A 115,343-nucleotide genomic window follows, 5' to 3' on the forward strand; every position below is an offset into this window, starting at 1 on the left:
CTATAGATAACGTAAGAAAAACCAATGTGACTGTATGTAGCGGTGGAATTATTGGTATGGGTGAGAAATTGGAAGACCGCGCCGGTATGTTGGTAGCGTTGGCCAGTTTAAATCCGCAGCCGGAAAGTACGCCAATCAATGCACTGGTAGCAGTAGATGGAACACCTTTGGAAGAACAAGAACCCGTATCTATTTGGGAAATGATCCGTATGGTAGCTACCACACGTATTGTCATGCCTCAAACACAGGTAAGGTTAAGTGCAGGGCGTACCTCTATGAGTCGTGAGGGACAGGCCATGTGCTTCTTTGCAGGTGCCAACTCCATATTTGCAGGTGATAAATTATTGACTACACCCAACCCTGATGTGAATGAGGACATGAAAATGTTTGAATTATTGGGACTGGAGCCAATGAGACCTTTTGTCAAAAAAGCCCAACCTGAATCGGTAGAAGCACAATATTCTGCATACAAAGACCAAGGTGAAAAACCTAAATGGAGTCGTCCTGAGCACAAAATTGAGCGCAACGAACAAGCAAAACAGGCGGCCAAAGCCCTAAAAACCTCTTAAACCCACTAGGCAAAAGAACTGGATTCCTTAAGTTCGGAAGCTCATTATGGCACTTCAACTTGATCAAATACCGCGTGTTTCAACAATTTCAAAAGCTGACTTTGTCAAAAATTACCTCAAGCCTCAACGCCCTGTAGTGATTGAGAAACTGACTGAGGATTGGCCAGCATATAACAAATGGAATCTTGAATACATCAAAGAGCTGGCGGGAGATCAAACCGTTCCACTTTATGATGACCGTCCTGTTAAACATGACGAGGGATTTAATCAGGCCCACGCCGAGATGAAAATGTCCGAATACATCGAACTATTACAGCGAGAACCTACTAACTATAGGATCTTTTTGTACAACATAATGAAAGAGGTACCAGCTCTTCAAACCGACTTCAAATTCCCAAAATTAGGATTGAGATTGATCAAAGGCTTGCCGATGATGTTTTTTGGAGGAACAGATTCCAAGGTTTTTATGCACTTTGATATTGACTTTACCAATATCCTACATTTTCATTTTCACGGTAAAAAACGCTGCGTGATTTACCCACCCGATCAATCTAAATATCTTTATCGGGTGCCGCACTCCTTGATATCCAGGGAAGATATTGACTTTACCAATCCCGATTTTGAGCAATGGCCAGCGCTAAAACAGGCCAAAGGCTATGTATGTGAGCTTAATCATGGCGAAATGCTGTATATGCCCGAAGGATACTGGCATTTTATGCACTACCTCAGCCCAGGTTTTTCCATAAGTTTACGCTCTTACCCCAGAAAAATAAAAAACCTGGGAAAAGCCTTATATAATCTGCTCTTTATGCGTCACTATGACAATTTTATGCGCAAAAGAAAAGGTCAAGACTGGATTGATTATAAAAACGAACAAGCGATCATACGCACCCACGATCGATTGAGTATTAAAAAGTAGATGGGGGACAATAATTTATCAGTCGCAAATACAAGGGGTTAATCATGGTTAAGGGATAAGTTCCTTGACCCGCTCGTATACCAAATAGCTTTCCCAACCACGATACAATAGGTAGTCCGCAAGCTTTTTACGTTTCTTAAACTTATCGGTCTCAGAAGTCAATTGTTCCATCCGCTTTCGCGAAAGCGATATAAATGTAGCCAAATAATCTTCTTCGGAAATTTGAAGTAAACCCTGTTTGATGTTACGCTCTGTCAATCCTTTGGTTTTGAGTTCGCGACTAATACGCTGCTTACCCCATTTTTTTATTCTGAACTTTCCCCTGGCAAAAGCCTCGGCGTATCGGGCTTCATTGAGAAAACCGTGGTGAATCAAATGAGGGACTATCTCTTCGATGGCCAGATCGATCATGCCCATTTTTTTGAGCTTATCGACCACTTCTTGATGGCATCGCTCTTGATACGCGCAGTAGCGTTCGATGGAACGAGTGGCTTCTTCGACAGTATAGGTGGTTTGTGGCATTAGATTTCAATAGTTGTCAAACAGCCTGCCACGGGTAGCAGAATTATTAGGTGTTTAATTGAAATGAAAATAACTGGAGGCAGAACTTCCTTAGTTCAGATCACAGAAGTTTTACTACATCTTTGGCAAAATAACTGGCGATTAAATCGGCACCGGCTCGTTTAATGGCGGTGACCTGTTCCATCATCACCGCATCGTGATCTAGCCAACCTTTTTCAGCCGCAGCCTTCACCATGGCATATTCACCGCTGACTTGGTAAACACTAACTGGTACATTCACTTCGTTTTTGATATCGCGTACGATATCAAGGTAACATAAACCAGGTTTGACCATAACAATATCAGCCCCTTCTTCCACGTCCATCATGGTTTCCTTTATGGCTTCGCTTCGATTGGCTGGATCCATCTGGTAGGTCTTTTTGTCCCCAAATCCAGGTGCACTATCCAGCGCATCCCTAAAAGGACCATAAAATGCACTGGCGTATTTAGCCGAGTAGCTCATGATACCAGTATTGATGAATCCTTCCTCCTCAAGTCCTTCCCGTATATATAAGATACGACCATCCATCATATCACTAGGCGCCACCATATCTGCTCCCGCCCTAGCGTGAGAAATAGCCATCTGTGTCAACACTTCGCAAGTGGCATCATTCAATATACGTCCCACCTCAACAATACCATCATGTCCATAGCTTGAAAAAGGATCAAGAGCCACATCCGTCATCACATACATTTCAGGCACCAAATCCTTGACCGTTTTAATAGCTCGCTGCATAAGTCCGTCTGGATTGATCGCCTCGGTACCTTTATTGTCTTTCAGGTCGTCAGCCACTTTGACAAACAAGAGGACACTTTTTATACCCAGATCCCACAAGTCTCTAACCTCATGTTTCAACAAATCGAGACTATAGCGGTAGTATCCTGGCATTGATGCGATCTCTTCCCTGACTCCATTACCTTCCACGATAAATAGTGGAGCAATAAAGTCTGAAGGTGAGATAAGGGTTTCTCTGACCAATGACCTTACGGCTTCACTGGTTCTAAGTCTTCTATTTCTGATAAGTGGAAACATAGGTAGATAATCTTGGAAATTTGTTGACCTTTATGGGTCATCAGTTTTATTATTATTTATCAAGTGGATATGCCATGAATTCAGCCGTTTTAAGCTTTTTCAATCAACAAACTTACCGCATTCCCTCCAAAACCAGTGGCATTGACCATGATACGTTTTGGTATTCTTTGATCTCCACGTGGATTCACCAAGGCATTTTCGAGGTACGGCAGCTTAAAGATACTGCCTTTTTTAAGCATCTCAAGCGCCATGGCAAGATTGAGGGAACTGCTTGCTCCCAAGCTATGCCCTAAAATCCATTTGTTATTACAAAGCTGCGGATGCTGCTCACCAAATACGCTCTGGACGGCCGCCAATTCTGCGCGATCTCCTTTGATCGTACCTGGCGCATGGGTGACAATCGCATCCACTGTTGTAGGGTCGTAAGGCCCTAAAGCTCTTGTCATGCTATCTCGTAAACAATTTCCCTTTGCACTTACTGAGGTAGGACTTTTTAAAGCCTCTATGGCTGTACCGTATCCTATTATTTTGGCCAAAGGATTATCCTCGGCTTTGGTCAATAAAAACATAGCCGCTGCCTCTCCCAAAATCATGCTGTTGTCCCGTTTATTGGGGTCCATTGCTTTACATGGAAAATCCTCCTGATTTCTAGCGTAGATCCGCATCGCCCTCATTTGTGCAATGGTGAACTCTGTAAGTGGTGCCTCACTTCCTCCTACCAAAAAACATGGGGACATACTAGACGCTAACCAAGCGATGGCATTGAGTATGGCGTGAGAACCAGTAGCACAGGTAATGCTGTGGGACAGGCAAGCACCTTCCAATTGAAGATCCTGGGCCACCCAACTGCTGATATTTCCTAAAGTCGTCAATGGTGAGGTATCGGTCGGTACGGTTCCGCTTTCGCGAAAGCGGGAAAAAGCTGCTTCCCATAATCCAGTTGCCCCTCTACTTGAACCAATGTTCACCCCAGTTGCTGCATCGGAAACCTCAATACCTCTCGCAGCCAAAAGAGCAAGCTGAACGCTGCGATCCAAAGAGGCATATTGGGGCGAACTCTCGCGCAAATCCATCAGCTTTGACTCGAATTCTTGATCCAATGGTGCCGTCCAGACATCTTGTTTTAAAGAAAAAGCATGTCTCTCCTGAAAATCAATAAAGTTGCGGACTGGTCCAACAAAATTGTAGTCTTTGATGTAGATCGGGTTTTTCACGTTTGCAAAAATGAGGATTGTACGTTACAAAACCTACGCAAAGACTGGATAAAAGAAAGTAGGTAATCCTACATCTCAAAAAGGAAATAACAGTTGAAATGCTATTTAGAATTATGGAAAACCTTAAACAATTGTTTATTAGTCACCGAAAAATGAAAATCTGTATGCTTGAATCTGTTAAATTTAACCTAACCTCAATCGCTTTAATATTGGTTTAAAGATATTTAAAGAAGAAACCAAAAACATTTAAACCATGAAAAAAACTACTTTTATTGGGATCTCGTTGATTCTGCTTTTAATGCTATTTCCTGGCATAGAGTCCGTGGCCCAAAATCAATTCAATACCGTAATAGCTGGAGGCAGCACCTCTTCATTCGGTAGGGCTCCACAAGGAGAAAGAGCGGTTACCAGAACTGTATTCATAGTTACTGGAGCTGAAATGGCAGCAGCAGGCTTTCTTCTGGGTCAGGAAATATCTGGATTAGGATTCACCTATCAAGCTGCACAGGACATTCCGACCACAGGAAATATGAAGATCTATCTGGAAAATACAACTGCCACCACCAATAATAAGAGTACAGATTGGAACACCATCATCACCCCTATGACGTTAGTGAGTGACGCAAGCACGACCGTGCCTGCTGCTATTGGAGATTATAATATTGAATTCTCAAATGGTGCTACTTTTACTTACACTGGTGATGCCGTTTTTGTAGCTTACGATTTTCAAAATTTGAATAATCCAACTGCCAACACTACAAATACCGCCTTTTGTGATAACTCTGCGGTCGGAGGCGGTGCGGGTGTATTGAGTGCAAGATCAGACGTGGGCTCCCTTGTGCCCCCTACGACGCTGTCTCCATCCTTGTTTAGACCTCAAGCGAGACTTGCTTTTCCTGTGGCATGTGCAAGACCAACCAACTTGAGCGCTGGAAATGAAATGCCTACTTCAACGGTGTTAACCTGGGACCCCAGTACCAGTGGAGGAACAGGAATAGAATTAGAGTTTGGACCCCAAGATTTTACCTTAGGGATGGGAACTACGCGCAGCGGAGCCAGTGTTACTTCACCTTATACCTTAACGGGCTTGTCTCCCAATACAGTCTATGATTATTATGTACGTACCGTTTGTTCAGGCTCAGTGAGTAACTGGAACGGTCCATTTACCTTTACCAGTTTATTTGAGCCCAGTAATTTACCCTACACCACCAGTTTTGAGAATGATGAGTTTTCCTATTTCGGATGGAAGTTTGAAAGAGATCCATCTGGAACCGTAGGTACCTTCTGGTCGCCAGTGAATTTTGGTACTGGAGACCCTGCCGTCAATGATGGAGCTTACTCAGCCCGTGTTGGTGTCGGGGTGAGCACGAGTCAGGCCAATGACTGGATCATATCGAGGGGAGTAAATCTTACCGCCAATCAGGTCGTAGACATTTCCTTCTTTATAGCCGTTCAACAAACGAATACTACCACAGATGCTGGTTATAACCTTACTGTAGGTACAGGACAAGATGTTGCTAGCCAGACCACTGTGCTGGAGAGCGCTAGCGGCTTATCAGGAACTTCTTACACACAACGAACTAATACCTACACCGCACCAGCGGACGGTGTTTATTACTTTGGAATCCAGAATTCCATCCCGCCCAACCCGGCAGGATCCGTTTTTATAGTTGTAGATAGTTTTATGGTGACTACCTCCACCGCCTCCATAGACGAGGTTGAAGAGTTTGAGTTCACGCTTTACCCAAACCCTGCTTCCGATCAATTGCAAATCAGCGTGGGCAATCAACCCATTACGCAATTAAGGATAATGGATATGAATGGTCGGTTGGTCAAGCGTAGTGTGGATCAGCAAACCACAGAGATCAATATGGATATTCAAGACCTTTCCTCTGGGATGTACGTCGTTGAAGTTGATCTGAATGGTAGGACTTTAAACAAAAAGCTAGTAGTGAATTAAGATCTTTCTACGACCCGCAGAAATAAATCCAAATACTGCATAAATAAGAACCTCCCGCAGGATGATTATCCATTCGGGAGGTTTTATATTTTAAAAATAGCTCCAGATGATATGCCATCCAAAAATTGAATGATTAACTCCTGCGCCGTTTTAAGTTGGTCTTGTTGGGTTGTAAAAGGAGGTACCAGATAAATGGTATTCCCCAAGGGTCTGATAAATAAACCTCGATTCCAAAACCACTGAAATATTTGATTGCGTTGATATCCGTATCGCTGCATCTGTATATTCAAATCCAATGCCATTATCACTCCCTTACTCCTGATAGAAGCCACCGACTGATGACTTTGTAGAGATTGAACAAAGTCTTTTTGGGAAGCAGTAATTTGTGTGATTCCTTCCTGTATCGGCACCGATTCCAGCAATCCAATAGCCGCATTGGCCACCGCACAACCCAGCGGGTTACCCGAATAGGTGTGTCCATGGAATAAACCTTTGGCCAACTCGTCATCATAAAAAGCTTCAAACACCTTTGAAGTACAAGTCGTAATAGCCATGGGCATTATTCCTCCGGTCAGCGCTTTTGATAGGCAAATGATATCTGGTTGTGAATGCATTTGATCACTGGCAAAAAAACTACCGGTCTTTCCAAACCCTGTCATGACCTCATCTGCTATCGTAAGTACGCCGTGATGCTGCCACCTTTTGAGGACTATATCTAATTCTTCTGGTCGGTGCATCTTCATGGCCGCTGCTCCTTGAATCAAAGGCTCATATATAAAACTGGCTACCTGTCTGTCCTGAGCCAATTGATCAACCTGAGCGAGGACTTGTTCCAGGTTGTCTGGCGTAGGGACTGGAATGCGCCTGACATCGATAAAAAAATCTTCAAAAGGGCCATTGTACACGGAGAGTCCGCTGGCACTCATAGCTCCGAAGGTGTCTCCATGAAAACCACCCTCCAGGGCGACTACCAAAGGACGTTTCTCATCCCTATTGAAGTGGTATTGAAAAGCCATTTTTAAGGCTATTTCCACACTGGTTGATCCATTCTCAGAGAAAAATAGCTTTGCCTGATTCTCAGGAAGAATGTCTAGTAGGGATTGGGAAAGACGAGCCGCTGGTTCATGCGTCATTCCCGCAAATACCACATGGTGCAAATGATCGAGTTGTTCCTTCATCGCCTTGATCAAAACAGGATGGCGGTGTCCATAGCTGCAAGTATACCAACTGGAGATACCATCAAAATAAGATTTACGTTCCATGTCGTAGAGGTAGTTCCCTTCTGCGCTGGCTATTGCTATAGGCACAGCAGCTGTTTTGTGCTGGGTCAGCGGATGCCAGATATTAGCCTGATCCAACGCTAGCAGTTCTTCTTTGGTCATAAGGCTCTTAGTTTTTCTCTCAAGCTACCGGCCAAGTCTTTGATTATCTCTGGATCAAGTTTTTCCAGCCTAGGCAGATGTCCTAAAGTCGGTATGCCTGTCATCTCCTCAATGATTTCAATAGTTCCTTCTAGTCGTACATCGTTGTATAAGACGCCCACTTGAGTCACACCCAGTTGCTTCAAAACTTGCAGACTAAGTAAGGTGTGATTAATACTCCCCAGATAACCCGAACTCACCAGGATGACTTTATCTTCTTTATGGATCAAATCGGCAATAGTTTGTTCTTGATTAATAGGAACCAGTAAGCCTCCCGCCCCTTCAATAACCAGATCTGCCTGGGTAATCGGACGGACGATGTCTGACATCTCGATTTGAACACCGTCAATTTCAGCTGCCTTGTGCGGACTCATTGGCGTTTGTAATCTATAGGCTTCTGGATGGATGGTGGTACTTTTATTTGAAATCAATGATCGCAGCTTGCTAGCATCCGTCTCTTCGAGCCCGCTTTGAATAGGTTTCCAATAATCAGCTTTCAGTGCCTCGGTGATGATGGCCGCTGCAAGTGTCTTTCCTACATCTGTTCCTATCCCTGTAATAAAATAATTATTCATCGACATTAAATTTGTAGTTGCAATCCTTGCACTGGAAAGTATGACGTTGCCTCAATGGTGATAAACTATAATAAATAGCGCTTAAGGTTTCAGTAAAAGTTCGGGCGGTACTAATGTCAATAATTTCTCTGGCGTTGCGTTTTCGGCAATTAGGACATTGAACATATTCCACGCGATGCCGCAATAGATCTGGATTCCATTGCTCCAATAGCCCCATAGCTTTGAGAAAATCCTCACGATATACCTGCATCTTAACACCTCCAAGCGCATTGGTAGCAAATGGATCCGTAGCGACAGTGAATTCGTCCTTCAGAAATACATCAATATCCTCACTTTCCAATTTACCTTTGATGATGACCGCCTCGGCTGGATACGAGAATACTGCAATGGTTTTGAACTTACTCATAAACGCTTGATGTTTAAAGAGAGTATTTGGAGCAATTGCTCAATTTCTTGGGAAGTGTTAAAAGCATGTAGGCAAATGCGCAGGCGTTCTTCTCCTTTAGGAACGGTGGGAGAGAAAATCGGCCTGACATCAAAGCCATTCTCCTGCAGTATTTGGGAAGCCCTTTTGACCTTAGAATTATCTTTGATGATACAAGCTTGTATAGCGGTATCGCTTTCGCGAAAGCGTAATCTTAATCCATTTTGAACCACCAATTTATTAAATACACTGATCAGTTCTTGCAACTGATGTACAGTTTCTGGTTGGGTTTGAAGCAACTGGTAGCCTTGAGCAATATTTTTCAGCGAATGCTGAGGCAACGCTGTAGTATAGATCAAACTACGTGCATAATTAATCAGATATTCCTTGAGGTCCGTAGAACCTAGAATAGCAGCACCATGACTACCTAGGGCCTTGCCAAAAGTAACTACCCTGGCAAAAATGTTTGATTCCAGACCAAGTTTTTGAGCTAACCCCTCTCCTTGATCACCCGTCACGCCAATAGAATGAGCCTCATCCAAAATCAAATGCACATTATTGTAAAGTTGGCATAATGCGACCAAACGCTCCAAGTCTGGCTGGTCACCGTCCATAGAAAATACAGCCTCGGTTATCACATATACCTCTCTTCCCTCAGCCTGGCTAAATTTGGACAACAGTATTTCCAGGTGATCTAGGTCATTATGATAGAATTTAAGGGCCTTGGCATGTGAGAGTCGGATACCATCACGTATACTGGCGTGGACATATTGATCATATAGAATGAGATCGGACCGGTCAGTTAGACAGGATATCAAACCAATATTGGCATCATAACCTGAATTGAAAATTAAGGCATCTTCCACGCGATGAAATTGGGCAATCTTGCGTTCCAAATCTTCATAATAAGAAGAGTGGCCGGTAATGAGTCTACTTCCAGTGGCTCCAGCTGGTTGATTGCTTTGTTGTAAAATTTTGTTTGAAAACCCTAAATAATCGTTGGAAGAAAAGTCGATGAGATTGTTAGAAACCTGCAACGACCTTAAGCTTCCTGAAAAATGTCTGATACCTAATCTGGTCTGTAGCTTATCTGGCAGCATCCTGCAAAAATAGCAATAATGAAGGGTGCGCACCTCCTATTATCATTTTAATCAATCGGTGTTGATGAATTACTAAGGTGATGATTCTATAGGCAAGCCTCCTGTGATTTGTAAAGTATAGTTTTATCCTTAAATTTGAGCTAATTCAACTTATAATACTACCTTAGCTATTCATTATCAATCCATACTATGAAACGATTATTTATCATTTTGGCTTTGTTGGGCGGCGGAATGCTTTCGGCCCAGAGTCTTTCTAAAGAAATGACCATTGCTTTAAAAAACAATGACAACCTTGCTTTAGCGGCGCTTGTCGATGACAGCAATAAAAACACCTGCTTTAGCATGGGGCAGCACCAGGCTTCCTTAATTCAATTGGCCGTGCAAATGAATGAACGAGATATAGTTTCCTATTTGTTGAATGAGCAAAAGGTAGAGCCGGATACTTCTTGTGGAAACGCCACCGCTTTGATTCTGGCCGCTAAATCAGGTCAAACTGAGATTGTAAAACTTTTGGTAAAAGCAGGTGCTGATATAAGTGCCTCCTATGAAGGTCAGACTGCTGCAGATGTAGCCTTAAAAAATGGCCACCAAGAGGTACTGCCACTCTTGAAATAAATAAATTTACCTCAATAAGAAAAAATCCTGTCGCTGTCGGCAGGATTTTTTTTGTAGTGAAAATTGAGGGAAAGGCTTACCAACAGGATCTTTGAAGGAAGCTCCAATACTTTGAAAAAAAAATAAATTCAATAAAGAAATGGTTTTAACACTGAATAATAATTAATGTTTTAACTTTATGTCAACCTTTAAACTTTATTTTTATGAAACTCCCTAACAATCTTTTTAGATCCTGTGCTGTAATTAGCCTTGTATTCGCCTCATGTCAAACCGAAGAGAAATTTGAGGATGAGATCCAACAGGAAACTGAACTCCAGATCACACTATTGGAAGAACAATCAGCTTTTGATTCCAGCCTTCCTAGAGAAACCGTTACTCTTTATGGTACCGAAATTGAAATGATCGCTTTAGGCAATGGAGATTTTGCCCTGGGCGATATGATCTTCAATCAAGACTACCTTGATCAGTCCAATGCTACCCTAGGCAAAGGTGTGATCGATCGTAGAGCAGGAAAATGGCCAAACAAAACTATTCTCTATCGTTATTCTAACAATATGCCACAGGCGACCAAAGATAAGGTCAACTACGCAGCCAATTACATTACCAATAATACTGAACTTACCGTCAGGAAATGGAACAGCAACGACTCTGCTGGATACGTTTGGGTAGGTTATGTCGAGGACAGAGGCTGTAGTGCGCAAGTCGGCTACTTGAATCAAAAATTTCCTGGACAACGCATGAATATTGCTCCTGGTTGTTCCAATGGATCTACCATTCACGAATTTCTGCATGCTGCTGGAGTTATACACGAGCAGAACCATCATAACAGAGATCAATATGTAGAGGTTCTTTACCAAAACATTAGGGACGATGTGGAATTTAACTACACTAAGTTGTCTGACGCAAATGGATATGAGATCTCTGATGTACTGGATTTAAATTCAATCATGATGTATGGTTCTTACTTTTGGCAAACCGATGCCGCAAAACAGAATGGATGGAGAACTATGCGTACGGTAAACGGAGGCACCATTACTCCCAATAGGTCCTACATGACACAAAAAGATATTAATGTCATCAACGGCTGGTACTAATACCAGACTAACTTTATGTTTAATCCCTGCCAAATGGCAGGGGTTTTCTTTTGGAAAGAATTCAATTCTAGCATTTTCAACTATAATACAGAACAAAATCCTTATCAGGATTGATGGTGATTGAACAAAATGAATCTTACCCAATATCCAAAAATTGAGTCCATCAATAAGTGCGAAGACGAACCCATTGCCTTCTACCCGCAGGTTCAAGGTCATGGATGCCTCTTGGTCGAACGAGATATAGTTTCCTATTTGTTGAATGAGCAAAAGGTAGACCCGGATACTTCTTGTGGAAACGCCACCGCTTTGATTCTGGCCGCTAAATCAGGTCAAACTGAGATTGTAAAACTTTTGGTAAAAGCAGGTGCTGATATAAGTGCCTCCTATGAAGGTCAGACTGCTGCAGATGTAGCCTTAAAAAATGGCCACCAAGAGGTACTGCCACTCTTGAAATAAATAAATTTACCTCAATAAGAAAAAATCCTGTCGCTGTCGGCAGGATTTTTTTTGTAGTGAAAATTGAGGGAAATGCTTACCAACAGGATCTTTGAAGGAAGCTCCAATACTTTGAAAAAGAAATAAATTCAATAAAGAAACGGTTTTAACACTGAATAATAAATAATATTTTAACTTTAGGTAAACCTTTTAAAATGTATTTTTATGAAACTCCCTAACAATCTTTTTAGATCCTGTGCTGTAATTAGCCTTGTATTCGCCTCATGTCAAACCGAAGAGAAATTTGAGGATGAGATCCAACAGGACACTGAACTCCAGATCACACTATTGGAAGAACAATCAGCTTTTGATTCCAGCCTTCCTAGAGAAACCGTTACTCTTTATGGTACCGAAATTGAAATGATCGCTTTAGGCAATGGAGATTTTGCCTTGGGCGATATGATCTTCAATCAAGACTACCTTGATCAGTCCAATGCTGCCCTAGGCAAAGGTGTGATCGATCGTAGAGCAGGAAAATGGCCAAACAAAACTATTCTCTATCGTTATTCTAACAATATGCCACAGGCGACCAAAGATAAGGTCAACTATGCAGCCAATTATATTACCAACAATACTGAACTTACCGTCAGGAAATGGAACAGCAACGACTCTGCTGGATACGTTTGGGTAGGTTATGTGGAGGACGCAGGCTGTAGTGCCCAGATCGGCTACTTGAATCAAAAATTTCCTGGACAACGTATGAATATTGCTCCTGGGTGTTCCAATGGATCTACTATTCACGAATTTCTGCATGCTGCTGGAGTTATGCACGAGCAGAACCATCATAACAGAGATCAATATGTAGAGGTTCTTTACCAAAACATTAGGGACGATTTGGAATTTGCCTACACTAAGTTGTCCGACGCAAATGGATATGAGATCTCTGATGTTGTGGATTTAAATTCAATCATGATGTACGGCTCTTACTTTTGGCAAACCGATGCCGCAAAACAGAATGGATGGAGAACTATGCGCACGGTAAGTGGAGGCACCATTGTTCCCAATAGGTCCTACATGACACAAAAAGATATTAATGTCATCAACGGCTGGTACTAATACCAGACTATCTTTATGTTTAACCCCTGCCAAATGGCAGGGGTTTTCTTTTGGAAAGAATTCAATTCTAGCATTTTCAACTTCAATACCAACCAAAATCCTTATCAGGATTGATGGTGATTGAACTTACTGCCGATAAAAAGAGCTATTTGAAAATACTTCAACAAAGTTTTTGTAGGAATAATACTTATTTGTTTATTTTTGGATGATTGTCATTGAACAAAATGAATCTTACCAAATATCCAAAAATTGAGTCCATCAATAAGTGCGAAGACGAACCCATTGCCTTCTACCCGCAGGTTCAAGGTCATGGATGCCTATTGGTCACGGACGAGAATTTTGTGATCCAACAGGCCAGTTCCAACGCAGAAGAATTTCTAGGTCAATCAGCAACCGATCTTCAATATTGCGCCATTGAGCAAGTTTTTTCAAAGGAGGTCTTGCAGGAATTAAATCATTGGAAAAAGGATCCAGTGCCATTCAAAGCGTATCAATTGGATGGAAATCATTCCTCATTATTATGTATTCCAGGAACTACAGCTGTAGGTTATTTGCTGAGTATTGAATCAAACATTGACGCGAGTGAACATAACAATTTCCAACAGAAAATTCTAAGTGTTTTTGGAAGTTTGTCACAGACCAGAAACCTAAATGATCTTACGCAAAAGGCAGCTCAACAATTTAAGGATCTTTTGAGCTATGACAGGGTGATGATTTACCAATTTGATGAATGTTGGAATGGAAATGTCATCGCTGAGGTAAAAAATGAAGAATTGGAACCCTGGTTGGGATTACAGTATCCTGCTAGCGACATTCCCACCAATGCACGCAAGCTTTTTCATCGTCAAAGAGTGCGCAGTATCAGTAACGTACAGGAGGACTATGCTTCCATGATACCAGTTGCACACCCTCAAACCAATGAGCTTACAAATATCAGTGATACCGACTTACGAGGATCTTCCCCTTTTCATATCGAGTACCTGAATAATATGGGAGTAAGCGCAACCTTAAGCTGTGCCATCATCCTCAATGACGAGTTATGGGGCCTAATTGCTTGTCATCATTACAGCCCTAAAACAATGTTGTACCACACAAGACAATCTTGTGTACTCTTGGCTGACATGTTAGCCGCGCAAATCACAGAAAAGGAAAGCAAATCTTACCTGGAGAATATTGAAAAGGCCACCGAGGTGAGGTCCTCTATCATTTCTGGTATTAGTCAGAAATGGGATTTGGCAGATGGATTGACAAAAAAGGAAGGTCCAAACGCCATGGATCTATTTCCCTGCTCCGGATTTTCAATCTCGTTTGATCAAGAAATCAGAAACATTGGCCAAGTGCCAGAAAGAGCAATTCTACAACGTATCATCCTTGAATTACAAGATCAGTGTGGAGAGAAAGATTTTTATTCCACAGACTGCCTGAAGGATGTTTTACCTTGGATTAACGAGGAAAATGCTAGAAAATTCTCAGGTGTTTTATTTTACAAAATTTCAAAGAGCAAGGACGAGGCTGCTATCTGGTTTAGACAAGAACAGATAAAGACTATTGAGTGGGGTGGTAATCCTAATCAGGGGAAATTGAGCAACGAGAATCAAATACGACTTTCTCCACGCAAATCATTTGACAAATGGTCTGAAGAGGTCAAATTCACCAGCATTTCGTGGAAAAAACATGAAAAAGCAAGTGCCATGGCATTGGTACAAGATTTACGTAATCTGATTGTCAGTAAATACGGTGAAATTTCAAATTTGAATCGCCAACTCAATAGCTTGAATAAAGAGTTGGAGAGCTTTAGCTACAGTGTTAGTCATGATTTAAGGGGACCGCTAAGAGGCATCGATGGCTTTGCACAAATCTTAATGGAGGACTATGCAGATGTTCTGGATGAGTACGGTAAAGAGTCTCTGAAAATCATCATCAATTCTGCAGACAAAATGAATTCGCTGATGGACGATATCCTCAGCTACAGCGGACTGAGTAAAACCGTCAAAATCGATGATTTTCATGATGTAAATAGTCTATGTCAGGAAATCATGAGGGATAACAATACCCAAAAGTATTACCCTAATACTGAAGTTTCAATATCTACTGATATTCCGAAGATTTATGGAGACAAAGCCATGATCTACCAATTATTTTCCAATTTGTTGTTAAACGCCTTTAAATATTCTAGCAAATCGGAATCACCCCTGATAGAGGTTGGCTATGAAGATACTGACGAGCATATTGTCTATTACATCAAAGACAATGGAATAGGGTTCAAAGAAGAGTACGCCCAAAAGATTTTTGGCATCTTCAGTAGACTGGTCAAAGACGAATATAAAGGCACCGGTGTCGGGCTTGCCATAGTTCAACGGATTGTCTATCGTCATAACGGACAAGTGTGGGCCGAATCCAAAGAAGGAGAAGGAGCAACTTTTAAATTTTATATCCAAAATCCTGCTCAATGAACACCGGAAAGCGCACATTGATTCATATAGAGGACCGTATGGAGGACATACAATTGGTCAAACGCGTGTTGGAAAAGCAGTTTGATGATGTTGCTGTAGTAAGCTTAAATGACTCGGAGAAGGTGATGGAGGAAATTAGTAATGGAAGTTTTTTAAAGAGAAGACCTTTTCTTATTGTGATGGACATCAAGATGCCAAAAATTACTGGATTAGAATTGTTGCGCGAACTCAGGTCCAGGGACGAATATAAACGTATCCCCTGCGTGATTCTGAGCTCCAGCACACACCCCAATGATCTACAGGAAGCTTATGATCATCATGTAAACAGCTATGTAGAAAAACCTAAAAATTTTGCCAATCTAAGAGCAACTTTAGTGACCTTGGTCAACTATTGGCTCAACCTAAATTTAACTTAGCCATGATTGACCAACACCTTAAATTCTTACTGGTCGAGGACGAAATTACCGACGCAGTGTTGATACAGCGCCAAATTGAAAAGTGCGTAGCTGGAACTGAAATCAGAGTGACAGATAAGCTCCTTTCTTTCCGACATGCCTTAAAAACATTTATTCCAGATATCGTGATGACTGATTATGATTTGGTTGGATTTAACGGAATCGACGTGATTAATAATTTAGAGGAGGTTTACCCCAATACACCTGTGATCGTTTGCACTGGGACCCTGAATAGCGAAGAGCTAGCCGCCAACATCATCTTAAAAGGTGCTGCTGGATTTCTTTTGAAGTCTGATATCAATAACCTTCACAAAAGGCTTGAACCCATTCTTAAGGAAGTACTGAACAACAAAAAGAAAATCTTTGCTCGCTTGGAAAAAGAACGTCAGCAAAGGGAAGAACTCAATAGAATCCACACCATTCTAAAGAATGCTGCTTCCGCAGATGAACAAGATGAAAAAACAAAGGAATATTACCAAAAGGCATTAACAGAAATTGCTGATCGTTTGCCCAGCATTATGAAATAAGCAAATTACCATGCTACAACAGCTGAGAGACGCTACCAGATCCATACACGATGAGTTGGAACAATTAAGCGGCGTAGATAAAATTATGGATCAAAGCATAGATAGGACAGGCTATGAAAGAATCCTGGAAGTTAATTACCATACCTATGCTACGGTGGAAAAAAAGATTGCCCCGTATTTATCGGTCCAACCCATTTCAAGCCGGATAGCAATGGATTTGAACCACCCTCCCTCAAATAATGCTGAGACGTTTAATTATCATCTTCATTCTAAAGATGAGGCCTTGGGCGCTAAATACGTACTGGAAGGGTCTATGTTAGGTGCGTCGTTAATAGCACGTGCACTGCAGGATTGCGTGAAGCTACAACCGCTATCAGAACAACATTTTTACAAAAAAGCGACCAAAGAGAGTATGGCAGATTGGCCGTCGCTGATGAATGAGCTGAAAGAGGTACCTTCTGATTCAGCACAGGCACAAGACATTATTACTGGTGCGCTGCGAACTTTCAATTTATTTAAAAGAAACTACTTACAGCTTCGAGCTTAACTAGGAAAAACTGAAATTTAATAATAGAAAAACGCCCCAAGTTTTACTGAGAAACTTGGGGCGTTTTTATTAATTAGTATAAGGAATTAGTCTGCCAAAACAATAGCTTTATTGTCCGTCATTTCCAACACTCCACCGGTGATTTGAAAATCAGTAGTCCCATCAACTTTTGTGAAACGAGCAGCGACGGCCTCGTCCAACTGGATATTTCCAAAGATCTTAACCGCTCCTTTAGTAAGTAAGGAAACCACAGGGGCGTGATTATCCAACATCTGGAACTGTCCGTTTACACCTGGAACCGATACAGACTCCACCTCACCGCTGAAAATGGTCATTTCTGGAGTAACGATTTCTAAAATCATAAATATGTTTTTAATGAATCTGCTTTAATCAAGAGCGCTTGGCCCCTTCATTCAGTTGGTATTGATGACGGATTAAGCCTCAGAAAGCATTTTTTCTCCAGCCTCAATCGCTTCCTCGATGGTTCCTTTAAGGTTAAAGGCACTTTCAGGAAGGTGATCCAACTCTCCATCCATAATCATGTTAAATCCTTTGATGGTATCTTTAATATCTACCAACACCCCTTTCAAACCTGTAAACTGCTCGGCCACGTGGAATGGCTGAGAAAGGAAACGTTGTACACGTCTAGCGCGGCTTACGGCAAGCTTATCTTCTTCGGATAATTCTTCCATACCTAAGATGGCAATAATATCCTGCAACTCTTTATAACGCTGCAACAATTCCTTAACGCGCTGTGCACAGTTATAATGGTCTGCACCTAAAATATCGGCAGTAAGGATACGAGAAGTAGAGTCTAATGGATCTACCGCTGGATAAATACCCAATTCGGCAATTTTACGAGACAATACAGTAGTAGCATCCAGGTGGGCAAAAGTAGTTGCTGGTGCCGGGTCCGTAAGGTCATCGGCAGGTACATAAACAGCCTGTACCGAAGTAATGGAACCTTTTTTAGTGGAAGTAATACGCTCCTGCATGGCACCCATCTCAGTAGCCAATGTAGGTTGGTAACCTACCGCAGATGGCATACGACCCAACAAGGCAGATACTTCAGAACCAGCTTGTGTAAATCTAAAGATATTATCTACAAAGAAAAGTACATCTTTTCCTTGTCCATCGCCAGCTCCATCACGGAAATACTCGGCAATAGTCAATCCAGAAAGTGCTACTCGAGCACGTGCTCCTGGCGGTTCATTCATCTGACCAAATACAAAAGTGGCCTTAGAATCCCTCATGACAGTTTTATCAACTTTTTTAAGATCCCAACCACCTTCTTCCATGGAATGCATAAAGTCATCACCATATTTGATGATTCCAGACTCTAACATTTCACGTAATAAATCGTTTCCTTCACGGGTACGTTCACCCACACCGGCAAATACCGAAAGTCCTCCGTGTCCCTTGGCGATGTTGTTGATTAATTCTTGAATCAATACCGTCTTACCTACACCTGCTCCACCAAAAAGTCCAATTTTACCCCCTTTGGCATAAGGCTCGATCAGATCAATTACTTTGATCCCTGTAAAAAGCACTTCGGTAGAAGTAGAAAGGTCCTCAAAGGCAGGTGCCTCACGGTGAATAGGAAGTCCATCCTGACCAGCTTTAGGAAGGTCACCCAAACCATCAATCGCATCTCCAATCACGTTAAACAAACGACCATATACATCATCACCAATCGGCATCTGAATCGGGCTACCTGTGGCAGTTACCGCAGTACCACGGCTCAAACCGTCAGTAGAATCCATGGATATCGTCCTTACCGTGCTTTCTCCAATGTGGGACTGTACCTCAAGTACGAGCAGGGATCCATCCTCTCTTTTGATTTCTAGGGAATCATAAATTTTGGGAAGTGCGCCTTTTGCACTGTCAAATGTTACATCTACCACCGGTCCGATGATCTGTGAAACGCTACCTGTAATCTGCGACATTGATATAATGTTTTAAAGCTTAAAAAGATACAGCTTTTGAGGGCTGTTTTTCGTGGCGCAAAGATACTGCATTCCTGTTTATAAAAACAGCGTGTTTTTTAATTTTTTTGGGAGATATAAATCCACCTGGATGAGTAAGACTTATAAAGTTTCATACCGTACTTTATCATAAAGGATAATCTCGCTTTCGCGAAAGCGGACACCCCCTGCAGCTGGTCTTAAGAAAATGAAAATTTACAGCTAATCAATCAGCACACCTTCCTGCTCCATGACGGGTAGCGTGGTGGTCTTGTTCTCGGAAATAGAGTAAGCGCTGGCTATATAAACTTTATCAAATAGCTGTTGCCCCACAAAATAGGTGAGTATGAATTCGTTTTCAAAGGCAAAGACTTCTTCCATGATCAATTCGACTTTGATGGCCGATTTTGCCGCTACTACCTTAAACGCATGTCTGAAGGTGGATGTTTTACGTCCATCTTTATGTTTGCCCCTACTCATGATCATGACTGATTCCAACGGCTCAGTGGTATTATTGATTAAATATACCACCCAATCGTGCGAGCTAAAATCATCGTTCCATTCCCTGACCACAGCGATATGGACATTTTTTACCTCTGGAATGTGAATATCCTTTTTCATGAATTTAATTACACAGCAATTTGTATTAACACAATACAGCCAATCATTTAAAGCTACTGGAAAGCCCTGTTAAATGGCACTAGAGAACTGTTTGAGGAATCGAACGTCATTCTCAAAGAACATGCGTATATCTCCGATTTGATACAGCAACATAGCAATGCGTTCCACTCCCATTCCAAAGGCAAATCCACTATACTCTTCTGGGTCAATTCCACAATTGGTAAGAACAGCCGGATCTACCATACCACAACCTCCAATTTCTAACCATCCGGTACCTTTGGTGATGCGATAATCGGTTTCAGTTTCCAGACCCCAAAAGATATCAATTTCGGCACTGGGCTCGGTAAATGGAAAATACGAAGGCCTTAACCTGATCTTTGACTTTCCAAACATTTCTTGGGTAAAGTAAAGTAAGGTTTGTTTCATATCAGCAAAACTAACTTCCTTGTCAATATAAAGTCCTTCTACCTGATGGAAGATACAATGCGCTCTGGCACTGATCGCTTCGTTCCTGAAAACTCTACCTGGTGAAATGGTCCTGATGGGAGGTTGGTGATCTTCCATATACCTTACCTGTACACTAGAAGTGTGGGTGCGCAACAAAACGTCAGGGTTGGTTTGGATAAAAAAAGTATCCTGCATATCTCTAGCCGGATGGTGTTCAGGAAGATTGAGCGCGGTAAAATTGTGCCAGTCGTCCTCGATTTCTGGACCCTCGCTTACATTAAAACCTATTCTTGAAAATACATCAATGATCTGGTTTTTTACAACCGATATAGGGTGCCTGCCTCCGATATTCATTGGTGTACCTGTACGGGTAAGATCACCGTGGATACCTGCCTCTTCTTGTTGAGACTCTAATCGGGACTTAAGATCTTCAACCTTTTCGGTGGCTTTTTGTTTGAGTTCATTGATCGCCTGACCAAACGCCTTCTTCTGGTCATTGGGCACTTCCTTAAATTGAGCAAAGAGTTGTTTAAGCAATCCCTTACTCCCTAAATATTCAATTCTGAAAGCCTCTATTTGTTCCTGTGAGTCTGCCTGAAAAGCAACCACCTTATCAATATGTTCTTTAACCTTATCCAGCATGATCCTGATTCTAAGTCGGCAAATTTAGTCAATTCCACCTGCTTTTGCAGTTAAAGGGCTTTCTTCTTTTCAATATCCAAATAGATGTATTGCATAAGAAAAAATACAGCCACCGCACCGAAGCAATGCCACAACCAATGGGTTCCCATATTTAGGAATGCCAGGTCGTACTTTTTATCCAGGGTCCTAAAGCCTACCGCCGTAAGGAAAGAAGCCACCGCAAAAGCAATGAACCGCATATTTTTCCAATTGTTTTTATAGGCATAAAATACAATCGGAAAGAGTACAGCTACTGCAGTTCCTATATAGCCAATAGATATGCGATATCCTTCTGGAAGTGAAACTACCCTCGGGATTACATTGAGGGCAAAGATACTAGCAATCACTAATAACTTACCCCAGAGACTTACAGGTAGCCTTAAAGCAAAATAAACCGCACAAGCTGCAAGTAAGAGAACAATGGGCACCCAATCTAACAACAGCCAAAACTCATGGCTACGGGTGGCATGATAAACAGTGCCTCCAATAAATCCGAAAAAGAATATGGGCATACAAGCTCTTAAAAACCAGTGCTTATGATTTGAACGATAAATCAGCCAACTGAAATAAAAGATGCACCCGAGAAAAACAAAATTGCTGGCTGTATTAAATGGCTCCACCGGAAAACGCCCCATTATCGTTTCCTTATAGATCGGCCCTGAATCACCAACTTCCTGAATGAATTTTAACAGCATTACTGCGTAGGATTAATCTGCTAAAATAAAGAATGCCTCACACATCAACCTACGAATCTTTAAAACAGTATTTTTTTTAACCAAAGGCATTCATTTACAGTTATTGAAATTCAGGCCCTTGGGCTTCCAGATTCATTTTCTTAATAACTACTTATAGGAAGGACTTGATCGTTTTGAATAAATTTATATGTTTGTCATCATGCAAGTTGGATCCTACATCTCCGAACTTTTATACCGACACGAATGTGTGGTTATTCCTGGTTATGGTGCGCTATTGTCCCGCAGGGTTCCTGCCCAGCATTTTGCCAGTAGCCATACCATTTACCCCCCAAAAAAAGGTTTAGGTTTTAACGCACAAATTACCCAAAACGATGGACTATTGGCCAATCATATAGCCTCCGTTAAGAATATTGGGTTTGATCAAGCGGTACAAGAGATTCGAGATTACGTAAGATTTTTGGATCAGGAAATTGAAGAGCATGGTTCAGTCACTATTCACAAAGTGGGTCGCTTCACGCGAAATAATGAGCAGGCACTTCAATTTACACCCATGTATCTGGTCAACTATCTTCCTGAAGCCTTTGGACTAAGCCTTCACGAGACTTATGCTATTGACAGATTGCCTTCCTCCCAAACACAAACTGCAACAGCCATAGAAAATGACGTCCTTGAGCAGCAAGCGGACAGCCCGGTAGTTACGTTAGAAACTCCTGCCACCCGATCTTCCGCCTGGATTAGAGTAGCCGCTGTTGGTGCTGTATTATTAGGAATAGGTTATTTAGGCGTGAACAGCTATCAAAAACAGCAACTAGACCAACAAGTTGCCGTAGAAAAAATGGCCCAAGAGCAATTACAATCAAGGATTCAAGAGTCGAGTTTCTTGATCAATACACCTCTCCCCAGTGTTGAAATTGAGGTATCACCATTGATTAAAAATTACCACATTGTGGCTGGTGCTTTCCGTGATCCCGCCAATGCTGATAAAAGGGTTCGTCAATTGCAGCGACAAGGCTATGACGCCAGGCGTATAGGTGTGAACCGATACGGATTGCACAACGTTGCTTTTTCTAGTTTTGTAGAACGCCATGATGCCATCAACGAATTGAATAAACTGCGCCAGCTTGGTTTTTCCCAGGCATGGTTGTTTACCGGTCAATTACCGCAAAAATAGATCCCATTCGATGCCTGCATCCCAGTCCCAGCTCCTTTTTGGAGCCCAAACCACGCGTACAAAATTTAGGCGACTTGAACCAGAAGATTTTGAGGTTTGGAAAGCGCTATTTGAGCTTCCAGATACCAGGAAATTCCTGGGCATGTCTTCTGGACTGACCAGCCAGCAGCAATGCGAAAAATGGTTTGAGATTTCATTTAATCGGTATAAGGAAGGCTTAAGCGGAATGAACGTCATGATAGACAAGGCCACTGGGAAATTTGTAGGGCAGTGCGGACTATTGATACAAACTGTTAATGGACAACCAAGACTGGAAGTCGGCTATTCTATTCATCCGGATTTTCATAGAAAAGGTTACGCCAAAGAGGCTGCTGTTTTCTTACGTGATTTGGCTTTTGAAAAATCCTATGACAAAGCATTTGGCAACAGTTTGGTCTCAGTGATTCATCACCAGAATCAAGGCTCCATCAATGTTGCCTTGCACAACGGAATGACAAGAGAAGCTGCTTATGAAGACGATAAGAACCCGGAATGTTTTGTGGTTTACTCCATCAGCAGGATAACCTGGGAGGAATTGAAAGCCAAAAGATAAGGTCTTAGGACCAAATTAATAACAACAGCTACAGAATTGCCTATTTTTACAATTCAAAATCAATCTATCATGGGGCTACTCATATTTTATGCACTTATTTCCATCATATTTTCTTTCTTATGCTCCATTCTTGAGGCGGTTTTACTAAGTATCAACCCCACTTTTATCAAGGTCAAAGAGCAGGAAGGTAAATCCTATATTCCCGCCTTGAAATCCTTAAAAGGAGATGTAGATAAACCTTTGATTGCCATACTGACGCTAAATACACTTGCGCATACTGTAGGAGCTATTTTAGTGGGTGTGCAGGCAGAAGCCTTGGTGGATGAGGGATACCAAGCCTATGTGTGGGGCATACCATTGGTCGGAGTTGTATCGGCTATTATGACGGTATTGATCCTCATTGTTTCTGAAATCATCCCTAAAACTATTGGTGCTACTTATTGGCAGAATTTGGCTGGATTCTCAACAAGGGCATTGAAAGCAATGATATGGCCACTGAAATGGACTGGAATACTTTGGTTCCTACAATTAACCACCAAGACCATCGGAAAGAGCGCACACATCAGCACCATGACCCGTGAGGAATTTGTTGCCATTACAGAAACCGCCGAAAAAGAAGGCGTTTTTGAACCTACTGAAGGTCAGTTTATCAAAAGCCTAATGAATTTTAATAAAATTAAGGTGAAAGATATCATGACGCCACGATCGGTTATGTTTATGGCTCCTCAATCAATGACCATTAAAGATTTCTTTAAAGAAAATCAAGACTTGAGATTTTCTAGGATTCCAGTGTTTGGTGCCAATCGCGACGACATCAAAGGTTATGTACTAAAAGACCATATTCTAGCTGATATAATTCACGACAAGCCTGCTGAAACACTGGAAGATTTAAGACGTGAAATCACTATGGTGCCAACCAATCTTCCGATCCCACTACTCTTTGAACGTATGATCAGTAGCAAGGAACACATGGCACTAGTAGTAGACGATTATGGAAGCGTTCAAGGAGTGGCAACTATGGAAGATGTAATTGAAACCATGTTAGGACTTGAAATCATGGATGAAAGCGATAACGTGGAGGACATGCAGTTATTGGCCAGGAAGAATTGGGAAAAACGCAGTACTTGGGCCAAAGAACAGGAGGGTTGATCAACTTAACTTCGGTAAAAATTGATGACCTCCTTCTGGTTTGAAACAGGTAAGATAACGCCATTGCGCAGCATATAACTTTGATCCGCCGCATTTAGGATTTCTTCATAATAATGGTCACTGATCATGATTCCTTTATGTTGCTTTTGCTGTTGTAAAATGGCATGAACTCTTTCTATCTGCAAGGGAGAAAGCATAGAAAATGGCTCATCCAACAACAAAAAGGGTTTATCGAGATAGATCACCAGCAAAAATTCCAGAAACCTGCGTTCGCCTACCGAAAGTTGACCTACCCTTGTAGAGTGAATCTTATGGATCAGGGGTTCGTACAGAACCTTATCTTGTTTTTCTACCGCTGGAAACCACATTTGCACCACATCTGTAACTTTGGGAGAACGCATCAAAAAAGGATCTTGAGGGAGGTAGCCGACCAATTGGTGACGATTCCGATTCCGTAAGTGAATACGCTCACCGTCGTGATAGGCCTCTGCTTTCGCTTTAAGCGAACCAAATATCAACTTCATTAAAGTGGACTTGCCCGCACCATTTCTGCCTAACAAACCATGGATTTTACCTTGATGTAAAGTCAGCTTGAACTCGCCCAATATTTTGGTGGATTGAAACAAGCCTAGATGACAGGAATGTAAATGAATATCAAGCCTGGACATATACGGAATAGAGATTGTACAACACTGCAGCAACCAACGCCCAGGTAAGATGTAACAAAAATGCGCTTCCAACACGGGATCCGAGTCCTACAGAGAGATTTTGGAACACGTATTCTTCCGGGCGGTGTAGCCATTTCTGGGCAAGTAGCCCCAGCAAAAAGCCACCCGTTAAAAAAACAATGATGGTATAATAAAAGGGTCGACCCAAGGCCAGCGTGCTCAAGCTCACACATAAATTATAAAACAAAACCCTCCAGGCATACCACATATGCAATTGGATATACTTCATTCCTGAATAGTCTCGAGAATTTCCTTATAAGTCTTATCATTATTGGGATGGGTCTCGAGGTATTCAAAAACTTCAGAAATAACACGCCTTGAGGCCCCAAGCTCTTCAAAAATTTGTACGTCCGCGCTCCAGTTGGCCAAATTACCTGTACGTTGAGCTAGCTCCTCAGACAATTGGTCTATTTTTTTAAGCTCCTGATAGCCTTGGGTATTTTTGAGTTTATTGATCTCTCCATAAAGATCTCCAAAAGTGAGTTTTTCCAACGTATTGTCCTTGGTCAGTTTCCGGAGCATGGAGGTAAGGCTTTCCAGCCTTCCAAAAAACTTAATATCAAAATCATCAATACCACAAGGCTTGAGTTTTTTTATCTCTCGTCTCAAGGCTTGTTCATCTTGTAAGCTCCCATCGAGCAAAAAATCAAGCTTTTGTTGTAGAACTGCCTCACAATCAGGATGGATGTTTTGTTGACCGCTCACCAACGATGTAGAAAACACACTGATGAATAAAAGCAAGAAAATTTTAAATGGTTTCATAAAGACAATAACGATTCAGTTACAAAGTTCGCATATTTCATGGCAAAGAAAATGCCAAAAGAATACAAGTCATGAAACAAATCAAAAGTCGATCAAATACACCGTAGTGATTAACGCCCGCCTTGAACAAAAAAGTACCTTCTCCTGCTATTGATCAGGACACCGATCTATTGGTGAGTCACTTCTCGAATTTTTACGGTATCTAACGCCTGAGACAGATCATAAATTAAATCTTCGTGGTTTTCTACTCCAATGGATAGACGCACCAGGGCGTCGGTGACTCCCATTTGTTCTTGATGTTCTTCAGCCACACCTGCATGGGTCATACTTTTGGGATGTTCAGCCAGGCTTTCAGTACCTCCCAAACTCACCGCCAGTTTGATCAATTGGAGCGAATTGAGGAACTGAAAAGCTTCTGACTCACCTCCACGAATATGGAAACTTACCATAGCGCCCGGACCAGAACATTGTCTTTCGAAAATCTCCCGGTCGCGGCTGCCTTGTTCCAACAAGCCCAAATAATTGATCTTCTCTACCTTGGGATGCTGCTTGAGGAAATCTGCAACGAGCACAGCGTTGGCCTGCATGGCTTCCATCCGAATTTTTAAGGTTTCCAGGCTGCGCAGCAACATCCATCCGGTATGTGGCGAGGCCATGTTACCTAAAAAGGTTCGCAAAGTTTTGACGCGTAGCATTAACTCGGCATTTCCCAGAACAGCTCCTGCAATCAAGTCACTATGTCCGCCTATATATTTTGTGGCGCTATAAAGGACTAAATCAGCTCCATGATCAAGGGGATGCTGCCACAATGGTCCCATATAGGTATTGTCCACGGCGATGCTCACCTTTTCTTCTGTAGGTATACGATCCACTACGCGTCTTACCATGGCAATATCGATCAATGCATTGGTAGGATTAGCAGGGGTTTCCAAATGAACATGAGCCAATTGCTGTGCCTTACCACTGGAAAGAATGGCTTGTTCAAGATCAGCCTCATCCATTTCAGAAGTGAAACCCAAGGTCTGGACACCAATTTTAGGAAGGAAATGATGGATAAAATGATCTGTTCCTCCATAGGTAGGCGAACTATACAGTAGCAGGTCTCCCGGCTTTAGAAACTCGAGTAGTACGGTAGAAATAGCACTCATACCGCTTTCAAAAACCGCACAGTCCTCAGCGCGATCCCATAATCTCAATCGGTTTTCAAGGATCTCCAGGTCAGGATTGTTGATGCGACTATAAATCAACCCCATTTCCTCCCCAGGCAACTTTTCACGTTTACCATAGGCCAACTCAAAATAAGATTTCCCTTCTTCTGCACTTTTAAATACAAAAGTGGATGTCAAAAAAATAGGGCATTTAATGGCCCCTTCAGAGAGTTCCGGCTTATAGCCATAAGACATCATTAAACTTTCAGGTTTCATGGAGCGATCCTTCATAATGGGCTGTTTTTCTAGATCAAAGAAGTGATTTTAGCATGCCTCCTTGACCAATGTTTTCAGGCGCGCAATTTACCATTTTTTAAAATTTCAAACGTTTTCGTAGTGTATATTTATTCGTTTTCATCGCATTTTTTCAACACTTCAATGGATAAATGCTATACCAAATGGGAATTGGTTAACTTTTTCTTAACTTAGTGTTCTAACCTCTAAAAAAACATTCATGGCCTATTCTACCCAACCCAAAGCTTGGTTTTGGATCCTGGCGATCATTTTTCTTTTGTGGAATCTTATAGGGCTTGGTGCCCTTACTAGAGAGCTATTTGCGCCTGAACAATTAACTGAAATGATGAACGAAGAGGAACTAGAACTGTATAATGCGCGACCCAGCTGGTATATTATCAATTATGCAATAGCTGTGCTTTCAGGTCTATTCGCTTGCCTGGCGTTGTTGTTTAAACGTAAGCTAGCTGTTATTCTTTCATTGATTTCTCTGTTTACCGTGTTGATCTCGACTGGGTACAACCTGTCTACTGGTACATGGGAAATCGTAAGTTTGTCAGAGAAAGTTTTCTTCGTATTGATTCCCGTGATGGCCATTTTACTTTGGTTATTTTGCCGTAGCGTGAACCAAAAGGGTTGGTTGAAATAAAGCCAGCCTTAAGTCTACGATTAAAAATTATTATAACCCGTATTCCCTGGCGACCCGAAAAGTATTGGCATGTGCTTCAATGATGGTTTTGATTTCTGGGGAGTAACCACCTCCCATACTGCATTGAACGGGAACCTTTTGCTGGTTTTTGGAGGTCGCTTTCGCGAAAGCGGAAAAAGCTAACTCATCCCTTTTTTTACAACCCTCCACACTCAATTCCAGCCGGCCGAGTTTGTCTGAAGCTAAAACATCAACACCACAGAGATAAAAAATAAAATCAGGCTGAACTTGGGCGATCAGGTCAGGTAAAGTGTGGCGCAGCTCTTTGAGGTAATATTCATCTCCAGAACCATCTGGAACAGCGATATCTAAATCTGAATTTTCTTTTTTAAAAGGGTAATTGCCTGCTCCGTGCATAGAAAAGGTGTACACGCTATCATCACCCTGAAAAATCTCTGCCGTGCCGTTGCCTTGATGGACATCCAGATCGACAATAAGAACTTGACTGACGTCGTGTTGGTGCTGCAACCAACGTGCCGCGATAGCTTGGTCATTCAGCAGACAAAATGCCTCACCGTGATCAGTATAAGCATGGTGGGTACCTCCTGCAATATTCATCGCCACGGAATGTATGAATGCCAACTCACAAGCCTCGATCGTTCCTTGGGCAATTAACAACTCCCGCTCTACCAATTCGGAGGTAAGTGGAAAACCCAATTTCCTGGCAGCACGACGATCCAAGGATAGATTTTTTAAATCGGCCAAATAACCAGGTTCATGAACCCTTAGGACATCCACCTCGGCACAGGGACGGCTGGGCTCAAAAAAATCTGCAGATTGTGCCGTGCCTTCATGTAACAATTGCTGGGGCAACAATTCATATTTGATCATGGGGAAACGATGGCCTTCTGGTAAAGGATGTTTGTAAATTGGATGATAGGCAATAGGAAACAAGAAGTATAATTTATGGCCTAAAGGTAAGTAGGAGTCGTCAACATCTTTACCAGGAATGGAACAATTTGGCCTGCTTATTTAATCACCCAATGCCAGTGCTTATCTTTACAAAAAAAAAGATGAAATTAAATCTCCTATTCGGTCTAACACTCTTTCTAGCTTTATTTGCCTGTAAACAATCAGAACCAGACACAGATCCCCAACTACAGGAACAGATCCAGCAATTTGAATCCATTAGAAATAAAGCCAATGAGGTCCACGACCAATTAATGTCGAAGATGTCAGAAATCTCAGCATTACGCAAGGCTTTAAATGATAATATTACAGACCAAAATAAGGAGGTGTATACTGGGGCTATCACTGAATTGAAAGAAGCACATGACGGAATGATGGAGTGGATGCAGGATTACAATAAAAAGTTTCCTTATGAATATAAAAATCCGACGACCAAAGCAGCCCTGGATAAAGATACACCTATACTTGCCCAAGAAGTTGACGAGATCGTTGATTTGAAAGAGCAAACGCTGGACGCTATAGAAAATGCCAAGCAATTACTTAAGGAGTAGTCCGATTTGTCCTCAATTTGATATGAAATATGTCATTGCAGCGATATATCGAAAACACCTTTCCTACATCTTCTCATGTATAATTTCTAAATTAGCCTAATGAATTGGTTGGACATTATTATTTGTATCATTCTGCTTATCGGTCTCTATAAAGGCTACCTCAATGGTTTCTTTATTGAGCTTACTTCGCTACTTGCATTGATCGCTGCAATTTACGGGTCCATCTATTTTTCCAATTATGCGGGCGATTGGTTGCGCAACCAAGTGGATTGGGATGAATCCTATATCACTCTGGCAGGTTTCGTGATCACCTTTATCGTCATCATCCTTGTGATCACTTATGTGGGCAAACTACTGACCAAGATTATCAAAACGGTCAATTTAAGCTTTATCAACAAGCTTGCGGGAGCCGCCTTCGGACTGGTAAAAATGGCTTTTCTGGCCAGCGTGGTGCTGATGTTTATCAATAGTGCCAGTGGGGAATTTCACATCATTGGTGAGAAAGTCAAAGAAGATAGTATTGTATACGAACACCTGGAACCCATTGCTCCGTTGCTCATGCCCAAGATCCTAGAAGAGGCCGATCGGGTCGATCGCAGTCTCAGGGGAGATGCAATTGATGATTCAGAAGAAGGGGGGATCAACACCTCAACACCTCAAGACACCATACCTACTCTCCCAGCTGAGCGCTGATAGGTAAATCAAATTACACACAACAATTTTAAAAAGCTGTTCTTTAGGTTTTTAAAAAATTGGCACGATTTTCGAAAACGTTGTAGTAACGATAAATATGTGGATTATGAAAAAATTTACTACACTATTAGGAGGTCTTGTATTGGCAACTTCATTGATCAGTTGTGAGGCGGATATTATAATTGGAGAGCCGATTCCAGCGGCAAGTTTAAATGAGGTATTGCTTTCCAAAGAAATTTGGTATGTGGATTTGAATGCTACACAGGGAACACCAAATACACCATTCATGACCAAAGCATTTACTTTGAGTTTTGATTTCGGCACTTTATACGCCAATAACAATCTAGTGGGGGTAGGAAGTGCAGGTGCCGGATTTGGGCTAGACGTGGGAACTTATGAAACTGTGGGTGACCAACTCGCTATTTATCATGATCTGGACGGTTTGCACGATTTTAGGGTAATTGTAAGAAATTATGATAGACTTGAGTTGCGTGACATTCACACTGGTACAAGATATTTTCTCGACGGCTATGATCGGGATAGTTTTGACTACGATCAGTTATTCTATGATAACATCCAATATTTTCTACAAGAATACCTTGCGTGGGAAAAGATATCAACCAGTCAGACTGGTGCATTGAACGAATTTGACAATGAAAATTACCTGCGTTTTATTCCAGGGAATATTGAGGATACCTTTGAAAGCTCCAAAGATCGTAATGGACTTTCTCCAGGAAATATCTATTGGGATTTCAGCGGTACTTATCTAGTTGAAGATCAGACCCCTGGAAGTATTAACAAGCAATTAACGTTGGGTTATGATTTTTTAGGCAATGATTTTTTCGATCTTTACATCCTCGATGATCGAACGATAGAATTATATCACTCGGCCAGCGGTACCACCTACCTTTTTAAAGGGCGTGGATACATAGCATTAAAAAATTCGGTTGAAAACGGCAAAGACCGTATGCTGGATTTCAAAAGAAGTAAAAAATAAAAGGTCGCTTCAATGTGATCGAAGATTTGGTTGGTTGGAAGCCGCCTGTTGAGCGTTCTTTGCTCGCAGGCGGTTTTTTTATTCTTGCAACCTACAATTGAAGACTTTCCCGCTTAGTGGTGGGTGGTATCACTATAATTTCTTCTTTTTCTAGGGCTGGACACTAGATACCGCTTTAAAAATAAGCTGTGGCATAGGTATTATTTGTAAAAATGCATTTCCTCTACATACTCTTGCACCTGATGATGCATAAAGTACCTTAAGTCTTTACCTTCAGCAATAGCATTCCTTATCATCGTCGAAGAGATTTCCATAATTGGGGCTTCAACCTTTGTGATATGAGCATGATTAATAAATTCTTCTGGCACCCGTCCAGATGAAATCCTCGGATACACATATATCTGATACTCCTCTAGTATGAACTGGTAGTTTTTCCATTTATGCAGACTCTTAAGATTGTCCTCTCCCATGATCAGGGCAAAGGATTTATCAGGGTATTTCTCACTGAGATGCGCTAACGTATGAACAGTATAATTGGGTTGTGGCAATCCAAACTCAATATTACTGGCCTTGATTTTCATGTAATCATCTGTAGCCAAATGGACCATGTGTAAACGCTGGTAATCGTCGAGCAGGGTCTTTTTCTTCTTGTGGGGATTGTGTGGGGTTACCACCATCCAAATTTCATCCAGATCACTGTTTTCTACCAAAAAGTTAGCGATAGCCAAATGGCCGATATGGATGGGATTAAAAGTCCCAAAGTACAATCCTATCCTATTCTTCTTCGTCACGCTCCACTTTTTTATTGATAAAGTCCTTTACGGTTTGATAAGCCTGAGCCTTGGCGATATCAAGATCATCATTCTTTATGATCACGTCAAATTGGGGAGCTGTCGCCATCTCTGTGCTGGCTTTGGCCACTCGCATAGCAATTTTTTCAGGAGATTCAGTTTTACGCTGTTTTAAGCGAATCTGTAATTCATTGATGCTGGGCGGTTTCACAAATATAGCAATGGTGCGGTGAGGAAATTTTTTCTTGAGCCTCAGCCCACCTACAACATCAATATCAAAAATCACATTTTTACCTTCTGCCCAGAGGCGTTCTACTTCTTGCTTGAGCGTTCCATAAAATTGATCGCGGTAAACCTCTTCAAATTCTAGAAAATCATTGGCTTTTATTCTGTTCTTAAATTCCTTGATCCCAAGAAAATAATAGTCCTTACCTTCAATTTCACCTGCTCTGGGTTCCCTGGAGGCTGCACTAATAGAAAAGGCGAGGTTCAATTCGGGTTGTTTCAGTAAATGCCGCACCAATGTAGTTTTACCGGCACCAGAAGGCGCGCTAAAAACGATAAGTTTGGGAATAGCTTCCATTAGAGTACGTTCAATAATTGTTCCTTAACTTTTTCCAACTCGTCTTTCATCTGCACGACCATTTGTTGCATGCCTGCGTGGTTGGCCTTGCTTCCTATCGTATTAATTTCCCTTCCAATTTCTTGAGATATAAAAGCCAATTTCTTTCCGTGAGCCTCCTCGGCATCCATAGTGGAGATAAAGTAATCCAGATGGTTTTCCAGACGCACCTTCTCCTCTGTTATATCATATTTTTCTAGGTAATAGATCAATTCCTGTTCAAACCTGTTTTCATCCACTCGTTCTTTGATCTCGGAAACTGCTTTTTCTAACCTTGTGCGTATCTCAGCAAGGCGTTCTCGATCCTCTTCAATCACTTCTTGGAGCAAGACTTTGATATTGGTGATGCGTTTATTAAACTCCATCTGAAGGACACTTCCCTCCTCTTTCCGATATTTGACAACCGCAAGCAGTGCCTCAGCGGCAACTTTTTTGATGATGTCCATATCTTCCTCTGTAGGTTCGGTAGCTGGGGTAGCAATGACATCAGGGAAGCTGCTAGCTATTTTTAGTAAAGCCAAACGATCGTCTTCCAGGGAAACACCCTTTATATCAGCCAGCTGTTGAATATAGGTTTCTAAAGCATCTATATTGAGTTGGGTGATTCCATTTCCTCCGTTATTTTCAATATGTACGGCCAGATCCACCTTACCACGATGAAGGTTTTGTGCAGCGATTTTTCGCAATGGAAGCTCAAGCGATTTGAATGAATTCGAAATTCGGATATTTAGATCCAGATTTTTACTGTTGAGTGTGCGGATCTCGCAGGTAATTTTTTTATCTGCTAACTGTTGGACGGCTTTCCCAAAGCCCGTCATTGAAATGATCATTCCCTATACTTTAGGCGACAAAGATAAGGAACTCACATAACTAGGTTTTACACCTAGGACAACTGTTCGTTTTCAAGAAGTTTACCTCTCAACCTGCTCAAAGACTGTTGCCTGATACCCAAAAATGAAGCGATTTCTTTTAAGGGTAAACGATCTACGATAGGTTGGTAGCGTTCAATAAATTTAACATATCTGGTTGTGGCATCATGACTGATCATTCGTGATTTCTCATCCAACATCGCATGGTAACGCTTGAGCATAATAGTATGAAATGCGGGGGAAAGCCCAGAATAAAGTTTGCTCATATATTCAAAATCCTGGTATTTGAAACACAGAACTTCACCAGCCTCAACGCATTCAATTTGAAGATCAGAAGGCTTTTGATCCACAAAACTGTACATGGATGTCATGACATTGCCATCAGCTACAAATCTTACGGTATGCATCTTACCAAACTCGTCCATGATACTACCTTTCAGTATACCTTTTTTTACGATATAAATACTGTCAGCAATTTCACCCAGGTGCAAGAGAATTTGCTTTTTTCTTACCTTCATGACTTCCAGCATACCAAATATTTCATTGGCATATTCCAAGGAGGGTTTGTCTCCATCTCCTGTCAAATCATGTAAAAACGATGGTAGTTCCATAAACAATTGTTAAAGGTGTTTTGTTTTAACGGTGGGTAAATATCGCGTAAATGATAGTTTTAAACAAAGATTTGACTAAATACAATGTGAAGTGTTTCATTTTATCGCTCAAAAACACTTTGGTAATTCCGCAAAAAGCTGATTTTAAAAGACCAACAACACCAAAGATCAATAGTTTTGAAAAAATTTTTATGCAAAGTTTAGATTTAGCCTCCTTTACTTGAAAATACACTCGATAACACCGATAAGATTCTATAATCAGCCATAAAATCCAGCAGAAGCTGTTATTTTGCAGATATGCAGCACAGTTTGTTATCTACCAAACATCTAACAGCTAGTCAGCGGGAACTTGTCCTTAACAGTGGCTTGGGATTGGTAGATTATGACATTCTGAAAATCCACCAACTGGACAACTACCAGCCACCCTCCCATCAACATTTGATCATTACTAGTTCCAACGCCATCCCTGGTTTAAAGGCGGTATTTGGGATTCATCATAAGGTTTATTGTGTCGGCCAACAAACGGCATCCAAATTACAAGAGATGGGCGTTGCGCCGGTGTACACTGCCAACAATGCCAAGGACCTGGCTGAATACCTCATCCACCAACAAAAAGATCAATCTTTTAGTTATTTGTGCAGCCCACAGCGCAGGAAAGAGTTACCTGATTTGTTGCAAGCTGCAGGAATTACGTTGGAGGAGCTTTTTGTTTATGAATCTGTTGCCGTCATGAAAAGCTTTGATCGTATTTTTGCAGCGGTTACTTTCTATAGTCCTCGTGGAGTGGACGCTTTCGCGAAAGCGAACCCCCACGACAGCAAAGCTATCGCCATTTGCATAGGCCATACCACTGCAGCCAAGGCTAGAGAATATTATGATCAAGTCGTGGTCGCCCGCCTCCAGAGCGTGGAGAACACCTTGGTAACCGCCATAAAAGCATTGCGCACATGATTAAAAATGACCTTTTTTTAAGAGCCTTAAGGGGGGAAACGGTGGAAAGGCCACCGGTATGGATGATGAGACAAGCGGGAAGATACCTTCCCGACTTTATGAAACTCAAGGAAAAATACGACTTCTTTACCCGATGCCGCACACCTGAACTGGCGACTGAAATAACCGTTATGCCGATCGATCAGATTGGTCCAGATGCTGCCATCCTCTTTTCAGATATACTGGTCATTCCGCAGGCCATGAATATAGATGTGGAAATGAGACCTGGGGTAGGTCCGTGGTTGCCTGAACCCATACGCAACACCAAAGACCTGAACAAGGTAGTTGTTCCCGATGTTAAAGACGCATTAAGCTATGTGTTTGAAGCGATCGACATGACCAAAAAGGTATTGGACGGTCGTGTACCATTGATTGGCTTTGCAGGATCGCCTTGGACGATTTTGTGTTATTGTGTCCAAGGTCAGGGCAGCAAAAATTTTGACAAAGCCAAGGAATTTTGCTTTACGCAACCCGAAGCTGCGCACGAACTACTGCAGCGCATCACCGATACCACCATTGCTTATTTAAAGGAGAAAGTGGCTCATGGCGTGGATGCAGTTCAGGTATTTGACTCCTGGGGAGGGATGCTTTCCCCTACGGACTATCAAGAGTTTTCCTGGAAATATATACAGCAAATCGTGGATGCCCTCAAAGCCCATACAGAGGTAATTGTATTTGGGAAAGGTTGTTGGTTTGCCCTGAATGATATGTCCAAAAGTGGGGCGAGCGCCCTGGGTGTGGATTGGACTTGTAGCGCACGAAATGCCCGTTACCTCACCGGAGGTGAAATTACCCTACAAGGGAACTTTGATCCTTCACGACTATTTTCGCCACCGAGCGAAATCAAAAAAATGGTGACGACAATGATTAATGAATTTGGGAAAGATAGATTTATCGCCAATCTAGGCCATGGTATTTTGCCCAATATACCCGTAGAAAACGCACAGGCATTTGTGGATGCCGTTAAAGAGTACAACGCATAAAGAACATCATTTATGTTTAAAAATATCCTCAAAGGACTTTCTGCCTACCGACAAAGCCTGGCTTTGATCAACGAGTTGCGCTTATGGAAGTACTTTTTGGTCCCCATGGCGATCAGCCTGCTCTTTGGTGGTGTAATTTTTCTTTGTGTATACGGTCTCAGCGACAATATTGGCAGGGGAATCGCCCACATATGGTTCTGGGAATGGGGAAAGGAGGCTTTTCTGGAAGTCTCGACCTGGTTGGGGGCGTTGATCATTTTAATTCTGGGATTTATTCTTTACAAACACGTGGTGATGGCCTTGAGTGCACCCTTTATGTCACCGGTATCTGAACGTATAGAAAAACATCTTTTTCCTGAATTGCACGAGGATATTAAACATCGCAATACTAGTAATACCCAACAATTGATACGAGGTCTGCGGATCAACGTCCGCAACCTGATCTATGAGATTTGTATCACGCTACCTCTACTGGTGCTCTCTTTTGTACCTGGAGTCAATTTTGCGGCAACGCCACTCAGTTTCCTGGTTCAATCTTATTATGCAGGTTTTGGGAATATGGATTACACGTTGGAAAGACATTTCAGCTATCGGGAGAGTGTCAATTTTGTGAAACAATCCAGAGGATATGCGATCGGAAATGGTATTGTCTTCATGGCCATGTTATTTATCCCAGTGATTGGCATCATCTTGGTATTGCCCATTTCTGTAACCGCTGCCAGTAAAAGCACTCTTGAATTGTTACGGGAACGCAAACTCTTGCTGGAATCGCAAAACGATATTACCACAACCCAAAAGATCGACTCTTGAAAGACGTTTTTCACGCTTATATCATCGACCTCCAGAACCGGATTACCTCAGCTCTTGAAGACCTGGACGGCCAGGCTAGATTTCACGAGGACCAGTGGCACAGGGAGGAAGGTGGTGGCGGATTCTCTAGGGTGATCCAAAACGGCAACCTATTTGAAAAAGGCGGAGTCAATATCAGTGCCGTTCACGGGCCTCTACCTCAGGCCATGCAATCTTATTTCAATGTAGGAAAGGTGGATTTCTATGCGACCGGACTTAGCCTAGTCATTCATCCCAAGAATCCGATGGTGCCAACTGTTCATGCTAATTTCAGGTATTTTGAAATGTATGATGAAAACGGAACAACAGTAGATTCCTGGTTTGGCGGCGGGCTGGATTTAACACCTTATTATTTGTTTGAGGAAGATGCACGTCATTTCCATAGCACCTGTAAAATGGTTTGTGATCGTCATCCAATAGCAGATTATCAGACCTTCAAGGATAAATGTGACGCTTATTTTCACAACAGCCATCGTGATGAAGCCCGGGGAATTGGCGGTCTCTTTTATGATTATTGCCGCGCAGATGAGCGATTTACCATGAACGACTGGCTGGCGTTCCAACAGGATATGGCGGATCATTTTTTGGAGGCCTATATACCGATTGTCAAGAAACGTATGGACCTGAATTATACAGAGGCACAACGGGAATGGCAGGAAATACGCAGGGGCAGGTACGTAGAGTTTAACCTTGTCCACGATAAGGGAACTTTATTTGGTTTAAAAACCAACGGCCGTATTGAAAGTATTTTGATGAGTTTACCTCCCAAGGTACAATGGGTCTACGACCATCATCCCGAAGCCGGCAGTGAGGAAGAAAAATTATTGCAGGTTTTGAAACATCCCAAAAACTGGGTGTAAACCTAGTGCAAAACTTTTAGCACTTAATGCTCACCATTTACTAGGTGAGTCAATAAGTTGAATTGTAAAAATACACCAGTATCCCGAGAACAATCAACACGCCTAGAATCGCTAAAAATATCTTCCAAAAAGAATAGGGTCGCGAGCCATGTATCGTACCGGTCTGACCATTGACATAAAAATTGTAGCGCTTCCCATTGAACTTATACGAACTAATATACACTGGTAAAAGAATGTGTTTGAAGGTTTCTTCACTCAAGCGCATGTCGATATGATGCACCCTTTGTGTATCACCGCCAATATCCCGTCTGGCCCAACTGGCCGCAATTTGCCTGGCTTGATCCACCGCCATTAAATGACCATCCTTTAAAGGAATGGTATATTTTTCTGTGACATAACCCGCTAGAAATCTGGTGTCAAAGGTTTTGAGTTCCTTGAGGTTCCAGTGGGCAATTTTAACTGGAATTTTTCCTCCGTTTTGTTGTGAAGCGCCGACCAATGTATCGTCAACAAAGCCATCGACTTTCCCATGCGCTGGATACCATCTGGTACGTCGCTCTCTTACGGTTCGTCGATTTTTACCCGATCCGACTGTTTTGGTGACATAATAATGCTCTCCGCGCTCCCCTCGGTAATCTGCATCCAGCTGCGCATCAAAAGTCCAATACGGGATATACAGCCCCTTGGTATTCTCTGCACTTAGGCTAGCGCGTTGTAAGTTGTTAGGAGCCCACCACAGACCTGCGACCCATTTTTTAAATATCTGATGGGCCTTGGCCTGGTCAAAGGAAAACGGTACCACCGCTCCAGGAAGGATCCATTCATCCTTATAAGCATCTTCTACAATCAACGGCATGGTACAATACACACAATGCAAGGATTTGTAGTTCTCCTCTATATGCTGATTGGCCCCACAGTTGTCACAGTGCAACATGGTTATTTCCATGGCATGAGACTGAGCGCCCATCTGCTGTAAATACTGATTGAGTTCCAACTCCTGGAATGGCTGACCAGCTGATTCAATAACCTCTTTATGGCCACAATAATCGCAGGTGATCAAATCTGTACCTGGAGCATAGGTCAGTTCTGCCCCACAGTTGATGCAGGACTTTTTACGTTCAGATTTGAGTTGGGGCTCGGTATTCAAGGCAATTAAAATAAAATGATGATTCTGCAAGCATTAATAAGCTAATGCAGCATCGAATCGCTATCCACCTATTGAGGTCAATCAGTTTCCGCTTAAAGATTCCATATAAAATTATGGCAATGGAGGTGGTGTATTTCCTCCTAAAAAGGATTTCAACTCTTCTACCTCCTGCAAAGCTTTCCAACCGTCCATTCCAGATTTCCATACCAGGGTTTCCTTATTGATGGTTCGTGCGGCAAACAATGATCGCAATTGTTCATAAGGAACAGGACCTGCTTGGGCCCCATTCAATGCATAGTAATATTGTACAGCTTGGGGCATAGGTGGTGGTACTGCTGGGGCTGGTGCTTGCTGACTCTGCTGCTGCCCTCCCATTTGTGGGGACATCATACCTCCCATTTGTTGTGCGAGCACAAATCCCATTCCCATTCCCATTCCGGCGCCGGCTGTCCCGCCTTCATTAGCAGCAGCCGCTTCAATGGCCTTGGCGGTCTTGAATTTGGTCAATTTGTCCAAGTCCAATTTATCGATACGACTATACTCAAAAATCTCTTTTTTGAGATCTTCGGGCATAGAGACGTTTTCGATATAGAATTTTTCCAACGAAATCCCTACACTGCTGAATTCTGGTTGCATGACCTCCTTACAGGTTTCGGATAGTTCAGAGGTATTGGCAGCGTATAATTCAATGGGCAAATTAGCCTCCCCTACCGTGTCGGTAAATCGGGTAGCGATCAAACTTTTGAGGTGTTCGTTGATTTCAAAGTTGGTGAAGTTGTTGTCTGTACCCACGATATCAACGATAAACTTTCCTGGGTCAGCAATTTTAAAAGCATAGGTTCCAAAAGCTCGAATCTCGACCAGACCAAATCGCTCATCACTTAGTGTGATAGGGTTCTTTGTTCCCCACTTTTCATCAGTAAACAAATGTGTGTTTACAAAATAAACCTCAGCTTTAAATGGTGAATTAAAACCGTATTTCCAACCTTTCAATGTCGCCAAAATAGGTAGATTCTTAGTGGTTAATTCATAGGTGCCTGGGGTAAAGACATCAGCCAGCTGCCCTTCATTGACAAAAACTGCTGCCTGACCTTCCCTGACGATGAGTTGTGCCCCGTTTTTTATTTCGTTTTGGTATCGCTCAAATCTGTGCGCAATCGTATCTTCTGTATAGTCTAGCCACTCTACAATATCAATAAATTCGTGACTTAGCTTTTCCTTGATCTTATCAAATATTCCCATGGGATCAATGTTTTTGGTTCGTGGCAGGAATTTACGATAATAATCCTATTTTGAAATACCCTTTTTGGGTATAAAATTTTTTTGGGTGCGTGAAGGGGTTTCAATGATACCTTTCAGTAATAAATGCTTAAATTTAAACTCATTCACCTAAAGCATATGAAAAAACTACTTGTCCTAATGATTTTAGTTGGGGGTCTAGGATGGGCCCAGCAGCATGAAAACAAAGATGATATCGCCTCCATCAGAAAACAGATCGATCTTTTCTCCAACTTAGTTCTAGAGGGGGATGAAGAAGGTATCAGGGATTGTTATACTGAAGATGCTAAGATTTTTCCTAATAATCAGCAGATTCTTGAAGGAGAAGATATCACCTTATACTGGACCACCACCAAAGATGCCAAAATTGTCGAACATACAATCCGGCCAATAGAAATTAAGATAAATGAGGACTGGGCCTATGATTATGGTACCTATGAAGGTGTCACAGCATTTGCCGACGGCACCAAGTCCAGCTGGAAGGGAAAATATGTGGTGGTTTGGAAGAAAATTGAAGAGCAATGGAAAATGCACCTTGATATTTGGAACCGAATCCAAGATTAGGTTTTTTATCAATTCCTACCTTGTTCACCCGGATATAATTGATGTACCGGGTCGCTCTGCCATATTTCTTTGGTCTGTACACAAAGGGCAGTGAGCGGCCCCTTATACGCAGCTGCGGTGTCAACATTCCAAACATTGGCTGCCTGAACAGGTTGGTGTGTCCCCAGACGGTTGGTAGGGGTGTGACCAATAAAAATTTCTTTGTACAACTTCAAGCGGTTGGGAAACCTAACATCTGCTTGTTCCAGTGACGGATCCAGTGCCAACGCCATTTCCCATAGACTTCGGTCCCAATAAGTCATTTTGGGATAATATTCATAAGCTGGCCCTTTAAGGTTGTGAAAACCAGCATGAAAATAACCATTCCCATCACTTTCGTAATAGTCCAGCAACTCATGGGTAAGGAAATTTAAATGCTCATTGACCTGCAATGAACTGCGATTGGTATAACTACGCAAGGTACTTTTCCCTCCGTGATGTAACCACATTGGATTTGGGCTTTTCTTTTGCAAGTTGTCTACCATCAGTTCATCGTGGTTCCCTCTTAGAAAAACGGGTGGCTCTTGAGAGTCTTGTTGTCGCTTTCGCGAAAGCGAGATCAAAAAATTAACAGTTTCAAAGCTTTCTGACCAACCATCTACATAATCTCCCAGAAAAATGAGTTTGTCCGTAGCTTGAAGGCCAATCCTGTCCAGTAATTGCAGCAATGCTTTGTATCCGCCGTGTATATCTCCAATGACAATAGTTCTCATGAATTGTATTTTACTTTCCGCAATACCCTCAAAGCTTCTTTGTAGGCTTTATAGGTATCCGGAAATTTCTTCAAATCTTCTTTAAAGGCCTTCATTTTTTCAATAGGCTCACCCACATTATTAAATTGACATATCAACATGGTTTCTGGGAGTTGTCTCAAATCCAACAGTTCTCTTTCTCCGAGCACCACACCTTTATTGACTTTGGCAAGCAGAGATAAATTGGTGTTGTAGATGTGGTGAAGGGTCCTGCGGTCAAAATAGGGCGGATTAAACAGGATCTTATTGACAATTTTATAAGTACCATTTGGAAAAAACTGCAAGGTCTGCCTTTCCAATGGATGATAGCGTTGCTGATCGCCTATGCCCAATTCCACAAATTCTAAAATACTGAAACTATCCTCATCATAACTGATCTGGACTTCATCCAGCGCACTATAAAAAAGTCGTACTTGCTCATTGACCATCTCGATGTCAACGCGATAGTAATACTCCTCGTCATTCTTGCGCTTGGTTTTTCCTGACCAACAAATCACAAATTGCTCTTTAAAGACCTTGTACTGGGTTTTAAGCCCATGTTGTCGTTTTTCTAAAAAAGCTACTACACTATCCAAGGTGTGCTCAATGTTGTTACTGGCCTGGCGCTCGAGTTCGCCGACAATACGCGAATTAATATCTTTGATCTCCACATCAAAAACCTTGGGCATGGAGATACTTCCATCCCTAAAAAATACTGAGCCTCCATAATATTTCCAAATATTCTTGCGCAGTGCGGTTAGTCCTTCTTGTGCACGTATGGTAACCAGTCCCACTACTTTATCATCCGGCAAATGCGGAAAAGCAATGTTTTCATAAAGTATGATCGGTGCATTCACCAGATAGGCGTTGATGAGATTTTGGAGTTTTGAATCATCAAAAAAATCTACACCAATAATTTCGTTACTGGCGTCGTCTACACCGATAACAATATAGCTGTTATTCTTAGGGTTGGTATTGGAAAGGGCACAGATATGCTTCAGAAATTTGGCCTTACCTTCCTTATTACTCAGATCAATGCGCAGCTTTTTGTCATAAAAGCTGTTCTCGTCATTATGGGCCAAAAGATTTTTGACCAATAGGCGCTTGTTGATCATCAGTCTAATATAGGGCAGAACATTCATTTGACGTGGTTGAGCAGGCGCTTGTTTTCAACGATTTATTGCCAAACTCAGAAATCCCATTACTTCTTGGGTGTTATATTTGTGGCTATGCAAATTCCGCCAGGCAAGAAAATCTATTTTTCCAGTGATAACCATTTGGGTGCACCTACCCAAGAGGAAAGCAAACCACGCGAGCGCCGCTTCCTCCAATGGTTAGATATGGTCAAGGAAGATGCAGCGGCGATTTTCCTGTTAGGTGATCTGTTTGATTTTTGGTTTGAATATCGGTATGTAGTTCCCAAATACCAGGTTAGAGTATTGGGAAAGTTGGCCGAAATGGCTGATTCGGGTATCCCAATCTATTTTTTTGTAGGCAACCACGACTTATGGATGTTTGGATATTTTGAGGAGGAACTAGGAATTCCAGTATATCACCGACCGCAGAGTTTTGAGTTCAATGGCAAGCGTTTTTTTATCGGCCATGGGGATGGGCTAGGGCCAGGTGACAAGGGTTACAAACGAATGAAGAAAGTCTTTACCAATAAGTTCTTTCAATGGTGCTTTAAATGGATCCATCCAGATCTGGGTGTAGGACTCGCTAGGTATTTTTCGGTAAAAAACAAATTGATTTCTGGAGAAGAAGATGCTAAATTCCTGGGAGCCGAAAATGAATGGCTCGCACAATATGCCAAGCGTAAGCTGGAGACCGAGCATTTTGACTATTTTGTTTTCGGACATCGTCATCTTCCTATGCAATTACCAGTGGGTGAAGACTCCGTCTATTTTAATCTGGGTGATTGGATTACCCAATATCAATACGGTGTTTTCGATGGCTCAACCATGGAATTGAAAAAATTTACTCCATAAACGGTAATCGGTACATAATCAAAAGCTTATAAACAACTGATTTTTTTGCATTTCATCTATTTTGTGTTTATGTAATACTATTTTATCAGGCAAAAGGCTCTACTTTAATCATATATACTGTGAAGATTTTAACATGATACCAGCCTTTTCAAAACGCATCGCAGATCAAATGGACATCATCGTCCAGGCGCCAGTAGCGATTGCATTCTTGGACAACAACATGAGGTATGTTGCCCATTCTGCCAAATGGTGTTCAGATTATCAACTGACCTACAAGGACCTAAAAGGCATGCATCACTATAAGGTTTTTCCTGAAATTGTGGATGAATGGAAGATGGTTCATGAGCGTGTATTAAAAGGGATGGAAGACTCCTGCGATCAAGAGTTATTTATAAGAAAGGACGGGCGTAAACAATGGATTAAATGGAGTACAAAACCGTGGCATGATTATGACGGTAATATTGCAGGATTGGTCATTGTCTCCGAGGATATCACCGATTTTATCGAGCAGAAAGAGCGGGACCAGCGCAACTACGATTTATTATTCAAGGCTTGCAACGAAGTCAATATAGGAACCTGGGAATACAGTAACATCACTGGTGATCTTTATTGGTCAGAGGCTACTAAGAACATTCATGAAGTGGACCCGGATTATGAACCCAAAGCAGATACTGCGCTCGAGTTTTACAAGGAAGGTAAATACCGTAGCATGATTACCGAGGCTTTTATCCAGGGGCTGACCAAAGGTGTTCCTTATGACCTGGAATTAAAATTAATTACCGCAAAAAACAATTTGGTATGGGTAAGGGCGAGAGGTATCAGTGAGCATTCTAATGGCACCTGTATCAGAATGTTCGGTACCTTTGAAGATATTACCAATAAAAAACTACTAGACTTGTAAACGGTAGTGGTATTCGTAACACCAAAAGCTTGATATACAAGAAAATAGGCTTTGGGAAATAGATGGAAAACATTAGTTTACTGGAATTATTCCAGCACCAAAGTATGTCATCATGCAAGGCATCCCTAAATTGCTTATCCAACCACACAAAATCTTTGAGACCAATGAAAAGCATTGGAGATAAGCTCAAAGACTCAAGGCTGGCGATGTATAAGAATTATACGCCTGACAATTGGAATTGGTAACGGTATTCAAATGCCTGTGCCGTTAACAACGGAGTGATCTGTACAGAGCTGCCAGCCAACTAAGCTTCGCAGATATGGTGGTGGTTTCAGCGTTACGAATGAGGAAGGAGGTCCCTTAACTTCAATTGTAGACTAGTTACTCCCTGCCATTCATTGGTATCAATAGAATAAGCGATGTCAAAAGCTTGTTTGCCTGTAGTCAAATCGCACTTGCCACCAAGATTAAACCCGATGGCGTCAAAGGCTATCTTTGAGTTGATCTTACTCGTTACCCTTAATTTGAGATGCGCATCCTGATCTCCCACACAACGGCCACTCCCAGTATCAACCAAATTTTCAGTCATAAATACCGGAGTCATATTTCCAGGTCCGAATGGGGCCATTTGCTGCAAAATGCGAAAGAATTTCGGGCTGATATTTTCCAATGGTAATCGACTGTCAATATTTAGTTCCTGAATGCGGTGACGCTGTTCCATCGTAGCGCAAACCACTTCTTCAAACCTTTGTTTAAAAGCCTCATAATGTTCAGGCAGCAGCGTGAGTCCAGCTGCATATTTATGCCCGCCAAATTGCTCTATGAATTCGCTACACTGTTCCAAGGCCTGATAAACATCAAACCCCTTTACACTCCTGGCGCTAGCCGCCAGATAATCACCACTTTTGGTAAACACCAAGGTAGGCCGGTAATAGGTTTCAATTAGTCTAGAGGCAACAATCCCAATTACTCCTTTGTGCCAGTCTTTGTGGTAAACAACACTGGTATGCCGTTTTTGCTCCTCATTCTCCTCGATCTGTTGTAGCGCTTGCAGCGTGATGTTCCGGTCCAGGTCCTTTCTGTCTATATTATAATTTTCAATTTCGGCAGCAAATTTACGGGCAGTTTCCGGGTCATTTTGGGTAAGTAATTCTACCGCATGAAGCCCGTGTTTCATACGGCCTGCCGCATTTATCCTAGGGGCGATGACAAAAACCACATCAGTAATTGTCAAAGAAGTTTTGTTCAAATTGGAAATCAATGCCTCAATTCCCGGTCGCGGGCAGGTATTGATCACATTCAACCCGTGATAGGCTAATATTCTGTTCTCACCGGTAATCGGTACAATATCGGCGGCAATTGCTGTAGCCACCAGATCCAAATATGGGATAAGCATCTCAAATTCCCAATCGTTGGTCAAGGCAATCGCTTGACAAAGCTTAAAGCCCACGCCACATCCACAAAGTTCCTTAAACGGATAGGAGCAGTCAGCGCGTTTTGGGTCGAGCACAGCCACTGCTTTGGGTAAAACCTTGCCTGGACGGTGATGATCACAGATGATAAAATCGATTCCTTTTTCTGCGGCATACGCCACTTTATCCACCGCCTTAATACCACAATCGAGTGCGATAATCAGGCTACATTGGTTATCTGCAGCATAATCAATTCCCTGTATACTGACCCCATAACCTTCCGTATACCGATCTGGAATATAGGTGGCTACTCTATCGTAAAAGCTATGTAAAAACGTAGCCATAAGCGCAACACTGGTAGTGCCGTCTACATCGTAATCACCATAAATCAGAATGTTTTCATTATTGCCGATGGCTTGCTGGACACGTTGAACAGCAGCCTCCATATCTTGCATTAGAAACGGGTCATGCAATTCATCCAAATTGGGTCTAAAGAAGGATCTCGCTTTCGCGAAAGTGTCAATTCCACGCTGCACGAGCAGACCTGCTAAAAACCCATCAATCCCTAGCTCTTGGGCCAATTGATCGCGTTGTTGAGAATCTGGTGGTGGTTGTAGGGTCCAGCGCATGGGGTAAAGATAAGAGATGGCTGCTGTATTAAAAACCTAAAAATGAAAGTCCAGGACCCGCCAATAATTGTGATATTAAATCAGTAGATTTAGGCGAATAATCAAATGATTTCGATATGCCTTTAGTAACTCCTTTGGACCCTAGCCACGACCCAGAAACAGCTGAACTAGCCAAGTTCTTCAATGAGACCTTGGGTTTTTGCCCCAATTCAGTGCTGACCATGCAGCGTCGTCCTGCCATCTCAAAGGCCTTTATCAACCTGAACAAAGCCGTTATGGCCAATGAAGGAAGAGTGACCAGTGCATTGAAACGCATGATAGCCTGGGTATCGAGTAATGCGACCGGTTGTAGGTATTGTCAGGCACATGCTATTCGGGCGGCAGAACGCTATGGCGCAGAACAGGAACAGTTAGATAATATTTGGGAATATCGTACCCATCCAGCATTTAATAATGCCGAACGGGCAGCGCTTGATTTTTCTCTAGCCGCTAGCCAGGTTCCCAATGCCGTCGATGCTGATATTCAAGAACGTTTACACGAGCATTGGAATGAAGGGGAAATCGTAGAGATGTTGGGAGTGATCTCGCTTTTTGGCTACCTCAACCGTTGGAACGACTCTATGGGCACCATCTTGGAACAAGACGCCATAGATAGCGGAAATCAATATTTGGGAAAACACGGTTTTGAAGTTGGCAAGCACCAATGATGGTCAAGGCTTAACAAATTTGAGTAGCATGTCCTTGCCCCCTTTCTCGTATTCGATAAACATGACCATATTAGATTCATAGGCAATACCTACAAATGAACTTGTAACGGCCAAATAGCAGCCCGCGTTACTTTTTTTCAGCATCCCAATTAATTGATCCCCTTGAAATACGGTGTACCCTTTCATCGAAGCAATTAATGAATAAGTTCCATCGGTTGACACCAAGTCTTTGGCGATCAGTGACGCTTGTTCTTGCATCGACTTCTCCAAGGCCAATTTTTCAGCAGACTCTTGCTCGGTAGTCATTTCCATTTCTTGAACCGATTCAGATAGATTCTCCATTGGCTCCATTTGATCTGGAGAAACATCTACCGCAGAAATTGACTCTTCATTTATCTGGTATTCATAATCAATATCATCCAAAGAAGTCATGGCTTCACGCAAAGCAGCAAAGTAGGCTTTTTGATAATCCTTTATTTTACTATAACCTTCTTTAGAAGTAAATACAAGGTTTCCATTACAATCGCTTAAAGTAAAAATTAGCTTGATACCGATAAACCCTGATTTTTGTAAATCCATTTTGAGCAGTTGACACCCATTGGTGGCTTGGAGGTTTGAAAGCGGAGTATCAGACGCTAAAAATGCCTCGAAACCTCGTTTTTCCAATTCAAATACAGCAAGGTCATTCAATTGAAATTGATTGGAATGCTTTTGAAATTCATATTGATCATCAACCAGAACATATTTATAATTATTTAAAGAATCATCTTGCCCATTCACATAAAGTTGGAACAAACAACAAACTACTAGCATTAGCTTTTTCATTATCTCAGTTTTAAAAGGTCGTATTCAGCATCTAAGATACAATGGATAAGATCTAAAATGTATACCCGGGTATTTTTATGAATTACTCCGCAAATTGAATGCTTACCAAAGCAAGTACTTCCCAAAATTTGTGAATCTCTAGTATTACAGTCGTTAGACTTGCAGGATGTTGGCGAATTTATTTGTTGAAAGTCATACCTTTGGATTGCCCGCAGGGTATTTATAAGCCATTCAAACCAATTATATGAAAAAATCAGCGCTCCTTAAGCAGTACTTTGGGTACGACAGCTTCAGACCCTTACAGGAAAATATTATAGATAAACTTATCGCAGGCGATGATCTGATGGTGGTCATGCCTACAGGTGGAGGGAAATCCATGTGCTACCAACTTCCCTCTATTATGCTAGAAGGAATAACTTTAGTAATTTCTCCATTAATCGCCCTGATGAAGGATCAAGTTGATGCATTGAGGGCCAATGGTATAGGGGCAGCCTATTTCAACAGCTCACAAGAAACCCATGAGCAACAAGAATTATTCGAGCAATTGGCGTCAGACGATTTGGATTTGCTGTATGTGGCTCCAGAAAGTATTGGATTGCTGGATCATCAACTGAAATCGGCCAAAATTTCTTTAATAGCTATCGATGAGGCCCACTGTATTTCTACTTGGGGCCATGATTTTAGACCCGCTTACACACAACTATCCTATCTTAAAAAAACGTATCCTGATACTCCTTTGGTCGCCCTTACCGCCACAGCTGATAGAGCAACGCGGATGGACATTAAAAAGCAGTTGGGTATCATAAATGCTCCAGAATACGTAGCCTCTTTTGACCGACCTAATCTCAGGTTAGAGGTACGTCCTGGAACCAACAGAATCCAGCAAATCACAACATTCTTGAGGTCATTCTCTAATGATGCTGGAATCATATATTGCCTCAGTCGAAAAACTTGTGAAGGACTGGCCAGCAAACTTACTGCCAGCGGCTATAATACTGCCGCCTATCATGCTGGGCTTTCATTTGAAGAACGTTCTCAGGTTCAAGAAGATTTTATCAAAGATGAGGTGAAGATTGTATGCGCAACTATTGCCTTTGGTATGGGGATAGACAAGTCCAACGTGCGTTTTGTGATTCACTATAACATGCCTAAAAACATTGAGGGTTATTACCAAGAAATTGGTCGTGCTGGAAGGGACGGGATAGATGCTCATGCATTGTTATTTCACAGCTATGCAGACGTGATTCAACTGAGGCGGTTTGCAGAGGGCAGTGGGAACACTAAGGTACAACTGGCCAAACTTGAGCGCATGAAACAATTTGCGGAAGCCTTGACCTGCCGCAGGCGTATGTTGTTGTCTTACTTTAATGAGTACCAAGACAAAGATTGCGGTAACTGTGATGTATGTTTGAATCCTCCTGACTTTTTCAACGCGACAATCCCAGCACAAAAAGCGTTGAGCGTGGTGGTCCGTGCCCAGGAGCAGGCCTCCATGAACCTGGTAATTGATTTATTGCGAGGTGCACAGAACAGTACGGTGTTGGAAAGTGGTTTGCAATCAATTAAAACCTTTGGAGCTGGAAAAGATATTTCTTGGAACAATTGGCAGCAATATCTCGTTCAAATGATAAATATAGGCTTGTTGGAAATTGCCTTTCATGAGCAAAATCATCTTAAAATTACGCCCCAAGGCAAAGCAGTATTATTTAATGGACGGCAGGTAGAACTGGCCGTTGTTCCTAAGAAGGACGATCAGTTGGTTAAAAAACAACGGACTTCACAAGATCTGCCTGTAGAAGTCAACCGTCAACTCTTCCAAGACCTTAAGGATATACGTACGCAATTGGCTAAAGCAAAGCAATTGGCCCCCTACATGATTTTTAGTGATGCAAGTCTAAAGGATATGGCTGCCAGAATTCCTCTGGATGACAATGAATTTGCAGATATCAATGGGGTCGGAACCCATAAACACGATACTTACGGTCAAGAATTTTTGGCTCTATTAAAGCAGCATAAAGAATTACGAAGTACAGCATTTGTGTACAGGGACCAACGACCCAAAAAAAAATCAGCGGCATCCTCTGGTAAAAAGAAAAGTAAAAGTGACACGGTAGCCACTACTGCCGCTCTCTTTTGGAAGGACATGGATGTAAATGAAATTGCGGTGCACCGCAAGTTGGCAACAACTACCATCATCTCTCATTTGGTCAAACGGTATGAAAGTCATGCAGATGTTGATTTATCTCGTTTAGTGGACGCCGATATTCTCAATCGAATCCTCAAAGCATACCCTCATATCAGAGACAAAGAAAGTTTGAAGTCTGTATTTGAATATTTTGAAGGAAAAATCGATTATGACAGTCTGCGCATCGGACTTACTTGGGCCAAGAATCAATCAGTGGTATCCAATTGATTTGGACAAACTCGCCTTCTACATATTGCAAGAACTAGATTTAAAGAGCCAGAGACATTCTGCATGGAATGAAAAACATCCATACAGGAACCCAGCTATCAAAAACCGCTATCGACCCAGTACTGGTTGTTCGACCCAATTGAACTTTTTCACTTCTTGTGGAATCTTGACCCGTTGTGCTACACGTTCCATACGCGCAGGCAACTTCATCAAATAATCCCTTGCTTTTTCTGCTTCTTCATTCAGCTGGGTGAGGGACGAAATATCCCATTGGTCAATCAGCTTTTGTAAAATATCAATATAATCCTGGGCAGTATAAACTCCTAGTCGTTGGGCACTATTGGAGAAATCCTCAAATGCCTGGCCAATACTTTGGCCACTTTCCCTAACAAACATGGCGGGCATGACAATTTTGTGAACCATCATTTCTTTAAAAGCGACCATCATATTGTTGGGGTCTATCTTAAAGATTTCTTCAACGAAAGTACTGTAAGCTTTATGGTGACGCATTTCATCACCAGAAATAATCCTACACATCTTTGAGAGCGCGGTATTACCGTACTGTCTAGCAAGTTTTGCAACACGATTGTGCGAAATATAGGTTGCTAACTCCTGAAAAGTAGTATAAACAAAGTTCTTGTAAGGATCGCGATCTGTACCAATATCAAACCCATCATTTATGAGATGGTGGGTAGTGATCTCAACCTCGCGCATATTCACACGACCAGAAAGGTAAAGATATTTGTTAAGTACATCGCCGTGACGGTTTTCCTCACCAGTCCATTGACGCACCCATTTTGACCATGCATTTCCTTTTCCTTCCATTTGGTTAATCCCCTCTACATCCATCAGCCATGACTCATAGGTAGGCAGTGCTTCTTCTGTAATGGTATCACCCACCAGAGTCACCCAAAAATCATAAGGGAGATCCTTGGCGAGTTCACGCAATTCTTTGACTTCTTCAAAGAAGCTGTCTTCCTGCGAATTGGGAAGAAAATCAGTGGGTTGCCAGATGTCATCAGCAGGAATCAGGAATTGGTCCATGAAGGACTCTACCTTGGATTCCAGGGTCTGCATGACCTCAATTCGTTTATTTTTCAGGGGTTGAATCATCAGTAAATTCTTATACTGTAAAGGTAGTCGTTTATTTTGGGTTGCGCTTTCGCGAAAGCGAAAGTTTTACATACCGAAAAATGAACTGAAATGACGTCTACAACTGTATCCAGTTATAGCACAGTGTTTTTAACACTCGAATGTACGATGGTTTGAGCTTGTTGTATCACCTCCATCGGGTCCCTGTCTATAATGGGTATGGGCTCATGAATGGTCAGGTGAATATTATTACCTATGCCATAGGGAAACTTACCATAACGATCAATCTTCCAACTGTTATTTATGGTGATTGGAACTACAACTGCTTCTGGTATATATTTGAATAACGTCAATAATCCCCTGGCTTTGAATTCCTTAGGAACTCCAGTTCTACTTCGGCTGCCTTCAGCAAAAATCACTGCACTACGCTTTTTGGCCTGAACATTTTTTGCAAAAGCCATCAGGGCGCTCACCGCTTGTCTGGAATCCCGGCGGTCAATAGCGCAATTTTCTCCAATTCTTAAATTCAGGGAGATACTGGGCAAGCCTTTGGCTAGTTCCTTTTTAGCGATGAATTTGGCGTGGTATTTCCTCAAATGCCAAATCAGTGGCGGTATGTCAAACATGCTTTGATGGTTACTCACAAAAATGTAGGAAGGTCCTACTGGCAATTCTTGCTTAAAGGTCACGCTGAACCAGTTAAACAATGGCAATTGCGACTGCATCAAACACCAATTAAGAATATTCACACTACGCCTATGGGGTTCATAACCACCCAATCTGTGACAGAGTAGCTGAATTGGATGAAAAACCAACAACAGCCCAAAAAAGACAACAAAATGAATAACCGTAAGTGGATAGGCTAAGATCTTTTGCATGCTTCAAAGATATCCCTATGAATTAACAATGCTCGTTATAAGCCTCTTTGAGGTTTTCTGCAATCATTTCAGCGGGACGACCTTCAATGTGATGGCGTTCTAACATGTGTACCAACTCACCATTCTTAAACAATGCCATACTGGGCGAACTAGGTGGGAAAGGTATCATTGCGGAACGTGCAGCATCTACGGCCTCGCGATCTACACCGGCGAAAACAGTAACGATGTGATCTGGTTTTTGGGCATTCTCCAAAGACATCTTGGCACCTGGTCTGGCGTTAGCCGCTGCACAACCACAAACCGAGTTGACCACAATAAGCGTTGTTCCATCTTTTTCCAGGGCATCCTGAACTTCTTTGGCGGTATATAGGTGTTCAAAGCCTGCGGAGCCTAAATCATCACGCATAGGCTGAACCAATTCTGCTGGGTACATAATTTAAATTTTTGACAAAGGTACAGCCTTTCGCTTTCTTCATCAGAAATACCCGGATCATTTTAACCTATCACGACCTAGTTTTTTACAATACATAAGGATCTAACAGCGTTTACCGTTTACAAATGTTTATTACCTTTAAACCAAATGAGTAAAAATATGTCAACCAGGACCTGCCCAGAATGTGGAGAAGAGGTACGCGGCAGGGCCGATAAGAGATATTGCAGTGATTATTGTCGTAATGTAGCCAACAACAAGCTGAACCGGGACAGCAGTGCGCTCATGCGTAACATCAATAATAGATTGAGAAAAAACTGGCGAATCCTCAAGGAAATCAATCCTACAGATAAGACCAAAACCACCAGAAATAAATTGTTGGCCGCTGGATTTGATTTCAATTTTTTCACGAGTATTTATACCACCAAAAAAGGAACAGTTTACTACTTTGTCTATGATCAAGGCTACCTCCCCATGGATGATGACAATTATCTGCTCGTCAAAAGAGATTAAACATATCGATCCAAACACAATGACTCCTACCTCATGAATTTTAACTCTAATAAAAGTGTCCTGCGTTGGATAATGATAGGCTTTGCGGTGGTGATCACATCGCTGATCTTATGGAATACCTATGACTTTTTCCAGAAACTCAAAGAAACGGAGCGCAAGAACATCAGGGAATTTGGTCTGGCAGTGACAGAACTGGCCAATCAATCACTGGATGATCCAGATATAGGAATGCTTGGACTGACCGTGGCCGAAAATACCACCACCGTTCCCATGATCGTAGAAAATTATAAAGGTGAGCTGAAGTCCCGTAATCTTCCCGAAGAAATTGCTCACAACGACGAGGAGTTACAAAGACTGATAAGTATTTACAGTCAGGAAAATGAACCTATAGTTACACAGTTTGAGGGAAAACCGTTTACCACTATTTATTACGGCAACAGCGAAGTGGTAAACAAAATAAAATATTACCCAATGGCTCTGGTGGTCATCATGCTGCTTTTCTTTTCATTGATCTGGTTTTTCTATCGGTCTACAAAAGCTAGCGAACAAAACAAATTATGGGCTGGTATGGCTAAGGAAAGTGCCCACCAGATTGGTACGCCTTTATCCTCTCTGGTGGGCTGGACGCATATTTTGAGGGAAGAAGAGATAGACCCTACCTACATCGAGGAAATGGAAAAGGACATCAATCGGCTAAAAGTTATCACCGACCGATTCTCCAAAATTGGATCCATCCCTACGCTGAAGGAACAGGATATCGTCGCCAAAACAAAGGAAGCAGTTGACTACATTTCCACCCGTAGTTCAAAATTGGTCCAATTTCAGGTGGATCTTCCGGATCAACCTATTATGGTAAGGCTCAATGAACCCCTTTATGCCTGGGTGATTGAGAACCTCATCAAAAATGGAATTGACGCAATGAAAGGTAAAGGACGCATTGAAGTGTTCTTGCGGGCCGAAGTCTTTCAAGTCTTCATCAGCATTACGGATACCGGAAAAGGTATTCCCAAGAACCAGTGGAAACAGGTGTTTACTCCAGGTTTTACGACAAAAAAACGCGGCTGGGGACTGGGACTTTCCTTGGCGAGGCGTATCATTAAAGACTACCATAAAGGTAAAATTAGGGTTGCCGACAGCAAGAAAGATAGAGGCACTACTTTTGAAATCCAATTGAATCGGGTTGATTAATAGACATTTCCCAGAAACATTGAGAAGAAGAGAATCTACTCACCCATCATAAAGGTCTGAATTAATTTGTAGAATAGCAGAAAATCTCCCATCAAACTCTGGGTAATACTACCTTAAATGTGGTGCCCTGACCATAAATAGTTTGCATGCTGATATGGCCATTGAAATTTTCAACGATTTGCTTTACCATGGCTAGACCTAGTCCCATTCCACTTGTTTTGGTGGTAAATTTTGGTTCAAATATTTTATCTTGATGATCGGGATGTATGCCTGTGCCAGTATCTGAAACAGTAATTTGCACCTCATCGTCAGTATGTGTCACCGCCACTTCGATCAGGTTTTTGCGATCGGCGTCAGTAGCCTGAATAGCATTTTTAACCAAATTGGTCACTACCCGAATAAGTTGGGTACGATCAAAAACAACCATCAGCGAGGGGGCATCTTCAGAATATTTGATATTGGATTCATTAAAAATATCCAGCGCCAGTTGAGTTACCATGGGCACATCAGTCTGCTCATTTTTCTGTGCCGGCATGGTCGCATAGGTAGAGAATGCGCTGGCTATATTACTCATGACATCAATTTGTTCAATCAGGCTGTTGGCAAATTCGTTTAATTTATCCTTGGCGTCACTCTGCTCGGGATCAAACCTGCGTTGGAAACTCTGTACGGTAAGACGCATTGGTGTCAGCGGATTCTTAACCTCATGGGCAACCTGCTTGGCCATTTCACGCCAGGCCTGTTCGCGCTCACTCGTGGCCAATTTGACCGCACTTTCCTCCAGCTGTTCCACCATGTTATTATAAGAAGCGACCAGGGTATTTATTTCTTCTGTCCCCTTATGATCTACCTCGATTTTTGTATTCCGTTTAGAAATGTCCAAATACTTCAGATTGTCTGAAATATTGCGAATAGATCTGGTGATATATTTGGAAAGGATATACCCCAAAAACAATGAAAACAAAAACATCAACAAATAAACCCCTGCGAGGCGCTTGAGAAATTCTTCCAGCTCATAATTCATAAAATCGTCATTCTCGATATACGGCAGATTGAGAATGGCAATATTCTTAAATTGGTTGTCAATCAGGTAGGAATAACTGGATCTGTAGCTTTGGTCATCCACCTCAAATTTGACAACATATCGGCCATCTTGAGCATTGGCGAGATGCTGAATGATATCACTGGGAATTTGGCGATGTATACTATCATTTACAAACTGGGCTTTGGAACTTTTGCGCAAGCGGCCCTGAAGATCGTACATATAAATAGGCATACCATGGATGGCACTAATGTCATAAATCTCGTCTTTGAAAATGAATGGAAGGTTGTCTGTAGAAACCTCATAATCTGTTTTCCTTAGTGTATAGGCGATACTTTCCTTGATGGCCTGCTCTTTTCTCAAGAGTCTTTTCTCGTGATAATCCTTGGCTTGTTCCCTGAATTGGTAGATCGACATACCGGCGATCAAAACACTAGCAATGGCGGTAAGCAGCATCATAGAAAAAAAGATGCGGTTCCTCAGACTGTTCCTGTAGAATTTCATGAAGCCAAAAATAGCAATAATCAAGCCAGCCTATCTTTACCTAAATGCTGATAAATTTTAAGCTGCTTTTAATATCGCTTTCGCGAAAGCGTTTTTAACTTACTAAAAAAACTTTCTATGCCAATCAATAATTACTATAACCTAGGAAAAACGGGACTCAAAGTAAGTCGACTGGCCCTGGGCACCATGACATTTGGAAAGGAATGGGGCTGGGGCAATAGCCGGGAAGAATCACAGCAAATCTTTAATCAGTATCTGGATCTGGGTGGGAATTTTATTGATACTGCTGATATGTACACCGGAGGAACCAGTGAGCGCTACATCGGTGAGTTTATGAAGGAGCGTAAGAATCGGGAGGAGATCGTCCTTTCGACCAAATTCACCTTCAACACTGCGGAAGGACATAAAATCAATGCTGGCGGAAATGGACGCAAGAACATCAAACGCAGCGTTGAAGATTCGCTAAGACGATTAAAAACCGACTATATTGATTTATATATAATGCATTGCTGGGATAAGGTCACACCAGTAGAGGAAGTCATGCGTAGTCTGGATGATCTGGTGAGGGAAGGAAAAATTCTTCATGCAGGTCTTTCCAATGTACCGGCTTGGTATGCTTCTAGGGCACAATCTCTAGCCCAGCACAGAGGTTATGAGCCAATTTGTACTTTTCAACTGGAATACTCCTTGATCCAACGGGCCATCGAAAATGAATACATTGACTTGGGACAAATTACAGGAGCTGGTATTATGGCCTGGTCACCCTTGGGTGGCGGACTTCTATCTGGAAAATACAAACCTGGCATTGAGGGCCAAAAGGATGTAGAGGGTAGACTCAAAAAAATTACTGATGATGGCGGTGAGGTCAGTTCCAAAGACAACGAACGCAACTGGGGGATCGTTAAAGCCCTCCATGAAGTCAGCCACCAGATTGATCAACCCATGGCCAGTACAGCGATCAATTGGGTCGCTAATCAGTCCAATGTGGGCAGTGTTATCATTGGAGCGACAAAAATGTCACAATTAGAGAGTAATATGAAAGCATTGGATTTTGAAATTCCGCTACCATTGATGGAAGTACTGAACAAGGCCAGTGATTTTGATAAGGTCTATCCTTACACCTTTTTTCAATCCAATATCCAGCAACGCATTATCAAAGAGGCAGAACTGGCAGACAAACCCGCCCATTACCACAAGCAGCAGCGGGTTTAAGAAAATTTCATATGGAGTATGGTGATTGGTTTCTTGTCATATCCAATCATCAAATAGCTCTACCTTTGTGCCATGGAATTGGACAATTTGGAACCTGGATATTTTGGAATCGGCATCTTAAATGGTAAAACACCTGAAAATCTTGGGGTGCTTTGGCGCACCGCTCAAAATTTAGGTGCTCACTTTATTTTTACCATAGGCCACCGATATGCTAAACAGGCTTGCGATACCCACGATGCCGTCAAAGCAATACCGTATTTTCACTACCGTACCTTTACCGAATTCTACCAGCACATACCCAAAGGCGCGATGCTTGTGGGTGTGGAGTTAGTGGAAGAGGCCCAATTCCTGCATGACTTTGCTCACCCCAGGAACTGTATTTACTTATTGGGTGCCGAGGACCATGGATTAAGCAAAGAAGCCATTGAAAAATCCCATTTGCTAATTAAATTCGACACCCCTAAAAGCCTAAATGTTGCTGTGGCTGGCAGTATTGTCATGTATGATCGCAGTGTTAAAGGCGCTAGTGTATATATCGATGGCGCGCCAAGGTCCAAATGAATCCAAAAAGTTGTGAATGGAGGCCTATCTAAATGTGATTACAATTGCATCCTAAGTTGTTATGCGCCATAAAATAAATTGAGGTCTTAACAATTTGGATACAGGAAAGATCCTACCTTTATCCTATCAACTTAAAAGCTTAGCATTACCATGAAACAAGGAACAGTAAAATTTTTCAACGAGTCCAAGGGCTTTGGGTTTATTGTTGAAGAAGGTACAGAACAAGATTGCTTTGTACACGTCACAGGTCTTATTGACGAGATCAGAGAAGGAGATCGAGTGGAATACGAAGAGAAAGAAGGAAAAAAGGGAATGAACGCCGTCAACGTCAGAGTTCTTGAGTAAACCCTCTTCATTGAACCTAGTGATCCCAGTCCTAAAAGACTGGGATTTTTTATGCGGTATAGTCACAAAAAAGCCGATCCTTAAGGATCGGCTTTTTATTTATTTTCGTCTCGGGATTAATTGATACCCAACTCTGCTTTTACATCAGGAGTAAGATCATATCCATCAGCCATGATGATACCAGTTCCTGTAGTTGAATCTAGTACATAATCAAATCCTTTGGCACGAGCAACCTTAAAGATGGCCTCTCTTACTTCTTTATAAAGTGGCTTTAAAAGATCCTGCCTTTTTTGGGCCATCGCCTTCTGCGATTGCTGATAGTACTCTTCTAGCTTCTTTTGTCCTTCTCCCAATTCAGCCAAAACGCGTTCGTTTTCTTCTTGTGTCTTGTTAGGAGCTGCCTCTTGAGCGTTGGTATACTTGGTCTTTAATTCCTTGTCCATGGCCATTAACTTAGTTTCATAAGTCTTGGCCAGGTTTTTCAATTGCTTGTCAGCCGCAATCGCTTTAGGTAGAGACTCTACCAATTCTTGCGAGGCAACGTGACATATCTTAGTAGGTGTTGCTTGCGCATTAGCCAGGTTAATACCAGCAAATACAAATGCAACTATCGCTAAGAGGGTTTTTACTTGTTTCATTTCTTTTTTTATTATTTTCTTCTTAATTAATTTCTTAAACAGCTGATTTAAAGCGGCTGCAAATATACATAGAACAATGATTAATTACCACCAGAACTACTTCCGTTATTTTGTTCCCGCTCTTCTCGTTTTTTACGAAGTTCTTCTTCTCTTTCTTCTTTGGCAGCTTTTCGTGCCGCGGCTATACTATCTCTCTTACGTTGACGCTCTGCCATCAATTTTTCTCTTCGTTCTTTGTAGGCAGCAGCCTTGGCAGCTCGAATAGAATCTCTGACTCTGATGCGTTCGGCTTTTTCAGCTTCACGCTCGTCAACAATTTCTTGACGTTTTTCCTGACGCTCTTGTAACTCTTCCTCCTTTTCCTCGATCTTTTCCCGGTCTGCAACAGAAATAAAAGCCCCTTCACGCTCTTTTTCTATTTGCTCCGTCCTGCTCAATTCCTTCTTTTGAGCTTCCTTTTTCTTGCCAGTGCGACCTATAGCTTTAAGAATCACATCACTAATGTCGTGTCTGTCTTCACTATATAACATGGCCAGATCTGAGCTATCGACTATGTAGTCATATTTTTTTTGCTGCCCGATCTTTTGCACTTCATTAAAGACCTGGTCTTGGACCGGTTGAATCAATTGTTGTTTTTGCAACACAAAATCACCTTGTGCTCCAAACCTCTTTTGCTGATAATCTGCTAATTCCTGTTGCTTGATGGCGATGTCTTCTTCTTTTTCCTCGATCAATTCTTTGGTCAACAACACGCGCTCATTTTTCAAGGCTGTCTCCATTTGCTCAATCTCGGTATTCATGGCATCTATTTCCTGTTTCCATTTGGACATCTTCTGTTCCAATTGGCGGGATGCCTCTTGATATTCCGGCACGCTTTCAAGGATATATTCCATGTTCACGTAGCCTATACGCGCTCCTCGTTGTTGCGCTTTCGCGAAAGCGAAACCAAGAAGAACAGTTAGTACGAAAATTGAAAACCTATTTTTCATAACCAAAGTGTTTAATTGAAATAACCGTGCCAAATTAAAATTGCTGGCCGATTATAAAGTGAACGTTCCAACCACTAGGATCATTGCTCACTGCACTAGGAACAGGGTCAAATCCATATCCGAAATCAACCCCCAGCAAACCAAAGGCAGGCATAAATATACGTAATCCTGCGCCAGCAGAGCGCTCAACATCAAACGGATTATAGCTCCTGAACCTGTCATAAGACCCTGCAGCCTCTGCAAAAGTCAAGACATAAATGGAAGCTGCTTGCTCCAATGAGATAGGATAACGCAATTCCATTGAGAATTTATTGTACACGGTATCACCATCATTACTGGTCGTAAGTGAGCTATTGTCATAACCACGCATTCTGATGATATCCCTACCATCCAGTGAAAACGCACCCAATCCATCTCCTCCTACAAAGAACCTTTCAAAAGGAACCAGGCCGCGGTCATTGTTATAAGCGCCTAAGAAACCAAATTCTGTTTTGGTTTGAAGAATAAGTTTTTCGTACAGTTGGGTGTACCAGGTCCCTTCAAACTTGATCTTGTAATATTCTAGGAACTTAAATTTTTCCTGATCGATTTTTCCTTGATCTGCAATTCCATTGGTTTGGAATTCAGGATCATCCTCTAGATTGGCATAATCAACACCATTCCATAAGGAATAAGGCAACGTCATTTTGGCCGTCAAAGAGAAGGAAGAACCATAGGTAGGGAAAATGGGGTTCACCCCTACATTGTTTCTACTCAAACCGATGGTATAGGCCAGGTTATTAGAAAACCCGTTGGGGAAGTTGAACAAGCTGGTCTGATAGTTCTTTAAGTTATAGTGTTGGAAAGAGATTGCTTGGGAAAACTGGAAAAAGTTATCCGGCCACTCTAGGCGTTTGGCGATTCCTACAGTACCTCCAGTAATTAAAAATCTCTGGCTCCGGTCTACTTCCCTGAAGTTTTGCTGATTCACCCTAAACTGTTCACTGTGCGAAAACGACACATTAAAAGAGACGGGTTTTCGACCTCCTAACCAAGGCTCTGTAAAATTGAGGGAATAAGTCCTAAAAATAGTACTCGCTTGCGCCCTGATCGCCAAGGTTTGGCCGTCTCCCATAGGGACAGGTTGGTAGGCTTTTCCATTGAAAAGATTGCGCAAAGAGAAATTATTGAATCGCAGTCCTAAAGTTCCTACAAAACCACCCCCACCGTAGCCTCCTTGAAGTTCGATCTGACTGGCGCCAGCTTCTACCAACTCATATTCCACATCTACAGTACCTTCTTCCTGGCTGACATTCTTCAACTGCGGATTGATTTTTTGGGCATCAAAAAAGCCCAAGGCCCCCAATTCCCTGATTGAATTGATAATCTTCTGGCGGGAATACTTCTCACCTGGAGACGTACGAATCGCGCGATAGATAACATGATCGTTGGTTCGAGTATTTCCGCTGACGCTGATATCGTTGAAATAGGCTTCTTTACCCTCAACGATGCGAATCTCAAAATCAATAGTGTCGTTTTGCACCTTGGTCTCTACCGCATTGACAGACGAAAATAAGTATCCGGTATTTTGGTAGAGATTGGTCAAGTCATCAGAATCAGGATCCTGGGGATTGCTGATGCGCTCGTCAAAGGCAACTCCATTGTATACATCACCTTTTTCTACCTTGATGATACGTCTGAGCTGATCATCTGAATAAACCTGGTTTCCTACAAAGCTGATGTCACCAAAGTAATATTTGTTTCCTTCTTCCACCTTTATATTAAGGGCAATTGTTTTATCATCCACTTTGGTCAAAGTATCAGACACTATTCTGGCATCCCGATACCCTCTTTCCTTATAGGCATCCACAACAGACTCCAGGTCTTCCTGGTAATCCTCTTCAATATATTTAGAACGCTTCAACAAACGGTAGAATCTCTTTTCCTTGGTGTTGGACATCGCTCCTCTCAGTTTCTTATCACTGATCTTTTCATTTCCTTCAAAATTGATCTCGGCAATCTTGACCTTTGGACCGCGATCTACCTCGATCTTCATGTCGACAATATTTTTACCCGTAGTGTCTTCTACTACACGGGTACGTACCAATGCATCAGCATAAAGGAAACCTTTTTTACGGTATTTGTCCTCGATATAAGTACGGGTATTGGTCACGAGGTTTTCGGTCGTCTTACGCCCTTTGGAAAGTTTGAGTTCTTCCTGAAGATCCTTGGTTTGTCCTTTTCTCAATCCTTCAATGGTCACCTCGTTAAGATTGGGCACCTCAATGATATTGATCTCAAGGTTGATGGTATCCACTAAGGCATCATCTGGATTACCTTCGATGCTCGTGGCAAAGATTCGGATATCGCTAAATAGCTTGAGGTCCCACATTTCTTTAACCACACCACTTAGTCTTTCTCCAGGAACGTATATTTCCTCACCCTTACGCAATCCTGTAAAAGCGATCACGGTATTCTCATTATAGGTCTGGCTTCCGGTTACTTTGATGTCCCCAATTTTATATTTGGTAGCATCACCTATGGGTAAGTCCTCTTTTTTCTGGGCAAAAGACATAGCTCCAGACAAGATGCATATGACTATCAATAACTGCTGTAAAAGCGTTTTTGTCATGTTGTTATAATTGTTCACTCGTTTTACCAAACCTTCTCTCTCTATCTTGATAATTATAAATGGCCTCTATAAGGTGTTCCTTCCTGAAGTCTGGCCAAAGAACTTCAGTAAAATATAATTCTGCATAGGCGATTTGCCATAGCAGGAAATTACTGATGCGCTGCTCTCCACTGGTACGGATAAGCAAGTCTACGTCAGGCATAAAACTCGTATAAAGATGCTGATGGATCACTTCATTATCGATATCTTCAATCTCCAGGTTGCCATCCTTTACCTGACTAGCGATATTTTTGATCACGGAAATTAGCTCTTCTCTCGACCCGTAACTCAGCGCGAGCGTCAAACTCATGTGGCTATTGTCCTTGGTGGCTTGTATGACCTCTTGAAGTTCTTTTTGGGCAGTTGCGGGCAGCAATTCCAGCGCGCCCACAGCCTTGAGGGAAATGTTGTTATTTTGTAATGTAGGTAATTCCTTCTTCAGGCTGGAAACCAACAATTTCATTAAGGTGTCTACCTCTAGCTTGGGACGTTTCCAGTTTTCGGTACTAAAAGCGTATAAAGTAAGATATTTAACGCCTAGCTCTGCACAGGTTTCTACAGTTTGCCTAACCGCTTTGGCTCCCTTTTCATGACCACGCACGCGCATCAAACCCTGTTTTTTAGCCCATCGACCATTACCGTCCATAATGACGGCAACATGCGTTGGGATATTCTTAAGCTTAGGTAGATCTTTTGTCATTACTAAAAGTTACAATAGCATGGCTTACGACCAAAGGTGTAGGTCAAGGTGATCCCTGTGAAGATGTACCAGTCATTGTTGTTGACATTTCCAAACTCCAGGACATCAAAATCCTTGCTCCTTACCGGGTTGCTACCATCCAAGTTGTCTGTAAAGGTGTAACGCGCGCCCACCTCTGCTCCGAGGACCCAGTGATCAGCGATATTGGTCTTTACCCCAAATATAATTGGGACCGCAATATCTATCGTTTCACCATACTCCTCCAACTCATTTGTGTTATTTAATGCAAACAGGCTGTAATGAAAACCTGTGAGACCAGTATACAAATAGGGAGTGATGTGTTGTTTTCCAGAATATAACTCCCATTCCCAGAAGGTATACTCGATACCTACACTGGCTTCCAGTAAGGAATAGTTGTATTTATAACCCCTTAAGTCCCTGGAGATATCATCGCTGTCATTATCGTCACCAACCATATTGGCTGCAATAAAAGTTGCCCTAAAACTATGTCGTGGACTGCGGTTCCATTTGAATATTCCTCCAAAAGCGAGATCCTTCAATTGGACATACTGTGTACTCCCCACATCACCCACGACGTTGGAAGTCCCTCCGTAAACTCCTATCTCGTAGGTCTGTGCTTTCGCGAAAGCGCAAACCAAAAAAATTAGTGCCAATACTCCTAACCGCATGAAATTTCTAAAACGTGCAAATATAACAATTCTCTTTACCCAGCATGAGGATTCATGCCCTATTGTAGTACAGAAAACAAGGATTGGATGATTTTATTGTCTAGTTGCGTTTATCTTCACCCCACAACAATTTTTCCCGGATGGTTTTGATAAAGCTTTGGTCCGTCAATTCAATAAGATCGATGGTGAAATCGGCTTTCTTTAAGGTCAAGATGGTCTCATTGGGGTAGCTGGCAATACGGTTGTCTAGAGAAGCCAAAAATTCTTCTTCGCGACCGCTGATACGCAACTCAATCTTAGTATGGTCTGGTATAACCAAAGGACGCGCGTTGAGGTTATGTGGCGCTATAGGCGTGAGTACAAAAGCATCGGTATCTGGAGAAATCAGCGGCCCCCCACAACTCAGACTGTAACCAGTCGAACCTGTTGGAGTAGAAACAATCAATCCATCGGCCCAATAGCTTGTCAGCAGCTCACCATTTAGCATGGTTTCAATTTGGATCATACTGGTGGTGTTCATGCGACTTACGGTCACCTCGTTGAGAGCAAAATTATGGGGTGGCGTATGTTGATCAGCATGGGATGAACTAAGTGTGATCAAGCTGCGCTTACTCAATTGATACCTGCCTTCAAAAAGCGCAACAACCGCTTCTTTGAGTTGGTCTTTATGCAGTGTAGCCAGGAATCCCAGCCTACCCGTATTGACACCTATCACCGGAATATCTGTCTTCCCCACAAAAGAAACAGCCCTCAACACGGTTCCGTCACCACCGATGCTGATCAATACATCATAGGAAGCATCCAAGGTCTCAAAACCTGGTATTCCTGCTCCCACACCTTGTTCGAGCAACATGGTATGAAACTCATTTTCGATAGCCACTTCGCAACCTTTCTCCAGCAAGAGGTACAACAACTCCCTGCATGTGGGCAAGGTATCATCGTGTAGGTAGCGACCGTAAATGGCTATTTTCTGCATGACTTATATATTAAGGTATTTGTCCAGATAGTCTGATCGCTGCTTGAGGGTGTCCAGATAAGAATCTTCCTCGGCCGCGCTGATAATTTCATAGCTATATCGCCTAAAGGTCTGAAGCACCGCGTTCAGGTTTTCAGGACTGATTTTAAGGGTGATTTCAGATAGGTGGTCCCGGTAGCCACTGATAAAACATCCAAACACCCTGGAATCATTGGACTCCACGATCTGGATAATCTCACTGAAGGAATAATCAGTAGAGCCTTTTTCAATCACGATCACTGCTCCTGATTCATACATAAAGGGAGCATCATTAAAGATTTCCATGATATCTTTAAGCTCATAGTAGCCCTGATATTCTAGCTGGGCATTAAGTACAGGCATGATATTGGACTGGCTTTGGGCAAAAGCTTCCAATACGTCCAACCAGTGGGTGTCCTCCCGAACTTGAAAAGAGTCCAGAGAATATTTGATTTCGTTTAATTTTTGGTTGGATTCAAAGCAATGTGCATCATTTTCACTCAGACAACCTATATAACTCCCCTTATCCATCACTGGAAGGTGGGAATAAGTGAGCTGGGAAAAAATGGCCTGAGCTTTTGAAATAGGGGCATCCATTCCTAGTGGCTCCACATCATTGATGATATAGTCTGTGATGTTCATGAATTCCGGTTTTCATGCAAATTAATCAATTCTGCACTTATGCCAACATGAGGTTCCTTTGTATTTTTGGTAAAAAATACAGCGATGGCCATACTGAGCGTAAATGTGAACAAGATTGCAACCCTGCGCAATTCCAGGGGAGGAAATGTGCCAGATTTGATCAAGACCTCTATGGATATTGAGCGATTTGGTGCTCAGGGGATCACAATCCACCCGAGACCTGACGAGCGTCATATCAGGTATCAAGATGCCAGAGACTTGAAAAAAGTGGTTCAAACCGAATTGAATATAGAAGGCAACCCTATTGAGAGCTTTGTACAACTGGTGGATGAGGTCAAACCCGCGCAAGTTACATTAGTGCCTGATGCACCAGATGCCATTACCTCCAATGCAGGATGGGACACCTTAAAACATAAAGATCTGCTGAGTGAAATGGTAAAACATTTTAAAAAACAAGGTATACGAACAAGTATTTTTATTGATCCAGTGGTGTCAATGGTAGAAGGTGCAGCTGCCATTGGTGTAGATCGTATCGAATTATATACGGAGGATTATGCCAAAAATTACCCCAACGACCCACGCAAAGCCATTGCTCCATATATTGAAGCAGCTACCGCAGCCAGCAAAGTGGGTCTAGGTATTAATGCGGGTCATGATTTATCCTTGGACAATCTTAAATATTTTGCCCAGGAGATTCCAGATTTGCTAGAAGTATCTATAGGACACGCCTTGATTTCTGAGAGTCTATACTTAGGCCTGGAGAATGTCATCAATATGTATAAAGCCCGTTTAGCCTGATGTTACACAGTATTATTTTAGGAAAAGGCCAACCGTTTTTAATCCTACACGGATTCCTTGGTATGGCAGACAATTGGAAAACCTTGGGTAGACAATGGAGCGAATCAGGTTTTCAAGTTCATTTGATCGATCAACGCAATCACGGACGTAGCCCACATAGCTCTGAATTTAGTTATGAAATGATGGCCCAAGATATCAAAGACTATTGTTCAGCTCACGGACTGGAACAGATTATTCTTTTAGGACACAGCATGGGCGGAAAAGTAGCCATGAAAGCCGTCAGCCTGTTTCCAACACTCATCGATAAATTGATTATCGCAGACATCGCGCCAAAGCCTTATCCTCCCCACCACAGCGACATCATCAATGCGTTAAAGTCGGTTGATCTTTCACAGGTCAATAGTCGTCAGGAGGCTGATGAAGTGCTGGAAGCTAAAATTAAAGACTTTGGCACCAGGCAATTTTTACTCAAAAGTTTATATCGCAAAAAAGAAGGAATCTATAATTGGCGGTTTAACCTGGATGTTCTGGGAGAGGCACAGGAAAAGGTTGGTGTACATGAGGACATCCATCCAGTCATTGAGGTTGATACGCTTTTTATCAGAGGTGGGGAATCTGGCTATATTACGGATCAGGACAAGATGTTGATTGATCACGCTTTCGCGAAAGCAGAATTGAAGACAATCAAAGGTGCTGGACACTGGCTTCATGCGCAGAAACCACAAGAGTTTTTCACATATGTTATGGAATTCCTAAAATAAAACATATTATGCAAGCATAATATTAACGAAATCGCTTGCGTAACATTAATTTAATATTAAATTTGACCACAACTTAATTAATTTATTTTTACAAACCCTTGATTATGAACAAACTGAAAGTTTTTGTTGTGCTTTGTTTGATCTCTACGTTTGCTTATGCTGGTGGATATCGTGTGAGTACGCAGAGTAACAAGCAGTTGGCTATGGGACACACTGGTGTTGCCGTTGTCAATAGTGCCGACATCTTATTCTTCAACCCGGCTGGACTGGTGCATTTGGAGAATAAATTGAGTGTAAGTGCAGGTGGATTTGGTGTTTTTTCTGACGTAAAGTACCAAAATGAAGATTTCGGAACCTTCGCAGAAACTGATAGCCCAGCAGGTACCCCAGTTTATCTGTATGCGACTTATAAAATTACAGAGGATTTTGCCGCTGGTATTGGTGTTTATACACCTTATGGGAGTAACGTAACCTGGCCAACTGACTGGGCTGGATCCCACCTGGTAAATGAAATCGAATTGAGCGCTATTTTTATCCAACCTACACTTTCTTACCAACTTTTTGACAGTGTAAGTATTGGTGGTGGACCGATCCTTGCGATTGGAGGAGTAGAGTTTAACCGTAATGCCAGTCGTACACTCACTGATGAGCAAGGTAATCGTTCTAACATCGCTATTGAAGACTCTGGTGTAACCGCTTGGGGATGGAGCGCAGGTTTGATGTTTACCCCTAGCGATAAGTTCACTTTAGGATTTAACTACAGATCCTTGATCGACATTGAGAGTGAAGAAGGCACGGCCACTTTCTCTAACTTTCCTAATAGTTCGCTGACTCCAGACAATGGAACTACTGGATTCACAGCAACACTTCCCCTACCAGCGGAAGCGACTTTAGGTATCTCTTACAAACTAAGTGATAAATTATTGCTTGCTTTTGACTACAATCGTGCTTTCTGGAGTGAATACAACAGTTTGGACATTGAGTTTGACAATGGTATAGTCTCTGAGAACCCCAGAAACTACAAAGATTCTTCTACTTACAGGTTTGGAGCGCAATATCAGGCGTTGGATAATCTTGTCGTCAGGGCAGGTTACTATTTTGATGAATCTCCCGTACGGTCTGGTTACTTTGCCCCTGAAACACCTAGAAATGATTCCAATGGTTACACGTTTGGACTTTCTTATCAGATCAGCCCAAAGTTTGCCATCGATGCTTCTGTGCTTTATTTGAGGTTCAAGGAGATCACTGAGTCCTATGACTTTTACTTTGATACGGGTTCACCGGTAGCTGCTCCATTTGAGGGAACTTATAAATCCTCGGCCTTGATCGCTGGATTAGGTCTGACTTACAACATGTAATAAAAAATAAGATGATGAAAAATAATTTAAGATATATAGCTTTATTGCTGGCGGGAGTTGCCATAGTGGGTTGTGAGCCAGAATTTGACAATCCGATTGAAGATGCAGATACATACACGTCTGGTGAGGCAGACTTCTCCAAATTTGTAACGGTAGGAAACTCTTTGACTGCTGGTTTTGCAGATGGTGCCTTATATCGCAGCGCACAACAAAACTCTTTTCCTGCCATCATTGCAGGTCAGATGGAATTAGCCGGTGGAGGCGAATTCAATCAGCCTTTGATGGATGATAATCTGGGTGGCCTACTTTTAAACGGTGTGCAGATCTTGCCTAACCGTTTCGTACTGGCCTCTGATGGTGCAGGAACACCCGTTGGTCCCGCCGTTTTGAACGGTACACCAACTACTGAAACAACAGAAAAAGTCACCATATCATTGAACAATTTTGGTGTTCCTGGAGCAAGAGTTTATCACTTGCCCGCGCCCAATTACGGTGATCCTGCAGGAGTACCCGCTGGAACGGCCAATCCTTACTTTGCTCGTTTTTCTAGCTCCAATAGTGCTACCGTTATTGCAGATGCAGCTGCGGCCAATGGTACTTTTTTTACGCTTTGGATCGGTAACAATGACATCCTGGGTTATGCAACCAGTGGCGGTGTAGGTGTTGATAACAACGAAACAATGAATGTCAACCCTGCAACCCAAGGTAGCAACAGCATCACTAATAACAATGTGTTTGCAGGAGTCTACCAACAGTTGGTAGCAGCCATGACAGCAAATGGTGCCAAAGGTGCGCTAGTGAACATACCAGATGTTACAAGCATACCATTTTTTACCACTGTACCATTTGCTCCATTGGATCCTACTGACGCAACATTTGCGGCCCAAATTCCAGCACTTAACGCATTTTATCAGGACCTTAACCAAGCTTTTGTTGCTTTTGGTTTTCCTGAGAGACAAGTAAGTTTCTCAATGACCGCGGCGAGCCCGCTTGTTGTTCGTGATGAAACCTTGGTTGATATTACTCCCCAATTGACTGCTGCCCTAACGCCGTCCTTTGGACCAGCCGCAGGAGCCATCGCTGAGCAATTCGGACAAATCAGGCCCGCCAATAGTTCTGATCTGATCACTTTTACAAGTGCACCAATTATCGGACAGCTTAATCAAGACAATCTCACTCGCTTGGTGAATGCAGGAATTCCACAACAGCAAGCCGCATTATTGTCTGCAAATGGTTTAACTTTTGCGATGCAGGACCAAAACGTATTGACTCAGGATGAGCAAGACCGAGTAACGGCGGCTCAACAAGCCTATAACAATGTTATTCAACAATTGGCTGCGGATAATGGTTTGGCTTATGTAGATGCTAGAGCAGCACTGGCTGATGTTGCTGCTGGTGGAGTTGGCTATAACGGCGGTGTGTTGACATCTACTTATGCAAATGGAGGAGCATTCTCTTTGGACGGCGTACACCCGACAGGAAGAGGTTATGCCTTTACGGCCAATGTGATCATCGATGCCATCAATGCGCAATATGGTTCAACGTTACCTAGAGTAGATATTGGTAATTATCCATCTGTACAGCCTAGTGACGACGTACAATAAACAAAATTTATTTCCTTATATAATCCGCTCAAGAATTCTTGAGCGGATTTTTTATTTTTACCCTAAACCGTATTCATGAAATTTATCATCAAATTATTGGTCACCGCTGCTATCGTGGTAGGACTCGCAAAACTGTTACCAAGTATACAAGTATCTGGATACTTCACTGCCATTTTGGTGGCATTGGTCATCTCGATTCTTAATTTTATCGTACGACCTATTCTGGTTGTGCTTACCCTGCCCATAACCATCATCACGTTAGGCTTATTTTTATTGGTCATTAACGTGATTATCGTGCACCTGGCAGATTGGTTAGTGCCAGGATTTGAGGTGGACGGATTCTTTTGGACTTTGATCTTTTCCCTATTACTTGCTCTGGCTCGTTCGGTCCTTGATAGCATGATAGATAAGGAAAAAGCATAGGTTAGTTGAAAGATGGCTTGTCTGATAATTCTTTGACCCTACGTCAGTAGTTCTAGTAAGCAGACATAGGACCGAAAGATTTTATGAGCGTTAAATAAAGGCTTTGTTTACAAGCAAATAAAGACTAATTTTGCAGCCCAATTTTAACAGCACTTAAAAGTCTTTAAATGAATATCAAACGTACTGACGTAGACGCGCTTAATGCGACGCTTACCCTAGACATCGCTCAAGCAGATTATCAGGACAAGGTAGACAAGATCCTTGCTGACTACCGCAAGACAGCCAATATACCAGGTTTTAGAAAAGGACATGTACCTGCAAGCCTGATTAGAAAAAAATACCGTACACCAATACTTGTGGACGAGATCAATAAGTTGATCCAGCACGAGCTGAATGAATACATTACCAAAGAGGATCTTAACCTATTAGGCAACCCATTGCCTAAAGAACAGGAAAGTATCGATTGGGAAGGAGAAGATTTTAGCTTTGAGTTTGAGATAGGCTTGGCACCTGATTTTGAAGTGGATGTGAAAGGTAAAAAAGCCATCACCCACTACGAGATCAAAACTGACGATAAAACCATCAACGACCAGATTGATAGAGTACGCGAGCAATACGGAAGATTGGTAGCAAAGAAAGAAGTAGCCGAAGGCGATGAAGTCACTGGAGTATTTCGAAACGACGATGAAAATATCAATACAGACGCAACCTTCAGCACTTCCAAAATCAAAGGAAAAACCAATCTTAAGAAATTGGTAGGGGCAAAAGTAGGTGATCAAATCGAATTCAAAACCAAGAATCTTTTTAATGAGGAAACGGATCTTGCTCATTACCTAAAGTTGGAGAATGATCAAGCCAGCGATTTGAATGTAGCCGTTACTTTTGAAATCACAGAGGTAAATACGCGGGAGAAAGCAGAATTGAATCAAGAGTTTTTTGATAAACTTTTTGGGCCTGATGTCATCAAAAGTGAAGAAGAATTAAGGGAACGCTTACGCGAAGATGCCAAAAAGCAATTTGAACAACAGACTGATCAAAAATTGCTGACTGACGTTACCGAATCATTGATAGAAAATACCAAGTTTGACCTACCGGCCGACTTTCTTAAGCGTTGGATCGCCAATAATGGCGAAAACGAATTGACAGAGGAAGAAGCGGCACAGGAATATGAACGCTCTGAAAAAGGTTTGAGATACCAATTGATCGAGTCCAATATTGTAAAAAACAACGAGGACCTACAATTGAAGTTTGAGGACCTTCAAGCTTATGCCAGAGATATGATCCGTCAGCAAATGGCTCAATATGGACACACTGACGCTACTGACGAGGAAGTCGACCAAGTGGTTGCACGTATCATGAGTAATCAGGACGAGGTCAAGCGAATGAGCGAGCAGCTGCAAAATGAAAAAATGCTGAAGTTCTTTAAAGAAAATGCGAAATTAAAAAAGAAAGAATTGACTTACGAAGAGTTCATCAAGGAAGCATACGACGCATAGTCACTTCTTAATTCGTACCTTTAGGCGTTGACTATTTTATTATGAAGTTAACGCCTTTTTTATTCATTACACCCTATTATTACATTCTATGGATATCAAAAAAGAATTTGAAAAATTTGCGGTAAAAGATCAGGGCGTGAACCCGATGTATTACGATAAAATCATGGGGAGCATGTACCCCACTAATCTGACTCCCAATATCATAGAAGAAAGACAGATGAATGTTCTTGCAATGGACGTTTTCTCCAGATTGATGATGGACCGCATTATCTTTATGGGAACAGGAGTGAACGACCAAGTGGCCAATATCGTTCAAGCCCAATTGCTGTTTTTGGAAAGTGCAGATGCCTCCAAGGACATCCAGATCTATATTAATTCGCCAGGAGGAAGTGTTTATGCGGGATTAGGAATCTATGATACTATGCAATTCATCAAACCGGATGTCGCTACCATTTGTACTGGTATGGCTGCAAGCATGGGAGCTGTATTATTGTGCGCAGGAGCTGATGGAAAACGTAGCGCCTTACCACACAGTCGCGTGATGATCCACCAAGTTTCCAGCGGCGCTCAAGGTCAAGCCAGTGATATTGCGATCACAGCCGCAGAGGTTGTGAAACTTAGAGAGGAATTATATAATATCATCGCAAAACACTCTGATCAGACCTATGACAAGGTTTATGAAGATGCAGATAGGGATTATTGGATGAAAGCCGACGAAGCCAAAGAGTACGGCATGATTGATGAAGTATTGAGAAGGGATTAATTTTCGTATATCAACAGCTAAGCAGATTCTATTGAATTGAAGGGTGAGACAATCGCCAAAGTTGACCACAGTTTTCCATCCAATAGATCTATGATTAACACAGCATAGAATAATTGCTCTAAGCATCCGCTCTGGACGCTCAATGTGGCTTATGGCCCAAACAAATAAATCATGAGTAAAGAACAACTAGAATGCAGTTTTTGCGGTCGAAATAAGGCCGAAACCAATTTGCTGATCGCAGGACTGGATGCACATATCTGTGACCGCTGTATCGAGCAAGCCCATGGTATCGTAATGGAGGATACCAGTGTAGAAAAACCTGGTGTATCCAAATCAGAGCTGGAACTCAAAAAACCCAAAGCCATCAAGGAATTCTTGGACGAATACATTATCGGGCAAGAATTCACCAAAAAAGTAATGTCCGTCGCCGTTTACAATCACTATAAAAGGTTGTTACAGCCAGCGACGGAAGATGACGTGGAAATCCAAAAATCCAACATCATGATGGTAGGCCAGACAGGAACTGGAAAAACCCTGATTGCTAAGACCATTGCTAGGATGTTGAACGTACCTCTGGCTATCGTTGATGCGACCGTGCTAACCGAGGCTGGTTACGTAGGTGAAGATGTAGAGAGTATACTGACCCGATTACTTCAGGCGGCCGATTATAATTTAGAAAAGGCCCAGACGGGAATTGTTTTTATCGATGAGATTGATAAAATTGCCCGTAAAAGTGATAATCCATCTATCACCAGAGATGTCTCTGGCGAAGGGGTTCAGCAGGGACTATTAAAACTGTTGGAAGGAACCGTCGTCAATGTCCCACCCAAAGGTGGTCGTAAACATCCAGATCAAAAGTTCATTGAAGTTAATACAGAAAATATTCTCTTTATCGCTGGTGGAGCCTTTGACGGTATAGAAAAGGTGATCCGCAAACGATTAAATATGCAGGCCGTAGGTTTTAGTGCCAGCATGTCCAATGATATCGTAGCAGAAAAAGATAATCTGCTGCAGTATATTATCCCTAAAGACGTTAAAGATTTTGGTATGATTCCAGAAATCATAGGAAGATTACCGGTATTAACCCATATGAATCCGCTGGACGCTGGAACATTAAGGGCTATTTTAACCGAACCAAAAAATGCGATCATCAAACAGTACAAGAAACTCTTTGCAATGGACGACATCGAGTTTGAAATTACTGAAGATGCACTGGAGTATATTGTGAGTAAAGCCATCGAATACAAGTTGGGTGCTCGCGGACTACGCTCTTTGTGTGAGGCCATTCTCACCGATGCCATGTTTGACCTTCCAGGAACAGAAGAGCAAACACTGCGAGTAACAGAAGATTATGCAGCGGCAAAGCTCAGTAAAAGTGGTATCCAGAAATTAAAGGCGGTGGGCTAGTCACTACCAATAATAATTACAGTTAAAGTACCTTTTAAATTGAAGTGAATCGCAGGGACTGAATTCTATTTTCCTGATTCTACACAATCCGCTTAACTTGCCATCGTTTCTAGTACAGATGAAAAAAGCATTGCATTATTTATTATTGATCACGCTTATCGCCGTGGCCTTGGTACAATGTGCCAAAAAAGGAACCCCAACCGGCGGACCCATTGATGAAACACCACCAGCCATTGTTCGTGCTTCTCCGCCTAACTTCACCACAAATTTCAGCGGTCAGGAAATTGAGATTCAATTCAATGAATATGTCAAACTTAAGGAGCTGCAGAAACAGCTGGTAATTTCCCCACCTCTTAAGACTCGCCCACTGATTACTCCGCAAGGTAGTGCCTCTAAAAAAATTAATATAACCATCACCGATACGTTGAAGGAGAACACGACTTATGTGTTTGATTTTGGTCAGAGTATTGTAGATAACAATGAAGAGAACCCATATCCTTTTTTCAAATATGTATTCAGTACTGGACCAGTCATAGATTCTTTGACGCTCAAAGGCGAAATTATCGACGCTATCAAGTTTGAGCCTGAAGAATTTGTCAATGTGCTGCTCTATGAGGTCAATGAAAGCTATACCGACAGCATTATTTATAACGGTCAGCCTAATTATGTGCTGAACACCTTGGACAGCCTTACCACCTTTACCATGGAAAACTTAAAGGAAGGTACCTACAAGATGGTGGCGCTGAAGGAAGACAATCGCAACCTCAGCTTTAATCCAGGTCGGGATAAGATTGGTTTTGTCTCCGGATTTGTGAAGGTGCCCAGTGATACCGTATATACCATCAAGATGTATGACCAGGAATTGGACTCCTCCATCAAAAAAATCACCCAGGAAGCCCAATCCAAACTTTTTATTGGGTACACGGGAGACCTAAGCACAGTTGAGATCCAACCCAATCCGGAAAACCTGTTTGAGGCTACAAGACTTACCAGCTTTGAAGACAAGGATACACTGCAGTACTGGTTCAGACCAGCCTTGGAACAGGATAGCTTGCTATTAAATACCAGAGTTGCCGATTTCGAAAAAGAATTTAAGGTTCGTATCAAAGAATTGAAGAGAGATAGCTTGAGCCTAAGTAAAAAAGGCGAACTTTCGTTGCGCAATCCAGCGGCCATCAGTGCTACCACACCTATCAACACCGTCAATACGGACAAAATCAGTCTAATCGACAAGGATAGTTTGAATATGGAATTCACTGTTGTGCTGGACTCACTCAAAAACCTTGCTACTTTCAAGTTTCCCAGGGATGAGGATCAACGCTATACCTTACAATTATTACCTGGAGCGATTACAGACTTCTATGGCAGTCAGAATCTCGACACCCTCGCATTAAAATACAGCACCAGGAGTGCTTATGACTACGGAAATATCTTTGTGACCCTGGTGGGTTCCTCCACTACCCCACTACTTCTACAAGTAGTTAAAAAAGACCTGAGCCTGGTAGCTGAACAAAGCGTGACTGAAGCCGATGAGTACGAATTCAATTTTTTGGATCCAGGGGATTATTATCTAAGACTGGTGTACGATCGAAACGATAACGGGAGGTACGATGGAGGTAATTTTCTTCAAGACATCCAGCCTGAACGCGTAGTTTACTATCCCGATTTAATCAATTTACTCAAGAATTTTGATCGGTACTATACACTTCGTGTAGACTAAAAGCATCTCTATCTTCCAGGAACCTCAGCTTGCCTCTATAGTTGTTTAATCCCTTTTTGGACAGCTTAACCTCCTGAATCCCTGCGGTGATCCACGGATGTTCAAGCATAGCATTGCCTAGCACGTCATACACCTGTGAATGGCCGCTATAATCCATGCCAGTTCCATCCTTGCCGATCCGGTTCACTCCGACGACATAGCTCATGTTTTCAATCGCTCTGGCCTTTAATAAGGCATCCCAGGCATTTACTCTCGGCACAGGCCAGTTGGCCACATAAAGTGCTACATCATAGTCCTGGGTATTTCTGGAATAGACTGGAAACCTGAGGTCATAACAGATTTGCAGCAAAAATTTCCAACCTTTATAAGAAGTAGTCACAGGTTGTCCCCCTTGATGGTATACTTCATGCTCACCAGCCAGCGTAAAAGTATGTCGCTTATCGTAGAGCTCAAAGGTGGCGTCAGGTCGCATAAAAATCCCCCTATTCACATAAAACTCTCCAGTATAAAACATCACGCTGCCATAAATGGCGTAATTTCCTCGGGCAGCATGATCTTTTAAATAGTCCAGTATTTCATCTCCGCTGGCCAATCCTTGGGGATTCATAGAAAACCCGGTGGTGAACATTTCTGGCAATACGACCAGGTCAGTAGCACCATATAATTTGACCAATTTGGTAGAAATATCGTTTAAATTGGCTGTTGGATTTTCCCAATGCAGCATATCCTGAATCAGGCTTACCTTTAAGTCATTGCTATCCATGCCCAACTGTTAGTTATTGGTTCATCAATTCTTCGATCTCCTCGATTTCGATCGGAATATCACGCATAAGATTAAAGGGCACTCCATTTTCCTGGATCACCACATCATCTTCCAGCCTGATCCCAAAGCCTTCTTCAGGAATGTATATACCTGGCTCAACCGTAAACACATTATTAGCTTGCATGGGTTCCCATAGAATCCCATAATCATGCGTATCCAATCCAATATGGTGGGAGGTCCCGTGCATAAAATATTTTTTATAAGCTGGCCAATCCGGATCTTCATTTTGGACATCGGCTTTATCAAGTAGCCCTAGTTCCAGCAGTTGGGCTGTCATTAACTTACCTACTTCTACATGGTATTCCTTCCACATCGTCCCTGGAACCAACATTTTAGTAGCTTCATTTTTGACCCTTAATACCGCATTGTATACTTGTTTTTGGCGGTCAGTGAATCTGCCGTTGACTGGGATGGTACGCGTCATGTCGCTAGCATAATTAGCGTAACTAGCACCTGCATCAATCAGCATAAGATCACCGTCTTTACATTCTTTATTGTTCTCTATATAGTGTAGAACATTAGCATTGTTACCGCTAGCGATAATAGGTGTGTAGGCAAATCCGTCACTGCGTTTTCTAATGAATTCGTGTAGAAATTCTGCTTCTACCTCGTATTCCATTTTGCCAGGTTCCAAAAAGCCCAGCACCCTGCGGAAACCAGCATTAGTGATATCACAGGCCGTCTGCATGAGATCGATTTCGAGTTGATGCTTGACCGATCTCAGTCGCTGTAAAATGGGGGCACTCTTGGCATAATTATGGGCTGGAAATTGCTCCTTGGTTTTTTTGATAAAACGGTCTTCCCTGGTTTCAAGAACCACTGACTGCCTATAGTGCTCGTTGGTATCAAAATAAATCGTCTCGGATTGGGTCATCAACTCAAAGAACTTTTTATCAAAATCTTTGAGCCATTGAATTTGCTGTATACCTGTTATTTCCGTGGCTTTTTCTTTGGTAAATTTAGCACCTTCCCATACGGCGATATGATCGTTAGTTTCAGTAACAAAAAGTATCTCGCGATCTTTCGGATCTGGAGCATCTGGAAAAAGTACCAAAATGGTATTTTCTTGGTCGGCGCCACTTAAGTAGAAAATATTTCTGGCTTGGGTAAAGGGCAGCGTACTATCAGCTCCAGTGGTAAAAATATCGTTGGAATTAAAAACCGCAATACTCTTTGGCTTCATTTGTGCCATAAAGTTTTTACGGTTATGAATAAACAACTTTGGATCAATAGGATCGTATTTCATAAAAATCAAGCATTATAAATTCTGGATGACGCCCAGATGATCCCCTACGAGGATTCTTTTGGATTCGCTTTCGCGAAAGCGCCACCAACATGATCAGGCAAGTTAATAAGCTGAGTCGGCACAGCAAAGAAAAGCCGCCCTAAATCCCAGATTGCTGTTGAAAGATTTATCTGCTCTTTTTGCGTTTGCGGTTTTTGATAAAAGAGAAGACCAGCAGCAGCACGATGAGCAAAGCGACGCCCATGATAAAGTATTTGACATTTTCCATAAACCCAGTATTGATTAATAGGTGTGGCATATCGGCTTAAGTAAGGATACTTATAACCTGTTGCCTCAGTATAAATGTAGCAAAAATTAAAAACCACCTGTATTCAATACAAGTGGCCTATCAACTATTTCATTTAAAATTAATCGACTTTTACACCGTTTTCTGGCATTTCGAAAGTGGATGGATCCAATGGGGCAGCATCTATATCCACTTTGGTAAATACGCGAGGTTCTCCCTTAGGATCAGTGGGTTGGCCATTTTCAACAGTATACCAAGTTAACTCTTCAGGCAATAGCAATCCGTTGATTTCCTGCCATTTGTTGTAATGGATAAAGCTATATTGGTCTGATGTTTCATTTTTGCCGTACGTGACAGTATAGGCCAACCAATTCATTTGTTTAGTTTCTGGATGATAGTATAAGATATAGTTGTCTTCTGGTGAGTCTCCCACGTTGTCTTCATAGGCAATCTTAATGCCTGGATATTGGATGCCGTCCTTATCCAGCGGTGAAGCTTCACTGTAAACAATACCATCATCTGCCAGAAGAAATGGCATAGCATAGAAATAAAACATAAGATTATGATAGAACCTTGCTTGTTCTTTTGGAAAATAGGTACTGTCTTGAGCGATCCAAACAGATCCATCCCGCGATCCAATGCTATGCGTAGGCGTTTCAATCTGTATGTCTCTGCTGTCCACATCAGTAATTGTGACCTGGTCACCCATCGTGTAGGTTAGGCTCTTCATATCGTCCCATCGCTGTAAACCCCCATGTGCCTTAAATACTTCTTGAATTGCTTCAGGGTATCTGGTCATATCCAAGGAATCCTTAGGTGCGGTCGTAGGCATCTCATCCGTTTGATGGTGAGATGTGGTATTGTCGTTTTTACAAGCCGACAACCCTAGAGCAACCGTTATAATCATTAACAACTTGTTCATCTGAATGTTTTTAGAGTCGCAAAGTTACGCAATCAACATGGCTATAATTGTTTGACAATTCCCCTGGGCTGGTCAATTATTCCCTTGTGGCAACAGGAGAGAAGTATAGGGCATCCATGTGATTTATTTTGGGTCAAAACAAAGTTCCATCCCAAACACCTTATCTTTAAGCACCAAATTTCAGAACCAAGATGAAAAAAATATCCCTTCTATTTCTATTGGCTTATTCTACGATGACTCTGGCTCAGATTCCTTCGGCCACACCGATGGACCAGGTGTTGGACGGTCTCGAAAAAAAGCAAAATTTATCCCAGAAATCTCCATTTAAGAATTTAGAGTTTCAAAACATAGGGCCTACCGTAATGTCAGGAAGGGTGGTGGACGTTGCGGTGAATCCACAGGATCCTACAGAAATGCTCGTAGCCTATGCCAGCGGCGGACTCTGGCATACCTCCAATAACGCTACCAGCTTGACGCCCATCATGGATCAGGCCGAAACCATCAATCTAGGAGATATTGCTGTTGATTGGAAGTCCCGTACCATCTGGGTTGGTACAGGAGAAAACAATTCCAGCCGCAGCAGTTATGCAGGAATCGGAATTTTGAAATCAACAGATTGGGGGAAAACCTGGAGCAAGCCCATGCTTACGGAAAGTCAACATATAGGTCGCATCTTGATCAACCCCTCCAATCCAGATCACGTGGTGGTAGCCGTTACGGGCCCATTGTATTCAAAAAGCAACGCACGCGGCATCTACGTTACAAAAGACGGTGGACAAAGTTGGAAAAAGACACTTTTTGCATCTGATGAAGCTGGCTTTATAGATTTGGCTTCCACTCCTGGAGATTTTAAAACTTTATATACCTCTAGCTGGGAAAAGGACAGAAAAGCTTGGAACTTTGACGGTAACGGTCCAGCCAGCGCAATTTATAAAAGTACGGACGGCGGAGATAGCTGGACAAAAATAAGCACTCCCAACAGTGGGTTCCCCACTGGAGAAGGTGTAGGACGTATCGGACTGGCTGTTTATGATGCCAATACGGTATATGCAATCCATGATTCCCAATTCAGAAGGGAAAAATCAGGGGACCAAGATGACAAAGATAATCAGGACTTAACCAAAGATGACTTTAAGACCATGTCCAAAGAGGCTTTTCTAAAGTTGGACAATAACAAACTAAATAAGTTCCTTAAACGCAATGGGTTTCAGGAAAAATACCGGGCTGAAAATATTAAAAATATGGTGAGAGCTGGTGAAGCCACTCCCATGGATGTTGCCAAATACTTAGAAGACGCCAATACCCAACTTTTTGACACGCCTGTCAAGGGAGCAGAATTGTATGTTTCCAAGGACGGTGGAAGTACCTGGACCAAAACCCATGAAGGTCAAATCGATGATGTGTTTTACAGCTACGGATATTACTTTGCTCAAGTAAGGGTAGACCCAAATGATGTCAATAAAGTATATGTCATGGGGGTACCTATCATCAAGTCGGCTGATGCTGGTAAAACCTGGGAAAGCATCTCTCGAGAAAACGTACACGCAGACCACCACGCCCTTTGGGTCAATCCGCAAAGGTCTGGCCACCTGATCAATGGTAATGACGGTGGTCTTAATATCTCCTATGACGATGGCGCTACCTGGATAAAGAATAATTCACCCAGTGTGGGCCAGTTTTACGCCATCAATTATGACCTAGAAAAGCCTTATCGTGTTTACGGAGGTTTACAAGACAATGGGGTTTGGGTCGGCGCACATAATGCACGGGAGGATCGTGCCTGGCATCAATCTGGTCAATACCCATGGCAAAGCATCATGGGTGGAGACGGCATGCAAATCCAAATCGACAACCGGAATAGTAATATAGTCTATACAGGATATCAATTTGGGAACTACTATCGGATCAATCGTGAAACCGGAGATCGCAAGTATATCCAACCCAAACATGAGTTGGGAGAATCCCCATACAGATTCAACTGGCAAACTCCGATTTTGTTGAGTTCGCACAATCAAGACATACTTTACCTTGGTGGTAATAAGTTACACCGATCCATGAATCAGGGAGAAGATTGGAGTACAATTTCACCCGATCTTACCCAAGGCGGAAAGAAAGGAAATGTGGCCTATGGCACGCTGACCAGCGTCAGTGAGTCAACCTTTGAATTTGGTTTGATCTATACAGGATCAGACGACGGCTTGGTTCACATCACAAGGGATTCAGGTGCGAGCTGGCAACCCTTAAACGGTGGATGGCCAGCCAATCTCTGGGTAAGTCGTATCCTCGCTTCATCTCACAAGAAATCGCGTGTTTATTTAACCTTAAACGGCTACCGCTGGGATGACTTTGCGCCCTACATCTATAAAAGCGAAGACTATGGCGCAACATGGACACGTTTGGGTACCAACTTGCCTGCGATGCCAGTCAACGTGATAGCAGAGCACCCAAGCAACGAACAGATTCTTTTTGTGGGTACTGATAATGCCACATACGTCAGTCGTGATCAGGGATCGACATGGGCGCTAATGGACAAGGGAATGCCCCCAGTAGCCGTACACGACATCAAGATACAGCCAGAAGCCAATGATCTATTGATTGGAACCCACGGTCGTTCAATTTACAGCGCCAATCTAGACGCGTTAACATTAATGGATAAAAAGGGACTGGCCTTGGGACCTGTGGAAAAAATCAGGTCTTCTACCAGGTATGGCAACAAAGGATTTATGTGGAGTGATGGACCTGAACCAAAGATTCAATTGGTTTACCACACCCCACTGGCCGGAAAAGTCAAGATCGAAGTGTTGAATGAGGAAGGTAAGACCTTGCAGGAACTTGCCACGCTCAGCGATGCGGGCTTAAATTACTATACTTATGACGGCAGTGTAGGCAACTACGCACTGAAGCATTTTGACAAGGATAAACGACCTAAAAAAGCAGAAAATGGTAAATACTACTTACCGGAAGGCACTTATACCATCAAAATCAGCGGTAATTCTGGGAGCAATAGCCAGGAATTGCTTGTGGAATAGAATGAGATGGATCAGGATCACTACATTCGCTTGCTTGCTTTTGGCCGGATGTAAAACCAACTACAGGAATACAAATCCAGTTATGATAACAAGCATCCAACTAGCACATGAAGAGGTAAGGATCGACCTGTCCCAGCCTTTGGACATCAGCCTTGCCATTCAAGACCAAGGCGGAGTCGGTGCATGGTATATTGAACAGCCAGCAATCAAACATGTAGAAGTGGATGGTTATGTAGGCAAAGTGGCCTTGGGAGGCTCAACCAACTTCAACAATATTCATTTTAATCCGCATAGTCATGGAACCCATACCGAATGCTTGGGACATATTACTGAGCAGTTCCACAGCGTCAATAATGCCTTGAAAAAAAGCTTTTTTAAGACGCAATTGATCACGGTAACCCCAAATCGCCAAGGAGAAGACCTCGTAATTACCCAGGAATTGATACCTGAATTGGAAAATGCGGTAGAAGCAGTAGTTCTGCGCACCTTACCGAATACGCAAGAAAAACGTCAACGCAACTATTCCAATACCAATCCCCCCTATGTGGACGAAGGCTTGATGCACCGCTTTCGCGAAAGCGGTATCCAACACTTTCTTATCGACCTCCCCAGTGTGGATAAGGAAAAAGACGATGGGGCGCTATTGGCCCATAAGGCATTTTGGAACCTCCAGGAAGCGCCACGACTTAATGCCACCATCACCGAATTGGTTTATGTGCCTGATGAGATAGAAGACGGCTTGTTTATGATGGATTTACAAATCGCTCCCATAGAGAATGATGCCGCTCCTTCCAGACCAGTTTTATATCGTTTACTGCAGCAATAAAATGTAATCAAACATCACTGGAATTAGTTTTGCCAGAATTAAGGTCTTCATCCCCAGTCTAGGCTGACATTCCGATAAATTGTACTTTTACCGTATGGATATTTTGTTCTTTCTGGGATTGGCACTGGGCGCTGTGGTTTCATTTTTTGCCTTTAAGTTTTTTGTAAAAAACGGGAAGTCTGAAAATACCCGTGAACAGAGCGTAGTGCTGATGGAAAAAATACGCTCGGTATGCAAGTTCATCACCGTGGAAGGAGATTTTTCTGAAATCTATCATTACCAAAATGTGAAAGATAAGATTGCCAATTTCCTGCTGGGCAAGAAAAAGGCCATCATTTTGATCAATGCCAAAGCCCATATAGGTTTTGATTTAACCAAGATCGAAATGGAAAGTGATCCTGATACCAAAACCATCAGGCTCATGAATTTCCCTCAACCACAAGTGATGAGCATTGAAACAGATTTTAGCTATTACGACAAGTCAGAGGGCTGGGCTAATTATTTTACCAGCGACGACCTCACCGAAGTCACCCGCAATGCCAAGCAGCATATCATTGATAAAATTCCAGAAAGCGGACTCATGGAACAGGCCCGAAAAGAAGCAATTCTCGCGATTAAAATGATGGAAGGACTGGCCGATACCATAGGTTGGAAATTGGATTACAATGCATTGGTCCTAGATGCACCATTGGACTCTCACAAACTGCAAGCCTAATGGAAATTGATGCCGTCAGAACTTATTGCCTTTCCAAAAAAGGCAGCAGTGAATCTTTCCCCTTTGACCAACACACTTTGGTGTTTAAAGTCATGGGAAAGATGTTTTGCCTGGCTGGACTTGAAAAATGGGAAAAAGGAGAAAAATTTATCAATCTCAAATGTGACCCTGAAAAAGCCATCGACTTGCGTGAAGAATATCAAGGCACAGTTTCTGGGGGCTTCCACATGAGCAAAAAATACTGGAACACCGTCTATTGTGATAAGGATATGTCACCAGAGGAAATTTGCCACTGGATTGACCACAGCTACGAACAGGTCGTTGCTAAACTGTCACGAAAGGACAAAGAATCTTTAAACCAACTTTAATTTGACATCAGATCTTCACAGTTTTTACCTCAACAGAAGGGATCAATATCATGAGCATCTCATCCAGCTACAAAATCGGTTACGATGGTCTAGCACGATTCGATTGGGCGTTTTTTTGTTAGGCATCCTAGGGGTCTATCTGTTATGGTCCTATTGGCAATTTGCCGTATTCCTGGCACTTTGTTCCTTTGCCGGATTTCTCTACCTGGTATCCAGACACGAGGATTTAAAAAAACAAAAAGCCTTTGCAGCGGCCCTTCAAGAGCAGAATGAGTTAGAAATACAAATACTGGATAGAAACTTTCATCATCTGCCCGACGGCAGGGAATTTTTAGAAGACCAGCACGAATATAGTAGAGATATCGACTTATTTGGTAAAGGCTCTCTGTTTCAATACCTCAATCGGAGTAAAACCACAGCGGGTGTAGCGACGCTTTCGCGAAAGCTGACCAGTAACCATACTGAGCATATACCAGAAAAGCAGCAGGCGGTGGACGAACTGGCTGGCAAGGTGGATTTCAGACAGAAATTTTGGGCAACGGCCAGTTTGATGGACCAAACTCAAAACCCCAATTCTTTGTTAGATGAACTGTTGAATTATAAGTCTTTTGTCCCAACTATTTTTGACTGGTTCGGGTGGGTCTGGTTTGGATTGGCTGTGGCTACTGGAACCTGTTATGCGCTGGACCTAATCAGCGGTTACATTTTTGCTGGTGTATTTTTCGGCGGACTGGCAATTACAGGTCGCTACCTTAAACGCATCAATGCTTTTTCTACTAAAATCGGTGATTTGGAATCGTTTTTTGGACAGTATGGTCAGTTGATCCTTGCCATTGAAAAAGAAGAATTTCACACTCAACAACTCAAGAATCTCCAACACATGATTCTTACCGATGGGCTAGCTGCCTCAGATCGGCTTTTTAGGTTATCTAAGGCTATTTCGAGGTTGGACCAACGTAACAACTTGCTGTTTGGTACGTTGGCCAATGGTTTGGGTTTATGGGATTTAAAACAGGTATACTGTATTGAGTCATGGATACAGGACAATGCAGAGCATATCGCAGACTGGATGGAAGTTGTAAGTGAAATTGATGCGCTGTCCTCACTGGCTAATTTTGCTTTTAATCACCCTGCCTATGTATTCCCGACAATTCAGCCGGGTGAATTCCAATTGAACGCCCTCCAGGCACATCACCCTTTACTGGATCCAGCAAAATCTGTAGGGAACAATATACGTATCAAAGCAGGTGAATTTTTTATCATAACTGGAGCCAATATGGCTGGAAAAAGCACTTTTTTGCGAACCGTATCCATGCAGATTTTAATGGCAAATTTAGGACTTCCCGTTGCCGCCAAATCCTGTGCTTATGCGCCGATCAAATTGATTACCAGCATGCGTACCAGTGATTCATTGACTGACGAGGCATCCTATTTTTTCAGCGAACTCACCCGGTTGAAATATATCGTGGACAAGATGGAAGCAGATCGTTATTTTATTGTGTTGGACGAGATCCTTAAAGGAACCAACAGTCAGGACAAGGCAAATGGCTCGCGCAAATTGATACAAAAGCTTTCTCAGAAAAAAGCCACAGGCATCATCGCGACCCACGACCTGAGTTTGACCCAGGTAGCGGATGAATACACAAGCATCAGTAATTACTACTTTGATGCTGATATCACTGATGACGAATTGACCTTTGATTACACATTTAAAGAAGGTGTTGCTACCAACATGAACGCCAGTTTTCTGTTGCGCAAGATGGGGATTGTAGATGAGGACTGACGTAGCCTCAGCTTGTTAGAAAATTCCTTGGCCACATGTTACATCACTCACGGAGCGGTGAGATTTTATTAAATAGGTCATAGATTACTATACCGGCACAAACTGAAATATTCAAGCTGTGTTTGGTCCCAAATTGGTCGAGTTCAATCACATGATCGCAGGCACTGACGACTTCTTGTTGCACGCCTTTGACCTCGTTTCCTAAAATAACAGCTATAGATTGGTTCTTTTTGGCAGGAAAATCATAAAGATTAGAGGACGCTTCGGCTTGTTCAATTGCGCAGGTAATATATCCTTGTTGCTGAAGTAATTCAACCGCTTCCAAGGTATCTTCCACATATTCCCAGGCCACACTCTCAGTGGCTCCAAGCGCCGTCTTTCTGATGTCTTTGTGCGGCGGTTGGGCAGTGATGCCACATAGATAGATTTTTTCCACTCTATAAGCATCAGCCGTACGGAACACGGAACCAATGTTATTTAGACTGCGTACATTGTCCAATACGATGGTCAATGGGGTTTTATCGCTTTCGCGAAAGCGGTCAGAAGAAAGACGGTCCAACTCGTCATTGCGTAATTTTCTCATACCTACGTGGGTTCTAATTCCCGGACAAAGATATCAAAGCGCGTTGGGGTTCCAGGAATCTGCTGAATAAAACCTAGTGGCACTAACCAATGGAGGTTCCTTAATGATCATAAACAAAAAAAGGACCTGATGGTGGTCCTTTTTTTTGATAAATATTTTCGATTAAAGATTGACTGCCGGACAGTTACAGCTCCAACGATCCTCTCTACACAAGAAATCGATTCCCAGGGTGATCTGGTGAAAACCTCCATTACTGAAGTTAATGTCGCCAAATTGGTAACTGTAGTTATATCCAAATGTGAACTCCTTGTATTTAATTCCTACGAGCGGAGAAAGCAGGGACAAATTTTGCTCTTGAACACTATTTCCATCCAGGTACTCAGCACCATCAAAGCTTTGACGATAAGAAAGACCCATGTACAATACACTATTCTCATTAAGGTCGTAATAAGCTTTTGCATTAACGTCCATAAATTGCTCTTCGGTGCGATCAGTACGTTGATATAAAACAGAAGGTTCAAATTGCCAGTCACTGTTGCGTGGGGCAAAAAGATAACCCAAAGTAGCAATATATCTGCGCTGGTTGGTACTTTCGAAACCTTCGGAGTAGATTTCTCTATTTTGGAAAATGGCATTCTTGACCGTGAAATGCGCATAGAATTCCTTATAAAAATAGGAAGCCCCAATATCCACATTAAAATAGGAGTCTGAACGCAGTACTCCTGTGATTATTGGGTCAAAATCGCTTAAATCAAAATCTGATTCATCAAGACGACTCTGCACTAATCCTACATTCATACCAAAAGAAAGGCGATTAAGATCCTCATACCCACCACCAATCTGCAAGTGATATGCGTATGATAGATAAGCTCCTGTTTGGGAATGATACCCATTTTTATCATTAAAAAGAATAGCACCAATTCCACTGTTCTCACCTACTCCAGTATTAAAACTCAAAGTTTGTAAGTTTGGAGCATCAGCCTGATCAAACCATTGTTGTCTCACCGTACCCCTGATTTTACCACAAGCAGCGGCTCCTGCCATGGATGGGTGGAGCAAATAATAATTGTCGGTCAGGTAATCTATATAAACGGGAACGCCCTCTTGGGCAAAAGTAAACTGGCTACCTAGGGCAATGGCCAGCAAAATGAATAGTTTTTTCATGTGTTTTCTGTCTAACAATTCAACGTTCACAACACTGAATTTGTTTTATTGCTACCTCACTTTCTGGATAAATACACCTTCACAACATCTTGGGGCTGTTATTCCAATTGTTGGTGTCTCTGTAGGCGTCCATCAGCACGATAGTTTGATACCAAGGGCACCAAATATATAAATTTTTGTTCTAGAAAATCATTAATAACAGAATATGTTCAGACTCTAAAGGACCGATCAAACGGCTGATTACCATTCACCCATTGAATCAAACACTACACCGATTGACAGAATCGATTAGGGTGTGAAAACACATCCACGTATCTTTGCATGAAGTTCATATGAGCATGGAAAAGCACGAGATCAAGATCACTCCCACTAATAATGAAGCGATCCTAAAATTTGAAAGCAATCAGTTTTTGATTCGCAACAACTCTTACGAGTTTAAAAATATAGATGAGGCCAAACCTTCACCCCTGGCCCAACAACTTTTTTACCTTCCTTTTGTGAAGACCGTTTATATGGCCCAAAATTTTGTGGCCATCGAACGTTATGATATCGTGACCTGGGAGGATGTGCAGCAAGAGGTCGCCGACCAAATAGAAAACTATCTCAATTCAGGGGCTGCTTTGATTAGTGAGTCCCAAGAGGCAAACAAACAAGTGCCGGTTACCGTTTATGCCGAAGCTACCCCCAACCCTAATGCGATGAAGTTTGTGGCCAATAAAAAGCTGACGGTGCAAAGCAAAGAGTTTAAAAGTATTGCGGATACAGAGGATAACAGCCTAGCACGACAATTGTACCAATTTCCTTTTATCAAGGAATTTTACGTGGATGAAAATTATATCTCCATTCAAAAACACGAAGTAGTCACCTGGGAAGAAGTCACACAGGAAGTACGATCATTTATTCGTGAGGCACTTGCTCAAGGAGTACAAATAGGTGAAAGCCGATACGAAAGCAAAGCAATCACCATGGATCAAACCACATCACCCACGGCACCTCAACGTGAAGACTTGGATGATGTATCCCAAAAAATCGTGGAAATCCTGGATGAATATATCAAGCCTGCCGTGGCCAGTGATGGGGGAAACATTGTATTTGAAGGCTATGAAGAAGAGAAGGGTGAGGTCAGGGTGATTCTTCAAGGCGCTTGTAGCGGTTGTCCTTCATCAACCATGACGCTTAAAAACGGAATCGAAACCATGCTCAAGGACATGATTCCTGGGAAAATTAATTCTGTGGTGGCACTGAATGGTTGATTTTTTGTATCTTAAGATTTCTAATCTTAAAATCAAAAAATTATGGCCGTTTTAAAAGTAATTGAAGTGTTGGCAAACAGTGATACAAGCTGGGAAGATGCCGCAAAAAACGCTTTGGCCCATGCCAGCAAGAGCGTTCAAAATATCAAATCTGTATACATCAATGAACAAAGTGCTCAGGTAAAGGATGGTAAGATATCTGAATATCGCGTCAATGCCAAAATCACCTTTGAAGTCAAGTAAGGATCAACCTGCCTTAAATTCTTTTAAGTAATAAGGTTCAAAATAAGCGACATCTACAAAGTCGCTTTTTTTGAACTTTTCCATTGCCAGATCGCAAAGTGTCAAAGCGCTAGGTTTTGCCTGGATGTATTCGTGTTCCTCATGACCCAACAGGGGTTTAAACTTTTCAACTCCAGTGCCAATGAATGTGATTTTTCCGCTTTCGCGAAAGCGGGCATAACTATGCTCATCCAAAATAACTGCGGCTGGCCCTTCTACCTGTGTCCTTTCTTTAAAAACAGCTGAATAAACTTCCATACGCCTTGCATCCAACATAGGAATAATGTAAGCACTCAACGATTTAGATTGTCTGGTGAGCGATTCAAGGGTACTGATAGCGATCATAGGAACATCAAGCGCATAACACATGCCTTTGACAGCCGCTACGCCTATGCGTAATCCTGTATAGGATCCTGGACCTGCACTGACTGCAATAGCGTCCAAATCTGACGTCGAGACTCCATTGCGCTGAAGTAATTCTTCAATAAAAACATGTAAACGTTCTCCATGGCTATAGCCCTCACTTTGGTCCTCAATAAGGTCCAGAACATGGACAACTTCAACATCATTATTGTAGCCACCATTTTCACTAGCCAAAGCCACTGAGCAATTGGTAGAACTGGTTTCCACACATAGGATTAACCCCATATTATTCCGTTTTCTCGCTCTTAAAAATAGCAGATCCGTCCGTTTTTGGACTTACTTTCTGGCCAGATTTCAACTTATTGGTCACGATATTGTACGGACCAGTAATAATTTTGTCCCCTGGTTCGAGTCCAGAGGTAATGACGATGTTTTTACTATCCTGGATACCAGTTTGTACCACTCGTAGTTTTGCTTTCCCGTTTTTTTCCAAATAAACACACTCAAAATTTTCTGTCCCTACGGCCAGTGCAGTGCGTTTTTTACTTTCTGTAGTATCACTTTTGACGACGATAGAACTGATAGGCACAGCCACAACATCTTTCTTCTGTTTGGTAATGATGTCCACCGTGGCTGTCATTCCAGGCTTAAACGGACTATAACTGTCGCTCTTGCCTTCCAGTAATTCAGTATAACTATTTGGGAGAATACGCACCTTTACTTTAAAGTTGGTGACTTGGTCTGCACTCAACTGACCAGTGGCTGTATTGGCAATTTCAGTGACTTGACCTTTGAATTCTCTTTTTAGATAGGCATCTACTTCTACGATCGCTTCATCCCCTACCTCGATTTTTACAATATCATTTTCATTGACATCTACTTCTACCTCCATTTGAGATAGATCTGCCACCCGCAGCAACTCGGTACCTGCCATCTGCTGCGTACCAACAACCCTTTCTCCCAATTCTACCGCAAGCAGAGATACTGTTCCGGACATGGGCGCATAAATATTGGTACGTCCCAAGTTATCTGTAGCCTCATTAACCGTTGCACCTGCACTTTGTACGTTAAAGAAGGCCGATCGCTCCTGAGCTTTGGCACGCTCAAAGGCGGCGGTACTGGTATCGAGTTCTGATTGTGACACTACTCCTTTTTCAAAAAGGGCTTTGGTGCGTTGAAAATTGACCCTTGCCTCTGTCAAAGTGGCTTTGGCTTGCTCAAAATTGGCTCGGGCATTAGAAAGCCCGGCCCTGGAACGGCTAACACTAGATTGTAGCAAATCGGGATTGATCTTGACCAATAGGTCTCCTTTTTCAACGGATTGACCTTCCTTGATCGGTAATTCAATAATCTCACCTGGTACCTCTGGAGATATACTAACTTCTACCTCTGGCTTGATTTTTCCGGTTGCGCTTACCATTTCGGTCACATCCATTGTAGTGACTTCCATCACATCTACTTTTATCCCCTCGTCCTTTTGTCCCAAAAGAAAGCTAAATGCAAAATAGCCCAGGATAAGTACAGCGATGATAGAGAAAATGATGATCAGCGTTTTCTTCATGATGATTCTATAGTTTTAATTCAGAGGGATCCACACCAAAATAGATTTCCAATATCTTCAGCTGGAAGATGAAATCGTATTTGGCTTGGTTGACATTGACCCTGGCATTGAGTAACTGGGTTTGTGATTGATTGTAATCAAAAGCATTCATTAAGCCCACATCATAGCGATCCTGGGCGTATTGGAAAGCCAATTCCCTGGCCGTAACAGTTTCTAATGCTGCCTCATATCTGGCACGTGCTGCCCTGGCATCGTTATGAACCTGAAAAATAGTAGCCTCAAGATTTTGTAAGGTCTGCTCGCGTTGCAGCCTTTGGTTCTCAATATTGATTTTATTCCTGGCAATATTGTTGGACACCTGGAACCCATTGAGGATGGGTACAGACAACTGGACGCCAACTGAATATCCATCATTCAGGTAGAACTGTTCCCTGAGCGTCCTGTTGAAGAAGTCATTGTCAGAATATCGGGTGTTATAATTAAAAAAGCCATCGATGGTCGGGAATCTTGCTGCTTTGGCTAATTCCAGATCTTTTTCGGCAATCTCGATATTTTGGTCCGCAATTTTAATTTCTGGGCGATCCTCTACCGCTTTTTCAGCAATATTGGCAGCCGAATTCATCAAAATACCATCATCTGGATTGTCCAATTCAGGTACCATGATGTCAAAATTCTCGTAAGCCGAGATATTCAAAGATTGGGCTAAATTGATCAAAGTAATATTGATATTATTTCTGGCCCCTACGATTTGCTGTTCTTCGTTGGCATAAGTGGCCTTGATTTCCAGCAAATCACCTCTGGGTAAACTACCCGCATCTACCAATTGTTGGGTGTTTTGGATACTCAATTCAGTGATTTCATGTTGGTTGAGCAAGGTTTGTAAATTCTCCTTGGCCAGTAAGACCTGCAGATAGTTGTTGGCCACCAACACAAGAATATCATTTTCCTGCTGGTCCAATTGATATTTACTGAGTACAGCACTCAATTTTGCACGTTGTAATTGTTTAAAATTGGCCAATCCATCAAATAACCTCAGGTTGGAACTGATTCCCGGTGTAATGGAAAAGAAAGTGGTATTGATAAATTCATTGGTTACCGGGTCAATGTTGGCTCCTGTGTTAGAGGCAAAAGTAGCTCTACCATTGAGGGAGGGTATAAAATTACCGATAGCGTCTTTTTTATCAATAGCCACATTTTCTACCTGTAATTCGGCCAGTTTGATGCTGATGTTGTTATCCAGCGCATATTCGACGCATTCTTGCAGTGTCCAAACTTTTTGTGTCTGTGCTTTCGCGAAAGCGATACCCAACAGCGTTAAAAGAGTAAAATATATCTTATTCATAATCGGATCGTGTCTATATGTAGATTTGATTGGGAATTTGTTACAGAAAAAAATTAACCACCGTAACCGCCTCTGTTTTGAGGAGCCTTCAGCGGATTCCAGACTTTGATTTTATCGTCTTTTGAGATACCATTAAGTACCTGAACGTAGATACCGTCACTCAAGCCCAATTCGACTTCCCGTTTTTCAAATTCCTGATCGCCTGTAGCGACTTCTACAAATGGCTTTTTGGTTTTGGGTTCGTATTGAACAAGCGCTTCCTTGATCGCCAAGACGCTGTCTACCTTATCTAGAATAATGCTGGCGTTGGCGCTTAAACCTGCTCTGATAAATGAGGCGGTAGAATCTTTTTCTTTATTGTTTAACGTGCCTTTTATGGCAAATTGAATAGCTCCATTTTCGGCCACACCTTTAGGGGCGATGTAATCCAAAGTGGCATCAAATTTCTCATTGTCATAAGCACCCACCGTGATAAGTAGGGAAAGTCCTTCTTTTATTTTTCCGACTTCGCTCTCGTCTACCTTTCCTTCAAAGATCATTTTATTGACATCAGCGATTACGGCAATAGGAGTTCCCTCGTTGAAATTATTGGCTTCGATAACTTGATTTCCTTCCTTGACCGGAACGTCTAGCACCATGCCTGATACAGTGGCACGCACATTGGTGTTTGCATATTCTCCCAGGCCAGAAGTGGTACCCGTCCTGACGATGTCATAATTCTGTAAGGCACTGTTAAGATTGACCTGCTCCTGTTTGTAGCGTTGAACAGCATTGTTGTATGTGTTTTGGGCCAGATCAAATTCATTGGCAGCAATCACACCTTTATTGAATAGTTCTTTTTGGCGTTCATAGATATCTTGTTGGTTGTCTAGCGCCAATTTAGCGGTTTCCACAGCCGTACGCTGGCTGGCAATACTGTTTTTTGCACTGGTGAGTGAGCTCACGTTGGGAACTACCTTGATCTCGGCAATGAGATCACCAGCTTCAACATAGTCTCCTGCTTCCACCAGGACTTTATCAATCACACCAGAAATATTAGGTTTGATACTGACTTCCTCTTTAGGAACAATGCTTCCAGTAGCTACGGTTTCCTTAATGATACTTTGCTGAGAAGGCAGCTCTGTTTCATAGGTTTGAGGATCCTCCTGATCCTTCACCCAAATATACCAGATACCAATGGCAGCCAGTAATACAATAATCAGCAATGTAATAATGGTAGTTGTGCGTTTCATGTAATAATCCTAAAAGTTTGTTTTATTCTGTTCTTAAAGCGTCTACCGGCTTCATTTGTGTGGCTCTGGAAGCAGGGATAAACCCTGCCAGCAGTCCGGCAATGATCAATATAACTAAGGCAATCCCGATGACAACGATGTTGACCGTAGGATTGGCAAAGTTTTCTACAGGTCCTGATTGATCCAATAAATAATTCATGAGCCATATTACTCCAGCAGCTACAGCTATTCCCGCGAGACCAGATATGATGGTTAACACCAAAGACTCTTGTAAAATTTGCTTTTTAATGGTCCAGGGTGTGGCTCCCAGCGCTCGTCTTACTCCGATCTCATTGGTGCGTTCCTTGACCACGATTAGCATGATATTACTAATACCAATTCCACCAGAAAGCAATACCAATGCACCCACTACATAACCCACCAAACTCAAAACGCTAAACAAGCCGGTAAGTTTAGCCAGGCGCTCGGCCAGATCAAAGTTACCTATAGCTCGCTGGTCATCTGGATGTACGGTGCGTTGTTCTCGCATGATCGCAAAAACAGCAGGCTTGATATCAGTAATACTGTATTCATCGTAGGCAGTGATGGCCATCCAACCTACATTATCTCCCGAGTTAAAAGCTCTGGCAAAGGAGGAAAACGGAATGAAAATAGTGTTGGCTTCTTCCTCATTATTTCCCTGGGTATTGGGGTTTTCGAAAACACCGACTACTTTGAAATTCACTCCTTGGATTTGTATATAGGTCCCAATCGGTTCTTCTCCGATATCATAAAGTTGCTTAACCACATCTGTACCGATCACGGCATTTTTCATTTCTTTTTGAATATCAGAATAATTAAGCCATCGACCCTTAAGAATATCCATATACCGCTGGTTGATAAACTCTGGATAATCCCCATATACTTGAAAAGCGCCAGTTTTTTCCTGTCTTGTTACATTGTTAGAGCCATTGTAACCTCCCAACTGCAATCGAGGTGATACATATTTAAGTTGGGGCATCTTTTCTTTTAAAACACCTACATCAGCAATTTTGAATTGTACCCGTCTTCCTTTGTTCAATCCTTTATAAGGCATAGAGGTACTTTGACCCCACATAAACATAGTGTTGGTGGCCTGATTGGCAAATTCCATGGTAACACCTGTACGTAAACCATTGGTCAAGGCCAGTAATAATACCAAAATCAGAATACCCCAAAACACCCCGAATGCCGTCAGAAACGTCCTGAGTTTATTGGCGGTAAGCGCCTGTATTATTTCATTCCACCGGTCTCGGTTAAACATACTATTCGTCTCTTAATGCGTCAATTGGTTTTATATTTGCCGCTCTTCGGGCAGGTATGTAGCCAGCTAAGGTTCCCGCTACAATAAGAATCACTACGGTAGTGATGGAGGTATTAAAATCAACTTTTGGAAATCTGATAAAATCCTGTTCAATCATAGGGCCTACGATTTCCAATAGCCCCACGCCCGCAAACAGTCCCAACAAACCAGCAATGGCTGTAATAAATATGGATTCCTGCAATACCATCCAAATGATCGTATTGGGTAATGCCCCTAATGCCTTACGTATTCCTATTTCCTTAGTGCGTTCCTTAACAATGATCAGCATTATATTCCCTACACCCACAACTCCGGCGACAATAGTTCCAATACCAATAAACCAAAATACCGCACGAATACGGTCGATCAATCCATAGATTTTCTTAGCCTCTTCCAAGGTATCAAATACCCTGATGGCGCTGCGGTCATCTGGAGCAACCACAAATTTTTCCCTGAGATCCTGCTCGATCGAAGCAGCCATAGCTGCACTGGTAGCTACTGCCTCATCAAAATTTTCACTCATTTTTACCGTATAGGCAATGCGATTGATCGTATCTCCAGCCCTAAATACCTGCTGGGCTGTGGTCATGGGTATAAAAAGCCTTGTTTCTTCTCTGGAACCACCTGGATCCGTATAAACCCCAATAACATTGAAATTAACATCATTGTTGACCCGTATGGTCTTGCCAATGGGATCCTCATCTTTAAAAAGATCCTGCTTCATTTGATAACCCAACACGGCCACTTTTCTACTTTCCTTTACATCGACTTCGCTGAGAAATCTGCCTGAAGTGAGATCGGCATTTTCGATAAATTGCTGATCGGGAAAGGCTCCTTCAATCCTATAACTTCCCTGTTTGTCTTGATAATTGACTTGACCTCCCCAGGTATTGAATAGACTGGTTTTATATTCGATTTGGTCCTCGTATTTGCGGTTGAAGTTTTCATAATCTGCATTGCGCATTTTAAGACGACGTCCAGGGTTGAGACCTTTGTAACCTTTGGTGGTGGTTCTGGTACTCACCACAATACGGTTGGTGGCATCTTGCTCAAACTGGCTGCGCACGCCATTGGCTATACCAGAATTGAAACCCAAAAGAATGACCAGTATAAATATGCCAGAAGCTACTGAAATCGCGGTGAGAAATGTGCGCAATTTGTTCTTGCGTATGGTATCAAAGATTTCCTGCCAGCTTTCAATATTAAACATGGCTCAAGGCTTTTACTTGATCGACCAAAGTATCATCGATGATACGACCGTCCTTAAGGTTAACGATGCGTTTGGTCATCTGGGCAATATCGGGTTCATGGGTCACCACCAAAATGGTACGCCCTTCTTCATTGATTCCCTGAATGAGATCCATCACCTCATAAGAAGTTTTGGTGTCCAGAGCACCCGTGGGCTCATCGGCGAGCAATACTTTAGGATCACTGGCCAAGGCCCGTGCTATGGCTACACGTTGTTTTTGACCTCCAGAGAGCTGGTTGGGGAGATGGTCTGCCCAATCAGCCAGTCCGACTTTTTCCAGATAATGCATGGCACGTTCATCTCGCTCACGCCGTCCTACTTTTTGATAGTAAAGCGGTAGGGCTACATTGTCCATGGCGTTTTTGTAACTGATCAAGTTAAAGGATTGAAATATAAAGCCCAGAAATTTGTTTCGGTATTTGGCCGCAATTTTTTCATTTAGGTTTTTGATGGGCACTCCATCCAGAACGTAACTCCCTTCATCGGCTTCATCCAGCATTCCTAATATGTTGAGCAAGGTGGATTTTCCCGAACCAGAAGATCCCATGATAGCCACCAATTCACCTTCCTTCACAGAAAAGTCTATACCTTTTAAAACATGCAGGTAGTTGCTTCCCGTTTTATAGGATTTGTGTAAGTTACTGATTTCTATCATGGTTAGTGTGTTTTGCAGAACGCCTGCGGCAGGCCGCACACATATAGACTCTAAATTTCCATACTTGTTACGCTATAAATGATAAGAAATTGTTAATTCCTGAGAAACAAGGCCAATATTGCGGTGCAGCAATACTTAATTTTCTTTTGTGGTGGTCTTATTTGTACTTCGATAAATCATATAAATAATTGCACCTATGGTAAGGTATGGAAAAGCCATCAGCCATGTAATTCCATTATTCAAACCTTCGGCAGTGGCGTTATCTCCAGAGCTTTCAATTACAGCACGGCACATGGCGCATTGCGCTTTCGCGAAAGCGGGTACCACAAGCAACGTAAAAAGTACTAGAACGTTTTTCATTGATATGACTTTAGTAGTGGGGAAACATAAAAACATACACAGCGACTCCTGAAAACGCTACATAAACCCAAATAGGGAAGGTCCAGCGGGCGATTTTACGGTGTTTTTCATACCGCTTGTTCCAGGCAAAATACATGGTATACAGCACCAACGGCAAAATGATCGCCGACAGGACGATATGGGATATTAATACAAACAGGTACAATAGCTTGAGAGGTGCATGGTCTGGATAAGGCACTGGTTCATTGCTAATTTTAGAAATCACATAGCTCACCAGAAACACTGCGCTTAATACAAAAGCGGTTGTCATCACCTTGCGGTGGGCACTTCGATTGCCTGCTTTGATCAAACTGTATCCGGTAACCAATAATATTCCGGTCATAAAATTAAGCGCCGCATGGAAGAGCGGAAATACACCAGATTTCACCCCTAGAAAATTAAAGCGTTCGGGCATAAACATCAACAATACGACTACCAGCGGAACAATTACCGAAACAGCAATGATGATGGCGGGTCCTCTTTTTTCCAACATATTTATTTGTTTAACAAAGTTTCGGCATCCTGAATAATTTCTTCAATTTGTGCAGGAAGCTCGTTGTCCTGGATGCCATTGTAGTGGTAGATCCAATTTTCGTTTTGATCATCTATTTTGACCTTTCGGCTACGGATATATCCTTCTCTGTCGACCAAGGCAAAATTACCACTATGCTCAAATCTTACATCAGGATTTTTACTGGGTGCCACATAAGCGTTAAAACCTGTTCTTGCGAGTTCATATATCTCTTCCTGATCTCCAGTTAAAAAATACCAGTAAGAGGCGTCGGCATCGTATTTTGCTGCGTATTCCCTCAGTACCTCTGGACGATCATAATCAGGATCAATAGAGATAGAGACCGCCTGAAAATCAGGATGTGATTTTAGTTCATCGGCAACTTTTGACAGGTTACGACTCATGGGCGTGCAAATGGTAGGACAAGTGGTAAAGAAAAAGTCAACGATATATACTTTACCCAACAGGTCTTGATCGGAAATGGTATCTCCGTGTTGGTTGATCATGGTAAAAGGTGGAACCTTATTGAACTTCTTAAGAAATTTATTGGCCACTGGATCGCGGTCCTCTGTCCTGTTGCTGTCAACTACTTTATCCTTGTTGATGTAGTGTACAATATTGGTCACGGCAAAATAACCAAATATGATAATGATAATACCGAGTCCAATGTAATAAGGTGTATCTTTTTTATGAGCCATCCTTTTGTAATTTTTGATCCCTATTTTTCTTAAAGGCAAATCTATATTCTGCCAACAGCACGCGCATATCATCCACCATGCGCTTATTTAAGTGGGCAACCAAGCTAGAGTCATATCCATACACCATACCTTGGTCTGGATCATCGGTGCGACCCCTTAAAGAAGCGTTCTTATCAATGATAAAAACGTAATCTGAGGAAAAATCCTTATTCAGTTCTAAATCTGTTTGCAAGGCTTCAAAAAACTCACTGATCTGCTGGTCGCTAGCGGTCACAAAATGCCAGTCGGACATATCTGTGTTTTCCTTCATTTGCAAAACAACCTCTTGAACATCTTTCAATCCTTGTTCAGAAACAATACTGATCATTTGGAAGTTGTTGAATTCATGGAAATCCTTGTAGACTTTATCATTGATATTTGAAATATAGCCCAACCTATCGTAGGGTCGATGGCCCAAAAAATTCAAAACCGTCACACTGTCTTTAAGTTGCAGTTCTGAACCGTCCAGGGATTGAAACTCGGACAGATTACCCACCTGTTGTGTGACGATCGGTAAAGTTTTAAAATGATGTTCTCCATTCAGGAAAAAAAGGTAAGCAACCAGGGGTAATGCAAACAAAAGCAGCAGCACCGTAACAATGGCAATTCTACTGGTTTGTTTAATTCCTTTTGCGGGTGGATATGTGGCCATTATGGGTTAAATATCTTGTACAAAAAAGGACGGTGGTACCGTCCTTATGTTTAGATGTAATAAGTAGACATTAAAAGTCAAAACTTACAGCTGCATCCTTGTAGACTTCGTATATATAATCTCCTTCTACTAACAAAATAGCAATAAGGTAAATGATCAAAAATACGGCTGTCCAGACTACTGCTCTTCTCAATCCGCTGGTTTCATCTCTCATGTGCATGAAGTCCCAGGTGATGTAATAGGCCTTGACCAAAGTAAGGATAATAAAAATCCAATTCAGGTACTTAAGCGCTAGGAATTTACCATTAAGAAAATCGGGTTTGATATATCCCAAGGCCACCTCAACGATGGTCACCAAGGAGAGAAAAATCAATACGCCCCAGATTTTCTGAACGTTGTTTTTGAATTTTAGGCGACCTCTAAAGATGGCCAATTTATGTTCGTGATGTGCTGCGTGATCTGCCATTGTACTATCTTAAATAAATTAAACCAGGTAGAAGAAGGTAAATACAAATACCCAAACTAAATCTACAAAGTGCCAGTATAATCCGACTTTCTCTACCATTTCATAGTGTCCTCTTCTTTCATAAGTTCCCAACAAAACATTGAAGAAGATGATCAAGTTAAAGACTACTCCTGAGAACACGTGGAAACCGTGGAAACCTGTGATAAAGAAGAAGAAATCTGCAAATAGCGGTGCTCCGTATTCGTTTTCGGTAAGGTTAGCTCCTTCTACCACACTAACTGCATCTGTCTGTAAACGTCGCATGGATTCCTCGCGAGAAAGTACGATTTTTTCACTGGCTCCAGTTTCTGGATTGACCTCTAATTGTTGGGTCCTGATTACGATGTTAGGATTAGCGGCAAAGCCTTTTCTAACCTCATCAATTGTATAGGTTGCACCAATATCTCCAGAGGTTTCATACCAGATCCCTTCACTTTCCCCATAGGCTTGTAGATCTCTTGGACCTACCTGGACAAACTCATCCAACGCAATTCGTTCTTCAGTCTTTGCATCCAGAAACTGCAAAATCTTGCCTCCTTTAGTCTTTACTGCACCGTATTCTCCAGCGATAAAGTTTTTCCATTCCCAAGCTTGAGAACCTACAAAGATCAAACCACCAATGACGGTCAACAATAGGTAAAAAGATACTTTCTTACGATTCATCTGGTGACCAGCATCTACTGCCAATACCATAGTAACAGAGGAACCAATCAAAATAAAGGTCATCAAGGCCACGTAGAACATTGGCGCATCCGTACCATGCAGAAAAGGAAAGTGGTTAAAAACTTCATCTGCGATAGGCCACTCTTCTATAAATTTGAATCTTGAAAAACCATAAGCGGCAAGAAAACCAGAAAAGGTAAGGGCGTCTGAAAGAATAAAGAACCACATCATCATTTTTCCATAGCTTGCGCCTAGAGGTCTGGTTGCACCACCACCCCACTTCTGTCCTTCGGTACCAGTAGTAGCTACTGTTGTATCCATAACTTGTTTTTAGTTGTAACTTGTTGCAAAAATAGACTAAAAATACTATTTAAAAAACATCAGGAAGGCCAGAAGGAAAATCCACAGCACATCCACAAAATGCCAAAAAATCGCACCTAATTCAAAGCCCAGCATTTTCGAGCTGGAATATTTGCGGCTAACCGCCTTATATGTAATTACCGCCAGGGAAATAAGCCCAGCAACAATGTGGGCCAAATGCGCCATGACGATCACATAGATAAATGAACCAGCAATATTGCTTCCTTTTCCGGTGAAGTAAATCTTTTGATCGTAGAGGGATTCAAATCCCATAAACTGAATCACCACAAAAGCGGTCCCTAATCCAAATGTGAGCAAGGTAAAAAGACTTGCTCCTGGAAGATTGTCCTTTTCCAAACTTTTTTTAGCAAGAAAGAGACTGAGCGAACTCAATACAATAATTCCTGTACTGTAGTAAAATTCTACGGGCAGCTCCACTGGAGACCAATCCCTGCGACTACTGCTTACTATATAAGCACTGGTCAGCCCGGCAAACATCATGATCAAACTGGCAATAGCAAACCACATCATTTGTTTTTTTGATCTGGCCATTTTTTCCTTATGCGGAAGCTCTGATATATCTGTCATTCTTATCTCAAAAATTTATCAATCACATAAATGATCTGAATTAAACTGATGTAGCTCACGCTGACCAACATCAACTTTCTGGCGGTTTCAATACTTCGCAACTGGTAAAGTTTAATCGCATGATACAAAAACCATACGCCCATCACAGCGACAATGACCGCCGTATACGGAGTGATATATAGATCACCTGTCACACCAAACACCGGAATCAGCGAAATAGCGACTGTCCATATCGTATATAATACTATCTGAACAGCGGTGCCGCGATCTGCTTTACCCGTAGGCAGCATTTTAAAGCCTCCAGCCTTGTAGTCGTCTTCCAACATCCATCCTATCGCCCAAAAATGTGGGAACTGCCAGAAGAACTGTAGCATGAATAACGTACCTGGCTCTATCCCAAAGTCTCCACTCGCCGCTACCCAACCCAACATGTAAGGAATAGCTCCCGGAAAAGCACCAACAAACACACAAAGTGGTGTACGAGTTTTTAAAGGTGTATAAACGGCTGCATAGAGCAATATGCTTAAGGCCCCAAAGAAAGCTGTGGCCAAATTGATCAACCAAAGCATATACAGACCTGAAAAAGCCACTAATAAACCAAACACCCATGCTTGAGGTACAGTTATTCGACCAGTAGGAAGCGGCCGATTTTGAGTGCGCTTCATCAAGGCGTCCCGGTCCTTTTCTATAATTTGATTGAAAACATTAGAAGATCCGACGAGAAAGTATCCACCAACGCATAAGAGTAGGATAGTCCATGCGTCATAAACTGAGGCTCCCAGAAAATATCCAGCTACCGATGAAAACACCACCACCACGGATAACCTGGGTTTTGTGATTTCCAAATAAGCCCTCCAGGAACTGGATGAATTGGCTATGGCATCTGCTTTTCTCAAGTGTTTTTTTTAAGGAGTGCAAAGATACCTCACAACTCCTTTGTGGCAAAGGAATTAACTATAATACCCAAGCGCTTAATAACTTTCGATAAATGAAGATTTAATCAACGATGAAAGCCTTAAAATAAGTTTGTTGGAGGCATTATTTGTTTTGAGCCACTGTCTCCTTTTGCTCGTCCTTCAGTTGCTCGATAGTATTTTGCAACTTCACGTTATCCCTCTCAAGGCTTTCCAAGCGCTGGGAGAGCTCTTGCACGGCTTGTACCAATGGCACTACAAATTGTTGGTAGCTTACCTTATAATTGTCTTTGTTGATGTCTTCTGGAACGATAATACCGTCAAAGTCGTAGTCGGTATCTTGCGCAGCAGCAGCCACCTCTTGCGCGATAAATCCGGTTCTGATGTCATCTGTATTGCGCAAAGAAGATTTTTCACCTAAAAATTTATTGAGTTTTTCAATATCAAATTTATAGGTTACAGGGCGCAGTTGATTGATAAAATCCAATCCAGGCACATTGGCTTGAATATCGTACTTGAACCTTCCATCCGACGCATTGACCAAAGTCGCGTTGATTTGGTCAATCTGTGTGATATTTCCGTAACGCAATTGATTGGCTTGGGTGGTGCTGGCATCCAGCCCTATAGCGATACTTTCAGTAAATCCGGCATCTGCATTCGAACCTAGGGCTATCGCGTCGGCTGCATTCCCGTGGGCATTTCTACCTAAAGCAATAGATTGCGAATTATCAGACAAAGACTCATATCCTATAGCAATAGATCTTATGCCGGAAGCTGTAGAGTTTCGTCCCAGAGAGGTGCTATTTGATGTAGTTGCCTCTGAATTATAACCAATTGCCGTACATCCTACATCATTACCAAATGCATCTCTACCTATGGCTGTAACTCCGATTCCATTTGCGTTAGCATCAAGTCCTACTGCCGTGGCACCAAATCCATTAGAAATTGTAGTAGCATTACCAATACGAATTTCATCGTTGGCAAAGATCAATTGGTCATTGTTAGTAAAGGTCCATCGATGGGTATTTCCTACCCTTACTCGAATGGGTTCAATATTTGTAGTCCCAAAGAAATCGGTTGGAGTGGCGGCATTTCCCTGTAATGCCCAGTCTGAATCAGTGACCACGGTATTGAACCTGGTCCATTGTCCATTCCAAAAATAAAATCCTGGGGTCACATCAGCCGTTGTCGCTGTATTATAAACAAGTAGACTCTCTACTGGGCTTGCTACGGTAACAACATCAGTAGTACTGGTTAAACTAACGCGAGGAATTAATAAGCCTTTGGAGTCTGAAAAAACGTCTAGGATACTTGATGGATCGGGATTATCGTTGTTAATACCAACTTGTGACCAACCATGCGTAAAGAGTGATGTGGCAAAAAATAATACCAATACAGATTTCAAGGATATTTTCATTATTTCATCGATTTACAAGAAATGTCTTCTAGATGAAATGCAAAATTACTCGGTACCAGTGTTTAACAGCGGCTAGCTAAAGGCTTGGGATGATTGATGCACCTAAATTGGATAATATTACACTTAGGGTTTTGACTTGCAGTAAATGGTCATTTTTCAAAACCCTGATTATCATTAGGATCGTAGAAAACAAAAATGAAATAGTATTAAGATCAGACATTTTCGTATGCGGAGTGTATTTCAACGAAAACCGATTGACCCTCAATATCAATCACTTAAAATTCAAAGCCTAGAAAATGTGCATTTCTTGATAGCTTATCTTGGCTGAATAAAGAATAACCAAAATTCAGTTTGAAAATATTAAGATTCCTCAAATAAAGTGAACCAAAATTAAACAAATATTACAAAACCTCGATCAGTGGCAATGAGCATAAAGCTGTGGTAGCACGCAGTTATATAAGTGTGAAATATGACATATAAAGCTAACCAACATCTTGGAGAGATGCTAAAATCACCTTGACAGAAAAAATATAAATAACAAAAGCCCTCTTGACAAAGAGAGCTTTAACTATGTTATCTTAATTATTGAAAATTCTTGGTGGCTCCCAAGAAAAGAACAAATTAATTACGTTTTCTAAGCTTGTAACAGCCTATACCAATGGCAGCTGCGATAGCAAGAGCAATACCTGGGATGGGGGCATCGGCAACGTCGTCCACAAATCCAGGACCTGTTTGAGCGATGGTCGGTAAACCAACCATAAAGGTGATACCTGTACAAATCAGAGTAGATCGATAAAACTTCATGTCAATTAATTTAGAGTCATGTGTATCTATTATATCGCAATGAACCAGTTATTCCTACGAGCATAAATATTTGCCGCAATATAAAGGTTTCAACCAGAACGAACATATTTTGGTAAAAAAAAACAACTCTTTAACGATTTTGTACAGGATCAACCCTGTTTAACGCCAAAATCTAAGTAAAACAGTTGAGCTCCTCAAACATCAATCCGTCATGTAATGATTAGTCTTTTCTTCGTGCATCAATGCCATATCAAGCCCTAAATGACATTTTCAAGTAAGCTGAGCCAACATATGAGCGTTGGTCAGCAAAAGCGATTTAATAGCTCCTTTAAAGACAACCATTTTGCTTACCATTAGCCTATTACAAAATTCACAATTTTACCCGGCACGATGATAGTTTTGCGTATTTGCTTTCCAGCCAACTGTTCCTGCACCTGATCATTGGCCAAGACCATTGTCTCCAGCTCATCCTTGGAAGCATTCACAGGTAACTCCAGCGTAAACCTCATTTTTCCATTAAAAGAGATGGGGTAGGTTTTGCTGGTTTCTACCAGGTATTGCTCTTCAAATTCAGGAAAAGCCGCTGTGCAAATGGACTCATCATGTCCCAACAAAGACCATAACTCCTCAGCGATATGAGGCGCATAAGGGCTGACCAATATAGCCAGAGGTTCCAATACCTGCCTGCTGTTACAAGATTGAGTGGTCAATTCGTTTACGGCGATCATAAAACTACTTACACTGGTATTAAAAGAGAAGTTTTCAATGTCTTCTCTCACCTTTTTAATAGTTTTATGCAAGGTTCGCATACTGTCGGCTGATGCAGGTTGATCGCTCACCGAAAAACCATCCTCGTTGTGGTAAAGTTTCCAGAGTTTTTTGATAAAGCCATAAACTCCCGTGATTCCAGCAGTATTCCATGGCTTGGCCTGCTCTAATGGACCCAAAAACATCTCATACAGTCGCAATGTATCTGCTCCGTATTGATCACAAATATCATCTGGGTTGACGACATTGAATTTGGACTTGGACATTTTTTCCACTTCACGAGAAACTTTGAAAGCACCATTCTCATTACAAATGAATTCAGTTGTAGCATGATCAGTGCGCCATGCCTTAAAGCCATTAACATCCAATTCATTCTGCGCGTTAACCAATGAAACATCTGCGTGAAGCTTTCTCCCTGATTTAATATTGAGATGTTTAGCATTTACCCCCTGAGAGATAAACCGTTTCTCTAAACTGCCTTCGACTTCAACTTCAAGTTCTTTGACAAAAGCACTCTCCCCCAGAATCATTCCCTGGTTGATCATCTTTTTAAAAGGCTCCTCTACATTTACCTTGCCCCTATCATATAAAAATTTCACCCAAAATCTGGAATACAACAAGTGACCAGTAGCATGCTCGCTACCTCCAATGTATAAGTCCACATTTTGCCAGTACTCTTGGGCTTCCTGAGCAAACATTTCATCTTCATTGTTGGCATCCATATATCGGAACATATACCAAGAACTACCTGCCCAACCCGGCATGGTGTTTAATTCCAAAGGATAAACACAATCCCTGTTGTCGTCATTGGACACCACCTTGTTTTCCTCGGTGCACCAACTCCAGGTGGTAGCGCGACCCAGTGGGGGCGCACCATCTTCAGTAGGTAAATATTCATCTACCTCTGGTAATTCCAGCGGCAAATGCTTAGCATCTATCATTTGTGGCAAACCATCCTTGTAATACACAGGAAAAGGTTCTCCCCAGTAACGTTGTCTGGAGAATACCGCATCACGCAATCGGTAGTTGGTTTTTCCCTTTCCAGCACCTATCTCCTCCAGTTTGGCAATAGCTGCCGCCATGGCTTCTTTATAGCTCATCCCATTGAGGAAATCGCTATTGGTAATCCTAGTTTCATCCTTGGCGGTATAAGCTTCTTCGCTTACGTCGACACCCTCAAAAATATTCTTGATTACTGGCATTCCTTCCTGATTAGCAAAGTAATTGGCAAAAGCATGATCCCGCTCATCGCCACAAGGAACAGCCATAACGGCACCTGTTCCGTAACCAGCCAATACATAATCACCAATCCATACGGGCACTTGCTCGCCACTTAAAGGGTGGGTCGCATAGGCACCAGTAAAGACACCCGAAATGGTTTTTACATCGGCCATACGCTCGCGCTCTGATCTCGCAGCTGTTACTTTTTTATAGGCTTCTACTGCATCGCGTTGAGCGTCTGTAGTAATTTGATCCACGAGTTCGTGCTCCGGTGCCAGGGTCATAAAGGTCACCCCATAAATGGTATCGGGTCGGGTGGTAAATACATCAATTTGACGTCCCTCTAGAGGAAAGCTGACCATCGCACCTACAGATTTCCCGATCCAATTGCGTTGGATTTCTTTGATGGATGCACTCCAGTCCAAGTCGTCCAAATCTAATAGCAAACGCTCTGCAAAGGCTGAGATGCGCATCATCCATTGCCTCATCTTTTTGCGTACCACAGGATGTCCACCACGTTCTGAAACGCCGTTGACAATCTCGTCATTGGCAAGGACAGTTCCTAAAGCAGGACACCAATTCACTTCCGTATCTGCTAGGTAAGTCAGGCGGTAATTCAACAATATTTCTTGCTGCTGCTGTTGGGTATAGCTGTTCCAGTCTTCGGCAGTAAATGCTGGTAGATCATCCTCTGTTGCGGCCTGGACGTTAGTGTTTCCGCTTTCGCGAAAGCGGGATACCAAATCCTCTATGGGTCGTGCACGGTCTGCCTCTTTATCATACCAGCTCTCAAAAAGCATGATAAAAATCTCCTGAGTGTACTTATAATAATCGGGTGAAGAAGTGCGCACCTCACGATCCCAATCAAAGCTAAACCCCAACCGGTCCATTTGCTCACGATACCTGGCGATATTGTCCCTGGTAGTCACCGCTGGATGCTGACCTGTTTGGATGGCATATTGCTCTGCTGGCAATCCAAAACTGTCATAACCCATGGGATGCAGAACATTATGACCGGTATGACGCTTATAGCGGGAAACGATATCACTAGCGATATATCCCAGCGGATGTCCCACGTGTAATCCTGCACCACTTGGGTACGGAAACATATCCAAGGCATAAAATTTTGGATGATTGCCGCCATTTATCGCCTTGAAGGTCTTATGACTGGCCCAATATTGTTGCCATTTGGCTTCTATAGCTTTGTGATCGTAGAGTAACATAAAATCTTCTTCTGGCCCGCAAAAATACTAAAGCCCTTGCTTTTCAGCGGGTTTCTGGCCAACCTATTTCGTTTTAAACAATAGCAGCCTATTTGAGACGTTGAAAAAAGGTCTAGGGAAAGTGATGACGCTAGAAGATAGGTCATAAACAATCAAAGTCGATTAAAATAAATGTTAGGAATATACAGCAGGTGGCTGACTTTCTTATTTTTGTAGCTTTATTCATCACCGCATCCAGCATATAAATTTATGGCATCACAATCAGGTTATCAGAAACGACGTTTGTTTAGCTCCTACTTTTGGGTAGTCATCAGTCTATTTCTGGTGCTTTTTATGTTAGGTCTTCAAGGCTTTTTCCTACTGAATAGTCAAAAGCTGGCCGACTACTTTAGGGAGCAGGTACCGATGAGCATATACTTTAAAGAAGGCGCCAAAGATGTTGAAATGCGCCAATTGGAAAAAAGCCTGCAAATGGCCGATTATACCAAAAGTGCAGTTTTTGTGAGTAGCGAGGAAGGTGCCAAGCGCACCCAAGAAGATTTGGGGGAAGATTTTGTGGCCAAATTGGACGGTTTTAATCCGATACCCAATTCCATCGATGTAAGATTAAATGCCCAATTTGTCACTGCTACTGAAATCCAACAGATTGCTGATGATCTGGCCGCCAAAGATTTTGTCCAGGAAGTGAGCTACGACAAACCTTTAGTGTCTCTACTGAATGAAAATGTCAAGCGTATTTCATTATGGATGCTAGTGGTTTCAGGTGTATTTATTCTGATTGCATTTTTATTGATTAATAGTTCAATCCGCTTGAGTGTGTATGCCAAAAGGTTTACTATAAAAACCATGCAAATGGTCGGAGCGACCAAAGGCTTTATCAGACGCCCATTTATCATGACCAGTGTGCGCCTGGGATTGATCGCTGCCATTTTAGCCCTGGGACTACTGGCTGTAGTGGTTTATTATGCCGATGGTATGGTGCCTGAATTGGAAATATTAAAAAATTATAAGATGCTAGCCATTTTATTTGCAGGTGTATTGGTGTTTGGTATATTGATCAGCCTGATCAGCACCTTTTTTGCTACGACCAGGTATCTTAATTTGCGCACAGACCAGTTATATTATTAAGAGGCTGAAAGAGTTTTGACCAATCATTTCATGGTATAGCATTACCTTTGCAAAAGGTATTGAATTATGGGAAAAAAGAATATTACCAAACACGACGAGCAGCAGGAAGAAAACCTGACGCCGAGATTTGAATTTATCTTCCAGAAGAAGAATTACATTTTCATGGTGGTAGGCCTGTTGGTCATAGGTTTGGGCTTTGCATTAATGGCCGGTGGCGGCAGTGATGATCCTAATGTATTTAATGAGGAAATCTTTTCCTGGAGACGTATACGACTAGCACCTATCCTGGTATTGATCGGATTTGGGATAGAGATATATGCCATCTTGCTCAATCCCAACAAGGAAAAATAAATGGAAGTCGTTGATGCGCTCATTCTAGGGGTGATACAAGGACTGACCGAATTTCTTCCCGTCTCTTCCAGCGGCCATATCGAATTGGGCAAAGCGATTCTAGATACCAACATCGCCAGCAAGGAAGAAAACCTATTATTCACCGTCATCGTTCATTTTGCTACTGCTCTAAGTACTATAGTGGTATTCAGAAAGGACATTCTCGAATTGCTGGGCGGTTTGTTTTCCTTTTCTTGGAATGAACATACCCAGTTCTGCTTTAAGATTGTGCTTTCCATGATACCAGCGGTTATTGTGGGTTTATTTTTTGAAGAACAATTAGAGGCGCTTTTTGAAGGTAAAGTGGTCCTGGTGGGCTTTATGCTTATCATTACTGGCTTATTACTATTCCTGGCGGGAAGAGCGAGAAAAACAGGTAAGGATGTAAGTTGGAAGGATGCTATATTGATTGGTATTTCTCAAGCCGTCGCTATGCTACCTGGTATTTCACGTAGTGGTGCTACCATATCCACATCGGTTCTTCTAGGCAATGATAGAGCCAAAGCTGCGCGCTTCTCCTTTTTAATGGTGGTACCTTTGATTTTTGGAAAAATTGCCAAGGATCTGTTGGACGTTATTCAAGGGGAAACCGTGATTGAACGCGTTTCTACTACTCCGTTGATCGTAGGTTTTCTAGCTGCCTTTATCACAGGTTTATTGGCCTGTACCTGGATGATTTCGCTGGTGCGAAAGGCAAAACTCCATTATTTTTCCTACTACTGTTTTGCTGTGGGAGCACTGGCTATCTTTGCTGGTCTCGTACTCTAACCTCAATTTCTTTGCCCTCAAAATTGACCAATTGATAATGGATTAACTTTGGGTTTTCATCCAAAGCTATGAAACTATTACCTCTGATTGTTATGTTGGGTGTTTGTTCAATTCTACAAGCGCAAACTGCAGACTATAAAACAGCATTTATTGAAAAGTGGAACAACTCTAAGCAATATCTGATCCAGGTGGCAGAGGCCATGCCTGAGGAAGCGTATGATTATAAACCCACACCGCGTCAGAAAAGCTTTAAGGAACAGCTGCTACATATACAAGCCAACATCAATTGGTTAAGCGGAACTTATTTGACTGTTTCCTCCCACAAAGGGAACCAAGCATCAACGACATCCGCGGTAATGACAAAAAAGGAATTGATCGCAAGTTTGGCCGAGGCTTTTGACGAAAGTCTCAGGCAGGTCGTTCAGACGCCTACTTCTTCCCTGTCTAAAACAGTGGACTTTTTTGCGGGTCCCAAATCCAAGTTACAGATTCTCCAATTAATGCAGGATCATGTGACCCACCACCGCGGACAACTGTTAGTTTATCTCAACCTTAAAGGAGTAACGCCACCAACTTACGTAGGGTGGTAACAAAAAAAATCGGTTGCTGTTTCCAGCAACCGATTATATCATTTTCTAGGGTTTTAATAACCTAGCACATCAGATTCTTTGATTAATTAAAATCAGCGTCATTGACCGTGTTGACTTCTACCTTTTTGACTTCAAAATTCAAGTCACGCCCCATCATTTGCTGGGTAATAGTCATCGGGAATTTCACGCCTGATGTTTCCTCATAATCGCTGAACTTAATCAAGTTAGTCACTGTTTGACCTTGTGCCTCACCTTTAGTTTCTTGTGCTACCAACAAACCAGTGTTTACATCATAAAAGGTTTTTTTGTCATCCGACCATTTGATCACATAAACTTGGTTATCACCCATCATTTCAGCTCCAGCCAATTCTGCTTTTGACGGATTATAAAGTTCTGGAAAGAACATGGCTTCATCTTGCACCGAGGCCAAATCGTCTCCGGTCAACTCTTGGCTACCACCCATACCACTCATTTTACCTTTTCCATCGGCATAGACTTGTTTGGCAACAGTGTTTCCACCCATTTTAACCGTCTGTACCCATTTATCGCCCTTGGCTCTTTTTACATCGAGAACCAACTCACCCATCGGTGCAGTATACACAGCAAAGTAAGAAGTTGAATTCAAATTTTTAACTGCTTCCTCACCACCAATGGCTTTGATATAATTGTCAAGTACAGTTTCTGCTGTCAATCCAGCCGGAATCTCAATGGTGGATGGACGTTCTGTTTCATTAGCGTCTTTGTCGTAAAATTTGATGGGTACTGTTTTACCATTGATTTTCATTTTTTCCAATGGCTCAAGAATATCTCCTGCTTTTCCTACAAGTACAATACGCAGTTGATCTGGATTCAGGTATTTGTTGGCTACCCTTTTCACGTCTTCTTTGGTTACCTTGTTGATATTGGCGATAAAGTCTTTGTAGAAATCTTCATCTAAATCATTCTTCTGGATATTAATGGCACGATCAGCGACCGTTGATTTATCTTCAGACTGCATGATAAAGTTACCCAAGAATTTTGCTTTCGCAGTAGCGAGCATCTCATCATCTACATATTCATTGCGAATTCTTTCAATTTCCTTAAAGGTTTCTACTACAGCACTGTCGGTCACTTCATTACGTACCTTGGCGGTAGCGCGAAAGGTACTTTTATAATTACGACCTGCACCTATTGAAGACCTGGCACCGTAAGTATAGCCGTTTTCCTCACGTAAATTCATGTTCAAATAAGAACCGAAACTCCCACCAAATACATAGTTAGTTACTAACGCTGCATGGTAGTCTGGGTCACTCATCTTTAAGTCGGACAAGCTCATAACAGCCAGTTCAGTTTGAACAGCGTTTGGAACGTCGATCAAATTAATCTGGGTCTCAGAAACGTCGCTCAAGGTTGGCATACTAGCTTTTGGCGCCATTCCTTCTTTCCAGTCGCCAAAATGTTTTTTTACCAATTTTTTGGCTTCCTTTTTTTCGATATCACCACTGATCAAAAGGTAACCTCTTGAGGGCTGGAAGTACTGATTGTAAAACTGCTCAACATCAGCCAGGCTAACGTTGTTGATGGTTTCTTCAGTAGCAAACTCACCGGCAGGGTGATCTTTACCGTACACTAGCGCACTTCTCACCTTTCCTGCAATCGCAGCGGCACTGTTCTCACCAGATTTGATTCCTTCTATCAGTTGGGACTTTTCAAATTCCAGTTCCTTTTCGGTAAAATTCGGGTGGAAAGCCGCCTCGGCAAAAAGATCAAAAATCTGCTCTTTGTATTTAGAAAGTCCACCGGCATATCCTCCAGAGGTACTTACAAAAATGTTGGCCCCTAAAAAGTCAACATTCTCATTAAATTCTTCCTTTGGAGTTTTAGTGGAACCTTTACCCATAATGGATCCAGTAAGGGATTGTACGCCAGCTTTGTCTCCTTCAAAGATTGGTGGATTATTCAAATCCAGACTCATGGAAAAGGTAGGAAGTTTTTTATCTGTTACGACCAAAACCTTCAATCCGTTTTTCAATTCAAAATCATAGGGCTTACCTAGGTTGATTTCTGGTGTCGGACCAGAGGTTGGCATTTTGGATCTGTCGATCTGAGCCGTGGCCATCGCTCCAGTGAGCAAGAAAGCCATTATATATATCAATTGTTTTTTCATGTCAGTCTTATTTTTTTGTGATGGTGAATTCCGTTCTTCTGGACTGCTCGTATTCTTCTTCTGAACACTCCTTGTTGGAACAGTCCACAACTGGGTTTTCTTCTCCACGGCCTACGGCCTTGATTCTGTTGGCATCTACTCCTTTGGCTACGATATAGGCTTTAACCGCATTGGACCTTAGTTGCGAAAGATTTTTGTTGTAGGCATCACTTCCTCTTTCATCCGTATAGGTCTCAGCCAGGATTTCCATGGAAGTATTTTTTATCATCAGATCAGCAATACGGGTCAATTCTCTACCGGCCGTTTCAGTGATTTCTGCCTTGTCGTTTTCAAAATAAATTTTTCTGATCTGGATCTTGTTATCCACGATCTCGAGTTCATCCTGCATAGCCTCAGGAGTTCCAGCTTCTGGAGCGCTTCCAGCGAGGTAATCCAATTCGAGCCTTTGGTTGGGCTTCAAGTATTGGTTGGCCACTCGCTTGATATCCTCACGCGTTATATCTCTATAGATATCCAATTCTTTATTGATCAAATCAGTATCTCCCATCAACATATTATAGGTGGCCAAAGAACTGGCAATACCTTGAACTCTTGAATTTGAACTTACATACCTTGCTTCAAACTGATTTTGAAGTTTTTGGTACTCTCGTTCTGAAATCAATTCTGTTTGGAGCTTCACAATTTCCTCATCCATCACCTCGGCAAGTTTATCCAGGCTCACATCTCCTTTGGCCAAAGCTCCCATGGTATAGGTACCATAATCCTGATTGGCTTGGTTGAAAGCCAATACCTGTAAAGCAATTTGCTCCTCTTCCACCATGCGCTTCTGCATTCTGGAACTGTTACCACCAGTTAAAACCGAGGAAATATAATCCAGCACATAGGCATCGCGATCTACAGACTTAGGGGTTATGTAAGAGAATATTTTAGCAGGAATCTGAATATTGGCATCATATTCAGTAGCATATCGGGTTTCCGTAATCGGATCTTCTTTGATTACCTGACGATTGTTTCTAGGAGCCTTATTTTCAATAGGACCAAAATAATCTTCGATCATTTTCTTGGTCTTGTCCATATCTATATCTCCAGCAACTACCAGGGTAGCATTGTTAGGATTGTAATATTTGTCATTAAAAGAACGGAATTCAGACAGTTGAGCCGCATTCAAATCTTCCATGGATCCAATAACGCTTTGACCGTAAGGGTGCTTTTTGAAAAGGTGTTTGTCAATACCAGTACGATAAATAATGGCACCATAAGGAGCATTGTCAATGCGTTGACGTTTTTCTTCCTTGACCACTTCGTTCTGGGTGTCCACACCGACCTGCTCGATTTTAGGGTGCATCATACGTTCGCTCTCCATCCATAACCCCAATTCCAGGTTATTAGAAGGAAAAGTCTCGTAATAATACGTACGGTCTTGCGTGGTGTTTGCATTGTTACTTCCACCATTGGCAGAAACAATATCGAACCATTTTCCTCTTTCAATATTTTCAGTTCCTTCAAACAAAAGGTGTTCAAAGAAGTGGGCAAAACCAGTTCTTCCTGGTTCCTCATCTTTGGCACCTACTTGGTACATGACTCCTACGGTCACGACAGGTGCAGCATTTTCTTGATGGAGGATCACATGAAGACCGTTATCCAAGTCATACTCGGTAAAGGCCACCTCCTGGGAAAAGCCTAGTGCTGTGGTTACGACCAAAGCCAGGCTTAAAACAATTTTTTTCATCAGATTAATTTTAAAAGGTTCTTTTTTGATTGGTGTCTTGTCTTTATGAAATGTTACATAAAATGTAAAGACTTCACAAAAATAAATTCTCAGAGGCGAAATAGCGTTAAAGTAACTTCAAAGTTCTAGGCAGGGAGGACAGAAATAGCGAATTTTAAAGAAATTCCAATCATTATGAAAACTTTACACACTACAAAATATGCTATTTACATCGCCATTGCCTTAATTGTCTATTTTGTAGCTATAGACCTTGTAGGTTTTGCCGATCGTATTTACCTCAGTTTTTTCAATGCGGTGATTGTTGGTGTAGGATTATTTTTTGTCATCCGTGATGTGTATGAATACGAGCGTGATCAATTTAAATACATGGATGGATTTATTGCCGGACTAAAGGCAGGATTTGTAGCCACCGTCATCTATACTATTTTCATGGCGATCTATTTGTACGAGATCAATCCCGACTTGGCTGAAGCCATTGAAAGGCAAGTTACTATTGCTGGTGAGGGTATTGAAGTTGCCATGTTGCTATTTATTTTTCTTAGCGGTCTCGCTACCACCGTTGTGGTCCCATTGGTCATACTTCCTCTTTACAAGAGGTCTTGGAACACCAGGGAAGTTCGCGTTAAACAAAAGCCTCTAAATCAATAAATTCACTTTTCTTCTTTTAGTTGTTGATAACTTTGGTAATTTGGGGAATAGAACTATATTTGCAGCCCGAATTTAATAACTCTAATCAAAGTATATGTACGCAATCGTAGAGATAGCAGGGCAACAATTCAAGATCGAGAAGGATCAGAAGTTGTTTGTTAACCGTCTCCCAGAAGATGAAGGTGCGTCGATCAACATCGACAAAGTTCTTCTATTGGGTAATGGTGACGACATCACCCTCGGCGCCCCAGCTGTAGAAGGAGCATTTGCTGAAGCAAAAGTTCTGGGTCACTTGAAAGGTGACAAAGTAATCGTTTTTAAGAAGAAACGCAGAAAAGGATTCCGTAAGAAAAATGGACACCGTCAATATTTGACCGAAATCCAAATTTCAAGCATCTCTGCTTCCGGTGGTAAGAAAAAAGCTGCCGCCAAAAAAGAAGCTCC

At 42.1% G+C, this 115,343-nt stretch carries 118 protein-coding genes (2 of these 118 running past the window's edge); 55 read left to right on the forward strand and 63 right to left on the reverse strand.

Features of this window, described 5'->3' with window-relative positions:
• Together bioB and EGM47_RS01025 are read left to right on the forward strand one after the other, a co-directional pair.
• On the forward strand, positions 1-569 hold the 3' portion of the coding sequence (gene bioB / locus EGM47_RS01020) for a biotin synthase BioB (RefSeq protein ID WP_240642046.1). Its footprint begins 538 nt before the window's first position; only the last 569 of its 1,107 coding nucleotides appear in the window; the start codon falls outside the window, past its left edge; its stop codon occupies positions 567-569.
• Positions 570-615: 46 nt separating this feature from the next.
• Positions 616-1,488, forward strand: a complete 873-nt coding sequence (locus EGM47_RS01025) for a cupin-like domain-containing protein (RefSeq protein ID WP_206052091.1) — start codon at positions 616-618, stop codon at positions 1,486-1,488.
• Between the two features lie 48 nt (positions 1,489-1,536).
• Here the strand turns inward: EGM47_RS01025 and EGM47_RS01030 are convergent, their stop codons facing one another.
• The 3 genes from EGM47_RS01030 to EGM47_RS01040 form a co-directional block, all read right to left on the reverse strand.
• Entirely contained in the window at positions 1,537-2,010 is a 474-nt protein-coding gene (locus EGM47_RS01030) for a regulatory protein RecX (protein ID WP_124978911.1), read from the reverse strand.
• Between the two features lie 100 nt (positions 2,011-2,110).
• Positions 2,111-3,082 carry a porphobilinogen synthase gene (hemB, locus tag EGM47_RS01035; RefSeq protein ID WP_124978912.1) on the reverse strand — a complete coding sequence of 324 codons (972 nt, stop codon included), beginning with the start codon at positions 3,080-3,082 and terminating at the stop codon, positions 2,111-2,113.
• Between the two features lie 89 nt (positions 3,083-3,171).
• Complete coding sequence (locus EGM47_RS01040) at positions 3,172-4,296, reverse strand: beta-ketoacyl synthase N-terminal-like domain-containing protein (protein ID WP_240642047.1); 1,125 nt, start codon at positions 4,294-4,296, stop codon at positions 3,172-3,174.
• Between the two features lie 253 nt (positions 4,297-4,549).
• Between EGM47_RS01040 and EGM47_RS01045 the strand changes: the two genes are divergently transcribed.
• Positions 4,550-6,256 carry a T9SS-dependent choice-of-anchor J family protein gene (locus EGM47_RS01045; protein WP_124978913.1) on the forward strand — a complete coding sequence of 569 codons (1,707 nt, stop codon included), beginning with the start codon at positions 4,550-4,552 and terminating at the stop codon, positions 6,254-6,256.
• Between the two features lie 83 nt (positions 6,257-6,339).
• Here the strand turns inward: EGM47_RS01045 and bioA are convergent, their stop codons facing one another.
• From bioA to EGM47_RS01065, 4 genes are read right to left on the reverse strand one after another with little or no spacing between them, the layout of a single operon-like run.
• Positions 6,340-7,638 carry an adenosylmethionine--8-amino-7-oxononanoate transaminase gene (gene bioA / locus EGM47_RS01050; RefSeq protein ID WP_124978914.1) on the reverse strand — a complete coding sequence of 433 codons (1,299 nt, stop codon included), beginning with the start codon at positions 7,636-7,638 and terminating at the stop codon, positions 6,340-6,342.
• A complete protein-coding gene (bioD, locus tag EGM47_RS01055) occupies positions 7,635-8,252 on the reverse strand; it encodes a dethiobiotin synthase (RefSeq protein ID WP_124978915.1) in 618 nt (205 codons plus the stop codon). The genes bioA and bioD overlap by 4 nt, the downstream gene beginning before the upstream one ends.
• Positions 8,245-8,658, reverse strand: a complete 414-nt coding sequence (locus EGM47_RS01060) for a putative signal transducing protein (protein ID WP_124978916.1) — start codon at positions 8,656-8,658, stop codon at positions 8,245-8,247. The genes bioD and EGM47_RS01060 overlap by 8 nt, the downstream gene beginning before the upstream one ends.
• The gene (locus tag EGM47_RS01065) at positions 8,655-9,776 is read right to left on the reverse strand and encodes an aminotransferase class I/II-fold pyridoxal phosphate-dependent enzyme (protein WP_124978917.1); all 1,122 of its coding nucleotides are present in this window, start codon (positions 9,774-9,776) and stop codon (positions 8,655-8,657) included. The genes EGM47_RS01060 and EGM47_RS01065 overlap by 4 nt, the downstream gene beginning before the upstream one ends.
• A 189-nt stretch (positions 9,777-9,965) precedes the next feature.
• Here EGM47_RS01065 and EGM47_RS01070 point away from each other — a divergent pair, with 189 nt between their 5' ends.
• From EGM47_RS01070 to EGM47_RS01105, 8 genes are all read left to right on the forward strand, one after another.
• Complete coding sequence (locus EGM47_RS01070; protein ID WP_124978918.1) at positions 9,966-10,391, forward strand: ankyrin repeat domain-containing protein; 426 nt, start codon at positions 9,966-9,968, stop codon at positions 10,389-10,391.
• Between the two features lie 203 nt (positions 10,392-10,594).
• Positions 10,595-11,485, forward strand: a complete 891-nt coding sequence (locus EGM47_RS01075; RefSeq protein ID WP_124978919.1) for a M12 family metallopeptidase — start codon at positions 10,595-10,597, stop codon at positions 11,483-11,485.
• 129 nt (positions 11,486-11,614) lie between these two features.
• Positions 11,615-11,941 (forward strand): ankyrin repeat domain-containing protein, encoded by a 327-nt coding sequence (locus tag EGM47_RS01080; RefSeq protein WP_124978920.1) that lies wholly within the window; start codon positions 11,615-11,617, stop codon positions 11,939-11,941.
• 204 nt (positions 11,942-12,145) lie between these two features.
• The gene (locus EGM47_RS01085) at positions 12,146-13,036 is read left to right on the forward strand and encodes a M12 family metallopeptidase (RefSeq protein WP_124978921.1); all 891 of its coding nucleotides are present in this window, start codon (positions 12,146-12,148) and stop codon (positions 13,034-13,036) included.
• Positions 13,037-13,260: 224 nt separating this feature from the next.
• Positions 13,261-15,489, forward strand: coding sequence for an ATP-binding protein (locus EGM47_RS01090; protein WP_124978922.1), 2,229 nt, complete (start codon positions 13,261-13,263; stop codon positions 15,487-15,489).
• On the forward strand, positions 15,486-15,905 hold the full coding sequence (locus EGM47_RS01095) for a response regulator (protein ID WP_124978923.1): 420 nt from the start codon (positions 15,486-15,488) through the stop codon (positions 15,903-15,905). The genes EGM47_RS01090 and EGM47_RS01095 overlap by 4 nt, the downstream gene beginning before the upstream one ends.
• Before the next feature lie 2 nt (positions 15,906-15,907).
• Entirely contained in the window at positions 15,908-16,471 is a 564-nt protein-coding gene (locus EGM47_RS01100) for a response regulator (protein ID WP_124978924.1), read from the forward strand.
• 10 nt (positions 16,472-16,481) lie between these two features.
• Positions 16,482-17,018 carry a biliverdin-producing heme oxygenase gene (locus EGM47_RS01105; protein ID WP_124978925.1) on the forward strand — a complete coding sequence of 179 codons (537 nt, stop codon included), beginning with the start codon at positions 16,482-16,484 and terminating at the stop codon, positions 17,016-17,018.
• A gap of 86 nt (positions 17,019-17,104) precedes the next feature.
• On the opposite strand, the gene EGM47_RS01110 is transcribed toward EGM47_RS01105, so the two are convergent.
• From EGM47_RS01110 to EGM47_RS01130, 5 genes are all read right to left on the reverse strand, one after another.
• Entirely contained in the window at positions 17,105-17,380 is a 276-nt protein-coding gene (locus EGM47_RS01110; RefSeq protein WP_124978926.1) for a F0F1 ATP synthase subunit epsilon, read from the reverse strand.
• A 72-nt stretch (positions 17,381-17,452) separates the two neighbouring features.
• Complete coding sequence (gene atpD / locus EGM47_RS01115) at positions 17,453-18,964, reverse strand: F0F1 ATP synthase subunit beta (protein ID WP_124978927.1); 1,512 nt, start codon at positions 18,962-18,964, stop codon at positions 17,453-17,455.
• A gap of 240 nt (positions 18,965-19,204) precedes the next feature.
• Positions 19,205-19,603 carry a hypothetical protein gene (locus tag EGM47_RS01120; protein WP_124978928.1) on the reverse strand — a complete coding sequence of 133 codons (399 nt, stop codon included), beginning with the start codon at positions 19,601-19,603 and terminating at the stop codon, positions 19,205-19,207.
• A 69-nt stretch (positions 19,604-19,672) separates the two neighbouring features.
• Positions 19,673-20,692, reverse strand: a complete 1,020-nt coding sequence (gene pheS / locus EGM47_RS01125; RefSeq protein ID WP_124978929.1) for a phenylalanine--tRNA ligase subunit alpha — start codon at positions 20,690-20,692, stop codon at positions 19,673-19,675.
• Between the two features lie 50 nt (positions 20,693-20,742).
• Positions 20,743-21,243, reverse strand: a complete 501-nt coding sequence (locus EGM47_RS01130; RefSeq protein ID WP_240642049.1) for a hypothetical protein — start codon at positions 21,241-21,243, stop codon at positions 20,743-20,745.
• Positions 21,244-21,613: 370 nt separating this feature from the next.
• Between EGM47_RS01130 and EGM47_RS01135 the strand changes: the two genes are divergently transcribed.
• The 3 genes from EGM47_RS01135 (at position 21,614) to EGM47_RS01145 (ending at position 24,338) form a co-directional block, all read left to right on the forward strand.
• Positions 21,614-22,597, forward strand: a complete 984-nt coding sequence (locus tag EGM47_RS01135) for an HU domain-containing protein (protein ID WP_240642059.1) — start codon at positions 21,614-21,616, stop codon at positions 22,595-22,597.
• Between the two features lie 10 nt (positions 22,598-22,607).
• Positions 22,608-23,189, forward strand: coding sequence for a GNAT family N-acetyltransferase (locus EGM47_RS01140; RefSeq protein WP_124978931.1), 582 nt, complete (start codon positions 22,608-22,610; stop codon positions 23,187-23,189).
• Positions 23,190-23,258: 69 nt separating this feature from the next.
• Entirely contained in the window at positions 23,259-24,338 is a 1,080-nt protein-coding gene (locus tag EGM47_RS01145; protein WP_124978932.1) for a CNNM domain-containing protein, read from the forward strand.
• Positions 24,339-24,343: 5 nt separating this feature from the next.
• Here the strand turns inward: EGM47_RS01145 and EGM47_RS01150 are convergent, their stop codons facing one another.
• The 4 genes from EGM47_RS01150 to EGM47_RS01165 all read right to left on the reverse strand — a co-directional run bounded on the left by EGM47_RS01150 (position 24,344) and on the right by EGM47_RS01165 (position 27,267).
• Positions 24,344-25,006, reverse strand: a complete 663-nt coding sequence (locus EGM47_RS01150; RefSeq protein WP_124978933.1) for an ATP-binding cassette domain-containing protein — start codon at positions 25,004-25,006, stop codon at positions 24,344-24,346.
• Positions 24,993-25,295 carry a hypothetical protein gene (locus tag EGM47_RS01155; RefSeq protein WP_124978934.1) on the reverse strand — a complete coding sequence of 101 codons (303 nt, stop codon included), beginning with the start codon at positions 25,293-25,295 and terminating at the stop codon, positions 24,993-24,995. Before EGM47_RS01155 ends, EGM47_RS01150 begins: the two co-directional genes overlap by 14 nt.
• Complete coding sequence (locus EGM47_RS01160) at positions 25,292-25,828, reverse strand: hypothetical protein (protein ID WP_124978935.1); 537 nt, start codon at positions 25,826-25,828, stop codon at positions 25,292-25,294. Before EGM47_RS01160 ends, EGM47_RS01155 begins: the two co-directional genes overlap by 4 nt.
• A 167-nt stretch (positions 25,829-25,995) precedes the next feature.
• On the reverse strand, positions 25,996-27,267 hold the full coding sequence (locus EGM47_RS01165) for a cystathionine gamma-synthase family protein (RefSeq protein ID WP_124978936.1): 1,272 nt from the start codon (positions 27,265-27,267) through the stop codon (positions 25,996-25,998).
• 223 nt (positions 27,268-27,490) lie between these two features.
• Between EGM47_RS01165 and EGM47_RS01170 the strand changes: the two genes are divergently transcribed.
• Positions 27,491-27,919: a hypothetical protein gene (locus EGM47_RS01170; protein ID WP_124978937.1), complete on the forward strand. Its 429-nt coding sequence runs from the start codon at positions 27,491-27,493 to the stop codon at positions 27,917-27,919.
• 30 nt (positions 27,920-27,949) lie between these two features.
• On the opposite strand, the gene EGM47_RS01175 is transcribed toward EGM47_RS01170, so the two are convergent.
• Positions 27,950-28,873 carry a histone deacetylase family protein gene (locus tag EGM47_RS01175; RefSeq protein ID WP_124978938.1) on the reverse strand — a complete coding sequence of 308 codons (924 nt, stop codon included), beginning with the start codon at positions 28,871-28,873 and terminating at the stop codon, positions 27,950-27,952.
• A 119-nt stretch (positions 28,874-28,992) separates the two neighbouring features.
• Between EGM47_RS01175 and EGM47_RS01180 the strand changes: the two genes are divergently transcribed.
• The 3 genes from EGM47_RS01180 to EGM47_RS01190 all read left to right on the forward strand — a co-directional run bounded on the left by EGM47_RS01180 (position 28,993) and on the right by EGM47_RS01190 (position 31,129).
• Positions 28,993-29,439 (forward strand): hypothetical protein, encoded by a 447-nt coding sequence (locus tag EGM47_RS01180; RefSeq protein ID WP_124978939.1) that lies wholly within the window; start codon positions 28,993-28,995, stop codon positions 29,437-29,439.
• Positions 29,440-29,538: 99 nt separating this feature from the next.
• Entirely contained in the window at positions 29,539-30,132 is a 594-nt protein-coding gene (locus EGM47_RS01185; RefSeq protein ID WP_124978940.1) for a CvpA family protein, read from the forward strand.
• Between the two features lie 106 nt (positions 30,133-30,238).
• The gene (locus EGM47_RS01190; protein ID WP_124978941.1) at positions 30,239-31,129 is read left to right on the forward strand and encodes a nicotinic acid mononucleotide adenyltransferase; all 891 of its coding nucleotides are present in this window, start codon (positions 30,239-30,241) and stop codon (positions 31,127-31,129) included.
• A 200-nt stretch (positions 31,130-31,329) separates the two neighbouring features.
• Here the strand turns inward: EGM47_RS01190 and nadD are convergent, their stop codons facing one another.
• Genes nadD through EGM47_RS01210 form a run of 4 tightly spaced genes read right to left on the reverse strand, consistent with a single transcriptional unit; the run spans position 31,330 to position 34,022 of the window.
• Complete coding sequence (gene nadD, locus EGM47_RS01195; RefSeq protein ID WP_124978942.1) at positions 31,330-31,920, reverse strand: nicotinate (nicotinamide) nucleotide adenylyltransferase; 591 nt, start codon at positions 31,918-31,920, stop codon at positions 31,330-31,332.
• Entirely contained in the window at positions 31,904-32,503 is a 600-nt protein-coding gene (gene gmk / locus EGM47_RS01200; RefSeq protein ID WP_124978943.1) for a guanylate kinase, read from the reverse strand. The genes nadD and gmk overlap by 17 nt, the downstream gene beginning before the upstream one ends.
• Positions 32,503-33,372, reverse strand: a complete 870-nt coding sequence (locus EGM47_RS01205; RefSeq protein ID WP_124978944.1) for a YicC/YloC family endoribonuclease — start codon at positions 33,370-33,372, stop codon at positions 32,503-32,505. The genes gmk and EGM47_RS01205 overlap by 1 nt, the downstream gene beginning before the upstream one ends.
• A 53-nt stretch (positions 33,373-33,425) precedes the next feature.
• On the reverse strand, positions 33,426-34,022 hold the full coding sequence (locus EGM47_RS01210) for a Crp/Fnr family transcriptional regulator (RefSeq protein ID WP_124978945.1): 597 nt from the start codon (positions 34,020-34,022) through the stop codon (positions 33,426-33,428).
• Between the two features lie 297 nt (positions 34,023-34,319).
• On the opposite strand from EGM47_RS01210, the gene EGM47_RS01215 reads away from it, so the two are divergent.
• From EGM47_RS01215 to hemF, 4 genes are read left to right on the forward strand one after another with little or no spacing between them, the layout of a single operon-like run.
• Entirely contained in the window at positions 34,320-34,973 is a 654-nt protein-coding gene (locus tag EGM47_RS01215) for a uroporphyrinogen-III synthase (protein ID WP_124978946.1), read from the forward strand.
• Entirely contained in the window at positions 34,970-35,995 is a 1,026-nt protein-coding gene (gene hemE / locus EGM47_RS01220) for a uroporphyrinogen decarboxylase (RefSeq protein WP_124978947.1), read from the forward strand. The genes EGM47_RS01215 and hemE overlap by 4 nt, the downstream gene beginning before the upstream one ends.
• Before the next feature lie 12 nt (positions 35,996-36,007).
• Positions 36,008-36,805, forward strand: coding sequence for an EI24 domain-containing protein (locus tag EGM47_RS01225; RefSeq protein WP_124978948.1), 798 nt, complete (start codon positions 36,008-36,010; stop codon positions 36,803-36,805).
• The gene (hemF, locus tag EGM47_RS01230) at positions 36,802-37,704 is read left to right on the forward strand and encodes an oxygen-dependent coproporphyrinogen oxidase (RefSeq protein ID WP_124978949.1); all 903 of its coding nucleotides are present in this window, start codon (positions 36,802-36,804) and stop codon (positions 37,702-37,704) included. Before EGM47_RS01225 ends, hemF begins: the two co-directional genes overlap by 4 nt.
• Positions 37,705-37,753: 49 nt before the next feature.
• On the opposite strand, the gene EGM47_RS01235 is transcribed toward hemF, so the two are convergent.
• On the reverse strand, positions 37,754-38,851 hold the full coding sequence (locus tag EGM47_RS01235) for a DNA helicase PriA (protein ID WP_124978950.1): 1,098 nt from the start codon (positions 38,849-38,851) through the stop codon (positions 37,754-37,756).
• Between the two features lie 111 nt (positions 38,852-38,962).
• Entirely contained in the window at positions 38,963-40,093 is a 1,131-nt protein-coding gene (locus EGM47_RS01240) for an SPFH domain-containing protein (protein ID WP_124978951.1), read from the reverse strand.
• A gap of 156 nt (positions 40,094-40,249) precedes the next feature.
• On the opposite strand from EGM47_RS01240, the gene EGM47_RS01245 reads away from it, so the two are divergent.
• On the forward strand, positions 40,250-40,693 hold the full coding sequence (locus tag EGM47_RS01245) for a YybH family protein (protein WP_124978952.1): 444 nt from the start codon (positions 40,250-40,252) through the stop codon (positions 40,691-40,693).
• 8 nt (positions 40,694-40,701) lie between these two features.
• Here EGM47_RS01245 and EGM47_RS01250 read toward each other — a convergent pair whose 3' ends face one another.
• The gene (locus tag EGM47_RS01250) at positions 40,702-41,445 is read right to left on the reverse strand and encodes a metallophosphoesterase (protein ID WP_124978953.1); all 744 of its coding nucleotides are present in this window, start codon (positions 41,443-41,445) and stop codon (positions 40,702-40,704) included.
• Positions 41,442-42,578, reverse strand: coding sequence for an ATP-binding protein (locus EGM47_RS01255; RefSeq protein ID WP_124978954.1), 1,137 nt, complete (start codon positions 42,576-42,578; stop codon positions 41,442-41,444). Before EGM47_RS01255 ends, EGM47_RS01250 begins: the two co-directional genes overlap by 4 nt.
• A gap of 114 nt (positions 42,579-42,692) precedes the next feature.
• Here EGM47_RS01255 and EGM47_RS01260 point away from each other — a divergent pair, with 114 nt between their 5' ends.
• Positions 42,693-43,451, forward strand: coding sequence for a UDP-2,3-diacylglucosamine diphosphatase (locus EGM47_RS01260; protein ID WP_124979648.1), 759 nt, complete (start codon positions 42,693-42,695; stop codon positions 43,449-43,451).
• 133 nt (positions 43,452-43,584) lie between these two features.
• On the forward strand, positions 43,585-44,352 hold the full coding sequence (locus EGM47_RS01265; protein ID WP_124978955.1) for a PAS domain-containing protein: 768 nt from the start codon (positions 43,585-43,587) through the stop codon (positions 44,350-44,352).
• A gap of 337 nt (positions 44,353-44,689) precedes the next feature.
• Here the strand turns inward: EGM47_RS01265 and recJ are convergent, their stop codons facing one another.
• Positions 44,690-46,393, reverse strand: a complete 1,704-nt coding sequence (recJ, locus tag EGM47_RS01270) for a single-stranded-DNA-specific exonuclease RecJ (protein WP_124978956.1) — start codon at positions 46,391-46,393, stop codon at positions 44,690-44,692.
• Between the two features lie 116 nt (positions 46,394-46,509).
• On the opposite strand from recJ, the gene EGM47_RS01275 reads away from it, so the two are divergent.
• The gene (locus EGM47_RS01275) at positions 46,510-47,100 is read left to right on the forward strand and encodes a carboxymuconolactone decarboxylase family protein (RefSeq protein WP_124978957.1); all 591 of its coding nucleotides are present in this window, start codon (positions 46,510-46,512) and stop codon (positions 47,098-47,100) included.
• Between the two features lie 3 nt (positions 47,101-47,103).
• Here the strand turns inward: EGM47_RS01275 and EGM47_RS01280 are convergent, their stop codons facing one another.
• Positions 47,104-47,925: a hypothetical protein gene (locus EGM47_RS01280; RefSeq protein WP_124978958.1), complete on the reverse strand. Its 822-nt coding sequence runs from the start codon at positions 47,923-47,925 to the stop codon at positions 47,104-47,106.
• Positions 47,926-48,169: 244 nt separating this feature from the next.
• On the opposite strand from EGM47_RS01280, the gene recQ reads away from it, so the two are divergent.
• A complete protein-coding gene (recQ, locus tag EGM47_RS01285) occupies positions 48,170-50,338 on the forward strand; it encodes a DNA helicase RecQ (protein WP_124978959.1) in 2,169 nt (722 codons plus the stop codon).
• Between the two features lie 108 nt (positions 50,339-50,446).
• On the opposite strand, the gene EGM47_RS01290 is transcribed toward recQ, so the two are convergent.
• From EGM47_RS01290 to EGM47_RS01300, 3 genes are all read right to left on the reverse strand, one after another.
• Positions 50,447-51,451 (reverse strand): acyl-ACP desaturase, encoded by a 1,005-nt coding sequence (locus EGM47_RS01290; RefSeq protein ID WP_124978960.1) that lies wholly within the window; start codon positions 51,449-51,451, stop codon positions 50,447-50,449.
• 113 nt (positions 51,452-51,564) lie between these two features.
• The gene (locus EGM47_RS01295) at positions 51,565-52,308 is read right to left on the reverse strand and encodes a lysophospholipid acyltransferase family protein (protein WP_124978961.1); all 744 of its coding nucleotides are present in this window, start codon (positions 52,306-52,308) and stop codon (positions 51,565-51,567) included.
• A gap of 22 nt (positions 52,309-52,330) precedes the next feature.
• Positions 52,331-52,741 carry a BrxA/BrxB family bacilliredoxin gene (locus tag EGM47_RS01300; RefSeq protein ID WP_124978962.1) on the reverse strand — a complete coding sequence of 137 codons (411 nt, stop codon included), beginning with the start codon at positions 52,739-52,741 and terminating at the stop codon, positions 52,331-52,333.
• Positions 52,742-52,900: 159 nt separating this feature from the next.
• Between EGM47_RS01300 and EGM47_RS01305 the strand changes: the two genes are divergently transcribed.
• Both EGM47_RS01305 and EGM47_RS01310 read left to right on the forward strand, forming a co-directional pair.
• Positions 52,901-53,251 carry a hypothetical protein gene (locus tag EGM47_RS01305; protein ID WP_124979649.1) on the forward strand — a complete coding sequence of 117 codons (351 nt, stop codon included), beginning with the start codon at positions 52,901-52,903 and terminating at the stop codon, positions 53,249-53,251.
• Positions 53,252-53,284: 33 nt separating this feature from the next.
• Positions 53,285-54,439: a sensor histidine kinase gene (locus EGM47_RS01310; protein WP_124978963.1), complete on the forward strand. Its 1,155-nt coding sequence runs from the start codon at positions 53,285-53,287 to the stop codon at positions 54,437-54,439.
• A 91-nt stretch (positions 54,440-54,530) separates the two neighbouring features.
• On the opposite strand, the gene EGM47_RS01315 is transcribed toward EGM47_RS01310, so the two are convergent.
• Positions 54,531-55,985, reverse strand: coding sequence for a sensor histidine kinase (locus tag EGM47_RS01315; protein ID WP_164510800.1), 1,455 nt, complete (start codon positions 55,983-55,985; stop codon positions 54,531-54,533).
• A 117-nt stretch (positions 55,986-56,102) separates the two neighbouring features.
• Here EGM47_RS01315 and EGM47_RS01320 point away from each other — a divergent pair, with 117 nt between their 5' ends.
• The 3 genes from EGM47_RS01320 (at position 56,103) to EGM47_RS01330 (ending at position 58,103) form a co-directional block, all read left to right on the forward strand.
• The gene (locus EGM47_RS01320) at positions 56,103-57,197 is read left to right on the forward strand and encodes an aldo/keto reductase (protein ID WP_124978964.1); all 1,095 of its coding nucleotides are present in this window, start codon (positions 56,103-56,105) and stop codon (positions 57,195-57,197) included.
• A 72-nt stretch (positions 57,198-57,269) separates the two neighbouring features.
• Positions 57,270-57,758: an RNA methyltransferase gene (locus tag EGM47_RS01325; RefSeq protein WP_124978965.1), complete on the forward strand. Its 489-nt coding sequence runs from the start codon at positions 57,270-57,272 to the stop codon at positions 57,756-57,758.
• Positions 57,759-57,908: 150 nt separating this feature from the next.
• The gene (locus EGM47_RS01330) at positions 57,909-58,103 is read left to right on the forward strand and encodes a cold-shock protein (RefSeq protein ID WP_124978966.1); all 195 of its coding nucleotides are present in this window, start codon (positions 57,909-57,911) and stop codon (positions 58,101-58,103) included.
• A 116-nt stretch (positions 58,104-58,219) separates the two neighbouring features.
• Here the strand turns inward: EGM47_RS01330 and EGM47_RS01335 are convergent, their stop codons facing one another.
• The 7 genes from EGM47_RS01335 to EGM47_RS01365 all read right to left on the reverse strand — a co-directional run bounded on the left by EGM47_RS01335 (position 58,220) and on the right by EGM47_RS01365 (position 65,405).
• On the reverse strand, positions 58,220-58,741 hold the full coding sequence (locus tag EGM47_RS01335; protein ID WP_124978967.1) for an OmpH family outer membrane protein: 522 nt from the start codon (positions 58,739-58,741) through the stop codon (positions 58,220-58,222).
• A gap of 80 nt (positions 58,742-58,821) precedes the next feature.
• Positions 58,822-59,730: an OmpH family outer membrane protein gene (locus EGM47_RS01340; RefSeq protein ID WP_124978968.1), complete on the reverse strand. Its 909-nt coding sequence runs from the start codon at positions 59,728-59,730 to the stop codon at positions 58,822-58,824.
• A 34-nt stretch (positions 59,731-59,764) separates the two neighbouring features.
• Positions 59,765-62,341 (reverse strand): outer membrane protein assembly factor BamA, encoded by a 2,577-nt coding sequence (gene bamA, locus EGM47_RS01345; RefSeq protein WP_124978969.1) that lies wholly within the window; start codon positions 62,339-62,341, stop codon positions 59,765-59,767.
• Between the two features lie 4 nt (positions 62,342-62,345).
• On the reverse strand, positions 62,346-63,080 hold the full coding sequence (locus tag EGM47_RS01350; RefSeq protein WP_124978970.1) for an isoprenyl transferase: 735 nt from the start codon (positions 63,078-63,080) through the stop codon (positions 62,346-62,348).
• 2 nt (positions 63,081-63,082) lie between these two features.
• Positions 63,083-63,769 (reverse strand): type IX secretion system protein PorG, encoded by a 687-nt coding sequence (gene porG / locus EGM47_RS01355; protein WP_124978971.1) that lies wholly within the window; start codon positions 63,767-63,769, stop codon positions 63,083-63,085.
• Between the two features lie 100 nt (positions 63,770-63,869).
• Positions 63,870-64,745 (reverse strand): NAD kinase, encoded by an 876-nt coding sequence (locus EGM47_RS01360; protein WP_124978972.1) that lies wholly within the window; start codon positions 64,743-64,745, stop codon positions 63,870-63,872.
• Positions 64,746-64,748: 3 nt separating this feature from the next.
• A complete protein-coding gene (locus EGM47_RS01365) occupies positions 64,749-65,405 on the reverse strand; it encodes a CBS domain-containing protein (protein ID WP_124978973.1) in 657 nt (218 codons plus the stop codon).
• An 84-nt stretch (positions 65,406-65,489) separates the two neighbouring features.
• Here EGM47_RS01365 and EGM47_RS01370 point away from each other — a divergent pair, with 84 nt between their 5' ends.
• The 9 genes from EGM47_RS01370 to EGM47_RS01410 all read left to right on the forward strand — a co-directional run bounded on the left by EGM47_RS01370 (position 65,490) and on the right by EGM47_RS01410 (position 75,735).
• Positions 65,490-66,203: a pyridoxine 5'-phosphate synthase gene (locus tag EGM47_RS01370; protein WP_124978974.1), complete on the forward strand. Its 714-nt coding sequence runs from the start codon at positions 65,490-65,492 to the stop codon at positions 66,201-66,203.
• Positions 66,203-66,964, forward strand: coding sequence for an alpha/beta fold hydrolase (locus tag EGM47_RS01375; RefSeq protein ID WP_124978975.1), 762 nt, complete (start codon positions 66,203-66,205; stop codon positions 66,962-66,964). The genes EGM47_RS01370 and EGM47_RS01375 overlap by 1 nt, the downstream gene beginning before the upstream one ends.
• A 104-nt stretch (positions 66,965-67,068) precedes the next feature.
• Positions 67,069-68,322, forward strand: coding sequence for an OmpP1/FadL family transporter (locus tag EGM47_RS01380; protein WP_206052092.1), 1,254 nt, complete (start codon positions 67,069-67,071; stop codon positions 68,320-68,322).
• 14 nt (positions 68,323-68,336) lie between these two features.
• Entirely contained in the window at positions 68,337-69,926 is a 1,590-nt protein-coding gene (locus tag EGM47_RS01385; protein WP_164510801.1) for a G-D-S-L family lipolytic protein, read from the forward strand.
• Between the two features lie 75 nt (positions 69,927-70,001).
• Complete coding sequence (locus tag EGM47_RS01390; protein WP_124978977.1) at positions 70,002-70,349, forward strand: phage holin family protein; 348 nt, start codon at positions 70,002-70,004, stop codon at positions 70,347-70,349.
• A 167-nt stretch (positions 70,350-70,516) separates the two neighbouring features.
• Positions 70,517-71,845, forward strand: a complete 1,329-nt coding sequence (gene tig, locus EGM47_RS01395; RefSeq protein WP_124978978.1) for a trigger factor — start codon at positions 70,517-70,519, stop codon at positions 71,843-71,845.
• A gap of 88 nt (positions 71,846-71,933) precedes the next feature.
• The gene (locus EGM47_RS01400) at positions 71,934-72,608 is read left to right on the forward strand and encodes a ClpP family protease (protein WP_124978979.1); all 675 of its coding nucleotides are present in this window, start codon (positions 71,934-71,936) and stop codon (positions 72,606-72,608) included.
• Between the two features lie 171 nt (positions 72,609-72,779).
• Entirely contained in the window at positions 72,780-74,015 is a 1,236-nt protein-coding gene (clpX, locus tag EGM47_RS01405; protein WP_124978980.1) for an ATP-dependent Clp protease ATP-binding subunit ClpX, read from the forward strand.
• A 118-nt stretch (positions 74,016-74,133) separates the two neighbouring features.
• Positions 74,134-75,735, forward strand: a complete 1,602-nt coding sequence (locus tag EGM47_RS01410; protein ID WP_124978981.1) for an Ig-like domain-containing protein — start codon at positions 74,134-74,136, stop codon at positions 75,733-75,735.
• On the opposite strand, the gene EGM47_RS01415 is transcribed toward EGM47_RS01410, so the two are convergent.
• Together EGM47_RS01415 and EGM47_RS01420 are read right to left on the reverse strand one after the other, a co-directional pair.
• The gene (locus tag EGM47_RS01415; protein WP_124978982.1) at positions 75,695-76,498 is read right to left on the reverse strand and encodes an amidohydrolase; all 804 of its coding nucleotides are present in this window, start codon (positions 76,496-76,498) and stop codon (positions 75,695-75,697) included. The genes EGM47_RS01410 and EGM47_RS01415 overlap by 41 nt on opposite strands.
• A gap of 13 nt (positions 76,499-76,511) precedes the next feature.
• Positions 76,512-77,804 (reverse strand): aminopeptidase P family protein, encoded by a 1,293-nt coding sequence (locus EGM47_RS01420; RefSeq protein ID WP_124978983.1) that lies wholly within the window; start codon positions 77,802-77,804, stop codon positions 76,512-76,514.
• A 157-nt stretch (positions 77,805-77,961) separates the two neighbouring features.
• On the opposite strand from EGM47_RS01420, the gene EGM47_RS16565 reads away from it, so the two are divergent.
• Positions 77,962-78,090, forward strand: coding sequence for a hypothetical protein (locus EGM47_RS16565; protein ID WP_262707044.1), 129 nt, complete (start codon positions 77,962-77,964; stop codon positions 78,088-78,090).
• Between the two features lie 121 nt (positions 78,091-78,211).
• Here EGM47_RS16565 and EGM47_RS01430 read toward each other — a convergent pair whose 3' ends face one another.
• Positions 78,212-79,012, reverse strand: a complete 801-nt coding sequence (locus EGM47_RS01430) for a DUF6503 family protein (protein ID WP_124978985.1) — start codon at positions 79,010-79,012, stop codon at positions 78,212-78,214.
• 191 nt (positions 79,013-79,203) lie between these two features.
• On the opposite strand from EGM47_RS01430, the gene EGM47_RS01435 reads away from it, so the two are divergent.
• From EGM47_RS01435 to EGM47_RS01455, 5 genes are all read left to right on the forward strand, one after another.
• On the forward strand, positions 79,204-82,041 hold the full coding sequence (locus tag EGM47_RS01435) for a VPS10 domain-containing protein (RefSeq protein WP_124978986.1): 2,838 nt from the start codon (positions 79,204-79,206) through the stop codon (positions 82,039-82,041).
• A gap of 82 nt (positions 82,042-82,123) precedes the next feature.
• Positions 82,124-82,867 carry a cyclase family protein gene (locus EGM47_RS01440; protein ID WP_124978987.1) on the forward strand — a complete coding sequence of 248 codons (744 nt, stop codon included), beginning with the start codon at positions 82,124-82,126 and terminating at the stop codon, positions 82,865-82,867.
• Positions 82,868-82,961: 94 nt separating this feature from the next.
• Positions 82,962-83,582, forward strand: a complete 621-nt coding sequence (locus EGM47_RS01445; protein WP_124978988.1) for a DUF4230 domain-containing protein — start codon at positions 82,962-82,964, stop codon at positions 83,580-83,582.
• Positions 83,582-83,950 carry an MmcQ/YjbR family DNA-binding protein gene (locus EGM47_RS01450; protein ID WP_124978989.1) on the forward strand — a complete coding sequence of 123 codons (369 nt, stop codon included), beginning with the start codon at positions 83,582-83,584 and terminating at the stop codon, positions 83,948-83,950. The genes EGM47_RS01445 and EGM47_RS01450 overlap by 1 nt, the downstream gene beginning before the upstream one ends.
• A 1-nt stretch (position 83,951) precedes the next feature.
• A complete protein-coding gene (locus EGM47_RS01455; protein WP_124978990.1) occupies positions 83,952-85,733 on the forward strand; it encodes a MutS-related protein in 1,782 nt (593 codons plus the stop codon).
• Between the two features lie 43 nt (positions 85,734-85,776).
• Here EGM47_RS01455 and EGM47_RS01460 read toward each other — a convergent pair whose 3' ends face one another.
• Both EGM47_RS01460 and EGM47_RS01465 read right to left on the reverse strand, forming a co-directional pair.
• Entirely contained in the window at positions 85,777-86,316 is a 540-nt protein-coding gene (locus EGM47_RS01460; protein ID WP_124978991.1) for an RNA methyltransferase, read from the reverse strand.
• A gap of 162 nt (positions 86,317-86,478) precedes the next feature.
• Positions 86,479-87,480 carry a PorP/SprF family type IX secretion system membrane protein gene (locus EGM47_RS01465; protein WP_124978992.1) on the reverse strand — a complete coding sequence of 334 codons (1,002 nt, stop codon included), beginning with the start codon at positions 87,478-87,480 and terminating at the stop codon, positions 86,479-86,481.
• Positions 87,481-87,818: 338 nt separating this feature from the next.
• On the opposite strand from EGM47_RS01465, the gene EGM47_RS01470 reads away from it, so the two are divergent.
• Both EGM47_RS01470 and EGM47_RS01475 read left to right on the forward strand, forming a co-directional pair.
• Positions 87,819-88,733: a NifU family protein gene (locus EGM47_RS01470; protein ID WP_124979652.1), complete on the forward strand. Its 915-nt coding sequence runs from the start codon at positions 87,819-87,821 to the stop codon at positions 88,731-88,733.
• Positions 88,734-88,775: 42 nt separating this feature from the next.
• Positions 88,776-88,976 carry a dodecin family protein gene (locus tag EGM47_RS01475; RefSeq protein WP_124978993.1) on the forward strand — a complete coding sequence of 67 codons (201 nt, stop codon included), beginning with the start codon at positions 88,776-88,778 and terminating at the stop codon, positions 88,974-88,976.
• Positions 88,977-88,979: 3 nt separating this feature from the next.
• Here the strand turns inward: EGM47_RS01475 and tsaB are convergent, their stop codons facing one another.
• The 18 genes from tsaB to leuS all read right to left on the reverse strand — a co-directional run bounded on the left by tsaB (position 88,980) and on the right by leuS (position 107,500).
• Entirely contained in the window at positions 88,980-89,663 is a 684-nt protein-coding gene (tsaB, locus tag EGM47_RS01480; RefSeq protein ID WP_124978994.1) for a tRNA (adenosine(37)-N6)-threonylcarbamoyltransferase complex dimerization subunit type 1 TsaB, read from the reverse strand.
• Position 89,664: 1 nt separating this feature from the next.
• A complete protein-coding gene (locus tag EGM47_RS01485) occupies positions 89,665-90,939 on the reverse strand; it encodes an efflux RND transporter periplasmic adaptor subunit (protein ID WP_124978995.1) in 1,275 nt (424 codons plus the stop codon).
• Positions 90,940-90,946: 7 nt separating this feature from the next.
• Positions 90,947-92,281, reverse strand: a complete 1,335-nt coding sequence (locus EGM47_RS01490; protein ID WP_124978996.1) for a TolC family protein — start codon at positions 92,279-92,281, stop codon at positions 90,947-90,949.
• Between the two features lie 53 nt (positions 92,282-92,334).
• Positions 92,335-93,513 carry an efflux RND transporter periplasmic adaptor subunit gene (locus tag EGM47_RS01495; RefSeq protein WP_124978997.1) on the reverse strand — a complete coding sequence of 393 codons (1,179 nt, stop codon included), beginning with the start codon at positions 93,511-93,513 and terminating at the stop codon, positions 92,335-92,337.
• A gap of 22 nt (positions 93,514-93,535) precedes the next feature.
• Positions 93,536-94,795, reverse strand: a complete 1,260-nt coding sequence (locus EGM47_RS01500) for an ABC transporter permease (RefSeq protein WP_124978998.1) — start codon at positions 94,793-94,795, stop codon at positions 93,536-93,538.
• 1 nt (position 94,796) lies between these two features.
• Entirely contained in the window at positions 94,797-96,044 is a 1,248-nt protein-coding gene (locus tag EGM47_RS01505; protein WP_124978999.1) for an ABC transporter permease, read from the reverse strand.
• Positions 96,037-96,738: an ABC transporter ATP-binding protein gene (locus EGM47_RS01510; RefSeq protein WP_124979000.1), complete on the reverse strand. Its 702-nt coding sequence runs from the start codon at positions 96,736-96,738 to the stop codon at positions 96,037-96,039. Before EGM47_RS01510 ends, EGM47_RS01505 begins: the two co-directional genes overlap by 8 nt.
• A 135-nt stretch (positions 96,739-96,873) precedes the next feature.
• Entirely contained in the window at positions 96,874-97,098 is a 225-nt protein-coding gene (locus EGM47_RS01515) for a hypothetical protein (protein ID WP_124979001.1), read from the reverse strand.
• A 10-nt stretch (positions 97,099-97,108) separates the two neighbouring features.
• A complete protein-coding gene (locus tag EGM47_RS01520; protein ID WP_124979002.1) occupies positions 97,109-97,630 on the reverse strand; it encodes a DUF420 domain-containing protein in 522 nt (173 codons plus the stop codon).
• 2 nt (positions 97,631-97,632) lie between these two features.
• On the reverse strand, positions 97,633-98,346 hold the full coding sequence (locus tag EGM47_RS01525) for an SCO family protein (protein ID WP_124979003.1): 714 nt from the start codon (positions 98,344-98,346) through the stop codon (positions 97,633-97,635).
• A complete protein-coding gene (locus EGM47_RS01530; RefSeq protein WP_124979004.1) occupies positions 98,336-99,037 on the reverse strand; it encodes a membrane or secreted protein in 702 nt (233 codons plus the stop codon). Before EGM47_RS01530 ends, EGM47_RS01525 begins: the two co-directional genes overlap by 11 nt.
• 70 nt (positions 99,038-99,107) lie before the next feature.
• Positions 99,108-99,503, reverse strand: a complete 396-nt coding sequence (locus EGM47_RS01535; RefSeq protein WP_124979005.1) for a cytochrome C oxidase subunit IV family protein — start codon at positions 99,501-99,503, stop codon at positions 99,108-99,110.
• Positions 99,504-99,521: 18 nt separating this feature from the next.
• On the reverse strand, positions 99,522-100,526 hold the full coding sequence (locus EGM47_RS01540; RefSeq protein ID WP_124979006.1) for a cytochrome c oxidase subunit 3: 1,005 nt from the start codon (positions 100,524-100,526) through the stop codon (positions 99,522-99,524).
• A gap of 45 nt (positions 100,527-100,571) precedes the next feature.
• Positions 100,572-101,153 (reverse strand): cytochrome c oxidase subunit 3, encoded by a 582-nt coding sequence (locus EGM47_RS01545; protein WP_240642069.1) that lies wholly within the window; start codon positions 101,151-101,153, stop codon positions 100,572-100,574.
• Positions 101,154-101,155: 2 nt separating this feature from the next.
• Positions 101,156-102,049 (reverse strand): heme o synthase, encoded by an 894-nt coding sequence (cyoE, locus tag EGM47_RS01550; RefSeq protein ID WP_124979007.1) that lies wholly within the window; start codon positions 102,047-102,049, stop codon positions 101,156-101,158.
• Between the two features lie 142 nt (positions 102,050-102,191).
• Complete coding sequence (locus EGM47_RS01555; RefSeq protein ID WP_124979008.1) at positions 102,192-103,484, reverse strand: tail fiber domain-containing protein; 1,293 nt, start codon at positions 103,482-103,484, stop codon at positions 102,192-102,194.
• Positions 103,485-104,105: 621 nt separating this feature from the next.
• The gene (locus EGM47_RS01560) at positions 104,106-104,288 is read right to left on the reverse strand and encodes a hypothetical protein (RefSeq protein ID WP_124979009.1); all 183 of its coding nucleotides are present in this window, start codon (positions 104,286-104,288) and stop codon (positions 104,106-104,108) included.
• Positions 104,289-104,641: 353 nt separating this feature from the next.
• Entirely contained in the window at positions 104,642-107,500 is a 2,859-nt protein-coding gene (leuS, locus tag EGM47_RS01565; RefSeq protein ID WP_124979010.1) for a leucine--tRNA ligase, read from the reverse strand.
• 249 nt (positions 107,501-107,749) lie between these two features.
• Here leuS and EGM47_RS01570 point away from each other — a divergent pair, with 249 nt between their 5' ends.
• The 4 genes from EGM47_RS01570 (at position 107,750) to EGM47_RS01585 (ending at position 110,376) form a co-directional block, all read left to right on the forward strand.
• Positions 107,750-108,628 carry a cell division protein FtsX gene (locus tag EGM47_RS01570; protein ID WP_124979011.1) on the forward strand — a complete coding sequence of 293 codons (879 nt, stop codon included), beginning with the start codon at positions 107,750-107,752 and terminating at the stop codon, positions 108,626-108,628.
• Between the two features lie 66 nt (positions 108,629-108,694).
• Complete coding sequence (locus tag EGM47_RS01575; protein ID WP_124979012.1) at positions 108,695-108,979, forward strand: DUF3098 domain-containing protein; 285 nt, start codon at positions 108,695-108,697, stop codon at positions 108,977-108,979.
• Positions 108,980-109,786 carry an undecaprenyl-diphosphate phosphatase gene (locus EGM47_RS01580; RefSeq protein ID WP_124979013.1) on the forward strand — a complete coding sequence of 269 codons (807 nt, stop codon included), beginning with the start codon at positions 108,980-108,982 and terminating at the stop codon, positions 109,784-109,786.
• A 68-nt stretch (positions 109,787-109,854) separates the two neighbouring features.
• Entirely contained in the window at positions 109,855-110,376 is a 522-nt protein-coding gene (locus tag EGM47_RS01585; protein WP_124979014.1) for a DinB family protein, read from the forward strand.
• An 82-nt stretch (positions 110,377-110,458) separates the two neighbouring features.
• Here EGM47_RS01585 and EGM47_RS01590 read toward each other — a convergent pair whose 3' ends face one another.
• Positions 110,459-112,522: a M16 family metallopeptidase gene (locus EGM47_RS01590; RefSeq protein ID WP_124979015.1), complete on the reverse strand. Its 2,064-nt coding sequence runs from the start codon at positions 112,520-112,522 to the stop codon at positions 110,459-110,461.
• Positions 112,523-112,529: 7 nt separating this feature from the next.
• Entirely contained in the window at positions 112,530-114,251 is a 1,722-nt protein-coding gene (locus EGM47_RS01595; RefSeq protein WP_124979016.1) for an insulinase family protein, read from the reverse strand.
• A 174-nt stretch (positions 114,252-114,425) separates the two neighbouring features.
• On the opposite strand from EGM47_RS01595, the gene EGM47_RS01600 reads away from it, so the two are divergent.
• Both EGM47_RS01600 and rplU read left to right on the forward strand, forming a co-directional pair.
• A complete protein-coding gene (locus EGM47_RS01600; RefSeq protein WP_240642070.1) occupies positions 114,426-114,899 on the forward strand; it encodes a DUF4199 domain-containing protein in 474 nt (157 codons plus the stop codon).
• Positions 114,900-114,993: 94 nt separating this feature from the next.
• Positions 114,994-115,343, forward strand: partial view of a 50S ribosomal protein L21 gene (gene rplU, locus EGM47_RS01605; RefSeq protein ID WP_124979017.1) — the 5' portion only. 331 nt of this gene lie beyond the right edge of the window; only the first 350 of its 681 coding nucleotides appear in the window; it begins with the start codon at positions 114,994-114,996; the stop codon falls past the right edge of the window.

Origin of the sequence: Nonlabens xiamenensis (genome assembly GCF_003865345.1) — a bacterium.
GTDB classification, from domain to species: Bacteria; Bacteroidota; Bacteroidia; order Flavobacteriales; family Flavobacteriaceae; genus Nonlabens; species Nonlabens xiamenensis.

Coding starts and splice junctions, on each gene's coding strand:
- EGM47_RS01190 (WP_124978941.1), top strand. CDS start 30,239: ATGAAAAAATTTACTACACTATTAGGAGGTCTTGTATTGGCAACTTCA.
- clpX (WP_124978980.1), top strand. CDS start 72,780: ATGAGTAAAGAACAACTAGAATGCAGTTTTTGCGGTCGAAATAAGGCC.
- EGM47_RS01185 (WP_124978940.1), top strand. CDS start 29,539: ATGAATTGGTTGGACATTATTATTTGTATCATTCTGCTTATCGGTCTC.
- EGM47_RS01180 (WP_124978939.1), top strand. CDS start 28,993: ATGAAATTAAATCTCCTATTCGGTCTAACACTCTTTCTAGCTTTATTT.
- EGM47_RS01030 (WP_124978911.1), bottom strand. CDS start 2,010: ATGCCACAAACCACCTATACTGTCGAAGAAGCCACTCGTTCCATCGAA.
- EGM47_RS01120 (WP_124978928.1), bottom strand. CDS start 19,603: ATGAAAAAGGATATTCACATTCCAGAGGTAAAAAATGTCCATATCGCT.
- EGM47_RS01460 (WP_124978991.1), bottom strand. CDS start 86,316: ATGAGAAAATTACGCAATGACGAGTTGGACCGTCTTTCTTCTGACCGC.
- EGM47_RS01135 (WP_240642059.1), top strand. CDS start 21,614: ATGTTTGTCATCATGCAAGTTGGATCCTACATCTCCGAACTTTTATAC.
- EGM47_RS01210 (WP_124978945.1), bottom strand. CDS start 34,022: ATGGAACTACCATCGTTTTTACATGATTTGACAGGAGATGGAGACAAA.
- EGM47_RS01505 (WP_124978999.1), bottom strand. CDS start 96,044: ATGTTTAATATTGAAAGCTGGCAGGAAATCTTTGATACCATACGCAAG.
- EGM47_RS01165 (WP_124978936.1), bottom strand. CDS start 27,267: ATGAAGGATCGCTCCATGAAACCTGAAAGTTTAATGATGTCTTATGGC.
- EGM47_RS01085 (WP_124978921.1), top strand. CDS start 12,146: ATGAAACTCCCTAACAATCTTTTTAGATCCTGTGCTGTAATTAGCCTT.
- EGM47_RS01250 (WP_124978953.1), bottom strand. CDS start 41,445: ATGAGAACTATTGTCATTGGAGATATACACGGCGGATACAAAGCATTG.
- porG (WP_124978971.1), bottom strand. CDS start 63,769: ATGCGGTTAGGAGTATTGGCACTAATTTTTTTGGTTTGCGCTTTCGCG.
- EGM47_RS01215 (WP_124978946.1), top strand. CDS start 34,320: ATGCAGCACAGTTTGTTATCTACCAAACATCTAACAGCTAGTCAGCGG.
- pheS (WP_124978929.1), bottom strand. CDS start 20,692: ATGCTGGATAAGGTTAAAGAACATATTGATAAGGTGGTTGCTTTTCAG.
- EGM47_RS01280 (WP_124978958.1), bottom strand. CDS start 47,925: ATGAAAAAGCTAATGCTAGTAGTTTGTTGTTTGTTCCAACTTTATGTG.
- EGM47_RS01225 (WP_124978948.1), top strand. CDS start 36,008: ATGTTTAAAAATATCCTCAAAGGACTTTCTGCCTACCGACAAAGCCTG.
- EGM47_RS01375 (WP_124978975.1), top strand. CDS start 66,203: ATGTTACACAGTATTATTTTAGGAAAAGGCCAACCGTTTTTAATCCTA.
- EGM47_RS01595 (WP_124979016.1), bottom strand. CDS start 114,251: ATGAAAAAAATTGTTTTAAGCCTGGCTTTGGTCGTAACCACAGCACTA.
- EGM47_RS01330 (WP_124978966.1), top strand. CDS start 57,909: ATGAAACAAGGAACAGTAAAATTTTTCAACGAGTCCAAGGGCTTTGGG.
- EGM47_RS01155 (WP_124978934.1), bottom strand. CDS start 25,295: ATGAAGTATATCCAATTGCATATGTGGTATGCCTGGAGGGTTTTGTTT.
- EGM47_RS01470 (WP_124979652.1), top strand. CDS start 87,819: ATGGAAAAGCACGAGATCAAGATCACTCCCACTAATAATGAAGCGATC.
- EGM47_RS01500 (WP_124978998.1), bottom strand. CDS start 94,795: ATGTTTAACCGAGACCGGTGGAATGAAATAATACAGGCGCTTACCGCC.
- EGM47_RS01520 (WP_124979002.1), bottom strand. CDS start 97,630: ATGTTGGAAAAAAGAGGACCCGCCATCATCATTGCTGTTTCGGTAATT.
- EGM47_RS01515 (WP_124979001.1), bottom strand. CDS start 97,098: ATGAAAAACGTTCTAGTACTTTTTACGTTGCTTGTGGTACCCGCTTTC.
- EGM47_RS01160 (WP_124978935.1), bottom strand. CDS start 25,828: ATGAAACCATTTAAAATTTTCTTGCTTTTATTCATCAGTGTGTTTTCT.
- EGM47_RS01335 (WP_124978967.1), bottom strand. CDS start 58,741: ATGAAACAAGTAAAAACCCTCTTAGCGATAGTTGCATTTGTATTTGCT.
- EGM47_RS01360 (WP_124978972.1), bottom strand. CDS start 64,745: ATGCAGAAAATAGCCATTTACGGTCGCTACCTACACGATGATACCTTG.
- EGM47_RS01275 (WP_124978957.1), top strand. CDS start 46,510: ATGCCTTTAGTAACTCCTTTGGACCCTAGCCACGACCCAGAAACAGCT.
- EGM47_RS01465 (WP_124978992.1), bottom strand. CDS start 87,480: ATGAAAAAACTATTCATTTTGCTGGCCATTGCCCTAGGTAGCCAGTTT.
- EGM47_RS01415 (WP_124978982.1), bottom strand. CDS start 76,498: ATGGATAGCAATGACTTAAAGGTAAGCCTGATTCAGGATATGCTGCAT.
- EGM47_RS01380 (WP_206052092.1), top strand. CDS start 67,069: ATGAACAAACTGAAAGTTTTTGTTGTGCTTTGTTTGATCTCTACGTTT.
- EGM47_RS01240 (WP_124978951.1), bottom strand. CDS start 40,093: ATGGGAATATTTGATAAGATCAAGGAAAAGCTAAGTCACGAATTTATT.
- EGM47_RS01065 (WP_124978917.1), bottom strand. CDS start 9,776: ATGCTGCCAGATAAGCTACAGACCAGATTAGGTATCAGACATTTTTCA.
- EGM47_RS01525 (WP_124979003.1), bottom strand. CDS start 98,346: ATGGCTCATAAAAAAGATACACCTTATTACATTGGACTCGGTATTATC.
- EGM47_RS01540 (WP_124979006.1), bottom strand. CDS start 100,526: ATGGATACAACAGTAGCTACTACTGGTACCGAAGGACAGAAGTGGGGT.
- EGM47_RS01075 (WP_124978919.1), top strand. CDS start 10,595: ATGAAACTCCCTAACAATCTTTTTAGATCCTGTGCTGTAATTAGCCTT.
- EGM47_RS01545 (WP_240642069.1), bottom strand. CDS start 101,153: ATGACAGATATATCAGAGCTTCCGCATAAGGAAAAAATGGCCAGATCA.
- EGM47_RS01315 (WP_164510800.1), bottom strand. CDS start 55,985: ATGAAATTCTACAGGAACAGTCTGAGGAACCGCATCTTTTTTTCTATG.
- tsaB (WP_124978994.1), bottom strand. CDS start 89,663: ATGGGGTTAATCCTATGTGTGGAAACCAGTTCTACCAATTGCTCAGTG.
- EGM47_RS01325 (WP_124978965.1), top strand. CDS start 57,270: ATGGAATTGGACAATTTGGAACCTGGATATTTTGGAATCGGCATCTTA.
- recQ (WP_124978959.1), top strand. CDS start 48,170: ATGAAAAAATCAGCGCTCCTTAAGCAGTACTTTGGGTACGACAGCTTC.
- EGM47_RS01490 (WP_124978996.1), bottom strand. CDS start 92,281: ATGAATAAGATATATTTTACTCTTTTAACGCTGTTGGGTATCGCTTTC.
- bioA (WP_124978914.1), bottom strand. CDS start 7,638: ATGACCAAAGAAGAACTGCTAGCGTTGGATCAGGCTAATATCTGGCAT.
- EGM47_RS01110 (WP_124978926.1), bottom strand. CDS start 17,380: ATGATTTTAGAAATCGTTACTCCAGAAATGACCATTTTCAGCGGTGAG.
- EGM47_RS01555 (WP_124979008.1), bottom strand. CDS start 103,484: ATGAAAATATCCTTGAAATCTGTATTGGTATTATTTTTTGCCACATCA.
- EGM47_RS01445 (WP_124978988.1), top strand. CDS start 82,962: ATGGATATTTTGTTCTTTCTGGGATTGGCACTGGGCGCTGTGGTTTCA.
- EGM47_RS01575 (WP_124979012.1), top strand. CDS start 108,695: ATGGGAAAAAAGAATATTACCAAACACGACGAGCAGCAGGAAGAAAAC.
- EGM47_RS01080 (WP_124978920.1), top strand. CDS start 11,615: ATGAATCTTACCCAATATCCAAAAATTGAGTCCATCAATAAGTGCGAA.
- EGM47_RS01260 (WP_124979648.1), top strand. CDS start 42,693: ATGCAAATTCCGCCAGGCAAGAAAATCTATTTTTCCAGTGATAACCAT.
- bamA (WP_124978969.1), bottom strand. CDS start 62,341: ATGACAAAAACGCTTTTACAGCAGTTATTGATAGTCATATGCATCTTG.
- EGM47_RS01310 (WP_124978963.1), top strand. CDS start 53,285: ATGAATTTTAACTCTAATAAAAGTGTCCTGCGTTGGATAATGATAGGC.
- EGM47_RS01245 (WP_124978952.1), top strand. CDS start 40,250: ATGAAAAAACTACTTGTCCTAATGATTTTAGTTGGGGGTCTAGGATGG.
- EGM47_RS01255 (WP_124978954.1), bottom strand. CDS start 42,578: ATGATCAACAAGCGCCTATTGGTCAAAAATCTTTTGGCCCATAATGAC.
- EGM47_RS01385 (WP_164510801.1), top strand. CDS start 68,337: ATGAAAAATAATTTAAGATATATAGCTTTATTGCTGGCGGGAGTTGCC.
- EGM47_RS01170 (WP_124978937.1), top strand. CDS start 27,491: ATGGCCTATTCTACCCAACCCAAAGCTTGGTTTTGGATCCTGGCGATC.
- EGM47_RS01410 (WP_124978981.1), top strand. CDS start 74,134: ATGAAAAAAGCATTGCATTATTTATTATTGATCACGCTTATCGCCGTG.
- EGM47_RS01105 (WP_124978925.1), top strand. CDS start 16,482: ATGCTACAACAGCTGAGAGACGCTACCAGATCCATACACGATGAGTTG.
- EGM47_RS01060 (WP_124978916.1), bottom strand. CDS start 8,658: ATGAGTAAGTTCAAAACCATTGCAGTATTCTCGTATCCAGCCGAGGCG.
- EGM47_RS01340 (WP_124978968.1), bottom strand. CDS start 59,730: ATGAAAAATAGGTTTTCAATTTTCGTACTAACTGTTCTTCTTGGTTTC.
- EGM47_RS01145 (WP_124978932.1), top strand. CDS start 23,259: ATGGGGCTACTCATATTTTATGCACTTATTTCCATCATATTTTCTTTC.
- EGM47_RS01205 (WP_124978944.1), bottom strand. CDS start 33,372: ATGATCATTTCAATGACGGGCTTTGGGAAAGCCGTCCAACAGTTAGCA.
- EGM47_RS01475 (WP_124978993.1), top strand. CDS start 88,776: ATGGCCGTTTTAAAAGTAATTGAAGTGTTGGCAAACAGTGATACAAGC.
- EGM47_RS01560 (WP_124979009.1), bottom strand. CDS start 104,288: ATGAAGTTTTATCGATCTACTCTGATTTGTACAGGTATCACCTTTATG.
- EGM47_RS01365 (WP_124978973.1), bottom strand. CDS start 65,405: ATGAACATCACAGACTATATCATCAATGATGTGGAGCCACTAGGAATG.
- EGM47_RS01495 (WP_124978997.1), bottom strand. CDS start 93,513: ATGAAACGCACAACTACCATTATTACATTGCTGATTATTGTATTACTG.
- tig (WP_124978978.1), top strand. CDS start 70,517: ATGAATATCAAACGTACTGACGTAGACGCGCTTAATGCGACGCTTACC.
- gmk (WP_124978943.1), bottom strand. CDS start 32,503: ATGGAAGCTATTCCCAAACTTATCGTTTTTAGCGCGCCTTCTGGTGCC.
- EGM47_RS01305 (WP_124979649.1), top strand. CDS start 52,901: ATGTCAACCAGGACCTGCCCAGAATGTGGAGAAGAGGTACGCGGCAGG.
- EGM47_RS01070 (WP_124978918.1), top strand. CDS start 9,966: ATGAAACGATTATTTATCATTTTGGCTTTGTTGGGCGGCGGAATGCTT.
- EGM47_RS01295 (WP_124978961.1), bottom strand. CDS start 52,308: ATGCAAAAGATCTTAGCCTATCCACTTACGGTTATTCATTTTGTTGTC.
- EGM47_RS01320 (WP_124978964.1), top strand. CDS start 56,103: ATGCCAATCAATAATTACTATAACCTAGGAAAAACGGGACTCAAAGTA.
- EGM47_RS01485 (WP_124978995.1), bottom strand. CDS start 90,939: ATGAAGAAAACGCTGATCATCATTTTCTCTATCATCGCTGTACTTATC.
- EGM47_RS01025 (WP_206052091.1), top strand. CDS start 616: ATGGCACTTCAACTTGATCAAATACCGCGTGTTTCAACAATTTCAAAA.
- EGM47_RS01510 (WP_124979000.1), bottom strand. CDS start 96,738: ATGATAGAAATCAGTAACTTACACAAATCCTATAAAACGGGAAGCAAC.
- EGM47_RS01095 (WP_124978923.1), top strand. CDS start 15,486: ATGAACACCGGAAAGCGCACATTGATTCATATAGAGGACCGTATGGAG.
- EGM47_RS01440 (WP_124978987.1), top strand. CDS start 82,124: ATGATAACAAGCATCCAACTAGCACATGAAGAGGTAAGGATCGACCTG.
- EGM47_RS01150 (WP_124978933.1), bottom strand. CDS start 25,006: ATGTCCAGGCTTGATATTCATTTACATTCCTGTCATCTAGGCTTGTTT.
- EGM47_RS01300 (WP_124978962.1), bottom strand. CDS start 52,741: ATGTACCCAGCAGAATTGGTTCAGCCTATGCGTGATGATTTAGGCTCC.
- hemE (WP_124978947.1), top strand. CDS start 34,970: ATGATTAAAAATGACCTTTTTTTAAGAGCCTTAAGGGGGGAAACGGTG.
- EGM47_RS01585 (WP_124979014.1), top strand. CDS start 109,855: ATGAAACTATTACCTCTGATTGTTATGTTGGGTGTTTGTTCAATTCTA.
- EGM47_RS01570 (WP_124979011.1), top strand. CDS start 107,750: ATGGCATCACAATCAGGTTATCAGAAACGACGTTTGTTTAGCTCCTAC.
- EGM47_RS01420 (WP_124978983.1), bottom strand. CDS start 77,804: ATGAAATACGATCCTATTGATCCAAAGTTGTTTATTCATAACCGTAAA.
- EGM47_RS01400 (WP_124978979.1), top strand. CDS start 71,934: ATGGATATCAAAAAAGAATTTGAAAAATTTGCGGTAAAAGATCAGGGC.
- atpD (WP_124978927.1), bottom strand. CDS start 18,964: ATGTCGCAGATTACAGGTAGCGTTTCACAGATCATCGGACCGGTGGTA.
- leuS (WP_124979010.1), bottom strand. CDS start 107,500: ATGTTACTCTACGATCACAAAGCTATAGAAGCCAAATGGCAACAATAT.
- EGM47_RS01265 (WP_124978955.1), top strand. CDS start 43,585: ATGATACCAGCCTTTTCAAAACGCATCGCAGATCAAATGGACATCATC.
- bioD (WP_124978915.1), bottom strand. CDS start 8,252: ATGAATAATTATTTTATTACAGGGATAGGAACAGATGTAGGAAAGACA.
- EGM47_RS01430 (WP_124978985.1), bottom strand. CDS start 79,012: ATGAACAAGTTGTTAATGATTATAACGGTTGCTCTAGGGTTGTCGGCT.
- EGM47_RS01290 (WP_124978960.1), bottom strand. CDS start 51,451: ATGATTCAACCCCTGAAAAATAAACGAATTGAGGTCATGCAGACCCTG.
- EGM47_RS01100 (WP_124978924.1), top strand. CDS start 15,908: ATGATTGACCAACACCTTAAATTCTTACTGGTCGAGGACGAAATTACC.
- EGM47_RS01370 (WP_124978974.1), top strand. CDS start 65,490: ATGGCCATACTGAGCGTAAATGTGAACAAGATTGCAACCCTGCGCAAT.
- EGM47_RS01535 (WP_124979005.1), bottom strand. CDS start 99,503: ATGGCAGATCACGCAGCACATCACGAACATAAATTGGCCATCTTTAGA.
- EGM47_RS01435 (WP_124978986.1), top strand. CDS start 79,204: ATGAAAAAAATATCCCTTCTATTTCTATTGGCTTATTCTACGATGACT.
- hemB (WP_124978912.1), bottom strand. CDS start 3,082: ATGTTTCCACTTATCAGAAATAGAAGACTTAGAACCAGTGAAGCCGTA.
- EGM47_RS01350 (WP_124978970.1), bottom strand. CDS start 63,080: ATGACAAAAGATCTACCTAAGCTTAAGAATATCCCAACGCATGTTGCC.
- EGM47_RS01450 (WP_124978989.1), top strand. CDS start 83,582: ATGGAAATTGATGCCGTCAGAACTTATTGCCTTTCCAAAAAAGGCAGC.
- EGM47_RS01130 (WP_240642049.1), bottom strand. CDS start 21,243: ATGCCCATATTCTTTTTCGGATTTATTGGAGGCACTGTTTATCATGCC.
- EGM47_RS01090 (WP_124978922.1), top strand. CDS start 13,261: ATGAATCTTACCAAATATCCAAAAATTGAGTCCATCAATAAGTGCGAA.
- recJ (WP_124978956.1), bottom strand. CDS start 46,393: ATGCGCTGGACCCTACAACCACCACCAGATTCTCAACAACGCGATCAA.
- EGM47_RS01390 (WP_124978977.1), top strand. CDS start 70,002: ATGAAATTTATCATCAAATTATTGGTCACCGCTGCTATCGTGGTAGGA.
- EGM47_RS01600 (WP_240642070.1), top strand. CDS start 114,426: ATGAAAACTTTACACACTACAAAATATGCTATTTACATCGCCATTGCC.
- EGM47_RS01580 (WP_124979013.1), top strand. CDS start 108,980: ATGGAAGTCGTTGATGCGCTCATTCTAGGGGTGATACAAGGACTGACC.
- EGM47_RS01140 (WP_124978931.1), top strand. CDS start 22,608: ATGCCTGCATCCCAGTCCCAGCTCCTTTTTGGAGCCCAAACCACGCGT.
- EGM47_RS01045 (WP_124978913.1), top strand. CDS start 4,550: ATGAAAAAAACTACTTTTATTGGGATCTCGTTGATTCTGCTTTTAATG.
- EGM47_RS01530 (WP_124979004.1), bottom strand. CDS start 99,037: ATGGCCACATATCCACCCGCAAAAGGAATTAAACAAACCAGTAGAATT.
- EGM47_RS01590 (WP_124979015.1), bottom strand. CDS start 112,522: ATGAAAAAACAATTGATATATATAATGGCTTTCTTGCTCACTGGAGCG.